Origin of the sequence: Demequina sp. NBRC 110051 (genome assembly GCF_002090055.1) — a bacterium.
Classification (GTDB): domain Bacteria; phylum Actinomycetota; class Actinomycetes; order Actinomycetales; family Demequinaceae; genus Demequina.
The window spans coordinates 57502-172844 of the sequence record NZ_BBRH01000012.1; the positions used below are offsets into that span (position 1 = coordinate 57502).

A 115343-nucleotide genomic window follows, 5' to 3' on the forward strand; every position below is an offset into this window, starting at 1 on the left:
CAGCATGGTCGCGTAGTCGCCGTTCGACATGCCCGCGTTCCAGTCCTCGGTCCACTGCTGGTAACCGGTCGACTGGTCGGCCGCCGCGGCGGTCAGCTGGTCGTAGGCGGCCTTCACGTCGGCGTTCTCGGTCGCAATGATCTCGCCCGTGTCGGCGTCCTCGAACGCGGGGTTGATCTGGCCGATCATGCCCTGCCAGATGCCGGAGGTCGAGTCGAAGAATGCCTTGCCGGTGGCGTCGGCGTACTCCTGGCCCACCTCGAAGAAGTTGGCCCAGTCGCCGTCGAGCAGCGAGGCAACCTCGTCGGGAGCGCTCGGCAGACCGGCCTCCTCGAACAGCGAGGCGCGGTAGCAGATGGCCTCGGGGCCCACGTCGGTACCGGCGCCAATGAGGCGGCCGTCGGCGTCGGTGGCGTCCGCCACCTTCGACTCGAGCCAGCGACCCTCGGTGTCGGCCGAGGTGAGGTCCTCAAGGAGGTCCGAGTACTGCATGACCTCGGGCATCCAGTCAACCTCGATCATCTCGACGTCGGCGAGGCCACCGGGGCCAAGCTTGGTGAAGAAGTTCGTACGAGCGTCACCGGACTCGGCCTTGCGGTCGTAGGTGATGGTGACGTTCGGGTTGAGGTCCATGTACTCCTGGATCAGGTCGTACTCGTAGTCCGCGTTGGGCTGCTCGACGCTGTTGTAGCCAGGGGTATTGAAGGTGGCGAGGGTCAGGGTGACGGGCTCACCGGAGCCGGCCTCCTCGGTGGTGCCCCCCGTCGCGGAGCTGGTGGGCTCCTCGGTCTCGTCGTCGCTGCTCGAGCAACCGGCGATGGTCATAGCGAAGATCGCGGCACCTGCGGTGAGGGCCAGCGACTTCTTGCGGCGTGTGAAGCTCACGTTCACTCCTTTGTGAGTCCTGATGATGGTGACCTAACCCGGGAGAGCGCTCTCTCATGCGTGGGAGCGCTCTCACGAATCGTTACGAACGTACCCCTGGTCGGAATGTGGTGTCCACAAAAACGGGCCTTTCAAAACGTTTCGATACCGATTCGTGACCTTGCGTGATCGAAACGTTGCGATGAGTCCCGTGGGGGCTTGCGGAATGTCTCGAGCCCCTGGGCGGTTCCGCCCCTGTGAGAGCCATCGCATACGCCTCCTACGGCGACCTCGACGTCCTCGACCTCACCGAGGTGCCCGATCCGCACCCCGGTCCCGACACGATGGTGGTGGAGGTCCACGCGGCGGCCATCAACCCGGTGGACGCGTATCTGCGTGCGGGCCATCTCGACGGGCTACTCGATGCACACTTCCCCGTCGTCCCCGGCTGGGACGTCGCCGGCGTGGTGACACACACCGGGCTCGATACCCCCGAGTTCTCCGTGGGCGACGAGGTCTACGCCTACGCCCGCAAGGACGTGGTCAGCGGCGGCACCCTCGCCGATAAGGTCGCAGTGCCCGTCCGCACCGCGGCCCTCAAGCCGCGCTCGCTGTCCTTCGCGGAAGCAGCAGCTGTGCCCCTCACAGGGCTCACCGCCCTGCAGACCCTTCGCCGCGCCGGCGTCAGCGAGGGCGACAAAGTACTCATCCACGGCGCCGCGGGCGGCGTGGGGACCTTTGGCGTCCAGATCGCCGCGCACCTGGGCGCGCACGTGGTCGGCACCGCATCGGCCGCCAATCACGACTATCTCTGCGACCTCGGCGCCGAGCCCGTCGAGTACGGCGAGCACCTCATCGAGCACGCGTCGGTCTACGCCCCCGAGGGCTTCGACCGCATCATCGACTTCGCCGGCGGCGCGTCGCTCGACTCCGCGGCGGCACTGCTGTCCCCCACCGGCACGGTGGCGTCGATCGCCGATCCGCGCGCCGCGACCGAGCTGGGCGGCCACTACGTGTGGGTGCGTCCGGATAGCGCGGATCTCGCCACACTGGGTCGCCTGATCGACGACGGCCACGTGCGCGTCGAGGTCGCGGCAAGCTTTCCCCTTGAGCAGACGGCCGATGCGTACCGCGCTTTGGCGAGCGGCCACACCCGGGGCAAGATTGTGGTGACGGTCCGTTAGGCGGGCCGTCACGGGTTGGCGGGGTTAGGCCTTCCGGCTCGCCAGGGTGGCCTGCCCGAGCACGCGCGTGCCCTGATAGATCACCAGTGACTGCCCCGCCGCGACGCCGCGCATGGGCTCGTCGAGGGTGACCGTCAGGCGGTCGCCGTCGCGCACCACCGTGCCCGCAGTGGGGGCACCGTGAGCGCGCACCTGCGCCTCGCAGGCCACGGGCATGGCCGCAGGGACATCGGGCGCGAGCCATACCGTCTCCTCGCCCACAAGCGTCGTGACCGACAAAAGGGTCTCGGGGCCCACCGTCACGACGTTTCGGGACGTGTCGACGCCCGTGACGTAGCGCGGTGCGCCGTCGGCCGCGGGCCTGCCGATGCCGAGGCCCTTGCGCTGGCCCACCGTGAACGCGTACGCGCCCTCGTGCGAACCCACCACAGCCCCGTCCTGGTCCACGATGTCGCCGGGGCGCTCGCCGAGCGAGCGCTGCAGGAAGCCCTTGGTGTCACCGTCGGCGACAAAGCAGATGTCGTACGAGTCGGGCTTGTTGCTCACTCCCAGCCCACGAGCGGCAGCCTCGGCCCTCACCTCGGCCTTCGACGCCATGTCTCCCAGCGGAAACATCGATCGGGCGACCTTCTCGGGCCCCATGACCGCGAGCACGTACGACTGGTCCTTCGCAGCGTCGCGGGCGCGGTGCAGCTCGCGTGTGCCGTCATCGCGGATCTCGATGCGCGCGTAGTGGCCCGTGGCCACCGCATCGAAGCCGAGCACCTCGGCACGCTCGAGCAGGGTGTCGAACTTGATGTGTTCGTTGCAGCGCACACACGGATTGGGGGTGCGTCCCGCCGCGTACTCGTCGAGGAAGTCCTGCACCACGAGATCGTGGAACTCGTCCGAGAGATCCCACACGTAATACGGGATGCCGAGCTTGTCTGCGGCGCGGCGCGCGTCGTTGCTGTCCTCGATCGAGCAGCAGCCACGCGATCCCGAGCGGAACTCGTCGCGGTTGCGACTGAGTGCCATGTGCACGCCGACTACATCGTGGCCGGCATCCACTGCTCGGGCGGCGGCGACGGCAGAGTCGACTCCGCCGGACAGGGCAGCGAGCACGCGCATGGGGGACCTCCTGGAAAGACTGCCCGTCCATCGTAAGCGAGGGACGCTACGTCTCAGGCGCGTCCGAGCTTGCCCCCCCGACTACGACAGCAATAGCCGGGCACGCAGCCGCGCCACCGCATCGGCCTCTCCACCGTGTGTGGCGAACCACGCTCCGGCCCCGCCCTCGGCCTCCCATCGGTCGAGCACCACCTCGATCGCATGCGCAGGCGCCTCGAAGACTTCGGGCGGCATCTGCGCCATCGCGGCCTCACGGAAATCAGCCGTCACGCCGCGCATCATGCGCTCGATCACTCCGTGCATGTGCTCGCCGGTCGCGACATAGTCAGCGACGACCGCGGCGCGTGGCACGTCGAGCAGCGTCTCGAGGAGTGCGGCGAGGACGCCGGTGCGGTCCTTGCCCGCGGAGCAGTGGACCAGAACAGGCCCTTCGGCCTCGGCCACGAGGTGCACCGCGCGCACCAGCGCCGCGGCAGGCGCGCCCTGGGTCATGTGGGTGTAGAGCACCTCGAGCGACATGAGAGTCTCGCGCGCCTGAGCTCCGGTCAGCGCCGCATCGTCGAGGACGGGGATGTCCACAATGGTGGCAACGGCGCCGAGCGCGTGAGCGTGCGCCTTCTCGGAGTCGCCGCGGAGGTCCACCACGGTGCGCGGGGGCCAATCCTCGAGATGGGAGGGGGCCTCGTCGCCAGGCGATGGTGCATCGGCCCGGTAGACCACGCCGGGACGAACGCCGTGCCCCACCGACGCAAGATCGCGTGCATTCGCGAGGCGGCTGGCGGGCGTGACGGGCGGCACGGTCATCGGTTCTCCTTGGGATGGCTACGTCTAGCCTGGCAGACACCAGTGCCGCAGCGACCGCGCGCCACACCCCGTGGAACAATGACGGTCATGCGCCTTGTCCCGCCCGCACTTGCCACGGTCACCGCCGTGACCGCTGTCGCCCTCGCCGGCTGTTCCACGCACGTGGACCCTGTCGACGCCGCCGACCCGCGCACGGACGAACAGTGGGGACTCGATGTCGTGAACTCCCGTTCGTCGTGGGAGTACGCGACGGGCAAGGACGTGGTCATTGCCGTCATCGACTCGGGCGTGGATGGCGGTCACCGCGACCTGCGCGCGCAGATGGTGCGGGGCTACGACTTTGTCGATGGCGATCGCAACCCCAAGGACGAAAACGGCCACGGCACCCACGTGGCTGGCATCGCCGCGGCCGCGGCGAACGACTACGGCATCATCGGCGCCGCGCCGGAGGCCAGGATCATGCCAGTACGTGCCCTCGACGCCAGCGGCGCGGGCTCCAACGCGACGATCGCGGAGGCCATCGACTGGGCAGTCGAGCACGGCGCCAACGTCATCAACCTGTCGCTCGACGAGACGGGCCTCTTAGGCCGCATCGAGAAGGGCGGCCCCGTCAACGACGCCATCACGCGGGCGGACGAGGCCGGTGTGGTCGTCGTCGCGGCCTCCGGCAACGCCGGCGAGGTGGGCCAGCAGTATCAGTTCGGCGTGCACGTGTTGGTCGTCAACGCCTCGAACAAGGTCGGCACCGCCACCTATTTCTCCAACGTGGGTGACGCCCGCGCCGTGGCCGCCCCCGGCATGGACATCCTGTCCACGGTCCCGACCTACGCCACCACCCTGTTCCCCGACGGCACGGACGGTTACGCCACTCTCGCGGGCACGTCGATGGCCGCCCCGCTCGTGGCGGGCGTCGCCGCCCAGCTCATCTCGGCGGGCGTCCCGAGCGAGGAGGTCATCGACCTGATCACCGAGACAGCGTCGAACCCCGACGCCCGTCCCGGCCTTGGCAACGGCATCGTCGATGCTCACGCCGCGCTCGTGGAGGCAGTGAACCGCGGCTTTATCGCAGTCGACTGACCCCCGAGTCGCGCACCTCGATCACCCCGGGCGCCTCGTCCAAGAGGTCGATGGTGACCTTGGCCGCCGTGTCGATATGCACCCGGTCCTCGGACCGAGGCGCGGTCTCGTCCCACGTGCCCGGCCCGTAGAACAGCCCATAACGGATCGACAGGCCTCCCACCGAGTCGACGGCGTCCTCGAGGTAGGTCACCGCACGCTGCGCCGCACCCGGCAACGGGAAGGCGACGGACTGCGCGATGAATCGCGCGTCGACGGCCCGTGCCGCGGCCACTAAGGCGTCGGTCCCCACCGTCCGTATGCGTCCCAGTCCGCGGACCTTGAACAGCAGCGCGGAGCGGCGATCGGGCAGGTCCGTCGCCTGATGCATGATCAGGTCGGGCCGATGCTCGTGGGCGACGGTGAGCATGGCCGCGGCATCCATGACGTCCTCCACCACGGGTGTCGCACCCGCGGCGGACAGCAGCGCCGCCTTGGACGGTGTGCGCGTGATGCCCACCACCTCGTGGCCCGCCTCGTGCATCAGCGGTACCAGGCGCGCGCCAATCACCCCGGTCGCGCCCGCCAGTAGGATCCGCATGCCTCCACGATATTCCCCGCCGCGCGCCGGCGCGCGAGATAGCAGGGGTGTCAGCGGGCCCGCACGCGCAGCGCGCGGTCGACGGCATCGGGCAGGACGGCCATGAGCGCGTCCACGTCCGCGTCCGTCGTCGTGTGCCCCATCGAGATGCGCAGCGTCGAGGAGGCATCGGCGTGCGAGTACCCCATGGCCTCCACGACATGGCTCGCCTGGACCACGCCAGCGACACAGGCCGAGCCGTTGGAGACCTCGACGCCGTGACTGTCGAGCACATACAGCAGCGCCTCCCCGGGGGCGCCGGGGACGATGAGGTGGACGATGCCCGGCAGGTGCGCACCGGCCGCAGCGGGGCCCGACACCCATGCCTGGGGGATGTCGGCGTCGATCAGCGCGACGAGCCGATCCCTGAGCGCGCCCAGCCGAGCCTCCTCGGCGGCGCGTTCCGCCACGGCAGCCTCAACGGCCACGGCCGCGGCGATCGCGCCGGCAGGGTCGAGCGTGCCGGAGCGCACCGATCGCTCCTGTCCCCCACCGTGCGTGAGGGGCGTCAGCCGCGCGCGGCGAGCCAGCAGCAGGGCGCCCACGCCCACGGGGCCGCCCACCTTGTGAGCGCTGAGCGCCAGCGAGGTCAACCCCGACGCGGCGAAGTCGACCGCGACGTGACCCACCGCCTGGACGGCATCCGAGTGCACCGGGATTCCGTGAGCGGCCGCGAGCGCCGCGACCTGTGCGACCGGCTGCAGTGCGCCCACCTCGTTGTTGGCCCACATGACGGACGCGAGCGCGATCTGGCCCGCATGCTCCGCTAGTTCCCGCTCGAGCGCGTCGAGCCGCAGCACGCCCGTGCGGTCCACAGGCAACTCGACAGCCGTGGCACCCTCAGCGGCGGCGAGCCACCGCACCGGGTCGAGCCCCGCGTGATGCTCGACGGAGGTCGTCACGACCCGGGTGCGCGCGGCATCGGCCCCCCGCCGCTGCCAAAAGTGACCCTTGATCGCGAGGTTGTCCGCCTCCGTGCCGCCGGAGGTCCAGATCACCTCCGTGGGATGGGCGCCGAGAGCCGCTGCCAGGCGTTCGCGCGCCTCCTCGACGATGGCCCTGGCACGCCGTCCGGCGCCGTGCAGTGCCGACGCATTGCCGACCTCTGCACTCGCCTCGAGCCACGCCGCGCGCGCGGCCGGCCTGAGCGGCGTGGTGGCGGCGTGGTCGAGGTAGGTCACGGCGCCCAGTCTAGAAAGCGGCGCGCTACGGTGGCGCCATGACGGAGATTCCCGGCAGCCAGCGCCTGCACCAGCTCGCCCTCCTCACGCTCGACCACGGTGTCGCCTCGGCCGCTGACGGCCCCGTGATCGCGTTCACCGTGGAGGAGGACGCTGCGGGAAAACGGTCGCTGAACCGCTTCGCGTCGGACACCCTCGAGGAGGGGCTCATCCACGCGCGTGCGAGCCTGCGCGAGTCGCCCGCGGACCTCATCGCCGTGTGCTTTGACGGATTCGTGACGCTCGAGGAGGGCAAGTTCGACGCCATCTGGGTGATGGCGCAGGAGCGCGGCGAACTGCGCTCGCAGTCCTTCTTCCAGCGCTACCAGCCGGCCGATGCCGAGGGCGGTTTTTCCCCGATCGGCAACGCCGGGTGGGGCGGCTCGGCCGACCCGTTGTGGCGGCCCGACAACGACTGATGGCCGATGCGGTGGTTGCCCACCGCATCGGCCATCCCTTGTCGAGCGTTACGCGACGCGCACGCGGCTGCGGCGTGCAGCGACGGCCGCGAAGGCGGCGCCGAACGTGAGCAGCAGAAGCGCCGCGGTGATCGAGGCGCCCACCTCGGGACCCGTGTTGGGCAGCGAGCCCCCGTCAGTCGCGGCGGCTGTCACCGTGATTTCGTAGCGGGCGATCTCGTTGCCCGCCTGGTCGAGCGCGACCAGGTGGTGCGTGCCGGGCTCGAGGTCGGCGGGGATGGTCACCGTGGCGGTCGCGGTGCCGTCCTGCACCATGACGACCTCGAGGCGCTGGTACACGCTCTCGACGCCGAACTCGACGCCCAGGACGTCCTCAGGCAGGTCGGTCAGCGTGATGGTCACGCTGGCGCCGGGCGTGAAGGTGCCCGACGGAACCGTCCACCGCGGACCGTTGCCCTGGCCGTGGCCACCGGCGTTGCCGTTGCCGTTGCCTCCGGCGTTGCCGTTCTGGCCGGCGTTACCGCCTGCGTTCCCGTTGCCGTTGCCTCCGGCGTTGCCATTGCCGTTCCCGTTGCCGCCGGTGGTGCCGTCGCCGTCTCCGTCGCCGTCACCGTCGCCGTCGCCGTCGCCGTCGCCCGGGTCCACCGGCTCGTCGCCGAGGCTCAGGCCGATGAGCACGGGGTCGTGGTCGGACGTGCGGTACATGTCCGGCGCGTAGAGCGACTCGACCTGCGACGCCGACTGGAAGTCGGTGTTGTAGTCGAGCACGGGAACCTCGTCGGCGTTGATGTGGAAGTGTGCCGAGTCGGTCACCTGCTCCACGAGCGACGCCGAGCCGAACGCGTAGTCGAGCGATCCCCACTGGCCGTCGAAGACGTACGAGTAGTCGTCGGCGAGGTCCACGTAGCCGGCGTCACGCAGGACGTCGATGGGGTCCTCCTGGGCGTAGGAGTTGAGGTCACCCATGATGATGACGTCGCCGTCCTCCACCCCCGTGGGGTAGGTGGCGATCCAGTCGACGAGCGCCTCCGCGCCCAGGCGACGGGTCTCGTTCCAACAGCTCGCACCGTCACCCTGGTCGGCGTCGAGCCCGCTGTCCGCGCAGCTGCCCTTCGACTTCCAGTGGTTTGTGACGACCGTGAAGGTCTCGCCGGAGGCGGTCTCCTCGAAGGTCTGCGCAAGCGACGGACGGTTGCGGTCATCATCGAAACGCTCGTCAACCGTGGAGTCGAGCACCGCGAAGGTACCGGCCTCGGTGACGACGTCGGCGTTGTAGAGCACACCCACCCGGATGGTGTCGGTGCCGATGACGCCCGTGTCGACGTAGGTCCACGCGTCGCCGCCGGTCGCGGTGTTCATCGCGTCGGCAAGCACCGCAAGCGGCTCGGCGCCGGGGGTGTTTTCCATCTCCATGATGCCGATGACGTCGGCGTCGAGCTCCGTGAGCGCCGCCACCAGCTTGTCGGTCTGGCGCTCGAGTTCCTCGGCGGTGTCCGCGCCGCGGCAGTACTGCTTGTAGCCCTCGGGCCCACAGATCATGCCCGAGCCGTCAATGGTCGTGAAGAAGTTCAGCACGTTGAAGCTCGCGACCTGGATGTCGCCGCCCACCTCGGGAGCTTCGGTGGGGCGCGGGTTGTTGGCGACGAACTCGCCCACGTGCGACTCGGTGCTCACGGGGCGCACGCGCCACGTGTTCGAGTCCGAGTAGTAGCCGTCGTACGACCACGTCATCACGCCGGTCATGCCGGTGATCGAGTCACCGCCACGCAGCGGGTTGTCCGCGGACAGGGGCTCGGAGCCGCCACCGTAGATGATCGGGTCGGGGTTCTGGGCGTACGTCGCGTCGTCAAGCTGAATGCGCGCGATGTCGTTGGCGGCCTGCAACGCGTTGGCGGCGTCACCGGGCTCCACGACCGCGGTGGGCTGGTCGAGACGGTCGTTGACCGACAGAGACAACTCACCGAAGCGAGCAAGCTCGTAGTACTCGGTGACGTACAACTCCTGCGGGAAGGTCACGAGCATGCCCTCGTAACGCTCCGCGACATCGGCACTGGCGAACGGCAGGGTCACCTCGGTGGGCTCCACCGCCTGGCCCTCGGCGATGGGCGTCACCGTCGCGTAGCTCATCTGGGTCTGGCCGTAGTACTCCGACACCTCGCCGGTGACCGACACGAGGTCACCGAGCTCCACCTCGTGGGTGCCCGCGTTGAAGACAAAAATGCCGTCCGAGGTCGCGGGGTCTCCGTCGGTTTCTCCATCGGGCGACTGCAGGTAGTAGCCGCGCAGCGAGCCCTCGGCGGAGGTGCCCGGGTAGTTGCCGACCACCACACCCGTGGTGGTCACCGTGGTGCCCGCATAGGGCGACGTGTCGGTCGTGCCCTGGATCTCACCGATGGTGATGGGGCCCGGGGTCACCGTGAAGGCGAAGGCGCCGTCCTCGGCCATCTGGTCCGCGGTCTCGCCATCGCGATCGGTGACGGCCGATGCGTCCACGGTCAGGGCGCACTCCTCACCGTTCGCGAGGGTCACCTCCGGAGTGAAAGTGTAGGTCGCGGGGCCGCCGGCCTGAGTAAGGGCGACGTCTCCGGTCTCAACACAGGTGAGGGTGACCGCACCCTCGGCCAGATCGACATCTTCGGAGAAGGCGATCTCGATGGTCGGGTCTGTGCTCACACCCATCGCGCCGTCCGCCGGCGTGACCGACGACACCGTCGGGGCCACATCCACTACCTCGCCGCCACACTCCATGGTGTGGGTGCCGAGGCCGTCGACCGTATCAACGGGGAAGCTCTCCCACTCAAGGGACGCGTCGAAAGCATCGTCGGGAACGGTATCGCCGGCGCAGACCGTCGAGAGGCGACGCAATGTCTCGTTCTGCCCCCCGCCGACCCACTCCGACCCCGGGTCATAACCGACCTGACCGAAGCTGTCGACCACATCGTCGCCATTCTTCAGCACAATCGCATCGTCACCGCTGAAGAAACTTGCACCCGACTCCTGATCGAAGTCCACGCTGGTCTTGTCGGTGAGGTCGTTGTCGATGAGCACAAAGGCGTCCCCTATTGCGACCGTGCCAGCAAGTTCGATCGTGGTGGCCGCGCTCGTTGCGCCGTTGAAGTAGAACTCGAGCAAGTAGCCGTCGAGGTCTATTGCAGCGTCGGTACCGTTGTACAGCTCGATGGCCTTGTTGTTGCTCGAGCCCTCGACATACTCACTGATGATGAGGTCGCTGGCGTAGACGGTCTCCTCGGCGGCAGTCGCGGGGAGGGCTGCTGCGCCCACCCCCAACGCTGTCACGGCCGCGACCGCTGTGGCGCGCATGCGCATGAATTCTCCCTGCTAGTAGGTGCCCAGCCACGCTAACTGGACACAGCAAAGGGGCCGTTGCGAGCCGGAAAACACTACGTAAACACTGCGTGACATGCGGGACCAAGGGGGTCCACCAAGGCTGCCCCTGTCCACCTAGGCTGAGGTGAGGACAGCGAAAGGACTCCCATGGCCACCTGGTTCATCTCCGGCTGCTCGACGGGCATCGGTCACGCGCTCGCCGCCGCGGCCGCCGACGCGGGCCACACCGTCATCGCCACCGCCCGCCACCCCGAGACGCTCGACGAGCTCGTTGCCGCGCATCCCGATACCGTCACTGCGCTCGCACTCGACGTGACCGACGCCGACAGCATCGCCGCGGCGGTCGCCGCCGCCACCGCACGCGGCCCGATCGACGTGCTCGTCAACAACGCAGGGATCGGCTACTTCTCGACGATCGAGGAGTCGGACCCCGCCGAGGCCAGGCGCGTGCTCGACACCAACTTCTGGGGCGCCGCGGACCTCACCACGGCGCTGCTGCCGCATCTGCGCGAGCAGCGCCGGGGCCACGTCATCACCATCTCGTCCATCGCGGGTGTGCGCGGGTCGGCAGGCATGGGCTACTACTGCGCGTCCAAGTGGGCCGTGTCCGGCTTCATGGAGTCGCTCGCCAAGGAGGTGGCGCACCTGGGCATCAAGGTCTCGATCATCGAGCCCGGGCCCATCGTGTCGCAGTGGATCCCCTCGGGCGCCAAGGTGCGCCACATCCACCCCGACTACGCCGAGGTGATGGAGCCCTACTGGGAGCGCATCGACCACCTGCCGGGCAACCAGCCCGGCGACCCGCACGCGCTCGCCCGCGTCATGCTGCAGATCGCCGAGATGGACGCTCCCCCGCTCCACCTGCTTGCGGGCAGGCATGCACTCACACAAGGCGCGGCCAAGGCCCAGGCGCTGGCGGACGAGGCCGAGCGCTGGGAAGAACTGGGCCTGTCGGTCGACACCCGGGGCTGACCGCCGACGCGGCACGCGCTCCCGCCCGTCATCTCGCCGATCGACGGGCTGTAGTGCAGAATCCTGCACTACAGCCCGTCATATGACGGATTGACGGGAACGAGCGCCAGCGATCAGCCCGCGCGGTGCTCCTTGATGCGCTCGATCGCCTGCGGGATCACGTCGAAGAGCGAGCCCACCACCCCGAAGTCGGAGATCTCGAAGATGGGGGCGTCGGGATCCATGTTGATGGACACGATGGTGCCCGAGGCCTGCATGCCTCCGCGGTGATGCACGGCGCCCGAGATCCCGGCCGCGACATACAGCGCCGGCGTCACGGTGGTGCCGGTCTGGCCCACCATGTGCTCGTGGCTGATCCAGCCCTCGTCCGTGGCGTCTCGCGAGGCACCGACAGCGCCGCCCAGGAGTTCCGCCAGCTCCGTCACAAGCGTGTAGTCGCCGCCCGTGCCGCGACCGCCGGAGACCACCACGGGCGCCTCGGCAAGCGGGACACCCTCGTCCGCCTCGCCGGGCTCCACGTGGGTGACACGCTCACGGATCTCGGGAAGCTCGACGGTGATCGGCACCAGGGTGGCCGCCGCCGCTGCGTCCGCTGGCACCGCCTGGGTCGTGTTGGGCCTGATCCCCACGATCGCCCGAGCGGACTCGATGCGCGTGCGCACATTCCAGGTCGCCGCGAACACCGTCTGGACGGTCTCGACGCGGCCGTCGACCATCGCGGCGCCGGCGGCGTCGACGACCACGCCCGCCCCTGTCGCCATCGCGAGTCGCGTCACGATCTCCTTGGTGACGAACGTCGAGATCACGACCACCACGTCCGCATCCTCCGACGCGGCACCGAGCGCGGTGGCCGCGTGCGCCGAGAGCCGCGCGTCGGCCTCGACGGCTCGCACCTCGGTGGCGCCGTAGTCGCCCAGGAGGGCCGCGGCATCGGCCGACGGGCGCTCCCCCAGCCACACCGCGACGGGCGTGCCAAGCGAGCGCGCGAGGGTGAGGGCCTCGAGGGCCGGGCGCGTCACCACGCCTGCGCGGTGGTCGATCAGCACAGCGACGGTGGTCATGCGAGCCCCTTCTCGATGAGGAAGTCCGCGAGCCGCGTGCCGGCGTCCCCGGTGTCGGTGATCTTGACGCGGTTCTCGCGCGGTGGCGCGGGCGAGGCATCCACCACCACGGTCCTCGCGCCGGCCTTGCCCACGGAGGCGGGATCGACGCCGAGGTCGGCCAGCGACCACTCGGTGACGGGCGCCTTGCGCGCGGCCATGATGAGCTTGAAGTTGGGATAGCGCGGTTTGTTCGCCTCGTCGGTCACCGACACGACCGCGGGTAGCGGCGCCACGAGGGTCTCGTGCGAGTCGGCGAGGTGGCGCTCGACCGTGACCTCGCCGTCTGCAACCGAGACGGCCGATGCGAGGGTCGCCTGCGACCAGTCGAGCTCGGCCGCGAGCGCGGTCGGCAGCATGGAGGTCAGCCCGTCGAGGGCCGCCATCCCCGTGATGATGAGGTCGAGGGGAGCCTCTGCGTGCACCGTGCGCACGGCGGCCGCGATGACCTCCGCCGTGCCGAAGACGTCGGAGTCCGCGATGGCCTCGTCGGTGACGTGGATGGCGTGCTGCACGCCCAACTGGAGGGCCTTACGGACGGCCGCCACGGCATCGGCCCCACCCACGGTGAGGGCGTAGACCTCACCCTCACCCGCGGCTTCGACGAGCTGGAGCGCAGCCTCGACGGCATGCTCGTCCAGCTCGTTCATGGTGCCGTCGTCCGCGGTGCGGGTGACGCGCCCGTCAGTGAACGAACGCTGCGACTGAAGGTCGGGGACGTGCTTCACGGTGACCAGGATGCGCATGGCTTCCACCCTACCCACGCGGTCCCTCCTCAGTCGCGGTGCTGGGCCGCTCTCGACGCCTGGGACGCGAGCGTCGCGACGATGAAGAACACCCCGCCCGCGATCGTGGCCGCGGCGATCCACTCCGCATACGGCCGCTGCTCGCCGGGCGGCAGGCCGTAGTCTACGACCGCGGCTGCCGCGAAGGCCAGAGAGCCGGCAAGTGTCAACCACGCGGTCGCGGGGGTGCGCGCCCGCGGGTCCCACAGTTGCTCGCGCTTGGACACCGCCACCAGCGCGAGGATCGCGGCACTCACGTAGGCAGCGGAACCCCACGGTGCGCTCGTCCACACGATGTCCGCCGCGTCGACGGCGGTCAGGGCCGCGACGAGCGAACTGAGGATAGACGCGACGAACGCGCCCGCTCCCAGCAGCCGCATCGCGGCCGCCCACCAGTCGGCGATGTTCCCGGGCGTGGATCCCTGACGCGGTACGCGACGCCCGTCGAGGCGCAGTTGCTCGATGGCGGCCCACAGGAACAGAAGCGAGCCCGCGAGATACAACGCGTTGGTCGCGATGACTCCGATCGCGGCCAGGGTATGGGGATAGGCCGCGACGATGAACAGCACGGAGCCCGCCGCGAAGCCCCAGGCCTCGCGGCGCATCCAAAGGAGGCTTCGCGCACGCATCGCGGCCACCGTACGCACGGCCCCCGTCTCAGACTCAAGCGGACCGTGTTCGCTCAGGGCGACACGCCCGCAACATGGCGCCGACACACCAGCCAGGCACAATGAGGACATGAACATCGAGGCAGTTGTGCCGTCCCCCACACCGCACCGCATGGGAGTCCACCTGGTCGACGACGGCGGCGTGGTCGGCGTCTACGCCGGTCACGCCACTGGGGTGGACCTGTGCCTGTTCGACGACGAGGACGCCGAGACCCGCATCCCACTGTTCGGGCCGAAGGCGGGCGTGTGGCACGCGTTCGTGCCGGGCCTGACGGAGGGGCAGCAGTATGGCTTCCGCGCCCACGGCCCGTGGGCGCCCAAGAAGGGCCACCGCTACAACCCCGCCAAGCTGCTGCTCGACCCCTACGCGCGCGGCATCGAGGGCCACCTCACTCCCATGAACGACCCCGCGGCGCAGGCCCTGCTGTCCAACAAGGACGAGACGGACACGGCGCCGCTGGTGCCGCGCTCGGTGGTGACGGCGGAGCCGGGCGGCTCGTGGCAGACCCCGCGACCCCAGATCCCGTGGGAGGACACGGTGGTCTACGAGCTTCACGTCAAGGGCTTCACGCAGCAGATGACGGACGTGCCCGAGCACCTGCGCGGCACCTACGCGGGCCTGGCACACCCCGCATCGATCGACTACCTCACGTCCCTGGGAGTCACGACGGTCGAGTTGCTGCCGGTGCACGCGTTCGCGTCGGAGCCGCACCTCGAGAACATGGACCTCACCAACTACTGGGGCTACTCGACGATGGGGTTCTTCGCCCCGCACGCCGCGTATGCGACCGAGGAGGCGAGGTCGAAGGGCGCCCAGGGCGTCCTCGACGAGTTCGTGGGCATGGTGGATCTGCTGCACCAGGCCGGGCTCGAGGTCATCCTCGATGTGGTCTATAACCACACGGCCGAGGCGGGCTGGGGTGACCGCACGCTCTCGTGGCGCGGCCTCGACAACCACGCCTACTACCGCCACCAGCCGCACTCGCCCGGCCACTACGACGACACCACGGGAACGGGCAATACGCTCGACTTCTCACACCCGCGCGTGGTGCAGATGACGATGGACTCGTTGCGTTACTGGGTTCAGGAGGTGGGTGTCGACGGGTTCCGCTTCGACCTCGCCGCCACGCTGGGCCGCACGGGCCACGGGTTCTCGACCAAGCATCCGTTCCTCGTGGGCCTCACCATGGATCCCCTGCTGGGCGGATCGAAGCTGATCGCCGAGCCGTGGGATGTCGGCATGGGCGGGTGGCAGGTGGGCAACTTCCCGGCACCCATGGCCGAGTGGAACGACCGCTTCCGCGACAAGGTGCGCTCGTTCTGGCTGGGCGACATGGCCAAGGGCGGGCGTAGCCACCCCACCGCTCCCGAGTTCGCGACGCGCCTGGCCGGCTCCTCCGACCTGTTTGGGCACTCCGAGCCGCCGCTCATGCGAGGACCCATCGCCTCGGTGAACTTCGTGACGGCTCACGACGGCTTCACGGCCTACGACCTCACGTCGTACAACCACAAGCACAACGAGGCCAACGGCGAGGACAACCGCGACGGCAGCGACAACAACCGGTCCTGGAACCACGGGTTCGAGGGTGAGACGAGCGACGCGGACATCAACGCGATGCGCCGGCGCGCCATCCGCAATCTGCTGGGCACCACCCTGCTGAGCGCGGGCACGCCCATGCTGCTGGCCGGCGACGAGATCGGCAACACCCAGGGCGGTAACAACAACGCGTACTGCCAAGACAATGAGATCTCGTGGCTCGACTGGGCCATGCACCCGTGGCAGGCGGATCTGCGCGCCTCGGTCCAGCACCTGGTGGCGCTGCGTCGCGGGCACCGGGTCCTGCGCCCGGCCGAGTTCTACGAGGGGCGCGACCCGCACCCCGACGGGGACAACCCGCGCGCGGATTCCGCGTGGTTCACGGCGGGCGGCGAACCCGAGAGCGAGGACTGGTGGGAGGACCCGGCGACCCGCGTGCTGCAGTTCATGCGGTCGCTGGCGGACCGTGAGGAGCCCGACGCCCTGGTGATCGTGAACGGCTCGAACGACCCCGCGACCGTCATCACTCCCCCGGACGACGGCCCCGACTGGGAGATCGTGTGGGACTCCGCGTGGGAGTCACCCGTGGGTGTCCCCATCGAGATCGTGAAGCCCGGCGAGGAGCAAGTACTCGAGCCGCGCACCATCCGCGTGCTCGTCTCCCGGCGCTCCTAAGCGACAGGCGGCCGATGCCGTGGCGGGCCCGCGTACGGGCCTCGCCACGGCATCGGCCGTGTTTCGTGTCCTACTGAGTGACGGTGCACGACGAGTGGTTCAACACCATCTCCTCGATGTCCCGCGCATCATGCGCAGCGCCATTGAAGCCGAAGGTCAGCTTCTTGCCAGGCCGGATGATGGAGTTCCAGGGCATCGCTTCGACGGTGACGTCACCGCCGATTTGATGTGCGGTTCCACTCCACAGATTCGTGATCGTCTCGTCACCCGCGAAGGTCCAGGACAGGTTCCAATCCTCGATGGTGTCGTCTGAGACGTTGGAGATCCACACCTGCGCGTTGAAGCCGCCCGGCCAGCGCCCATTGACCTTGTACGAGACCTCGCAGATCGGCTCCGCGTCATACGCGAGCATGGTGGTCGCGAAGGCGAGGTCGTGCACCGCGGCATCGACCGCGTCCTGGGCGGAGCGCGGCGAGACCATCAGGATCGCTCCGCGCTCGGTGGCCAGGTCGAGGCGCACGAGGCTGGCCTCGGTGTAGGCCGAACGGTCCACGCTTGCAGCGTCGGCAAGCGCGTCTGCGAGGGCGCCGGTGTCCGCCACCGACTCCTCCACGCGCACGAGTCTCACGTCGTCGACGTATGACCAGTCACCGGGAACCAGGTCTGCCGAGACCCACACGTCGACCGCGGACGGCTCGGCGAGGGTGAACGTCACGCTCGCCTCGTCGTGGAGCGGCCAGCCCAGCAGAGCCAGCTGGTCCGTGTGCGTGGCGGTGCCGTCCCACACTCCCAGCTCGTAGGTCGTGTCCGATGCCCCGTTGGCACCGCCACCCGCCGAGCGTGCGCTCAGCGCGTAGGTACCCGCAGGCATGGTCGCGGTGGTCTGCGTCGCCGAGATCCAGAAGCCCGACGCCGCCGTGCCGTTCGACCATCCGTTGAGCGCGTAGGAGCCTTCCAGGTCGCTGTACTCGCTGACCCAGGCCGTGCCCTGGTCGGCCGAGGGCCACTCGTCGCCGGCCGCGATGGTCCATGGCGAGGGGTCGTCGACTCCCGCCTCGAAGCCACCGTTGCCGACCCAGTTGCGCTCGGTCACGGTGACGGTCGCGGTGGCGAGCCAGCCGTTCTCACTCTCGCCGTACACGGTGTACTCACCGGGTCCGTCGATGAGGCTCAGCACATCGTGCCAGGCGACCGACTCCGTGCTCGTCGAGTCGTCGTAGGCGACCACCGTGACAGTCGCGGGGAGGGTGATCTCCTCGCCGTCCACGACATTCACGGTGACGGGCCGCACGGTGGGATCGGGGATGGTGTTGTCGCCCTCGGTCAGTCCGTCGACGGCGTCCCTGAGCGCCGTCGTGGCCGCATCCACCGAGGCCTGGCTGGGCTCGGGCGAGCCCAGGATCAGGTCGGCGCGGTCCAGGCCGCGTCGCACCGCCAACGCCGAGACGGCGGTGTAGCCGTCGAGGTCGATCGCGGCGGCCTCCGCGGCAGCCTCAGCGAGCGCGGACGTGTCGACCGGTTCACTGGCAACGACCTCGGCGAACACGACCTCGTCGACGGTACCCCAGGCGCCCGCGGCGGCGTCGACCGCGATGGAGACGACCGCGGTGCCGTCGGAGGCGACGTTCAGCGGCGCCGTGGTGGGGTTCTGCCAGTTTGTCCAGTCGTCGAGGGTGGCGGTCGCGGACACGGTCGAAATCCCGGAAGACGCCGAGATCACCACCTGGTCTCCCCTGCGGCCCTGGGCCTGAGCGGCCATCCGGTACTCGCCCGGAGCGAGACCCGTGATGGTCTGCTCAACCGTGAACCGCACCGTGCTGGAGCTGTAGAAGTGCAGCGAACGCGTGCTGTCGGGGAACGGGTCCTCGGACGACGAGATGGTGTAGCCGTTGCCGCTGCCGGTCCACGGCTCGACGCCGTCCTCGAAACCGCCGTTGACCACCATGGTGGTGCCAGCGCCGCCCTCGGGCAGCACGGTCACGGTGGCGGTGGCGTCGACGCCGGCCGAGGTGACGCCGTGCACGGTGTACGTGCCCGCACCCTGGATCCAGCCGTCACGGTAGGTCCAGGTCACGTCCTGAGTCTCGGTGATGCCGTCGGTGTAGCGCACCTGCACGGTCGCGGGAAGCGTGATCGTGTCACCGTCGGCGACCGTGAGCTCGGGCGCAATCACGCCGTCGAGCTCGCGTGGGCCCACGGTGCCGTTGACGGCGTACTGGTAGACGTTGAGGGACTCGAGCGGCGTGCCGTCGAAGGAGAACATCGCCTGGTTGTCCCAGGCCGAGCCACCGTAGCACTCGTCGTGGATGTACTCGTAGGAGGCCGAGGTCGCCCAGCCGGAGCCGTACTGCTCCCACAGCAGGGAGTTGGCCTCGACCTGGTCCGCGGGTCCCACGGGCAGCCATGCGGGCTCCCAGTAGAACGTGCCGATGCCGCGCTCCTCGTCGACGTTCGCGACGGCCTGCATTACGTCGCGCACCGCGAGCGCCTGGCCCTGGACCGACGTGGAGTACTGGTCGTAGTCGCTGTAGATCACGTTCGTGTGGCCGTCGCCGTCCTCGAGCGTGTGGGCCCACGAGACCTCCGCTACCGCAACCTCCTTATCAAAGGTCGTCGCGACGTCCGACAGGGTGCTCGTGAGGTTCTCGAGCGTGCCGTGCCAGTACGGGTAGTACGAGCTGAGGAACACGTCGTAGTCGACGCCGTTGTCCGCGAGCCTCTGCGCGTAGCCGGGGTAGGCACCGCGCTCGGGGTTGGTGAAGTGCACCGCGACCTTCGCGTCCGGGTAGACCTCGCGCACCGCGCTCGAACCCGCCTGGAAGATCTGCGAGGTGTTGGACCAGGTCGAGTTCGAGGTGGTGCCTGCGATCTGTCCGCCGGTGGTCTCGTTGCCGACCTGCACCATGCCGACGTCCACTCCGGCATCGGCCATCTGCGTGAGAGTCGCGGCCGTGTAGTCGTGGACGTCGGTCACGATCTGGTCGAGGGTGTCTCCCTCCCAGGCCTTCGGAAGGATCTGCTGGCCCGGGTGGGCCCAGAAGTCCGAGTAGTGGAAGTTCACGAGGACGCGCATGCCGGCGTCGGTGGCGCGCTCGGCGATCTCGGTGGCGCGGTCGGCGTCGACGTTTCCCGCGCCGTAGCCCTGCCCCTCGGCGTTGAAGGGGTCGTTCCATACGCGCACGCGCACCCAGTTGACGCCGTGGTCCGCGAGGACCTCGAAAAGGTCTGCGGGCTCGCCGGAGTCGTCGCGGAACACCACGCCGGACTCCTCGAGCGACAGCACCGACGAGACGTCGACGCCGTTGATCCAACCTTCTCCCATGCCCTCGACCTTGGGCACGGTGATGCCCGCCTCCGCGGGTTCCTCGGCGGCGAGCGCCGCGCTGGACGCTCCCGCCGCGGTGAGAGCACCCGCCACGGCTGCCGCCGTGACCGCTCCCAGTCGTGATCGCAACATTGCCATCCTGCTTTCCTTTCGATCCTCTTTGATCTGGGGTACTGCCATGGTGCGGCCTGAGGCGCTGATGCGCCTACTGCGCGGGGAGTGGGGCGGCGCCTGTACCGCCCCGGAAGCCGTCGCGACGGCACACGACGCTCCTGGGAGCAGTCACCTCTGTGACCGCTCCCAGGAGTGGGAACGCTGCAGTGCGCGAGAACGGAAGTGGCATCGGCCCTGGGTTATCCCTTGACCGAGCCTGCGGTGAGGCCGCCCACGATGTACTTCTGGAGCGACAGGAAGATGACCAGCACCGGGATCGACGCGATGACCGCGCCGGCCGAGAACAGGCCCCAGTTGGCGCTCAGCTGGTTCGACACCCACTGGTACATGCCGACGGCCAGCGTCCACTGGTCCTGCGAGACCAGCACGATCTTGGCGAGGATGAAGTCTCCGAATGCCGAGATGAAGGCCAGCAGTCCCACCACCGCGAGGATGGGGGTCACGAGCGGCATAATGAGCCTCCAGAAGATCTGGGCGTGGGTGGCGCCGTCGACCTTCGCGGACTCGTCGATGTCCTGCGGGATGGTGTTGAAGAAGCCGTACATGAGGAACGTGTTCGCCCCGAGTGCGCCGCCCAAATACACGCAGATGAGGGCGATCTTCGAGTTGATGCCGAGCGCGGGAATCACGTTGCCCAAGGCCGTCAGCAGCAGGAAAACGGACACGAACGCGACCGTCTGAGGGAACATCTGGACGATGAGCAGCGTGGTCAGTCCCCCGCGGCGGCCCTTGAAGCGGAAGCGCGAGAAAGCGTAGGCCGCGCACGCGCCCATGAGGACGGCGCCGAGGGCCGAGGCTCCGCCGACGATGAGCGTGTTCCACACCCATGTCCAGTACGAGGTGTCCGACAGTGCCGCGTAGTTGCTGAAGGACAGGTCGGAGAACAACGCCGATGTGCTCGACAGCGTGCCCGATGACGACAACGACGCCGACAGCACGTAGACCAGCGGGAAGGCCGCGTAGAAGATGATGATCGCGGCGACGGGATACTTCCAGCCCACCTCGCCCCACCAGCGCGAGCGGCGGCTGGGGTTGCGACGGACGGGAGCCTGGGCGGTGACCTCACTCATGGCTAGATCTCCTCAAGCTTGCGGGTCTGACGGAAGGCGATCGCCGAGATGATGCCGACGACGATGAACACGATGATCGACAGTGCGGAGGCCAGGCCGTAGTCGGCCGATCCGCCGGAGACGCCCGAGATGTTGTAGATCGCGGAGATGAGGATGTCCGTCGATCCCAAGCCTGAGGTGCCGGGGAAGGGCGGCCCTCCCTCTGTCAGCATGTAGATGATCGTGAAGTTGTTGAAGTTGAACGCGAAGGACGAGATCGCCAGCGGCGCGGTCGACACCATCAGCAGCGGCAGGGTGATGGAGCGGAACTGACGCCAGCGGCCCGCGCCATCCATGCGGGAGGCCTCCATGGTCTCGCTCGGTAGCGCCTGCAGCGCACCGGTGCACACGAGGAACCAATAGGGGTAGCTGAGCCACAGGTTGACCCACAGGATCGCGAACTTCGCGAGCCACGGGTCGCCGAGCCAGTTGATGTCCGCGCCGAAGAAGAACCAGTCGTTGATGATGCCGAACTCGCGGTTCAGCATGCCGCGCCACAGCAGCGCGGACATGAACGCGGGGAAGGCGTACGGCAGGATGAAGACGGTGCGCATCCACTTGCGGCCGCGGATGCGGTCGTCGTTGTAGATCAGCGCGAACAGCAGGCCAAGGCCAAAGCTGGTGAGGACCGTGAGGACCGCGAACGCGAATGTCCACAGCGTGACCTTCAGCAGCGGGCCCGCGAGGTTCTGGTCGGTGACGGCGCGCACAAAGTTGTCGAAGCCGACTGTCACGGACCAGCCGGTGGGCAGGCGCGAGCCGTCGTCCGCGACGAAGTTGCCGACTTCCTGGTCCGCGTAGTAGACCGTGCCGGTTTCCTTGTCGGTGAAGGTCTGGGCCTCGTCGTCCCACTCGATGGACGACTGGTAGATGGCGCCAGAGGAGCCGTCGCGGGTGCGCATGGAGCCGTCCTCGGCCTCGTCAGAGACGGGGACGCGCAGGTCGATGACGTCCTGCTGCAGGTCCTGGTCGGAGAACAGTTCGTTCTGGGAGACGACCTCCCAGCCGGGAACTTCGGTGGGGCGGCTGTTGGTGTCGACCACGGCACCGCTGACGGGCTCGAGCACGTCCTCCTCGGTGCCGACAGAGACGATGCCATCCTGGGTCACGGCGAAGCCGAGCGTGTCGCCGTCGCGGACGATGCTGAGCGGCACCGTGGGCGTTCCGTCGACGCGGCGTTCGTTCTGGATCAGGGTGGCCTCGACGGCCTGCTGCTGCGAGCCCGCGTGGCCGGTGCCGTAGTTGGTGAAGGCGACGTAGCCGGTGTAGGCGAGCGTGAAGAGCTGGAAGATCGCCAGGAAGATGAGGCCCGGGTACAGGTACTTCAGCGGCAGCGTGCGCTTCGCGAAGTAGATGATGTCCGCGCCCACGATGAGCACGATCGACAGGGTGAGGATCGCCCACGCCTCGGCGTTCCAGGCCGACATGATGATGGTGAGCGCGAGAGCGTTCACCAACGCCATCAGCAGGAGCTTGGCGATGAAACCTCCGCCCAGTCCGCTCCAGCGCCGCGCGTGCGACTCCCGGGGAGCCTTCGGCTCCTTCACCGCGACCGCGTCATCGTTGGCCATTGTCTCTCCTGCTGTGTCGTCGTTGTCAGAGCCGGGCGTACCCGGCGGGGAGAGGGAGGACGAGCCGGCGAGCCGACCCGCCCTCCCTTCGGACCTTAGCCGATGGCGGCCTCGAGCTCCGAGACCATCGAGTCCCAGGTGCCGGCGGGGTCATCCGCGGTACCGGTGATGAGCTGGATCTCGGCGGCGTTCCAGAAGTCCCACACGTCACCCATCTGCGGGATCGACGGCATCGGGACGCCCTGGGCGGCCGAGGCGACGAAGCCGGCGGTGATCGGGTCGGCCGAGAACTCCTCGGCGAGCGCGGTCAGCGCGGGCAGGCGCGGGTCGGCCTCATACAGGGCGCGCTGGGCGTCCTCGGTGGCCATGTAGTTGGTGAGGAACTGGTTGGCCAGCAGCGTGTTCTCCGACTGCGAGGACACGTAGAAGCCCTGCACACCCACGAACGGGGCGGCGGTCTCGCCACCGGCGGAGACCATGGGCGACACGACGAGGTTCATCGAGTCGTCGTCGAAGAACGGCATCCACGGGCCCTGCAGGATGAACGGCGACTCGCCGTCAGCGAAGAGCTGGTTCGAGGTGTCGTAGTCGATGGTGTCCGAGAAGTAGCCGGTGCCGGCCGAGCCGTTGTCGTACAGGAACTGCGCGAAGGCCTGACCGGCCTCGCCACCCATGCCGACCTCGGTGGTGTAGGAGCCGGACTCGTCCTGGACGAACACGGGGGCGCCGAACGAGGTCTGCAGCGGGTACGCCGAGTAGCCGTCGCCCGACGTTCCGTTGGTGAACAGGATGAACGGGCGGTCCTCGAAACCGGCCTCCTCGGACATCGCGATCATCTCGTCCCACGTGGTGGGGGCGGTGTCGCCGACGAGGTCAGCGTTCTGGATGAGCGCGATCGCCTCGGTCGCATACGGCAGGCCGTACAGCTGGCCGTCGTAGGTGAAGGCGTCGATCGCGACCTGCTCGAAGTCGTCGGCGGTCTCGCCGAGGTCGACCGTGTTGACCACACCGGCCTCCACGAGCGCGCCGGCCCAGTCGTGCGCGCCGACGGTGATGTCGGGGCCCTCGCCGGTGGGAACCTGGGCGATGAAGTCGTTGCGAAGGTCCTCGAAGTTCTTCTGGACGATCTCGACGGTCGCGCCGGTCTCCGCCTCGAACGTGTCGGCGACGGTCTGGATGGCGCCCTCACGCTCGGCGTCGGTCCAGATGGTCAGGGTCTGACCCGAGGCGTCGATGGCCTCGGGCGCTTCCGAGGTCGACACGGTCGGCTCGGCGCTGGTGGTCTCAGCGGTCTCGGCGGGCTCGGGGTCCGAGCTGCACGCGGCCAGGAGCGCAGCGGTCGCGACGAACGCGGCTCCCATTCCGATCTGCTTGCGCATGATGTTTCCTTCCGAAGTGGGGGTCGTCATCCGCCTCCGCTTCGAGGCGGGTCCATGACGACCGTTGTGCTGACGAGCGGCACCGTGCCGCTCGCTGATGGTGCTGGTCCGGGGTGTGTGCGCCGACGACTGCGTCAGCGCACGCTGGAGGTGGCGATCAGGCACCACCCCCCGGGTTCTCCCTCGCGACGCGGACGACGGCGACGTCGCCGGCCGGGAGGTGGAGCTGTCCCTCGATCGTGGCACCGTCCAGCAGGTTGGTGCCCGTGATCGACAGGCTGGTGTCCGTCTCGCGGTGATTCACCGCGATGACGAAGTCGTGAGTGGCGCCGCGGCGGGTCATGGTCTCGAGCCCCTCCGGTGCGCCGGAGGGCACGATGCCCGCGTCCGCGTACACCTGGTCCGCGACGGCCTTGAGCGACTCGACACCGAAGCGCGTACCGACGTACCAGGCGGCACCCTTGCCGTGCGTGTGGCGCGTGACGGCGGGAAGTCCCGCGCCGGGCCCGCCGACGAACGTGCCGCGCACCTCGGCGCCCGCGAGCGCGATGTCCTCGGCCCAGGCATCCGTGGGCAGCTGCGTGCCGTCGAAGGACACAGCGCAGGTCTCGCCCTCGCGCAGCGGCAGGAACTCCTCGACCGTGAGGCCCAGGGCATCCTTCAGCGGAGCGCCGAACCCGCCCTCGTGAACGGCGTCGTTCTCGTTCACGATGCCCGAGAAGGCGCCCACCAGCAGCGTGCCGCCCTCGGCCACGTAGGTGGTCAGGTTGTGACCGGCCGATGCCGTGAGCAGGTAAGAGGTGGGTGCCACCACGAGTCGGTACGCGGAGAGATCCGCCTCCGGGTGCACAAAGTCGACGGCAACATCGTCGCGCCACAGGCGCTCGTAGTAGGCACGCATGCGCTCGCGGAACTGCATGTCGTCGCTGGGGCGCCACTCGAGGTCGTGGGCCCACAGCGACTCCCAGTCGTACAGGACAGCGACGTCCGCGACCACGCGCGATCCGCGCAGCTCGGCGATGTCCTTGAGGTCCTGGCCCAGCTGCGTGACCTCGCGGAAGACCCGCGAGTTCTTGCCCGCGTGGGGAAGCATCGCGGAGTGGAACTTCTCGGCTCCCGAACGCGACGCTCGCCACTGGAAGAAGAGGATGCCGTCGGCGCCGCGTCCCACGTGGGTCAGCGCATTGCGCCGCTCCTCCCCCGGTCGCTTCGCGATGTTGCGGCCCTGCCAGTTCACGGCCGAGCTCGAGTGCTCCATGAGGATCCACGGGTTGCCGCCACCGACCGACCGAGTGAGGTCCGCGGACAGCGCGAGTCCCACGTGAGCGTCCGGGTCGGGCGACCACAGGTAGTGGTCGTCGGAGACCACGTCGACGTCCTTGGCCCACTTCCACAGGTCGGTGTTCCACGACTGGTGTGCCATGAAGTTGGTGGTGACGGGCTTGTCGGAGTACTGGCGGATCGCGTCGCGCTCGATGCGGAAGCACTCGCGCAGCTGGTCGTCCGTGAAGCGGGCCCAGTCGAGCTTCATCGCCGGGTTCGCGATGGTGGGGGTCGCGGCGGGGGCCACCACGTGCTCCCAGTCGCCGTAACGCTGGCCCCAGAAGGCCGTCCCCCAGGCCGCGTTGAGCGCCTCGAGGGTGCCGTAGCGGCGCTGGAGCCACTGCTGCCACGCCGCGACCGAGCGGGGGCCAAAATCCTCGCCCACGGGCACGCCGTACTCGTTGTGCACGTGCCACATGACCACGGCGGGGTGGTCGGCGTAGTGGCGCGCGAGCTCGGTGGCCATGCGCGCGATCGCCTCGCGGTATTCGGTCGAGGCGTGGGAGGCCATGCCGCGCGAGCCGAAGCCCATCACGGTGCCGTCCTTGGTGATGACCCGCGACTCGGGATACATGTGGAAGAACCACGCGGGGGGCGACACCGAGGGGGTGCCGAGGTCGACCGCGATGCCGTTGGCGTGCAGCAGGTCGAGCAGCTCGTCCATCCAGGAGAAGTCGTACAGACCCTCCTTGGGCTCGAGCATGGCCCACGAGAAGATGCCGACGGAGACCAGGTTGACGCCGGCCTCGCGCATCAGCGCGACGTCCTCGTCCCACACCTCGCGCGACCACTGCTCGGGGTTGTAGTCCCCGCCGTAGGCCAGGCCGTCAAGTGCGGGCCAGGAATACTCCGTCATGACACTCCATTGGATCAGGCGACCTGAGGTCGCATACGTGCTCGGTCACCTCTGTTCGGGACTGTGACCGGTCCCAGTTTGACTCCTCCCTGGCGGATTTGCAATCCGGCGGCACCATCGTGACGAAACCGTGACGAAACATTCGCACTGCCGTCGCCGCGCCAATGGAACCGCTTACATTCTCACCCTGCATCCGGCGGCGTTGCCACCGCGTGACAGGTTTGTGACCCAACTGTAACCGCTTGCATTGCGGCGCCGCATCCGCGCAGGGCAGGAGCGCTAGGCTCTGTATTCGTGGAACAGATCGAGGGAGCACCCACGCGCGCAGTGCGGCGAAAGCCGACCATCCGTGACGTCGCTGCGGAGGCAGGCGTGTCCCGCGGCACGGTCTCCCGGGTGATCAACGGCGGCCACTGGGTCTCACCCGAGGCCCGCGCCAAGGTGGAGCAGGCCATCGAGGCCACCGGCTACTACGCCAACACCCATGCGCGCTCCCTCGCCACGGGACGCTCCGACTCCGTCGCCTTCCTCCTCACCGAGCCGCAGCACTTGCTGTTCGCCGACCCCACCTTCGCCCTGCTGCTGCGCGGCGCTGCCGAGGCGCTCGCGGCTCGCCGCAAGACGCTCGTGCTGTTGGTGGCCGGAACCGCCGAGGAGCGCGAGAACGTCGCGCACTTCGTGGGCGCCGGCCACGTCGACGGCGTCCTCCTGATCTCGTCTCACGAGCAGGACCCCCTGCTCGACACCCTCATCGCGACAGGGATTCCCACCGTGTCCTGCGGCATTCCGCTGGGCCACCAGGGCGAGATCCCCACGGTGTCTGTGGACGAGGTCGACTCGGCACGCGCCGCCACGCGCCACCTGCTGGACACGGGGCGCTCCAGGATCGCGATGATCGCGGGCCCCGAGGACACGCCAGGCGGGCGTTTCCGCGTGGACGGGTTCCGCGAGGTGCTGGGCGACGCCTTCGACGCCTCCCTCGTGGAACGCGGCGATTACTCCTCGGAGTCCGGCTCGCAGGCCATGGAGGTCCTGCTTGAGCGTGCCCCCGCCATCGATGCCGTGTTCGCCGCCTCCGACCGCATGGCCGCGGGAGCGATCGCGACGCTGCGCCGCGCAGGACGTTCCGTGCCCCAGGACGTCGCCGTCGTCGGCTTCGACGATTCCGGCTTCGCGGAGTCCTTCGAGCCGCCGCTGACCACCATGCACCAGCCCTTCGACGAGATCTCCGCACACATGGTGCGCCTGTTGCTCGAGGCGATCGCGGGACGCCCCGCCGAGTCGGTCACGCTGCCTGCCACCTTGGTGAGGCGAGCGAGCGCGTAGGTGACGCGTATCGCTACCCCGCCACGGCATCGGCCGTCCTTCATCGTTGGAAGGCCGCCGCAGGCCCGGAACCTGGGGCGACCCACCCCGCAGCGGGTATCGGCGACGCCCGATCACCGGTAGGTTCGCTGTATGGCCTTCCCAGGTGAATTGTCGGTTGGACGGATCCCGGTTGTGGGCGTGAGCCCCGCCCTCGAGGAGGGGCGTTGGCCCGCCAAGGCGGTTGTCGGCGAGGCCGTTCCCATCACCGCCACCATCTTCCGCGAGGGCCACGACGCGGAGGGCGCCACGATCGTCGTCACACGCCCCGACGGCAAGCGCGACGTGCGGCCCATGCCGCTGAAGGACTTCGGCAACTCCCTGTACGAGGGGATCTATATCCCTTACCTCGAGGGCATGCACACCTTTCGCGTGGAGGCGTGGTCCGACCCGTACTCGACGTGGGCCCACGCCGCCGAGGTGAAGGTCGCCGCGGGGGTCGACGTGCAACTCATGCTGGACGAGGGCGTGGTGGTGCTCACGCGAGCGCTCAGCGAGGTGCGGCGTAAGGCGGCACGCAAGGAGCTGTTGTCCGCTGCCGTCGACGCGCTCCAGGACCACTCGCTGGCCCCCGACAAGCGGCTCGCCCCGGCGTTGGCCGATGCGGTGAGGGACGAGCTCACGGAGCGTCCGCTGCGCGATTGGGTGAGCCCGTCACGGGAGTACCCGCTCATGGTGCAGCGCGAGAAGGCGCTGGTCTCCGCGTGGTACGAGATCTTCCCGCGGTCGGAGGGGGCCCGCTACAACGCGCGCTCAGGTCAGTGGAAGTCAGGCACGTTCACGACCGCCGCGAAGCGCCTTCCCGCGATTGCCGAGATGGGCTTCGACGTCGTCTACCTCACCCCCATCCACCCCATCGGCCTCACGCACCGCAAGGGCCGCAATAACTCGCTGACGGCCGAACCCACGGACCCCGGCAGCCCCTATGCGATCGGCGCGGCCGAGGGCGGGCACGACGCGATCCACCCCGAGCTGGGCACCATGCGCCAGTTCAAGAACTTCGTGAAGGCCGCCGCCGACAACGGGCTCGAGGTCGCCCTCGACCTCGCCCTGCAGTGCTCCCCCGACCATCCGTGGGTGACCGAACACCCCGAGTGGTTCACGCAGCGGCTCGACGGCACCATCGCATACGCCGAGAACCCCCCCAAGAAGTACCAGGACATTTACCCCCTGAACTTCGACAACGACCCCGAGGGCATCTACCACGCGATTCGCGACGTGCTCCAGGTGTGGATCGACGCGGGAGTGACGCTGTTCCGCGTCGACAATCCGCATACCAAGCCGCTGACCTTCTGGGAGCGACTCCTCGCCGATGTCGCGCGCACGCACCCCGAGGTGATCTTCCTGTCGGAGGCGTTCACGCGGCCGGCCATGATGCACACGCTCGCGAAGATCGGCTTCCACCAGTCGTACACCTACTTCACGTGGCGGCCCACCGCCGAGGAGATGGGCGAGTACCTCGAGGAACTCTCCGGCGAGGGGTCGTTCTACATGCGTCCCAATTTCTGGCCCACTACGCACGACATCCTCACCCCCGACATGCAGGCAGGAGGCGCGCCGCTGTACCAGGCGCGCGCCGTGCTCGCCGGCACCGGCTCCCCCTCGTATGGGATCTACACGGGCTACGAGCTGGTCGAGAATGTCCCCCGCCCGGGTGTCGAGGAGCAGATCGACAACGAGAAGTACGAGTTCAAGCACCGCGAGTGGGCGGAGGCCGATGCGCTCGGGGTACGCGACGTGATCACGCGCGTCAACGCGGCCCGCGGTCGCCGGGTGTCGCTGCGCCGGCTGCGCGGGCTGACGGTGCACGAGAGCTCGAACCCCTTCATTCTTTGCTACTCCTGCCACGTCCCCGCCGACCAGTCCCCCACCGGCAAGGCGGACACGGTCATCGTGGCAGTGAGCTTCGAGCCCCACGTCGCGCACGACGCGATCATCCGGCTCGACATGGAGGCCATCGGGCTGGATGAGGATGCGCGCATCGTTGTCGATGACGCGCTGACGGACGAGACCTTCACGTGGGGACGCGAGTTTTACGTCAGACTCGACCCGGCGGTGACGATGGCGCACGTGGCCGAGGTGAGGACGCCATGACGTCCCTCGCCCACCACACGACGAACGGAAGGCGGTGAACCGTGGCTGATCGCAACATCGACGCGGTGGTGCTCAAGGAGATCGCGGGAGGCACGCATCACGAGCCCCATGCGGTGCTGGGGCCGCACGTGCACGATGCGGGCGTGTCGATCCGTGTGCTGCGCCCGCTGGCACGCTCGGTCAGCATCGAGACGCTCGACGGGACGTTCGAAGCCATCCACGAGGCCGACGGCGTGTGGCGCACCGAGGTGCCCGGCGACGAGGCACCCGACTACCGCGTGCACGTCACCTACGAGGACACCACCCTCACGCAGGACGACCCCTACCGATTCCTGCCCATGCTCGGCGAGCTGGACCTGCACCTCATTCGTGAGGGGCGCCACGAGCGCCTGTGGGACGTCCTGGGCGCCAACGTGCGCCGCTTCCCGTCCGTCCTAGGCGACGTCGAGGGCGTCTCCTTCGCGGTGTGGGCCCCCAACGCGCGGGCCGTGCGCATCGTGGGCGACTTCAACTACTGGAACGGCACCGCTCACGCCATGCGGTCGCTGGGCTCGTCCGGCGTGTGGGAACTGTTCATCCCCGGCATCGGCGCGGGCACCGCCTACAAGTTCGAGATTCTGGGTAAGGACGGCACCTGGCGCCAGAAGGCCGACCCCATGGCCCGCGCCACCGAGGTGCCGCCGCAGACCGCGTCCATCGTCGCCGAGTCCTCGTACACGTGGAGCGACGACGACTGGCTGACGCGCCGCGCTCAGTCCGAGGCCCACCGCGCGCCCATGAGCGTGTACGAGGTGCACCTGGGCTCGTGGCGCCAGGGCCTGGGCTACCGCGAGCTCGCCGACCAGCTGGTCGAGTACGTGACGCGGCTGGGCTTCACCCACGTCGAGCTGATGCCCGTCATGGAGCACCCCTTCGGCGGCTCGTGGGGCTACCAGGTGACGTCGTACTACGCGCCCACCTCCCGCTTTGGTTCCCCCGACGAGCTGCGCCACCTCATCGACACGCTCCACCGCGCGGGAGTGGGCGTCATCCTCGACTGGGTGCCCGGCCACTTCCCGAAGGACGAGTGGGCGCTGGGCCGCTTTGACGGCACGCCGCTGTACGAGCACCCCGATCCGCTTCGCGGCGAGCAGCCCGACTGGGGCACGTTCGTGTTCGACTTCGGCCGCCCCGAGGTGCGCAACTTCCTCGTCGCCAACGCCGTGTACTGGCTCCAGGAGTTCCACGCCGACGGCCTGCGTGTGGACGCCGTGGCGTCGATGCTCTATCTGGACTACTCGCGTCGTGCGGGTCAGTGGCGTCCCAACATCCATGGCGGGCGCGAGAACCTCGACGCGATCGCGTTCCTCCAGGAGGCCAACGCGACGGCCTACCGGACGAGCCCGGGCATCGTGATGATCGCCGAGGAGTCCACCGCGTGGCCGGGCGTCACCGCCCCCACCAACGGCGGCGGCCTGGGCTTTGGCCTCAAGTGGAACATGGGGTGGATGAACGACACCCTGCGCTACCTCAAGGAAGAGCCTTTCAACCGGCACTACCACCACCACACCGTGACGTTCTCGCTCATGTACGCGTTCTCGGAGCAGTTCATGCTGCCCATCAGCCATGACGAGGTGGTCCACGGCAAGGGCTCGCTCGTGCAGCGCATGCCCGGCGACCACTGGCAGAAGCTCGCGGGCGTGCGCGCCCTGCTCGCCTACCAGTGGGCCCACCCCGGCAAGCAGCTCATCTTCATGGGCTCGGAGATTGGCCAGGAGTCCGAGTGGTCCGAGGGCCGGTCGCTGGACTGGTGGCACCTCGACGACCCGCTGCACCAGGGCGTCCAGGACCTCGTACGCGACCTCAATGCGTTGTACCGCGCCACGCCCGCCCTGTGGGAGCGCGACACCGATCCGCAGGGCTTCACCTGGATCGATGCCGACGATGCCGACCGCAACACGCTGTCGTTCCTGCGCTGGGACTCCCGCGGCGAGCCCGTGGCCGTCGTCATCAACTTCTCGGGCAGCGCCCACGAGGGCTATCGCCTGGGGCTGCCCGCGGGGGGCACCTGGGATGAGGTGCTCAACACCGACTCCGAGCTGTACGGCGGCTCCGGCGTGGGCAACCTTGGCCGGGTTGAGGCCGAGGCGATCGCGGCGGGGTCGCAGGACCACAGCGCGATCGTCCGCCTGCCTGCCTTCGGCGCCGTGTTCCTGCGCCCGCACCGGGACTGACCCGGCGCGGGGCAGGGGCTCCGTCTAGAAGAGCGCCGCCGACAGCGCTCGGCGCGCCTCGCCCACGCGGGGGTCGGTGGGGCCCACCACATCGAACAGCTCGATGAGGCGCAGGCGCACCTTTTCGCGCTCGTCCCCTGCGGAGCCGCGCACGGCGTCGAGGAGGCGGCGGAACGCGTCCTCGACCTGTCCGCCCATGACGTCCATGTCCGCGACGGCCATCTGCGCGTCGACGTCCGCGGGGGCATCGGCTGCGGCCTTGCGTACCGCGGCAAGATCCGCCGTGCGCGTACGGTGCATGAGCGCGACCTGGGCGCGCCCGGCCTTCGCCTCGTGGTCCTTGGGGTTCTCGCGCAGCGCCTGGTCGTAGGCCGCGATCGCCGCCTCGAAGTCCTCGCGCTCGATCGCGTCGTAGGCCTCCTGGTGCAGCGGGGGCAGCGGCTCGGGCTCGGGCTCCGCGGTGGGCGCGGTGGCACCGATGGTGCCGGTCACGCCATGCTGCGCAGCCACCTGGAGCACTTGGTCGAGCACGTCCTTGATCTGCGCATCCTCGGCGTTGCCCTGGAACAGGGGCGCGGGACGGCCAGCGATGAGCGCGACAACGGTGGGCACCGCGGTGATCTGCAGCGCCTGGGCGATGCCTCCCTGAATGTCGATGTCGCATCGGCCCACCACAAAGCGGCCCTGGTACGAGCCTGCGACGGTGCGCACCCGCTCGACCAGCTCGCGAGACGCGGGCGACGCCGACGACAGGAACACGATGACGACCGGCACCTCGGTGGACTGCTGCGCGAGGTCGTTGAGGTTGGCCTCGGTGACGTCCACCGGTGCGGGCAGCGCGGCAGCACCGCCGCCGGAGGCCCCCGCACTCTCTGCGGGCGCGGCGGGGGCGGGCTGAGCGAACTGGGACAGGTCGGGGGCGCCGCGCAGCGGCACCTCGGGGTTCTGAGTCATCACTTCCTAGCTCTCGGAGACCTTGATCAGGTTGTGGTCGGCCGCGACGACCGTGGGCTGTCCCTCGGCATCGGGCCCGGGAATCGATAGCACGATCATGTCAAGGTAGTGGTGCGTGACCTTGTCGTCGAGTTCGCCGTCCAGCAGGGGCTCATCGGCCTCGGAGATCGACACGGTCGCGTCCTCGACCGTGAAGGACGAGGTGATCTCGAGGGGCGCGAACACCAACGCACCGCCGTCGGCCGTGCCCATCACGTATGTGTCGTCCGTCACGGACTGGATGGTGTCGACGTACTCGCCGTCCTGCTCCTCGGCCGCATCGGTGAGCGTGTCCCGCGCGGTGAAGAGCTGCTCGCGGTAGGAGTCGGCACCGAAGGCATCATTCAGCTCGGAGTCCGTCCCCTCACGCAGCAGGCTGAGGTAGTCGTCGAGCACGGACTGCGCCGTGGGGTCGAGCGACGCGTCCTCGAGGGTCAGCTGCTCGGCCCCCGTGGTGGTGCCCGGCATGGCCGGCACGGTCGCGCCGGGGATCATGTGGGCCCAGCCGCGCAGCTGGTAGTCCTCGTCGATCGAGTCCTGCACCCACAGGTACATCACGGGGGTCTCGTCCTCGGAGGCCTGCTCCGAGACGGTCGCGAGCGTGCGCGGCCATGTCTCGGCGGCAGAGGAATACACGGCCTGCTGACCGCTGGGCAGGGCCACGGGCGTCTCGTCGTCGCCGTCGGCGCGGGTGTACTGCGCCTCGCGAATGGTGACGGCGTCGCCGCCCACACGATCGGTCAGCAGGTCGGCGTCCTTGTCCGCGTCGGCGGCGGCAAGCTCGTCCATCGTGGCGTCGATGATCGCGGTCGACTGCGGGTCCAGCAGCGCGGCGGTCTCGGCCATGGGGGGCGCGGACATCACGGGCGCAGGCACGTCCGCGACACAGCCGGTCAGGATGAGCCCAGACGCCGTCGCCACGGCGCCGGCGGTGATCACGCGGTTCATGCGCGGCCCTCCTCGTCGTGGGGGTCGGGGGTGGGGGCGGCCGATGCCGTGGCCGGCTCCTCGTCGAGGCTCGCCTCGGGAAGGTGCTCGCCTGCGGCGCGGCGGGCTCGGCGCGAGCCCGGGCGGGCGTCGTCCTCGTCCTCGCCGGTGCGCTGGCGACGAGCGATCCACTCCTCGTACTTCGCCTGCAGCGGGCGCAGGTCGACGAAACGCAGAATCAGCGCGATGACGCCCACGGCAGTGAGGACGATGCCCCACCAGATCAGCGGAGTGATCCAGCCGTCGTTGACCTCGCGCACAAAACCCACGTCGGTGCTCGCGAGCGCCTCACCGCTACGGTCCATGACCACGAGGACCTCGCCGGCGGGAACGTCGGACGCAAGGATCTCGAGACGGTCGGTGCCCTCCCACTGCTCACGCCAGTGGTCGGACGACGTGTCGGTGAGGAGGTCGACCTCAGGCTCGGCGCTGGGTGAGGCCGATGCCGACGGGCTCGCCTCTGCCGAGGCTTCCTCGGACGGCTCGTCCGAGGGCTCTTCGGAGGCCGATGCCGACGGCGACGGGCTCGCGCTCGCGGCCGTTTGGGGTTCGTAGGCCTCGGTCGCCAGCACCTCCCACTCGGGCAGGCCCGTCACCTCGGTCGCCTCGTGCTCCGCAAGCCACGCGTCGGCGTCGGCGGGGCGGGCGGTCACGGCGACAAGGTCACCCTCGCCCTCGATGCCCATGGTGCTATCGGCGGCAAAGGCGATCATCTCGGGCTCATACACCAGCACGGAGGTGCTGAGCGTCGCCTCGGCGATGACATCGCGCGGCGGCCGCTGCGCATCGGCGATCAGACCCGCTGCTAACAGCAGCACTCCGATCACGCCCGCGATCAGCGCGGTCGTCCTCACAGTCACGTTGGTCCTCCTTCTTTCCCGTCCACTCTAGGAGACAGAGGGTCCAACGTCCCAGTTCGCGGCTTTGTGCCTCACGCCGCGCCCATTACCCTGGAGCGGACTGCGCACGCCATCCACGACGGCCGCGCCCAAGGAGTGACAATGCCAGAGGACAACCTTCCGTTCCCCGTTGCCATGCGTGGCTACGACCGCGAGGCCGTCGCCGCCCATGTGGCGCGACTCGAGGATGCGGTCAAGGAGGCGCGCGAGGCCGCCGAGCAGGCGCGCCAGGACGCGGACGCGACCCGGTCGTCGCTCGACGAGGCCCAGAAGAGCCTGCGCGAGTCCGAGCAGCCCACCTACAAGGGCCTCGGTGCTCGCGTGGAGCAGCTGCTGCGCTCAGCCGAGGAACAGTCCTCCGACGTGGTGGCGCGCGCCAACACGCACGCCCAGGACACCGTGGCTCGCGCCCAGGTGTCCGCACAGCAGCTGCGCGCGCGTGCCGACAACGAGGTCGCCGAGATTCTCGCGCAGAGCCGTCGCGAGGCCGAGGAGATCCGCGCCGCCTCCGAGCACGAGGCCACCGGGGTCAAGGAGGCCGCGCAGCGCGCCGCCGCCGAGACGGTCGAGAAGGCTCGCCGCGACGCCGAGCGCGTGAAGGCCGGCATCGACGCCGAGGTCGCCGAGCTCAAGGCCGGCGCCGACCGCGAGGCGCACGCGCTGCGCGCGACGGCCGAGCGCGAAGCCACCGAGATCCGTGTCGCCGCCCAGCGCGAGGCCGACGAACTCCTGGAGTCCGCGCGCTCCGAGGCCGAGGAGGCCATCGCCAACGCGACGGCCGAGGCGGACCGTGTGCTCGCCGAGGCCGAGCAGGAACTCGCCGACGCGCGCGCCGAGGCCAAGCGTCTCGAGGGCGAGGCCCGCGACGCGAAGGCGGCGGCCGATGCCGAGGCGTCCGACATCCGTGCGACCGCCGAGGCCGACGCCGCCAACCTTCGCAACGAGGCCCACTCGTTCCTCACGCAGGCGAACCGGGAGGCCGAGGCGACCCGTGCATCGGCCGATACCGATGCCAGGGACCTGCGCGCGACCGTTGCCGCCGAGGTCGCGTCGCTGCGCGCCGACACGGATGAGTACGACGAGGCCATGCGCGCCGACGCCGAGCTGTACGCGACCGGCACGCGCGACGAGGCCGACGCCTACAGCCGTGCCACTCGCGACGAGGCCGACCAGTACTCCGCCTCGACCCACGCGGACGCCGATGCCTACGACTCCGCGACGCGTGAGAGCGCCGAGGGCGACGCCGCCCAGGTGCGCGCCGACGCGCAGGCGCACCTGGACGAGGTGACCGCGGCCGCGGCCGCGCACCGTGCCGAGGTCGAGGCGGGTGCCGACGAGTACGACCGCGCCACGCGCACCGCGGCGGATGACTACGCCGCGACCACCAGGGCCGAGGCGGACGAGGACGCACGCGACGTGCGCGAGGCCGCCGATGCCTACGACGAGGCGACGCGAGCCGACGCCGAGGCACACCTCGAGACCGTCCGCTCGGAGGCCGACGAGTACCGCAACGTCACCCGCGCCGAGGCGGACGACTACCGCACGGTCACCACCGCCGATGCTGACAGCTACGCGCTCGAGACCCGCACCAATGCCGACGCCTACTCCGACGCCACGCGCGCCGACGCCGACGCGTACCGCGAGGCGACACAGTCCGAAGCGGACGCCTACCGCGAGGCTACCCAGTCCGACGCCGACCGCTACGGCCGGCGCACGCGTGCCGAGGCTGACACGTACTCCGAGGACACGCGCGCAGCCGCGGACGAGTACGACGCCGCCACGCGCGCCGACGCAGACGACTACCGGACGGCCACGACCGCGGAGGCTGACGGCTACCGCGAGCGCGTGCAGGGCGAGGCCGACGCCTACTCGGAGACCACGCGCCGCGAGGCCGACGAGTACCGCCACGCGACCCACGGTGCCGCCGACGCGTACAGCGCCGAGACCCGCGCCGCCGCTGACGACTACAGCAGCCAGACCCGGGCCGAGGCGGACACCTACGACGCGGACACCCGCGGCGCCGCCGACGAGTACGACGCCGCGACGCGCAAGGGCGCCGAGGACTACGCGGACGCCACCAAGTCCGCTGCGGAAACCGCGAGCCGACAGGTGCGCAAGGACGCCGACCTGTACGACCAGGCCACGCGCCGGGCCGCCGACGAGTACGACGCCGCCACGCGCACGTCCGCGGACGACGACGCCGCCACGGCTCGCCGGGAGGCCGACGACTACGCGGCCACCACACGCACCGACACGGACGCGTACGCCGAGACCACGCGCCGCGAGGCCGACGCGTACGCGCTGTCGACCCGCGAGGGTGCCGACAGGGATGCGGCTCGCACCGTGCAGGCGGCGAGCGACGAGGCCGAGGAGCGCCTCACCGCGGCGCAGCAGGAGGCCAAGCACGTCATGGGCATCGCCCAGCGCGACGCCGACCAGGCACGCGCCGAGGGCGCCGCGGACGCCGACGCCGCCCGCGAGGAGGCCCGCCGCGCCCGCGAGGACCTGCAAATCGAGATCGCGCAGCGCCGCGAGGCGGCCGAGAAGGACCTCACCGCGCGTCACGAGGAGGCGAAGGCCGAGACCGCCGCGATGGTCGAGGACGCGCGTGTGCGCGCCGACGAGGCCGAGGAGCGCCTGTCCAGCGCCCTTGAGCGCGCCGAGGTCACCCGACGCGACGCCGAGGTCCACGCGCAGACCCTGCTCACCAACTCGCGCAACAACGCCGACGAGATCGTCTCCGAGGCACGCGAGCACGCCGAGGCGATCATCTCCGAGGCCGTCTCCGACGCCGAGCGCGAGCGCACCATGGCGCAGCGCGAGGTCGACGAGCTGAACCGCCAGCGTGAGTCCATCACCGGCTATCTCGACGAGCTGCGCAACCTCCTGGGTGCGGACCCGATCGCGGGCCTGGCCAAGGCATCGGCCCTGCGCCAGGAGCACGAGGCTGCCGAGGCGGGCAACTAGGCCGCGCTCGGCTGACTGCTCACGGACTGACGGCGATGGACGGCAACCGCGACGAGGACACGGCGAGGCGCCTGGCGCAGGCCAACGCCCTCGAGCGCCGTCGGCTCGCCGAGGTCGCGCAGGCGGCCACCTTGGTGCGCCAGTTCGCGGCCGATGCCGCGGCCGCCGGAATCGTGTCCGAGCGGCTCACGGCGCGCTCGTACGACGGTCGCTCGCGCTACCGCACCGACGTGACGGGCTGGTACCTCCGGCGCGACCATTCGGTGGGGGTCGGTACGGACGGCGAGTTCTACGTGCTGTCCGTGCCCGCGAGCCTGCGGGGCCGGCTCACGGGTGTGAGCGTGCCGCCGGCCGAGCCGCCGCTTGAGCTCGGCAAGGGCGGGCGCGACGGCGAGTCGATGCCCATGGCCCAGGCACTCCAGCAACGCCTGGACGCGGGCAACTCCTGGCGCTAACCGTTACTTGAGCAACGGGGCCAATGCCCGCGCCACGGCGGCGGGATCCTCGAAGGCCGCGAGGTGGCCCACGCCGGGGATGACCACGGGCTCGACGCCGAGAGCATCGGCCATCGCATCGATCGCCTCGCGCGGCACCACCGCGTCCTTCTCCCCCGCGATCACCACGGACGGGCCGTCAACGGAGCGCAGCACCTCGGTGCGGTCGGGACGCTCGGCCATGGCTCGCTGGCCCCACGCGATCCCCTCGCCGTGGTGGCGGGCGATGTTGCGGGTCACCCACTCGACGAGCTCCTCGCGCCGGGGGCCCTCGGTGCCAATCAGCGGCTCGGCCATCGCGGCAGGGTCTTCAGCGCCGTCGCGGTTCTCCACGGCATCGGCCAGCGACCGGCGCTTGGCAGCCGCCTCCTCGGTGTCCGCCACCGCCTTGGTGGCGATGAGACCCAAGCCGGCCACGGCATCGGGATGCCGTTCGGCGACCGCCATCGCCACGTAGCCGCCCATCGAGCAGCCGATCCAGTGGGCCTTGTCCTCGCCGGTGGCCTCTCGCATCGCGAGCACGGCGGCATCGGCGATGAGCTCGAGCCCGGGCTCGTCGTCGGGCAGCGGCATCTCGCCGATGCCGGGCATGTCGAACGTGATCACGTCGCCGCGCACGTCGGAGCCGAGCACCGAAAGGAGCCCCTCCCACTGCGCGCGGTCGACGGGGAAGGCGTTGAGGAGGACGATGGGCGTTCCGGTCATGCGAGCACCTCGTTCGGGACGGCGGTGGGCAGCGGCGCGACACCAGGGGCGACACGGTCGACGATGGCGTCGAGCACCAGTCTGACGTACTTCTCCCCGACCCACAGGTGTTTCGCGCCGTCGACCGCGACAAGGTCGAGTTGTGTGAGCGGAGCGAACCGCTCGCGGGCCTCGTCTGGCTGGAGGAAGTCGTCGAGTTCGGGCACCAGGGCCGTGACGGGGCGGCCGGTGGCGGCCCAGCGCTCGAGGTCCTCGGGCTTGGCGCGGTGCAGCGGGGGGCTGAGCAGGATCGCGCCCTCGACATCCTGGTCGGCGCCGTGCATGAGCGCGAGCTCGGTGCCGAACGACCAGCCCACGAGCCAGCGGCGTGGGAGCCCTCGCTCGACGGCGAACGCGACGGCCGCGCGCAGGTCGGCGGCCTCGGTGACGCCCTCGCCAAACTCGCCCTCGGACGTGCCGCGCGGCGAGTGGGTGCCGCGCGTGTTGAAGCGCAGCACGGCGATGTCCGCGAGGTGCGGCAGTCGCCATGCGGCCTTGCGGTACACGTGGGAGTCCATGAAGCCGCCGTGGGTGGGCAGCGGGTGCAGCGTGATGAGGGTCGCGACGGGCGGGCGGCCATCGGTGGGCAACGCGAGCTCGCCCACGAGCGTGAGTCCGTCCTCGGTGGTCAGGGTGATGTCCTCGCGCTCGGCCGGCAGCACCGTCATGGCGCGGATCTCTTCCATGGCGTCCTCAGCCACGTGTCCTCCCGAAGGTATTCCAACAGTGGGTGTGCCAATGGCGGCGCTGGGCCGCGGCGGCCTCTGGTCCGAAGAGTCCGTCCGCGGGCCACGCGACCACGTGCACGGTCTGTCCGTCGATCTCCTGGGAGCAGCCGGGGCACGTGTAGGTCTTCTCGCTGGGACGCGGCGTCGCGACGAGGTATTCCTCGCCACCGGGGCCGCTCTCGCGCCGGCCCCCCATGCTTCCCGAGAGCCTCTCGACGTCCAGTTCCTCGTGCGGCTGCCCGTACGGGCGCTTGCGCGAGCGACGGGACTTCGGCATGCGGCCAGTCTACGGGCGGCATGGTGCGCGGCTCACGTGCCGGTGCCGACGCGTGCTCCCGGCCCGTCTTCCTGCGACAGCCCAGCCCGTCAGTTCACAGAACGACGGGCCTGAGTGCAGAAATCTGCAGTCAGGCCCGTCGGTTCGCGATCTATGCCCCCACTGTGAGGGCGGCTCCCTAGAAGTGACGCGGCGGGGTCTCGGCGAGCGCGTCCGCCTCCGCGGCGGGGATGACCTCACGGCGTCGCAGCACCTCGCGGTAGTAGTACGCCGAGTCCTTCCAGCGGCGCTCGAGGGTGTCGTAGTCCACGCGCACGATCCCAAAGCGCTTGGCGTAACCCTGCGCCCACTCGAAGTTATCCATGAGCGACCACGCCATGTAGCCGCGGACGTCGGCACCCTCGGCGACGGCGTCCAGGACGGCGCGCAGGTGGCCCTCGAAGTACTCCACGCGGTCGGTGTCACGCACGCGACCGTCGGCGTCCACGACGTCGTCCCATGCGGAGCCGTTCTCGGTGACGTACAGCGGCTTGCCGGTCTCGCGGTAGGTCTTCAGCAGGTGGGCGTGCAGCGCGGAGGGGTCGACGTTCCAGCCCATGGCGGTGTGCTTGCCGGTGAGCGGCATGAACTCGATCTCCTCGTCGCCGGGCCACGGCGAGTTGGCGCCCGCCTTGTGGCCGTCCGCGAGGGTCGCGAGCTCGGACTGCGCGGCGGCCTTGTGAGCGTTGTGGCGCACCAGGTGAGACGCGTAGTAGTTGACGCCGAACCAGTCGATGCGGCCCTTCATCTCGTCGAGGTCACCGTCATGGACGAAACCCCAGTCGGTGAGGTGCGCCGTGTTGGGCTTCAGCACCGCGGGGTAGGTGCCGTGGATGAAAGGCTCGTGGAAGAACGTGTTGGCCAGGGCGTCGATGTGCGCGGCGGCCGCGAGGTCCTTGGGGTTGGACGGGTCCCACGGGCGCGGCGTGTGGCAGTTGTTGACCAGGCCGATCTGGATGTCGGCGTTGACGGCCTTCATCGCGTCGTAGGCACGGGCGTGTGCCAGGTTCAGGTGGTGCGCCGCCGTGAGGGCCTCGACGTCGTCGGCGTGACCGGGGGCGTGTGCGCCCGCGCCGTATCCCACGAAGGAGCTCACCCACGGCTCGTTGAAGGTGGTCCACATCTCGACGTCCGCGCCGAACTCCTCGACCATCCGCACGGCGTACGGCACGAATGCGTCGACGGTGTCGCGGCTGAGCCAGCCACCGTTGTCCTCGAGCTCCTGCGGCAGGTCCCAGTGGTACAGCGTGATCAGCGGCGTGATGCCCTTGCCCTTGAGGCGGTCCACGATGCCGCGGTAGAACGCGATGCCCTCGGCATTGAACTCGCCGGTGCCACCCGGCTGCACGCGAGGCCAGGCAATCGAGAAGCGGTAGGCCTCGAGCCCCAGCTCGGCCATCATGTCGATGTCCTCTTCCCAGCGGTGGAAGTGGTCACAGGCCACGTCACCGTTGTCGCCGCCCACGACCTTGTCGGGGGTGGCGCAGAAGGTGTCCCAGATCGAACGGCCGCGGCCGCCCTCATGGGCGCCGCCCTCGATCTGGTAGGAGGCGGTCGCGGCTCCCAGCAGGAAGCCGTCGGGGAAAGCAGCTGGCGTCGTTGTCATGCCAGCCAGTGTAACGAAACGTTTCGCTATTTTCTACCAGTCGGTAGGGCCGATGCTGTGGGCAGCGCGCGCCGGAGGCGAGGTGAGCGACGGACCCGGCCGTCGCATCGGCCGTTCGCACCGTGGCCCGCCCTCCGTACCTTTCGGATGGCCGATGCGCCTGGCAGACTGCCGCCAGGAGGTCACCAATGGCGCTGCTCACCTGCCGATACTTTTCCGACACCCTCGGGCTGTCGACGACCGCGACGGTCATCCTGCCCGAGCCCGCGACCGAGGCGGGCGCGCCCGCGGCTCCCGCCGACGGCGCTCCCCTGCCGGTGCTGTACCTGCTGCATGGGCTGTCTCAGGACGACTCGTCGTGGACCCGGTTCACGTCTCTCGAGAGGTACGTGGCGCACCGACGCCTCGCGGTGGTGATGCCCGCCGTGCACCGGTCGTACTACGCGAACCAGGACGATGGCTACCGCTATCGCGACTTCCTGGTCGACGAGCTCCCGCGAGCGATGCGGGCCTTCTTCCCCCTGTCGACCCGGCGCGAGGACACCTTCATTGCGGGCCTGTCCATGGGCGGATACGGCGCGATGAAGGCCGCGCTCACCCGTCCAGAGCGCTACGCGGCCGCCGCGAGCCTTTCGGGCGGCCTGGACGTCACCGCCAAGCCCAACCTGGCGCCCGAGGAGTGGCGACGCACCTTCGGCTCGCCCGAGACGGCACGGGAGGCGGGTGAGGACGTCGTCGCGCTCGCGCGCGCGGCCTCCCCCACGGACGTGCCGCGCCTGTGGGCCTGGTGCGGTACGGAGGACTTCCTGCTGGAGGAGAGCCGCACGTTTGCGCGGGCGTGCGAGGAGTCCGGGCTGGGGCTCGAGTACTCGGAGTCCCCCGGCGCGCACGACTGGCCGGCATGGGACGAACAGATCCCCCGAGTCCTCGACTGGCTGGACGAGGTGCGCGGGAACGACTAAAACAGGCGCGTGGTGGGGTCCTCGGCGCCGCGCATGGCGTCGTAGTCGAGGATCAGGCAGCGGATGCCGCGATCGGTCGCGAGGACGCGCGCCTGGGGCTTGATCTCCTGCGCGGCGAACACGCCCTCCACGGGGCTCAGCAGCGGGTCGCGATTCATCAGCTCGAGGTAGCGCGTGAGCTGCTCCACACCGTCGATCTCGCCGCGGCGCTTGATCTCGACCGCCACCGAGCCGCCCGAGGGCGACTTCGCCAAGATGTCGACCGGGCCGATGGCCGTCATGTACTCGCGCCTGACAAGCGTGTGGCCGTCGCCCAGCAGCGCGATCTGCTCCGCGAGCAGCTCCTGCAGGTGAGCCTCGACCCCGTCCTTGATGAGGCCGGGATCGGTGCCGAGTTCGTGCTCGGTGTCCGACAGCAGCTCGTAGATCTCGATCTCGAGGCGGTCGTCCGTCTTATCGTGCTGGACGGTCCACACCTCAGCGACGCCGGCCTCGACCTGGGCGTCCGAGGGCGCGACCTCGCGCGTGGTGCACGGCGGGCTCATCCAGTTCAGCGGTTTGTACGACCCGCCGTCCGAGTGGAGCAGCACCGAGCCGTCGGCCTTGAGCATGATGGCCCTCGTCGCCAACGGCAGGTGGGCGCTGAGCCTTCCTGAGTAGCGGGCGGCGCAGCGGGCGATCACGACTCTCACGCCCACCAGGATAGGCGCTAGAGCACTGACCTCAGCCCGCCAGAGGCGCACCGCAAAGGGCATGCAAAAGGCCGCCCGGCATTCCCGGGCGGCCTTTCACAAGGGAACAGGATCAGTCCTCGTCAGCCACCACAGGGTCAGCAACAATCGTGATCGTGTTGTGGTCGAACGACACGAAGCCACCGGTGACGGGGAACTCGTGCTTCTCGTTCTCGGAGGTCACGCGGATCGTGCCAGCCTTGAGGATGGACAGGATCGGCTCGTGGTTCGCGAGCAGTCCGATCTCACCCTCGACGGACGGCGCGATGACGCGGCTCGCCGTACCGGACCACATGACGTGGTCCGGCGCGACGATGTCGACGGTCAGCGCATCGGCCATAATCAGCCGATCTCCTTCTGAATGCGGTTCCAGGCCTTGTCGAGGTCCTCGAGACCACCAATGTTGAAGAACGCCTGCTCGGCGATGTGGTCGTACTTACCGGCCACGATGCCACCGAAGGCCTCGATCGTCTCCGTCAGCGGCACGGTCGAGCCGGCCACACCGGTGAACTGGGTCGCCATGTAGGTGTTCTGCGATAGGAACTGCTGGATCTTGCGCGCACGGGCGACGATGATCTTGTCCTCTTCGGACAGTTCGTCGACACCGAGGATCGCGATGATGTCCTGGAGCTCCTTGTTGCGCTGCAGGATCGCCTTGACGTCCGACGCCACCGAATAGTGCTCGGCACCCACGTAGCGGGGGTCGAGGATACGCGAGGACGAGGTCAGCGGGTCGATCGCCGGGTACAGACCGCGCGACGCGATCTCACGCGACAGCTCGGTCGTGGCGTCGAGGTGCGCGAACGTGGTCGCGGGCGCCGGGTCGGTGTAGTCATCCGCGGGAACGTAGATCGCCTGCAGCGACGTGATCGAGTGACCACGCGTCGAGGTGATGCGCTCCTGCAGCTGACCCATCTCGTCCGCCAGGTTGGGCTGGTAGCCCACGGCCGAAGGCATGCGGCCCAGCAGGGTCGACACCTCGGAACCGGCCTGGGTGAAGCGGAAGATGTTGTCGATGAACAGCAGCACGTCCTGCGCCTGCACGTCGCGGAAGTACTCCGCCATCGTGAGGGCCGACAGGGCGACGCGCAGACGCGTGCCCGGCGGCTCGTCCATCTGGCCGAAGACCAGGGCGGTCTGGTTGATGACGCCCGACTCGGTCATCTCCTCGATGAGGTCGTTGCCCTCACGGGTGCGCTCACCGACACCGGCGAACACCGACACACCGTCGTGGTTGTTCGCCACGCGGTAGATCATCTCCTGGATGAGGACAGTCTTACCGACGCCCGCACCACCGAACAGGCCGATCTTTCCACCCTGCACGTACGGCGTGAGGAGGTCGATCGACTTGATGCCGGTCTCGAACATCTGCGTCTTCGACTCGAGCTGGTCAAAGGCCGGGGGCTTGCGGTGGATGGGCCAACGCTCGGTGATCTCGACCGTCTCGCCCTCCTTCGCGTTGAGGACCTCGCCGGTCACGTTGAACACGTGGCCCTTGGTGACGTCGCCCACGGGCACGGAGATCGGCGAGCCGGTGTCGGTCACCTCTGCGCCGCGGACCAGGCCGTCGGTCGGCTTCAACGCGATCGCGCGGATCATGTTGTCGCCGAGGTGCTGGGCGACTTCGAGGGTCATGTGCAGCACGCCCTCGTCCTCACCCTGTGCCGACAGGTCGATGTCGACGGTGAGGGCGTTGTAGACGTCGGGGATCGCGTCCGCGGGGAACTCGATGTCGACGACGGGGCCGATGACGCGCGCAACGCGACCGATGACGGGCGTGTTCGCGGCCTCCTGCGACGCCGGGGCGTCGGTCTTAGCGGTGGGGGTCATGGATATGCCTTCCGGTCACGAGGCCGCGAGCGCATCGGCGCCCGAGACGATCTCGCTGATTTCCTGGGTAATCTCGGCCTGGCGCGCCGAGTTGGCGAGCCGGGTGTACTGCTTCACGATGTCTTCCGCGTTCTCCACGGCGGTGTGCATCGCGCGCTGGCGGTTGGCCAACTCGGATGCGGCGCCCTGGAGCATGCACGCGTGGATGCGGGACTCGATGTAGCGCGGCAGCAGAGCATCGAGCACCTCTTCGGCATTGGGCTCGAACTCGTAAAGCGGCTCCACGTCCTCGTCCCGCTCCGCGACGCCCGAGACGAGCTCGATGGGCAGCAGACGGATGACGCGGGGCTCCTGCGACACCATGGACGAGAAGTGCGTGTAGACGATGTGAAGCTCGCTCACACCACCCTCGTCGGCCGATGCCGTGAAGGCTCCGTACAAGGCCCGCGCGATCTCCTGGGCGGTGGCGAGGGTCGGGGCATCCGACTCTCCCTGCCACTCGCCCGCGAGCTCGCGCTTACGGAACTTGAAGTAGCCCACGCCACGGCGACCGACCGCGAACGGCACGATCTCCTTGCCCTCGCCGCGCAGACGCTCGGCGAGGCGCTCCCCCTCACGCAGGACGTTGGCCGAGTACGCGCCCGCCATACCGCGGTCGGCGGTGATGACGAGCACGGCCACCCGGTTGGTGTCCGTGCGCTCGGAGGTGAGCGGGTGATCGACGCTCGAGTGGGTCGCCACGGCGCTGATGGCCCGTGTAATGGCACGCGAGTACGGGGCGGCGGCGGTCACACGGTCGCGAGCCTTGCCGATGCGTGAAGCCGCAATGAGCTCCATCGCACGGAAGATCTTCTTCAGCGACTGTGTCGACCGGATCCGCTGCCGGTAGACGCGCTGCTGTCCACCCATCGGCTACTTCTTCTTCTTTGCGACGATCTGCTCCTGCTCGACCTGAGCCTCGCCGCCGCCCTCGATCGAGGCGGAGGTGGTGAGCTCGGTGCCCTCGGACTCGAGGAACGTCGAGACGAACGAGTCGACCTCGGAGTGCAGGGTCTCCTCGTTCTCGTCGGAGAGCTGGCCGGTCGAGGCGATGTCGGACAGCACCGAGGTGCCGCGACGCAGGTGGTCGATCATCTCGCGCTCGAAGCGCAGCACGTCCGCCACGGGGATCTTGTCGAGCTTGCCCTTGGTGCCGGCCCAGATCGAGACGACCTGCTCCTCCACCGGGTACGGGGTGTACTGGGCCTGCTTGAGCAGCTCCATGAGGCGAGCACCACGCGTCAGCTGCTGGCGCGACGCGGCGTCGAGGTCGGACGCGAACATCGCGAAGGCCTCGAGCGAGCGGTACTGGGCGAGGTCGATCTTGAGCGTTCCCGAGACCTTCTTCATCGCCTTGACCTGCGCCGAACCACCCACGCGGGACACCGAGATACCGACGTCGATGGCGGGGCGCTGGTTGGCGTTGAACAGGTCGGACTGCAGGAAGATCTGGCCGTCCGTGATCGAGATGACGTTGGTCGGGATGTACGCCGAGACGTCGTTGGCCTTGGTCTCGATGACGGGCAGACCGGTCATCGAGCCCGCGCCCATGTCGTCCGACAGCTTCGCGCAACGCTCGAGCAGGCGGGAGTGCAGGTAGAACACGTCGCCGGGGTAGGCCTCGCGGCCCGGCGGGCGGCGCAGCAGCAGCGACACGGCACGGTAGGCCTCGGCCTGCTTGGACAGGTCGTCGAAGACGATGAGGACGTGCTTGCCGTCGTACATCCAGTGCTGGCCGATGGCCGAGCCGGTATACGGGGCGAGGTACTTGAAGCCCGCGGGGTCCGAGGCGGGGGCGGCGACGATCGTCGTGTACTCGAGAGCGCCGGCCTCCTCGAGGGCGCCGCGCACGGAGGCGATGGTCGAGCCCTTCTGACCGATGGCCACGTAGATGCAGCGCACCTGCTTGGTCGGGTCGCCCGAGTCCCAGTTGGCCTTCTGGTTGATGATCGTGTCGATCGCGATCGCGGTCTTACCGGTCTGGCGGTCACCGATGATCAGCTGGCGCTGGCCGCGACCGATCGGGATCATCGCGTCGATCGACTTGAGGCCGGTCTGCAGGGGCTCGTGCACGGACTTGCGGTCCATGACGCCGGGCGCCTGAAGCTCGAGGGCGCGGCGGCCCACGGTCTCGATCTCACCCAGGCCGTCGATGGGGTTACCCAGCGGGTCCACGACGCGGCCGAGGTAGCCGTCGCCGACGGCGACCGACAGGACCTCTCCGGTGCGGTGGACCTCCTGGCCCTCCTCGATGCCGGTGAACTCACCGAGCACCACGACACCGATCTCGCGCACGTCGAGGTTCAGGGCGAGGCCCAGGGTGCCGTCTTCGAAGCGCAGCAGCTCGTTCGCCATGCAGCCGGGGAGGCCCTCGACGTTCGCGATGCCGTCGGCGGCCAGCGTCACGCGGCCGACCTCTTCGCGCACGACGCCGGACGGCTCGTACGACTTCACGTAGCTGTCGAGCGCACTCCGGATCTCCTCCGGACTGATCGTCAACTCAGCCATGTCTTTTCTCCTGTCACTACCGCCGGGGAGGCGGTGGTCGTCTGTGCTAGCCGACGAGTCGTCGTCGTGCGTCGTCGAGCTTGCTGAGGATGGTGCCGTCGACCACCTCTGACCCGACCTGAACTCGGATGCCGCCCAGGACCTCGGGGTCCACGGCGACGTTGATCTTGATATCGCGACCGTACGCCTTCGCGAGGATGCCCGCGAGACGCTCACGCTGCGCCGCGGAGAGCTCGACCGAGGCCGTCACGGAGGCAACGACGCGTCCGCGACGCTCGGCGGCCTGCTCGAGCAGCGCGTTGATCGCCGGAATCAGGCGACGTCCGCGCGGCACCCCCACCACACGCGACAGCAGCGCGTGCGTGGTGGGCAGCAGCTTCCCGCCCAGGGTGTCCTCGAGCAGCTGCAAACGCTGCTCCTTGGTCGCCGAGCGGTTCGAGCCCGCGATGAGCAGCTCGCGGTGTGCGACGAGCAGTCGCTCCACACGGAACAGCTCCTCTTCGACCGAGGACAGCGTGCCCTGGGACTCGGAGTAGGCGAACAGGGCCATCTCGCCGGCGTCCTCGATGGACTCGGCGAGGTCGGCCTCGCCGGACCACCGGGACTCGGCGAAGGCCGCCACGATGTCGACCGCACGGGGCTCGAGAGACCCGAACAGCTGCTTCACCAGCGAGGCCTTGTCCTTGCCGGGGCGGGCAGGGTCGGTGAGCGCACGGCGCAGCGAGCCCGACGAGTCGAGCGCGTCGACTACGACGAACAGGTGCTCAGCAATCGTGAGCCCATCCTTGCCCGCCGCAGTAACGATCGGGTCGAATTCCCGAATCACCGCGTCGTGCGAGGCCTGACTGGTTCCACGCATCGGGCTTATCCCTCCGCCTTCTGCTTGCTGTCCACCTGAGACTCGAGGTCGTCCAGGAAGCTGTCGATGATGCGCTGCTGACGTGCGTCGTCGGCGAGCGATTCGCCCACGATGCGCGATGCGAGTTCGGTCGCGAGCGCGCCGACCTCGGTGCGCAGCGACACGATCGCCTGCTGGCGCTCGGCCTCGATCTGCTTGTGGGCGGTCTCGACAATGCGCTGGGCATCGCCAGAGGCCGACGTGCGGCTGTCGGCGACGATCGCGGTGGCCTCGGCTCGGGCATCCTCGCGGATGCGCGCGGCCTCGGCACGGGCCTCGGTCAGCTGAGCGGTGTACTCCTCGAGCGCCGCTGCTGCCTCGGACTGCGCCTCTTCGGCCTTCTTCAGCCCACCCTCGATCAGCTCGGCGCGCTCATCCAGCACCGCCTGCATCTTGGGCAGCAGCACCTTCATGAACACGACGACGATGATCACGAAGATGATCGCCGACCACAGGATGTCGTACGGGGCCGGGATCAGGGGGTTGGCAGAGCTTTCCCCGTGCTCCTCGGCCGCGACGACCAACTGGTTGAGGACGGTCATGGCTTAGGTGAAGAGGAAGCCGGTGACCAGGCCCAGGAGCGCGAGCACCTCGACGAACGCGACACCGATGAACATGGTGGCGCGCAGCTGGCCGGCGACCTCGGGCTGACGCGACATGCCCTCGATGGTCTTACCGATCAGGATGCCCAGGCCGATGCCGGGGCCGGTCGCGGCGAGGCCGTAACCGATGGTCGCGACGTTGCCCGAGACCTCGGCGAGAGTGGTGGTGTCCACTGTGTTTCCTTCCGTTGGATGCGCGCCTCCCGTGAGGCGTGCACGTCTTCTTGGGGGGTGAGTTTTTAGTGCTCTTCCTCGATCGCCATGTTGATGTACACGGACGACAGCATGACGAACACGTAAGCCTGCAGCGCCGCGACGAAGATCTCGAAGAGCGTGAAGGCGAAGCCTGCGACGAAGGTGACCGCACCCATGGACTTCATGAATCCGGCGGCCTCGAAGAAGAAGTACTGGGTGGCGGCGAAGCACAGCACCAGCAGCAGGTGGCCGGCCATCATGTTCGCGGCGAGTCGCAGCGCGAGCGTGGCGGGCCTGAGGATGAACACCTGCAGGAACTCGATGGGGGTCAGCAGGACGTAGATGCCCTTGGGCACGCCAGCCGGGAAAAGCGACAACTTGAGGTAGCCGCCCAGTCCGTGCTGCTTGATGCCCACGCCTAGGTAGAGCACGTAGACCCAGACCGCCATGATGATCGGCAGACCGATCAGGGAGGTGCCCGCGATGTTGATCAGCGGGATCACGCCGGTGAGGTTGAAGGCGAGAATCGCGAAGAACAGCGTGGTGAGGAACGGCAGGAAGCGCTTGGCGTTTTCCTTGCTCATCACCTGCTCGACGATCTGGGTGCGTACGAAGTCGAGCATGAACTCGAAGGCGCCCTGGCCGCGGCCGGGGACGAGCTTGGCGTTACGCACGACGAGCCACACCAGCAGCATGAGCACGACGGCCGCGATGACGCGCGCGAGCTCGATGCGGTTGAACTCGAAGAGGGTGCCCTCGAACAGGAGGGCCGGCGGGTAGAACTCGTCCACCGTCGGGGCGTGAAAGCCGTCGGAGCCGAAGAGCCATCCGAAGAAGCCGGTCGACGACTCGGCATCGGACGAGGTCTCGGTCGCGGCAGTCATCGCCGCAGCCAGGGCCAGATTCGCCACAGAATTATCTCCTGGTGTTGTGGAGCACGCGCGGGCGGGGCTGCCGAGCACGCCGGGGACCGTGATGCGTAGGAATCCTAACGCATGAAACGTCCTACTTCGACCGCCCGTCGACATACGGGATGCGTGCGGAACGGATCACCCAAAAGTCAACCACAAGCGTGGCGAGGACGCCGCCCACACAGAACGCCGCGAACAGCACCTTGTGGAATCCGTCGATGCCCTGAAGCACAATCAGCGCGATCACGATGATGAGCATTTTCGCGAGCCAAGAGCCGCCCACGTAGCCCGCCATGACGTGCGCGGGCTTGTCGTGCGCGATGACCATCGCGATCTGGGTGGTGAGACCCGCGAGGGCCGCGACCAGCACGCCGATCTCTGCCGCGACGAGGCCCGCGCCGCCTGCGACAAGAAGCCCCACAGGGGCGGCAATCACCGCGAGCGCAGCGATGACGATGGCGGTGACGCGCAGGGCGCGGCGGTAGGTGAGCGATTCCTCGTTCACGATGTCTCCTGAGTCTTGGGGTGAGGGGCGGCCGATGCCGTGGCGGGGTTGTCCTCGTCCGTCTCGCGGTCGTGGCGACCCTCGGGCGTGAGCCGCTGAAGCGGCTTCACTCCCCTGCCGGCCGCTCGCCAGCCGCGCGACAGGCGGCGCCTCAGCGGCGGGGAGAACGTCACGATGAAGGCGACGGTGAGCCCCACTCCCGCGAGCACGAGCGCGGCGCCCAGCGGCAGGAACACGATCGACACGGTGCCGAACGACAACACGAAGGTCCACAGGTACAGCACCGACACGGCCCAGCGGTGGGAATGCCCTGCGCGCAGCAGCACGTGGTGCAGGTGGTGGGCATCGGGCATGAACGGGCTTTGACCCTTGAGGGTGCGCCGGATCACGGCCGCCGTCATGTCGATCAAGGGCACCGCGACCACCATGAGCGGCAACACGATCGGGATGAAGGCGGGGATGCGCTCGCGCTGCGAGACCACCTCGGGGTCGATCTGGCCGGTCACGATGATCGCCGCGCCCGCGATGACGAGGCCCAGCACCATGGATCCCGAGTCGCCCATGAAGATGCGTGCGGGGTGCAGGTTGTGCGGCAGGAAGCCCAGGCACGCCCCCACGAGAGCGGCAAGCACGAGCGACGCGAGCGAGGAGTAGTCACCTGGCGACGCGGAGCGCGCGAGCACGTACGTGTACGTGAGGAATGCGGCGCCACCGATCGCGATGACACCGGCGGCAAGGCCATCCAGGCCGTCGACGAAGTTCACCGCGTTCATGGCCACCACGACGACGATCACCGTTGCCGCGAGTGAGAGGTACGAGCTGCCGATGGTGAGGCCGAAGATCGGCACCGACACCAGCTGCACGCCGCCCCACGCCATGACGAGTGCCGCGAGGACCTGGCCCGCGAGCTTGGCCATCCAGTCCAGGTCCCAGATGTCATCGGCGAGCCCGAGCAGGCACACGAGACCCGCGCCGGCGAGCACGCTCCAGGCGCCCGACGAGGTCTCGAACACCGGCTCGAGGAACGGGATGTTGCTCGACAGGGCGATCGCACCGGCCAGGCCAAGGAAGATCGCGACGCCGCCCAGGCGCGCGATGGGCACCTTGTGAACGTCGCGCTCGCGCACCGCCGTGACGGCTCCCACGCGCGCCGCGAGGTGCCTCATCGCCGGTGTCGTGGCGTATGTGACAAGCGCCGCGATCACCAGAAGCGTGAGGTAGACCTTCACCCGTCGGACTCCTGGGCGTCGGGCTCTGGCGCGAAGGCGTCCGCGCCCGCAATCTCGACGAGGCGCTCGCGGCTGATGCCGCCGTCGCGTACCACCCTGAGGCCCTCGGGATCCGTCGCGTCGACGATGGTCGACGCCGTGCCGAGCGGCGCGTCGCCGCCGTCCAGGTAGACCGCGACGGCGTCGCCCAACTGCTCGAGGGCATCCGATGCCGTGGTCGCCGCGGGTTGCCCGGTCTTGTTCGCGCTCGTCACGGCCAGGGGGCCGGTGCGCTTCAGCAGCGCCAGCGCCGCGGGGTGATCAGGCATGCGCAGCGCGACGGTCCCGTGCGTGTCCCCCAGGTCCCACGCGAGCGACGGCTGCGCCTGGACGATCACGGTGAGCGCGCCCGGCCAGCAGGCCTCCATGAGCGCGCGGGCCGAGGCCGGCACCTCGTAGCCCAGTCCGTCGACCGTGCGTGCGTCGGGAATCAGCACGGGCGGCGGCATCTGCCGCCCCCGGCCCTTGGCCGCGAGCACCGCCGCCACGGCATCGGCGTTAAACGCGTCGGCACCCACGCCATAGACGGTGTCGGTGGGAAGGACGATGACGGCGCCGCGACTGACCGCGTCGACGGCGGCGTCGAGGCTGGGACCCCAGGTGGCGGGGTCGGAGCACGGGTAGATCACGAGAGGTAGTGTCTCAGACTCCCACGCGAGTCACGATGAGCATGCGGTCGCGTCCCGTGAGGTCCTGCTCGGTGCGCCCACCGTCCCAGAACTCGGAACGCTCGCAGTGAGCCCTCAGGGCCGCGCCCTGGTTCTCTGCGTGCTCCATGATGAGCGTGCCGCCCACGCGCAGCAGTCGCGCGGCCTCGTCGATGATCGCGCGCGGCAGGTCCAGCCCGTCCTCACCCATGCCGTACAGCGCCTCGGGCGGATCGTATTCGCGTACCTCAACGTCGCGGGGCACACCGTCCGGTGGAATGTACGGCGGGTTGCTGACGACGACGTCCGCGCAGCCCTCGAACAGGTGCAGACAGCGCTTGGCGTCGCCCAGAAGCGTGCGGGTGCGCTCGCGCACGTCGGCGCGCATGCCGCGCGCGTTGATCCGCAGGTAGACCAGGGCACCTTCGGAGGCCTCGACCATGGAGACCTCGGCGTTCGGCACCTCGTCGGCGATCGACAGACCGATGGCGCCCGAGCCGGCGCACAGGTCCGTCACGCGCACCTTGCCGTCCTTGCCAGGGGTTGCGGCGCGGGCCGCGTCGATCGCGGCCTGGGCGACGATCTCCGTCTCGGGCCGGGGCACGAACACGCCGGCACCCACCTGGAGGTCGATGTTGCGGAAGAACGCCTTGCCCGTGATGTGCTGCAGCGGCTCGCGGCTCACGCGGCGGGCCACGCGCGCCTCGAGGAGGTCGTGGTCCAGGGGGTCAAGAGGCCAGTGGTCGTCACGCGCGGCAGCCGTACGGACGTCCCCCGGCTCCCACTTGAAGGTGTGCGCCATGAGGGCCACGGCATCGGCCTCCGGAGAGGGAACACCGGCATCGGCCAGACGACGGGTGATCTCTTTGAGACGTGCCCCGACGGAAGGCAATTACGCCTCGTGAGCGGCGAGGCGGGCGGCCTCGTCGGCATCGATGGCTGACTGGATCACGGGCTGGAGGTCTCCTGCCAAGACGTGGTCAAGGTTGTAGGCCTTGTACCCGGTGCGATGGTCGGCAATGCGGTTCTCGGGGAAATTGTAGGTGCGGATGCGCTCCGAACGGTCGACGGTGCGCACCTGCGACTTGCGCATGTCCTGGGCCTCGGCCTCCGCCGCCTCCTTCTGGGCGGCGAGCAGGCGGGCACGCAGGATGCGCATGGCCGACTCCTTGTTCTGGAGCTGGCTCTTCTCGTTTTGGCAGCTCACCACGATGCCCGTGGGAAGGTGCGTGAGGCGCACGGCGGAGTCGGTGGTGTTGACCGACTGGCCGCCGGGGCCAGACGAGCGATACACGTCGACGCGCACGTCGTTCATGTCGAGCTCGACGTCCTCGACCTCTTCGGCCTCGGGGTACACGAGCACGCCCGCGGCGGAGGTGTGAATGCGGCCCTGCGATTCGGTCGCGGGCACGCGCTGGACGCGGTGCACGCCGCCCTCGTACTTGAGGTGGGCCCACACGCCGTCCTCGGGCTCCACGGAGCCGCGCGCCTTCACGGCGACGGACAGGTCCTTGTAGCCGCCCATGTCGGTCTCGGTGGCCTCGAGGATCTCGGCCTTCCAGCCCTTGGACTCCGCGTACTTGAGGTACATCTTGAGCAGGTCGCCAGCGAACAGCGCAGACTCCTCGCCGCCCTCGCCGGACTTGATCTCGAGGATCACGTCGCGGGCGTCGTCGGGGTCGCGCGGGATAAGAATGCGGCGCAAGGTCTCGGTGGCCTGCTCTGCCGTCGTCTCGAGAGCGGGGACCTCGGCGGCGAAGTCGGGGTCCGCATCGGACATTTCCCTGGCCGCCTCGAGGTCGTCCTGGGCTGTCTCCCAGGCCCGATGCGCGGCGACGACGCGGCCGAGCTCCGCAAACCGACGGCCCAGCGTGCGCGACTTCCCGGCATCCGCGTGGATGGAGGGGTCGGCGAGCTGACGCTCGATATCGGTGTACTCGTCCAGCAGGGGCTGGACTGCTGCGAAGGCTTCGGCCACGTCGTCGTCGTGTAAAGCTTCGGGTTACTTCTGGTTGCCGTAGCGCTTCTGGAAGCGCGCGACGCGGCCACCGGTGTCCATGATCTTCTGCTTGCCGGTGTAGAACGGGTGGCAAGCCGAGCAGACCTCGACGTTGATGGCGCCGGACTTCACGGTCGAGTTGGTCTCGAACGTGTTGCCGCAGGTGCACGTGACAGTGGTGGCCACGTACTCGGGGTGGATGTCCTTCTTCATGATCTCCCTTAAGAGTGCCTCCGGGTCCTTGCGCGTACTTCGCGGTCGGTGAACCGGACGGCCAGCGTTCTATTGTGCCACGGGTGTCAAGGGGTGGCGAGCCGCGTGTGACGTCAGGCACGGCGGGCAACCAAGCCAGCAACGGCATCGGCCGCCTGCTGTTGCCTTGCCCTGTGCGCGACGGGAGCCACTGAGTGCCCAGTATCTGCGGATTCCGGGCACTCAGTGGCTCCTAGGAAGCGGCGGCTACGAGACCGCGACCGTCATCGACGTACCCTTGCTCTTCAGCACCTCGATCTGAGTACCCGTCGCGGGGAGCTTGACGCCGTGGTTGTGCAGCTCCTCGAACCAGTACTGGTCGGTGTCGTCGAACACCGGGTTGCCGGCCTGGCCCTTGACCTTGCTCTTCACGCCATCGACGTGCAGGGTCATGCCGTCGGTCCGCTTGAGGCCGAACGGGGCGTCGTACACCTGCACACGGGCCCTCCACAGGTCACCGTTGACGTCCGCAAACGGCTCGGGGTGGGCGTCGATGTAGAGGTTGCGACCGCTGCCGGGGTGGGCGAACGTGTCGTTGTCCGAGTACGAGGTGTCCCAATACGAGATCAGGAGTCCCTCCTGGTAGGCGTAGTGATCCACCAGGTCGGGCTTGTCCTCGCCGTAGCCAAAGAAGTACGGACCGGTCTCCAGGTACTTGTCGTACGAGGTGTAGGTGCGGTTCGCCGCGATGTAGTAGTGCGGGTAGTCCTCGGTGGACTCGGAGCCCACGATCGAGAAGCCGTCCGCGACCCAACCGTTGTCGCCGCTTTCGGCATCGTCCGTGAAGACGCCCTCGACCGCGATGTCGTCGAGGAAGATGCCGTCGACCACGTCGGGGTCATCGCCCGCGACCGCGCCGTCCGTCATGTAGCGCAGGCGCAGGCTCACGTCCTGTCCCGCGAAGGCGGTCAGGTCAAAGGTGGCGTCCGTCCACTCCGCCTGCGTCCCGTCCGTGGCGAAGATGTCCTCGGTCGTGGTGAGCGAGCCCTCGATCGGCACGTAGCCCGAGCCCGAGTCGACCTCGACGTAGAAGTAGTCGTAGCCGGTCTCGATGTCGTAACGGGCTTGGAACGTCAGGGCCGCGCCCTCGGCCGGGACCGTGAGGTCCCGCGTGAGGGTGTTGCTCAGGTCGTCACCCGTGCCGGAGTACCACTGCGACTCGCCGCTGACCGGCGCGCCCAGGTCGACCGTGACGGTCTTGGGCGGAAGGCCCACGATGAGGGACTGGGGCTTGGTGGAGTTGTACTCCGCGGGGCCCAGGTCGACCGTGGTCTCGGTGCCCGCGGTGACGTACTCGTAGTCGAGCCAACCCAGCTGGAGCTTGTTCCACGCGCCGAGGTCTCCGCCGCGCTCGCCGAGCCCGCCGTCGCTCTTCGCGTTCAGGCGGCTCTGCGCCATGAGCGTCCAGTGCTCGTTGTTGTTGTCGCCGCCGGACAGCACGTTGTAGTCGTCCGGCAGGCCCAGGTCGTGGCCGTACTCGTGGTAGAACACGCTGCGACCGCCGTTTTCGGGCTGGATCGTGTAGTCACCGATCCACACGCCGGACGTGCCGATCTCCGTCCCGCCCAGCGGGTTGGTGGCGGGGCCGTTCATGCCGATCTGGTTCGCGAAGGCGTACCAGCGGTGCGACCAGATGGCGTCCGAGCCGTAGATGGGGTCGCCATCGGCCTGGTCTCCACCGGCGTGGACGATCTGGAAGTGGTCGATGTAGCCGTCCGCCTCGTTGAAGTCGCCGTCGCCGTCGAAGTCATAGCGGTCCCACACGTCGAAGGACTGCAGGTCAGCGTTCACCTCCTCGACCGAGCGGCCCTGGGCGAGCTGGTCCTCGTACCAGACGTTGGCGGCGTCCTTCACGAGGTCCCACACGGTCGAGCAGACGTTCGAGCCGCACGCGTCGGTGCCGTAGCGCGCCTGCGAGTAGTCGACCTTGACCCAGTCGGTCACGGTGCCGTCCACGCTGTAGCGGCCCGAGGACTGCGTCTCGTAATACTCGCGCAGCGACTCGTCATCGCCGAAGTACAGGTCCTGGTAGTGGTCCTGCGAGTAGTCCGCCTGCCACACGGTCGAGTTGTCGACCTTGCGGTCGGGTGCCGGGATCTCATTGTGGAGGGGGCCCTCGGTGCGCTGCGCATCCTCGGCGGGCTCAATGCCCTCGAGCTGCTCGTCGCCGAACTCCGCGAGAATCACGAAGATGCGGTCCGTCGCCTCGCGCTCGAGTTCGACGTACTGATCCTTCGTCTTGGTACCGCCCTTGGCACCGCGCGCGTTCGGGTTGGTGGCCGCGACGGTCTCCTCACCCACCTTCGCGACGGTGCTCGCACCGCGCTTCTCGGTCTGCAAGTCGCCGCTGAGGACCTGCGTGATCGCGGTCTCTCGCAGCGCCGATCGCTTCTCGTCGAGCGGGTTGGGCATGTTGTCCGTGTGGGGCGCCTCGCTTGCGAGCGGATCCTCCGGTGGAGCCGCAGTGGTGCTGGGCGCGGCGTGGGCCGCGGGGACGGCGAACATGCTCCCCCCAAGGAGCGCTGCAGTGGTCGCCGCCAGCATGGTCTTTCGCATCCATTCCTCCGTGCGTATCGGACACCAGGGCCGCTCGTGGTGGTCCCGGCGTCGTGCCAGGCGGGTCCGGTTGGCCCGCCTTGGTTCGTGACGCCTCGACGGCGGCGCGGTGGCCGCCATCGGAGGTCGCATCGTCACGACCTGGGGAATAGGAGTAGCACTGTTGGAGGGTAAATGTCCTGGTTTGTGGGGTTGTCGACATCTGACTTGCGCTCTCAGAAACCTCACAGCGGTGGGGTTCGCGGGTGGCCCGTGCGGGTGGCTCGCGGGCCGGCCTGGCGACCCGCGTGACCCGTTCGAGCCACCACGCACCAGAGCCCCGGCGCCTCCCGCAAAGGGAAGCACCGGGGCCCTGGTGAGCGGCGCGCGAACCACAGAGTCCGCGCGCTCCGCTTACTTCGTCGTGAGCTCGTTCTCGAGGTCGTCCTTGCCCGGCGTGGTCTTGGCGACCTGCATCAGGAACTCGGCGTTCGACTTGTTCTCGCGCAGCTTGCCCAGCAGCAGCTCGGTCGCGGCCTGAGCGTCGAGCGCGGTGAGCACGCGGCGCAGCTTCCACATGACCTTGAGCTCCTCGTTGGAGACCAGGATCTCCTCGCGGCGCGTGCCGGACGCGTTGACGTCCACGGCCGGGAAGATACGGCGGTCGGCGAGCTGACGCGACAGGCGAATCTCCATGTTGCCCGTGCCCTTGAACTCCTCGAAGATGACCTCGTCCATCTTGGAGCCGGTGTCGACCAGCGCGGTCGCGAGGATGGTCAGCGAGCCGCCGTTCTCGATGTTGCGCGCCGCGCCGAAGAACTTCTTGGGCGGGTACAGCGCCGCCGAGTCCACACCGCCGGACAGGATGCGACCGGACGCGGGCGCCGACAGGTTGTAGGCGCGACCCAGGCGGGTGATGCCGTCGAGCAGCACCACGACGTCCTGACCGAGCTCCACGAGGCGCTTGGCACGCTCGATCGCGAGCTCGGCAACCTGCGTGTGGTCGGAGGCGGGACGATCGAAGGTCGAGGCGATGACCTCACCCTTCACGGAGCGCTGGAAGTCCGTGACCTCCTCGGGGCGCTCGTCGACGAGGACGACCATCAGGTGGACCTCGGGGTTGTTCGCCACGATCGCGTTGGCGATGTTCTGCATGATCAGCGTCTTGCCGGCCTTGGGCGGCGAGACGATGAGGCCACGCTGACCCTTACCGATGGGCGCAACGATGTCGATCACACGGGTCGACAGCAGGCGCGACTCGGTCTCGAGGTGCAGGCGCTCCTGCGGGTACAGCGGGGTGAGGTCGCCAAACTCCTTGCGGTTCCTGGCCTCCTCGGGCGTCACACCGTTGACGGTGTCGACGTGGGCGAGCGCGTTGAACTTCTGACGCTGGCCGCGGTCGCCCGGACGGGGCGGGCGCACGGCGCCGGTGATGGCGTCACCCTTACGCAGGCCGTACTTCTTGACCTGGTTCATCGAGACGTACACGTCCGACTTGCCCGACAGGTAGCCGGTGGTGCGCACAAAGGCATAGTTGTCGAGGATGTCGATGATGCCGCCGACGGGAGTCAGTTCCTCATCGTCGCGGACGTCGTCCTCGTCCTGGCGCAGGACGGGGCTGCCCTGTCCGCCCTGGCCGGCGGGCTGCTCGTCGCGCTCGCGTCCGCGCCCACGGCCACGGCCGCGTCCACGGCGGCGGCGACCGCCGCGCTCGTCATCGTCATCGTTCTGGCGGTTCTGGTCGCTGCGGCCCTGCGCGTCGTCCTGGCCGTCCTTCTGCTCGGGCTTGTCCAGGCCGGGCAGCTGGAGCGCCTCGGCGGCGCGGCGCGCACGCTCGGAGCGGTCGTCGTCGTTGTCACGACGCTGGGGCTCGCCTTCCTGGCGAGCGCTCTGCTGCTGGGTGTTCTGCGGCTGGCCGCCCTGAGACTGGCTGCGGCGCGAACGCTGCGCGGGCTTCTCCGTTGCAGGGGCCGATGCCGCGGCGGGGGCCGATGCCTCGGTCGCCTGGGCGGCGGGGGCCGCCTCGGCGGCCTGCTTGGCAGCCGAGCCAGCGGCCGGGGCGGCAGGCGCGCTCGCTGCAGCCGCATCGGCCTTGGGAGCCCGCTCCTTCTTCGGGGCGGGGGCCGCCTTGGCAGGCGTGGCGCCGCCGTTCTTGATGGCCTCGATGAGGTCGCCCTTACGCATCTTCTTGACGCCGGAGACTCCAAGCTCGGAGGCGAGTGCCTGCAACTGGGGGAGCTTCATGGCGCTGAGGGCCGCGCTGTTATCCGCGCTGGCCACGGTGGTGTCGGTCACACTGTTCCTTCCCTCGCACGAGCCGGGGCGGCTCTAGAGAATGTGAATGCGAGTGATCCCCTCAAAGCATCCGGGTATGCGCGTACGCCGTCGTCCGCTGACGCTTCAAAGTCTGGGAATCGTTCCTCACCCGCGACCTGTGTCTGCCGGGAGGAACGCCCTCAGGTTAGCATCCGGCCGTTGACCGGCTCAACCAGCACGGATCCCGGGCGTGGCGCTCGCGCGAACCCTCGGGCGGCAGCCCCGGGGCCACAAGTCCGCTACTTCTTTGCGCGCGCCCATCTTGCTGGCTCCGATGCCGGGCAATACCCTCAGCATGACGGCCACCGACGGTGCGTCGAGAGACAACGAGAGGATGTGCGGTCCATGACCTTGGGACCCATCGAAATCGTGGTGATCGGCTTCGAGTCCGGCACCTTCAAGGGCGAGATCGTCCAGGAGTTGGGTGCCCTCGTCGACGCCGGCACCATCAGCATCGTCGACGGGCTGTTCGTGCGTCGCACCGGCGAAGATGAGCTCGACTACCTCGAGCTTGACCAGGTGGGCGACGACTCCGAGGTGTCGCGGCTCGCGGACCTCGCGGACCGCATCGACGGTCTTGTCTCCGAGGAGGACGTCGACGAGCTCGCGGCCGGCCTTCCGGTGGGTGGCGCCGCGGCGATCCTGGTGTTCGAGCACACGTGGGTGAAGCCCCTGCGCGACGCGGTGTTCGCCGCCGGCGGCGAGCTCGCCGAATCCATCCGTGTCCCCGGCCCGGTCGTCAGCGAGGTTCTCGCCGAGATCGAGGCCCTCGAGAACGAGGAGAACTGATATGCCCCGCAGGATGGGCCGTCCCGGCCTCATCGGCACCATGGCCCGCACGGCCGTGATCTCCGGCACCGCCACCGCGGTCTCGGGCAACGTCGCGCGCCGCCAGGCCGGCCGCGCGCAGGCACGCCAGGAGCAGCAGTACGTCGAGCAGGTCCAGGCGCAGCAGGTGCAGGACAACCAAGCCCAGCTCGCCGCGATGCAGGCCCAGCTCGCCGCGCAGCAGGCTGCCCCGGCCGCCACCCCCGCGCCCTCTGCCGGCGACGGCCTCATGGCTCAGCTGTCCAAACTCGCCGACATGAAGAACGCAGGAATTCTGAGCGACGCCGAGTTCGCTGCCGCGAAGGCGAAGCTCCTCGGATGACAGGGTGGGCTTCCCTGATTCGGGAAACTCGCTGGTCAGGGAAGCTCAATAGCGTCGACTACATGCGCGACGCGGTCCTCTTCACAGGGGACCGCGTCCGCGCGCAGTACACGCGTTTCTGGCTACTCCTCATCCTCGCCGCGGCGATCGCGACGGCAGGCATCGCCGCCGATTCGACCGCCACCGTCATCGGCGCGATGATCGTCGCGCCCCTCATGCGCCCCATTCAGGGCACCATGCTCTCCACCGTCCTGGGTGACCGCCGTCAGCTCATCCGCTCGATCGCCACCATGTGCGCGGGAGCCGCCGCCGCGGTAGGCGTTGGTTTCCTCCTGGGCCTGCTCATCGTGCAACCCATGCTCGCCTCCACGAACGGCCAGATCGCCGGCCGCGTCTCGCCGGGCCTCATCGACCTCTTCGCCGCGCTCGCCACGGGTGTGGTGGGATCGATCGCGCTGGTGCGCTCGGATATCTCCGACACCCTTCCCGGCGTCGCGATCGCGATCTCCCTGGTCCCGCCGCTGTGCGTGGTGGGACTCACGCTCGAGTCCGGCGCATGGTCGCAGGCTCTCGGCGCGCTGCTGCTGTTCGTCACCAACGTCGCGGCGATCCTCGCGACGGGCGCGATCGTCATGGCCATCTACGGCTATTCGAAGCTGCGCCTGCTCGATGTCGAGGACATGGAGGCCGAGCGGCGCCGCCGTGTCCGGGTCTACCTCACCACCGCGACGCTCGTCTTGCTCGTCTCTGGTCCCCTCGCGTGGTCGACCGCGAAGGCAATCGAGGACCGCGGCCGCATCGCTTCAGTCCAGTCCTATCTGGAGGACCTCACCGAGGACACCCGGTGGGCGATCGTGTCGGTCACTCCCCGCGAAGACAACGTCATCTACGTGGTGGTCAAGGGCACTCCCCCGCTACCCGATGTCGACGAGGTCTACGCGGGCATGGAGGCCGAGGGACTCGAGGCGGAGGACATCGTCCTCGAGTTCATCCCGTCGTATACCTACGACATGGCCGGAGAGCGCGACAACTTCTAGTTTCAGGGCCTTGCGAGCCGCGTCGGATGGCCGATGCAGTCACTAGGCCCGCGTACCGTCCTCGCCCTCGCTCGGCGCGGGGTTCGGGGTCGCCTGTTCCTGCGGCAGCACCGCCTCGGGGACGACCCCCTCCTCGACAGGAGCCGGGGGAATCGGGGCGACCGCGGCACCGGCCCCCGCCTGTGTGAGGTCCTCCTCGCTGATGCCGCCGCCCAGCGGGTCGTCCACGTCCTCGACGGGCGCAGAGAACTGCGCCTCGTACAGGCGCGCGTAGGCGCCGTGCGCGGCGATCAGCTCGTCGTGGCTGCCCTGCTCGACGATGTCGCCGTGCTCCATCACCAGGATGAGGTCGGCGTCGCGGATGGTCGACAGGCGGTGGGCGATGACGAAGCTGGTGCGGTCCTTGCGCAGGTCCGCCATGGCTTGCTGTACGAGCAGCTCGGTGCGGGTGTCGACCGAGCTGGTGGCCTCGTCGAGGATCAGCACGCTCGGGCGGGCCACGAAGGCGCGCGCGATCGTGATGAGCTGGCGCTCGCCCACCGACACGTTGGTCGCGTCGTCATCGAGCACCGTGTCGTAGCCCTCGGGAAGGGAGTGCACAAAGCGGTCCACGTACGCGGCCTTGGCGGCGTCGAGGATCTCGTCGTCGGTGGCGCCGGGGCGGCCGTACGCGATGTTCTCGCGGATGGTGCCGCCGAACAGCCACGCGTCCTGCAGCACCATGCCCGTGCGCGAGCGCAGGTCGTCGCGGGTCATGAGCGCGATGTCCGTGCCGTCGAGCGTGATGCGGCCCCCGTCGAGCTCGTAGAAGCGCATGATGAGGTTGACCAGCGTGGTCTTGCCCGCTCCCGTGGGGCCCACGATCGCGACCGTCTTGCCCGGCTCCGCGACCATGGACAGGCCCGTGATCAGCGGCTTGTCCTCCTCGTAGGAGAACTTCACGTCCTCGAACTCGAGCCGGCCGCGGAACTGTTCGGGGGTGTCGGCGGGGTCCGGGTCATCGCTCTGGTCGTCGGCGTCGAGCAGCTCGAACACGCGCTCGGCGGAGGCGACGCCCGACTGCAGCAGGTTGAACATCGAGCCCAACTGGCTCAGCGGCTGCTGGAACTGGCGCGTGTACTGGATGAACGCCTGGATGTCGCCGATGGGCAGCGCGCCGTTGGCGACCATGACTCCACCGACCACCGCGACGGCGACGTAGACGAGGTTTCCGATGAACATCGTCGCGGGCATGATGATGCCGGAGATGAACTGGGCCCCAAACGACGCCTGGTAGAGCTCGTCGTTCTTGGCGTCGAACTCCTCCTGCGTGCGAGCCTGGCGGCCGAACACCTTGACCAGCGAGTGCCCCGTGTAGGTCTCCTCGATCTGGCCGTTGAGCTCGCCCGTGTGCTTCCACTGGGCGACGAACTTCACCTGCGAGCGCTTGGCGACCTGGGTGACGATGATCAGTGTCAGCGGGATCGACACGAGCGTCACGGCCGCGAGCAGCGGCGAGATGACGACCATCATCACGAGCACGCCGATGACCGTGAGCACCGACGTGAACAGCTGGCTCAGCGTCTGCTGGAGCGTCTGCGAGACGTTGTCGATGTCGTTGGTGACGCGGCTGAGCAGCTCGCCGCGCTGGTGCTTGTCGAAGTAGCTCAGCGGCAGGCGGTGAATCTTGGCCTCGACGCGTTCGCGGAGCCGGTAGACCGTGCGCTGGGTGACGCCGTTGAGGATGTAGCCCTGCGCGAGCGACAGCAGCGACGAAGCGACATAGATGCCGACGACCCACAGCAGGATGCGGTGCAGGTTGTCGAAGTCGATGCCCGTGCCGGTGACGAGTCCCTCGAAGATGACCGTGGTGGCATTACCGAGGATCTTGGGGCCGATGACCGCGAGCGCAACCGACGCGGCGCCCAGCAGGATGACGACGCCCACGAGCGTGCGCTCGGGACGTAACTCGCCGAACAGGCGCTTCAGCGAGGCCCCGAAGTTCATCGCCTTCTCGGTGGGCATGCCAGCCCCGCCCATGGGGCCGGGGCCGCCGCCGCGCGGGCGTGCGCGGGCCGCGGCCTTGGTGTCGGCGTCCTGCACCGGCGCGGTGGTCTTCTCGTGCTCGGCCATCACGCCTCCTCCGCCCTCAGCTGGGTACTGACGATCTCTTGGTAGGTAGGCGAACTCGCAAGCAACTCGTGGTGCGTGCCGCGGTCGACGATCTCGCCGTCCTCGATGACGAGGATGAGGTCGGCGTCCTGAATGGAGCTGACGCGCTGGGCGACCACGATGACGGTGGCGTCAGCCGCCGCCGTCTTCAGCGCCGCGCGCAGGCGGGCATCGGTCGCGGTGTCGAGCGCACTGAACGAATCGTCGAACAGCAGGATCTCGGGCTTGCGGATGAGCGCACGGGCGATCGACAGGCGTTGGCGCTGGCCGCCCGACACGGTCGTGCCGCCCTGCGCCATGGGCGTGTCAAGCCCCTCGGGCATCGCCTTCACGAAGTCCTCGCCCTGGGCGACGCGCAGCGCCTCCCAGATCTCCTCGTCGGTCGCGTCCTCCTTGCCGTAGCGAAGGTTGGAGCCGACAGTGCCCGAGAAGAGGTAGGGACGCTGCGGTACGAGGCCGACGCGGGTCCACAGTGCCTCGAGGTCCGCGTCGCGCAGGTCCACGCCGTCGATGCTGACGGTCCCCTCGGTCGCGTCATACAGGCGCGGCACCAGGCCCACCAGGGTGGACTTGCCCGCGCCGGTCGAGCCGATAATTGCGGTCGTCGTGCCTGGTGTGGCGGTGAACGAGATGTGCTTCAGCACCGGCTCCTCGGCGCCAGGGTAGGCAAACGTGACGTCGTCGAAGACCACGGTGCCGCGCTGCGAGAAGGTGCGTGTCGCATCGGCCGTCTGCACCACGGTGCTGTCGGTCGACAGCACCTCGCTGATGCGATCGGCCGAGACGGACGCGCGCGGGATCATCACGAACAGGAACGTCGCCATCATCACGGACATGAGGATCTGGATGATGTACGTGAGGAACGCGGTGAGCGCCCCCACCTGCATTTCGCCGTTCTCGACGCGCTCGGCGCCGAACCACAGCACGGCGACGGACGAGACGTTCATGATGAGCATCACGATGGGGAACATCGCGGCCATGAGGCGGCCCGCCTTCAGCGCGGATTCCGTGACCTTGTCGTTGGCCTGGGCGAAGCGTGCGGTCTCCTCGCGCTCGCGCACGAACGCGCGCACCACGCGGATGCCGGTGAGCTGCTCACGCATGACCCGGTTGATGGCGTCGATGCGCTTTTGCATGCGCTGGAAGTGCGGCACCATGCGCGAGATGATGAGGATCACCGCGATCAGCAGCAGCGGGATTGCGATGACGAGAATCCACGACAGCGTCGCGTCCTGGTGCAGCGCCATGAACACGCCGCCGATCGCCATGAACGGCGCCGTCACGAGCAGCGTGCAGCCCATGAGGACCAGCATCTGCACCTGCTGCACGTCGTTCGTGGAGCGCGTGATGAGGCTGGGCGCGCCGAAGCGCTGCACCTCGTTTTCGCTGAACGCGCCCACGCGGCGGAAAATCTGCGCGCGCAGGTCACGGCCCACGGCCATGGCGACCTTGGCGCCGAAGTAGACGCCGACAATGGCGCAGGCGATCTGCAGAAGCGACAGGGCGAGCATGATGCCGCCCACCTGCCAGATATACGCGATGTCGCCGGTCGCGACGCCGTCATCGATGATCGAGGCGTTGAGGCTGGGCAGGTACAGGTTGCAGACGGCCTGGGCACCCTGGAAGATGACGACTCCGAGGAGCAGCTTCCAGTAGGGCTTGGCCGAGGCCACGAGCAGGGGCCACAGGGCACCCTTGGTCTTCTCGTCGTCGGTCGCGCCGCCTGTCCGGGCGGACGTGGCGACGGCCGTCATGCGGCCGCCTCGCACTTGCGTGTGATGGTCATGAGTTCACAGTAGAACTGTCGGGCCTGGTCCGTGGGCCATGCGGGGCATTCGTTCGCCACCGGCGTTACGCGTGCGACCGTTACGGTGAGGCGAGACGGCGCAGAAAGAGATCCTCGCTCGCACCTACCGTGAACCCCACCCGTGGATAGAACATGCGGGCCCCGTCGTTGCGGGGATCGATGCCGAGGTGGACGCCTGCGGCCCCGCGTTCGGCCAGCAGCGCGCAGGCTGCCTCGATGAGGGCACGCCCGGCTCCCCTGCCCTGGGACTCGGGAAGCAGGTCAATGTGGAGGTGCGCCGGATAGCCGTCGGGAAGATCGTCGAGCATCCGGTGGCGGTTCGCGGCGCTGCGCAGGAGCTTCTCGTCCGCCTCGGTGACCAGTGCGTGGTGGTCGGCAACAGCGGGCCACCAGTGCTCGCTGAACCACGTTTGGAAGGCCACCGTGTCCTCGGTTCCGAGCACGTAACCCAGCGGCCCGTCGCCCTCGGCCCACACCAGGGCGAAAGCTCCGGGACCGTGAAGGTACGGAGTCGCATAGACGTCCGCGAGCACGGTGTCGTCGCCGTACATGCCCGTGGCATCCGCGCCCGCATCGCCGGTGAGGCGGCAGATGCGTGCGATGGCGTCGTGATCCGCCGGCGTGGCGGGACGGATCGACGAAACGGTCATGGCCGCGCCTGCCGGGCGGCCCACTCCATGCCACGCAGGACAACCGTCTCCACCTCGGGACGGCGCAGTGTCGTGAGGTCGTGACCCAAGGTGTGAACGAAGATCCTGCCGGCTCCCCAGCGCCGGGTCCACACGGCCGGCATCGTGGCGGGACCATGCCACGCGTCCCCTTCTTCGGGCGCAAGCGTGCTCGTCGCGAGCACGTTGTTCAGCCCATCCGCCAGGACCCAGTACTGCTCCGTGACGACCTCGAACTCCGCGACGCCCGCAGTGATCGGGTGTGCGGCGCCCAATGGGGTGGGTGTCACCCGATAGCGCCGGTACTGCGGTTCGTCGGGCGTCGCGCGGCTTGCCGGATGTGCAACAAACTGGGCGCCGAGCATCTGTAGGTAGTCGAGTTGACCTCGATAAGCGGCGATCAGCCCCCCGTGCCACCCCGCAAGGCCGGCGCCGCCCTCGACGGCGGCGCGCAGTCCCGCCGACTGGGCGTCGGTGATGGCGCCGTTCGTGACTGCCTGGACCACCAGGTCATAGGTGGCCATCCGGGTGGCGTCGGCGTACACCTCGGGAGAGTCCTCCACATCGAGGGCGAAGCCCCTACGCTCGAGATGGGGGCGCATGGCGTCGGTCTGTCCCACGGGGTCATGACCGGACCAGCCTCCGCGCACGATCAGGCACGTTGCCGTCATCGTTGCCCCCGGGTGGCCGCACGCTGAGACCACGACCGGTCTAGCCTCGCGACGATCAGCCCCAGGGCGACGGCGGCCAGCCCTCCCACGAGCGTCAGGAGCGCGCGCTGGCCGGCGACCTCCCACGCAGCCTCGGACGTTGAGACCCCTGCGATCAAGACCACAGCCGCCGCGACGAATCCCGCACCACGAGCCTGATTCTTGGCGATGATCCACGCGATGCCCCACACCAGGAGTACCGCCACGAGAGCCAGCGAGATGACCGCGGGCAGCACCATACTCGCGGCCGAAGCCACCACCGTTCCCACGACAGTACCGAGCACACGCGCTCGAGCGGCGCGGACGGTTTCGCCCGCCACAGGCAGCAAGACAGCACTCAGCGCGACAATGACCCACACCCCGTGGGGCACCTCCCATGCGACGATCAGCCCCGCTGCCAGTGCCGATCCGAACGCCACCGCGCCGAGGTACACCACCAAGACGCGTCGCGACGGCGTCGGAGGCGCGGGCGCGCGCAGGCGCAGCAGCCGGACGACACCGATCGTCAGCACCGCGGCGAGGAGTATTCCCGCCAAGGCACCCTCCGGACCAATCGCGACGGCATCGGTCCCCGCAAGCGCGACGACGACGGGCACACTCGACACGACCGCACCATGGCGCAGCACGAGGGGGAAAGTCGCGAGGACGGACGCCGCCACCACGGCCGCGAGCCCCCAAGGGGACGGTGCCACGAGGGTGGCGCCCGACGATCCGACGGCGACGATTACTCCGAGCGCGAGGACGTGCGTGGCCGGCGGCCGCCTCAACGCAAGCATCAGCACCGCGATCACGCCCAGCACGGACGCGACGCCTGCGGATGGACCTCCCCACCACCACACCACGGCACCGATGCCTCCTGCCGCGGCCACGATGACGCAGACCAGCCGCACCACAGCGCTCGGCGGGAGCCAGGTCGAGAGCGACGACATGGCCACGACGCTACCGCGCCGGTGTCTAGACCCGGTGAGTCGAGGCGCCGGGAACCCGCTCGACGGTGTGCACCACGCGCCAGTTTTCGTCGCCGATGCCGCGTGCCCACTGAGGCATGCCCGAGGCCAACCCGTGAGACGCGAGGTCCGTACCCAGCACCAAGACGGAGGGCCCGGCCCCCGAGACGACGGCGGCCAGGCCCTGAGCGCGCAGGTGCGACAGCATCGCCATGGCGGCCGGCATCACGTCGGCGCGGTAGCCCTGGTGCAGGCGGTCCTCGGTGCCCTCGAACAGCAACTCGGGCTGGCCGTTCAGCGCGGCGACCAGCAGCGCCGCGCGGCCCACATTGAACGCGGCGTCGGCGTGCGGGACCTGCAACGGCAGCACGGATCGCGCCTGCTTGGTGGGAAGTGTAGAACCGGGGATCAGCACCGCGGCCTCGATTCCCTCTGCCATGGGCAGCGTGGCGGCCTTCGCGCCGTGCTCCCCCATCCACGCGACCGTCGCGCCGCCGTAGATGGCCGGCGCGGCGTTGTCGGGGTGGCCCTCGAACTGGGTGGCGATCTCGAGCGCGACCTCGGCGGACAGCGCCTCGGGCTCGGCGATCAGACCGCGCGCGGCGGAGATTCCGGCGACCACCGCGGCGGCCGACGATCCCAGGCCGCGCCCGTGCGGGATGCGGTTGACGGCGCGAATCGCAAGACCCGTCTGCGAGGCGTTGACGTGGTCGAGCGCGGCGCGCAGGGCCCGCACTACCAGGTGGGACTCGTCGCGCGGCAGCGAGTCAGCACCCTCACCCTCGATCTCGAGTTCGACGGCGGCCGATGCGACGGCGCGCACCTCGACCTCGTCGGCCAAGCCCAGGGCGAGGCCCAGCGAGTCGAAGCCCGATCCAAGGTTGCCAGCGGTGGCCGGGACGGTCACCACCACATGGTCGGCGCCCAGACGCATCGCTTAGAGCCCCAGTACCTGCGCCGCGGCGGCGACGTCGACGGGGATGACGGTGGGCTCGACCTCGCGGCCCGCGAGCGCGGTCGCCGTGTCCTTGAGTCCGTTGCCGGTCACGGTGCACGTGATGGTGGCGCCCTTCGGCACCTCGCCCAGCGCGGCGGCGGCGAGCAGGCCGGCGATCGGCGCGGCGGAGGCGGGCTCCACGAACACACCCACGTCGGCGGCCAGCCGGGCCTGCGCGTTGAGGATCTGCGAGTCCTCGACGGCGCGGATCCAGCCGCCGGACTCGTCACGCGCGGCGACCGCGAGGTCCCACGAGGCGGGCTTGCCGATCCGGATCGCGGTCGCGACCGTCTCGGGGTCCTTGATCGGGTGCCCCGCGACGAACGGCGCGGCGCCGGCGGCCTGGACTCCCCAGATCTTGGGGCGCTTGGTGGCACGGCCGGCCTCGGCGAACTCCGTAAAGCCCATCCAGTACGCGGAGATGTTGCCCGCGTTGCCGACGGGCAGCATGTGGATGTCGGGGGCGTCGCCCAACTGGTCGATGATCTCGAACGCCGCGGTCTTCTGACCCTGCAGGCGGTAGGGGTTCACCGAGTTGACGAGCGCCACCGGGTACTCCTCGGACAGCGATCGCACGATGTCGAGGCATTCGTCGAAGTTGCCGTCGACCTGCACCAGCTTGGCGCCGTGCACGATGGCCTGCGCCATCTTGCCCGCCGCGATCTTGCCCTGCGGGATCATCACCACACAGTTGAGGCCCGCATGCGCGGCGTAGGCAGCCGCCGACGCCGACGTGTTACCCGTCGACGCGCACACCACCGTGTGGTCGCCGTCCTTGACGACGTGCGTGATCGCCGAGGTCATGCCGCGGTCCTTGAACGAGCCGGTCGGGTTCATGCCCTCGACCTTGACGTAGACCTCGGCGCCCACCTCGGCGGAGATCGACGGGGCGTGCACCAGCGGCGTGCCGCCCTCACCAAGCGAGATGAGGCGGTCGTCCTCGTCGAACGGCAGGTATTCCAGGTACTCGCGGATCGCTCCGCGCCACACGTGAGCCACTTACTCTCCCTCGATCCTCAGGACGGACCAGACATCATTGACGGCGTCGGACGCGCGCAGGTCCTCGACGGTCGCTCGCAGCGCCGCCTCGGACGCGCGGTGCGACGACAGGATCAGGCCCGCATGGCCCTTCCCGGCCTGCTGGCGGACGGACTCGATGCCCACGCCGTGGTTGGCGAACATCTGCGCGACGGTCGCGAGCACGCCGGGGCGGTCCGGCACGCTCATGCGCACGGCGTAGCGGGTCTGGGCGTCGTCGATCGGCAACACGTCGTGGCGCGCATAGTTGGACTCACGCGGGCCGCGGCCGCCGCCGGCCACGTGGCGGGCCACCGAGACCACGTCTCCCAGGACGGCCGATGCCGTGGGCGCCCCGCCGGCTCCCTGGCCGTAGAACATGAGCTCGCCGGCCGCCTCGGCCTCGACAAAAACAGCGTTGAACGCTCCGCGCACGCCGGCCAGCGGGTGGGACACGGGCAACAAGGTGGGGTGGACACGGACGCTGACGCCGGCATCGGCCTGGTCCGCGATCGCCAAAAGCTTGATGACGCGACCAGTCTCCGCGGCCGCCGCGATGTCGTCCGCGGTGATCTCGGTGATGCCCTCGCAGTACACGTCGTCCAGATGGACGCGCTGGTGGAAGGCGAGGGAGGCGAGGATCGCGGCCTTCGCGGCGGCGTCGTGGCCGCCCACGTCCGCGGTCGGGTCGGCCTCGGCGTAGCCCAGGCGCTGCGCCTCGGCAACCACGTCGGCGTAGTCCAGGCCCTTGGTGGTCATCTCGTCGAGCACGTAATTGGTGGTGCCGTTGACGATGCCGAGGATGCGGGTGACGTGGTCACCCGCGAGCGACTCGCGCACGGGTCGCACCAACGGGATGGCGCCGGCGACGGCGGCCTCAAAGTACAGGTCGGCGCCGGACTCGTCGGCGGCCTCGTACAGCTCCGCGCCGCGGGTCGCGAGGAGCGCCTTGTTCGCTGTCACCACGCCCTTGCCCGCCGCGAGCGCGCGCAAGATCAGCGAGCGGGCGGGCTCGTCACCGCCCATGAGCTCGACCACCACATCGGCCGCATCCACAAGGGACTCGGCGTCCGAGGTGAGCAGCGCGGTCGGCACCACCTCGTCGCGCGGCACCGACGTGTCGCGCACGTAGACCCCAGCGATGTCGACGGGCGCGCCCACGCGCGCGGAGAGGTCATCGCGCTGCTCGGTGAGGAGTCGCACCACCTGGGTGCCGACGGTCCCGCATCCGAGGATGGCGATCTTGACGGGGCTAGCGGCGGTGGACACGGCCCCAACTCTATACGGGTCGCAGGCGACGGCCCGTGCGGTGCGCCTCTTGCCGTGCCGCCCGCCTCTGGTGCTGAATGGGCGGGTGACCGCCTTCACCGCCCGCCCCGCGATGATGCGTGCTCACGCGGAGCTACGGCTCCTGGGGATGTTCGTGGCCACACAGTTGCGCTGCCTGGTGTTCGCGCTGCTGATCTTCGCGGCGATGGCGGTGACGGAACTGGTGGACACGGGTATCGGCCGCTACGACCTGCTGCTCGCGTGCGGCCTCGCCATCACGGCCGTGCTCTGGTGGACGGGCTACGAGACCACGCGCGAGGTGGGCGTGATCTTCGCCTTCCACCTGCTCGGTCTCGGCCTCGAGCTCTTCAAGGTCAGCCAGGGCTCGTGGACCTACCCGGCCGAGGGCGTGACCATGATCGGCGGCGTGCCCCTGTACTCGGGCTTCATGTACGCCGCGGTGGGCTCGTACCTGTGCCAGGCGTGGCGGCGCTTCGACCTGCGGATCACCGGCTACCGGGCCGGCGCCATGACGGCGCTCGCCGTCGCCGCGTACGCCAACTTCTTCACCCATCACTGGATCTGGGACCTGAGGTGGGTGATCGCCGCCCTGTTCGTCGCGGCCATGTGGGACACCTGGGTGCATTACAGCCTGGGCGAGACCCGGCTGCGGATGCCGCTCGCGATCGCCTTCGTACTCATCGGCTTCTTCCTCTGGCTCGCCGAGAACGCCGGCACCTTCCTGGGCGCGTGGACGTATCCGGATCAGGAGGCGTTCTGGCAGGCGGTCCACATGGGCAAGCTCGGCTCGTGGGCGCTGCTCGTCACTTTGAGCTTCGTGATCGTCGCCTCCCTCAAGCAATTCGAGGGCACGTTTTATGGCCACCCCGGCGACGAGGCGTCGGTGACGAGGCTGTGAGACGCCCGCAGTGACGTAGCCTGCGTGCCATGTCACGAGCCGCCCGCGTCACCATGGTCTGCACCGGAAACATCTGCCGCTCCCCCGCGATGCACTATCTCGCCAAGCGAGAATGGGGCGACGCCGCCGAGGTTACGAGCGCCGGCATCTACGCCGAGATCGGGATGGACGTCCCCCAGCCCATGCGCCGCGCGGCCGAGCGTCATGGCCTCGCCATCCCCCGGCATCGGCCCACGCAGTTGGACCGCGCCATCCTCACGCAGGCGGACCTCGTGCTGGTCGCAACCGCGCAGCACGCGCGCTGGGCCGAACGTGAATGGGGCGAGCGCGTGCCGCACGTGTTCGGCATCAAGGAGGCGGCGGAACTGGCGAGAAGGGCAGAACGGCCAGCCGGGGACACGGCCACCGAGCGGCTCGCGAACGCCGCCGCTGCCCTCGACGCCGCCCGCCAGGCCGTCCCCGCACCACTGCGAAGCCTGGACGACCCCTGGTCGCTGGATCAGGCCACCTACGACCGGGTCATGGACGAGATCGTCGACGACCTCGTGGCGATCACCGAGTGGGCTGGGCTGGGCCGGACACACGAAAGCGGCGGCCCGAAGCACTGAGGGGGGTGTGCTCCGGACCGCCGCCGTGGCGGAGCGTCAGTGGCCGAAGGCCTGAACCGGAGGCAACTTCTCGCCTCCCGGATCGACGTCAGTGTCGCCGACCTCCTCGTTCACCTCGGCGCGCGTCTCGCCCGTGGGACGGTCCTCGGACTCGTCCTGCGCGTCAAAGGCGGTGCGTCCCTTAACGCGGCGTTCCTCCTCGACCTCCTGGGCGAGGTGGGTCAGGGCGTCGGTGCCCTCGTGGTCCTTGAGTGACATGGCGGTCTCCTTTCCACCGTGCCCGGCTGAACCGGTCACTTCAAGGGAACGCCCGCGCCCCACTCAGAAACTTCTCATTTAGGGCCGTATCCGGGATTGGCTGCCGCGGGTGGCACATCGAGACCGACTCCGTCGTCGAGATGGTCCTCGCGGGTCTCACCGTCGTCCGCGAGCGTGTCATCGTCGGGCATCACGCCCGCGCTGCCCTTCTCGCGCTCGGCCTCGACCTCGTCTGCGATCTCCTGCAGGGCCTCGGTGCCCGCATGGATCTCCTGCTCGGTGGGGTCTGACATGATCTCGCTCCCTCCGTCGGGTGGGCGGCGATTTACCGCCTCGGTCGCGTCAACACACGTGACGCGCGAGACCTTCCCTGCGGCCGATGCCGTGGCCGGCCCCCGCTGTCGCGTCGCCCCGGCAGGGTTCAGGATCCGTAGCGCTCCCGCGCCTCCTCGATCTGGGGCACGGCACCCTCGAGCAGATCGGCGAGGTCGCGTAGGCGCACGGCGACCTGCGCCCCCAGAGCCGTAAGTGCGTAGTCCACCCGGGGCGGGGACTCGGCATACGCAGTGCGCGTGATCATGCCGTCGCGCTCGAGGGTGCGCAGCGACTGCGCGAGCATCCGCTCGCTGACGCCGCTCACTCGCGCACGCAACTGTCCGAAGCGTTGCGTTCCCTCGCCCAGCGCGATAAGGATGAGGGACGGCCATTTGTCGGCGACGTCCTCGAAGGTCGACCGCGAGGTGCAGTCGCGCGCGAAGACATCGGCCACCAAGGCCTGATCCGGCGCGGAGTCGAGTGACATGCTCCCCAGGATACGTCCGAAACTGCGGAATAAGCAGTCACTTACGGAACGTTAGTGTAGGCGACTGACGTACGGACCAGCAGGTCCGCGCCCCCCTACGAAAGGAACCGTCATGACCACCTATGCCGTCACCGGTGCCAGCGGCCAACTGGGCCACCTCATCGTCGAGCACCTCCTCAGCCGCGGCGCCGCCGCCAGCGACATCGTCGCGATCGCTCGCACTACCGACAAGGTGGCGAACCTCGCCGAGCGCGGCGTCACCGTCCTTCACGGCGACTACGACGCGCCGGACACCCTCGACTCCGCACTCGAGGGCGTAGACCGCTTGGTCCTGGTCTCGGCCTCTGAACCCGGCAAGCGCCTGCCCCAGCACCAGGCCGTCATCGCCGCAGCCGAGAAGGCTGGCGTGAACCGCATCGTGTACACGTCGCTTCTCAAGGCGAGCGACACCTCGAACCCCCTCGCCCCCGAGCACGTGGCGACCGAGGAGGCCCTTGCGGCATCGTCCATCCCCGCGACTGTCCTGCGTAACTCCTGGTACCTCGAGAACTACACGGGTCAGATTCCCGGCTACCTCGCCCAGGGCGCGATCACCACAGCGACCGCCAACGCGCGCCTGTCGGCCGCGACGCGCAGCGACTACGCCGAGGCCGCCGCCGTCGCTCTCCTCCAGGACGCCGAGGGGGCGACCTACGAGTTGGGCGGCGATACCTTCACCATGACCAACCTCGCCGAGGCCATCACGACCGCGGCCAACACCGACGTGCGCCACCACCTGGTGAGCGTCGACGAGCTCGTGGGCGCCATGGTGCAGGGCGCGGGCATGGACGAGGACACGGCGCGCTTCTGGGCCAGCGTCGACGCCTCGATCGCCAAGGGCGAGCTCGAAACCGACTCGACGGATCTCGCCGACCTCATCGGCCACGAGCCCACGTCGATGCAGGACGCCGTGCGCGCCGCGCTCTGACACCGCCGGGGCTCGCGCCCGCCCGCACCGCGTCACGAAGTGACGGTCGCTGTGAGGACACGCCGGTTACGACCACGATCGGTCCGGCGTGTCGTCCAGACCACCGTCACTTTGTGACGCCGCGGCTTGCCGGGCCGCGGTGTGTGAGGCCGATGCGGGGATTCAGTCCCCCGCCACGTCCCAGCTGAGCAGGTCCTCGAGGGTGTCGCGGCGCACCAGCACCTTCGACTCGCCGTCGCGCACCGCCACCACCGCAGGGCGCAGCGCGGCGTTGTACGTCGACGCCATGGAGCGGCCATAGGCGCCGGTCGCCGCGACCGCGAGCAGGTCGCCGCGGCGCACGTCTTCGGGCAGGTCCACGTCGCGCACCACGATGTCGCCGCTCTCGCAGTGCTTCCCGACCACGCGCGACAGCGTCATGGGCGACGAGGACAGCCTCGAGGCGACCTCGGCGTGGTACTCCGCGCCGTACATGATGGTGCGCGGGTTGTCGCTCATGCCGCCGTCGACGGCGACGTACTGACGCGAGCCGCCGTCCTCCAGCTTGACGTCCTTGGTGATGCCCACCGTGTAGAGCGTGAGCCCGGCGGGCCCGGCGATCGCACGTCCGGGCTCGATCGAGAACCGCGGCCACGCGCCACCGATCGGGTCCATCACGGCCGCCACGGCATCGGCGATCTCGTAGGCGGCGACGGAAGGCTCGAGTGCCTCGGCATCGGCCGTATACGCGATCGCATACCCACCGCCAAGGTCGACCTCGGGGAGGTCGGCGCCGGTGTCCGCGGTGAAGGCGGCACGCAGGCGCAGCATGCGGTCAGCGGACTCGCGGAACGCCGCGACGGACAGGATCTGGCTGCCGATGTGGGTGTGGATGCCCAGCAGCTTCAGGCCCGGGGCGTCGTGGCACGCGAGCAGCGCGTCGTAGGCGGCGCCGGACGCGAGCGACAGGCCGAACTTCTGGTCCTCGTGGCTGGTCGCGATGTACTCGTGCCCGCCCGCGTGCACGCCGGTCGTGACGCGCACCATCACCGGTGCGATCACTCCCATCTCTCGCGCGAGGGCGTCGAGCACCTCGATCTCCGTGAATGAGTCGACGATGATGCGGCCCACGCCCACGGACAGCGCGCGGCGCAACTCATCCTCAGCCTTGTTGTTGCCGTGCAGGCCGATGTGCTCGGGCGGCATGCCGCCGCGCAGCGCGATCTCGAGCTCGCCGCGGGACGCGACGTCGAGGCACAGGTCCTCCTCGCGCATCCAGCCGGCCACCTGCGAGGCCAGAAACGCCTTGCCCGCGTAGTACACGTCGACCTTGGCGCGGTGGCGGCCGAACGCGGCCGTGAAGTGGTCGCGGAAGGCGGCCGCGCGGGCGCGGAAGTCCGCCTCGTCCACCACGTACAGGGGCGTGCCGTGCTCGTCCGCGAGGTCGCGCACGTCGATGCCCCCCACGCTCAGCGCGCCGTCGTCACCGCGGGCGACGGACGAGGACCAGACCGCCATCCGCGTCACATCCGCTCGGGCGCGGAGACGCCCAGCAGGTGAAGGCCGTTGCGCAGCACCTGCTGCGCGGCATCGTTCAGCCACAGGCGCGTGCGGTGCAGGTCGGTGACCTCCTCCTCGCCCTGCGGGGTCACGCGGGTGCGGTCGTACCAGCCGTGATACGTCGACGCGAGCTCCTCGAGGTAGCGGGCCACGCGGTGCTGCTCGCGGAACTCGACGGCCTGCGTGACGATACGCGGGAACTCACCGAGCACGCCCAGCAGTTTCGAGTCCCACTCGTGCTCCAGCTGGGCGGCGTCGAAGCCGTCCTCGCGTGCAATGCCGTACTCGGCAGCGTTGCGCTGCACGCCGCATGTGCGGGCGTGGGCGTACTGGACGTAGAACACCGGGTTCGCGTTGGTCTTCGACGCCAGCAGGTCCAGGTCGATGTCGATCGACGAGTCCGCGGAGGAGCGCGCAAGCGAGTAGCGCGCGGCATCCACGCCCACGGCGTCGACGAGGTCCTCCATCGTCACGACGGTGCCGGCACGCTTGGACATGCGCACAGGCTCGCCGTCCTTCACGAGGTTCACCAACTGGCCGATGATGACTTCGACCAGGTCGGGCGAGTAGCCCAGCGCGGCCGCGGCGGCCTTGAGGCGCGCGATGTAGCCGTGGTGGTCCGCGCCCAGCAGGTAGATGCACAGGTCGGCGCCGCGCTCGGCCTTGTCACGGATGTAGGCGATGTCGCCCGCGATGTACGCGGCGTTGCCGTCGGACTTGATGACCACGCGGTCCTTCTCGTCGCCGTGGTCGGAGCTGCGCAGCCACCACGCGCCGTCGGCCTCGTACAGCGCGCCGGACTCCTTGAGTTCCTTCAGAGCGTGCTCGACCTTGCCCGACTCGTGCAGCGAGTCCTCGTGAAAGTACACGTCGAACTCGACGCCAAAGTCCTTCAGCGAGTTCTTAATCTCGTTGAACATGAGGCGCACGCCGCGCACGCGGAAGAACTCGATCGCCTCATCACGGGGCAGCTCGAGCGGGTCGGTGTCGCCGTTCTCCATGGCCTCGACCATGACCTCGTTGGCGATGTCCTGGATGTAGTCGCCGCCGTAGCCGTTCTCGGGGGCGTCCTCGCCCGCGACGACGGCGTAGAGAGAGCCGGCGAAGTTGTCGATCTGGCTGCCGTGGTCGTTGAAGTAATACTCGCGGGTCACCATCGCGCCGTGGAACTCGAGCAGGCGCGCGAGCGAGTCACCCACGGCGGCCCAGCGGGCGCCGCCCAGGTGCACGGGTCCGGTCGGGTTGGCGGAGACGAACTCGAGGTTCACGGACGTGCCGGTCAGCGACTCGCCGCGGCCGTAGTCCGCGCCGTACTCGACGATGCCGCGCGCGAGTTCGCCCGCGGCGCCGGCGGCCAGGCGGATGTTGATGAAGCCGGGTCCTGCCACCTCGGCGGCGTCGATGCCGTCGATCTCGGCCAGGCACTCGACGAGCGTGTCGGCAAACTCACGCGGGTTGGTGCCGGCCTTCTTGGCCAGCTGCATCGCGATGTTGGTCGACCAGTCGCCGTGCTCGCGCTGGCGCGGACGCTCCACGCGGATGTCCTCGGGGACATCAAACGGGGACAGCTGGAAGTCGCTGTCGTCGATGCCCTGCAGCAGGGCGGCACGAATCTGGGCGGCAAGTTCCTCGGGAGTCACCCCGCGAGTCTATCGGCGCACACACCCTGCTGCCCTCCTGGGTAGTCTCGCTCACGGACGGCCGATGCCATGGCCGGGTGCCGTACGGACAAGGGAGTCGCGATGGGGTTCGAGGAGGCGCTGGGCTGGGCGCGCACGCAGGTCGAGACGGGCGCGGTTCCCGGCGGGGTGTTGGGACTCGTGACCGCCGAGGGCGCGGTCGAGCTCGACGCCGTCGGCGACGCCGCCCCCGGTGACGCCTATCCCCTGTTCTCCATCACCAAGGCGCTCGTCGGACTCACCGTGGGGCGCCTGATCGAGGCCGGCTCGCTCTCGCTCGACGATCGATTGGCCGATGCCGTGGCCGGCTTTGGCTCCGACCGCCCCGACGAGGTGCGGCTGCGCCACCTCGTCTCGCACATGGCCGGGATCCCCGAGCCCGCGCTCGACTTCGCGGGCGACCTCGACGAGGCACTGCTCGCGCCGGGCCGCGACTTCGAGGCCGGCACGGTGTCGCGCTACTCGTCGATCGGTTATCAGGGCGTGGTGCGCATGATCGAGCACGCGACGGGCCGGGCGTGGGAGGACGAGCTCGCCGCCACCCTCACGCCGGTGGGCGCCACCGGGGTGACGATGGAGACCGACTCCTCGACGCATCGGCCGGTCTTACGCGGTGACGCCGCGCTCGACTGGGACGCCTTCGCGCGGCTGCGCCACCCCGGTGCGGGCGCGGTGGCGACCGCGGAGGACTTGCTTGCCGCAGGCCGCTCGCTGCTGGCCGACGACGGCCTCCTTGTCTCGCCCGCGACGCTCGCGCTGATGCGCACGTCGCTCACGGAGAGCGTCACCACCATTGACCCGTACCCGCCCGAGCGCGGCTGCGAGTGGGGCGTCACCTTCTGCCTGCGCAGGAGCGTGTCGGGGCTCGTCGCGGCCGACGGCTACGGTCACGCGGGCTGGGCGGGCACCGAGTTCTGGGTGCACCCCGAACGCGGCGTCGCGTTCGTGTGGCTCACCAACGTCGCGGGCGCGGAGGGCGAGGGGATGGATCCCATTGCCCTGGCCAACGCCGTCTTGTCCTAGGGGACCAGGCGGGTCTCGCCGCGCGCAAGCAGCGTGACGCGGTCGCTCGCGCCGGCCTGGGCCACCGCCGCGACGAAGTCCTCGCGCGGCTGGGTGAAGTGCGCCCAGTCGTCGATGTGGGCCGGGATGAGGGCGGCGCGCGGCCAGCGCGACGCGATCTCGAGGGTGCGTTCAGCATCGGCCGTCAGCATCATGTCGTTCAGGCGCGGCGAGCGCGCGGCGCCGGCGAAGATGACCGCGACGTCCACGTCCGGGAAGCGGTCGGCGACCCTACCGGCCTTGCGCACCGACGAGTTGTCACCCGAGACGTAGAGCGTGGGCCAGCCCTCGGCCTCGAGGACGAAGCCCGTCACCTGGCCCGCGAGGTGCTTGATCACGGACGGCCCGTGACGCGCGGGCACGGCCGTGATGGTGACGGCCGTGTCGCCGCCAGGAATGATCGCCTGGTCCCAGCGCCGCATGCCCTGGGCCGCGGCGAGTCGCACGCCACCCTCGGGCGTGGTGAGAATGTGGCGGACCTCGTCGAGCATGGCGCGTCCCGAGACGTCGAGGTTGTCCTCGTGCTCGTCGTGGCTGAGGAGCACCACGTCGATGTGGCCCACCTCCTCCCGCGTGAGGGCGGGGCCGGCGAGCTTGGTGAGGTTGCCGACGGGACCTGGCTCGTCGAACGTCGGGTCGGTGACGAGGCGCAGCCCGGCGTACTCGATGAGCACGGTGGGTCCGCCGATGAGGGTGAGCTGCGCCTGCGCCGTCATGGCGCTAGTCAAGCACCTCTGCGCACCTCGACGGCCTCAACCTGGCACTGCACGGGGAACGACTCGGCGCATGCCCCCGTCCATACGCTGATCGCGTCGCCCTCCATGATGTCCGCGGCGCTATCAACGGCACCGCCGACCGCCACCTCGGGGCCCAGTACAAAGGTGGTGCCCTCGAAATACTCGTAGCCGGGCGCCGTCCCGAACGACACCCGTGTCGTGTCCCCCTCGGTGACCACGGCATCGGCCGCCCCGACGGCCTCGGGCTCGCGCTCGGGCAGGGTCGAGCCGCATCCGGCGAGGACCAGGGAGACGCCGGCGACGGCGAGCAATCGCTTCATCCCCACAGTGTGAACCGGATCGGCATCCAATACCCGGCGTGTCGCCCCATTCTTGGCGGTGGCCCCGGCGTGTCGAGCCGCGATCCGGTTCAAAGTGTCTGACGTCAGGAGGGCTGGGTGGAGGCGCGGGCCACGAGTTCGGGCTGGAACACCACGTGGTCGCGGGTGGCGCCCTCGACGGCCTCGCGCTCCGCGAGCAGCAGCTCCACAGCCGTGGTGCCGATGGCGCGGCGAGGCTGGCGGACCGACGTAATGGGAACCACCGCTGCCGCTGCGAACGAGATGTCGTCGTAGCCCACCAGGGCGACGTCGCCGGGAATCGACACGGGGTGGGGCCCCGACAGCAGCGCCTGCTGGACTCCGATCGCCAGCAGATCGTTGGCGGCGAAGACCGCGTCGATCTCGCCCGCGGCGACCATGTCGCGCACCTGAGCCCCCACGCGCATGCCTTCCTCAAGCGTGAGCGCCTCGGTGTCGAGGCGCACCATCGAGGAGCCGTCCACCTTGGCGATCGCGAGGTCGGCGCCGGCATAACGGTCGGCGACCTGATGGATGGAATGCGGGCCCCCCACGAAGGCGAGGCGGCGGCGCCCGCCCTCGAGGAGGTGCTCGGCCGCCATGCGGCCCCCAGCAACGTCGTCGACGGCGACCGAGGCGACCGAGGCATCGGCCGTCGAACGGTCCACGAGCACCACGGGGATGCCGTGCTCGCGTAGTCGCGCCACGGAGTCCCCCGCATCCGCGGTGGGCACCAGCAGGACGCCGGCGACGCGCTGGGTCTCGAACTGCTCGAGGTGCTTGCGCTCACGTGCGCCGGACTCGTCCGAGTTGGCGAGGGTGACGGTGAGCCCGGCCTCCTCGGCGCGGGCCTCGGCGCCGCGCGCGACGTCCGTGAAGAAGGGGTTGGAGACATCGAGCACTACGAGGGCGAGGGTCGTGGACTGACCCGCACGCAACTGGCGCGCGGCGGCGTTGGGGACGTAGCCGAGCTCGGCGATCGCCTCCCGCACGCGCTCCACCGTGGTGGCCTTGACCTGGTCGGGACGGTTGAGCACGTTGGACACGGTGCCCACGGACACCCCCGCCCGCTGCGCGACCTCCCGCACACTGACTGCCATCGCTTCCACCCTCTCGTCCCGCAACCCATGAATCGTTACACACGGTCACGCACCAGCGGGGACGCTCGCGGGGGTCGACCCGCGCGACGGCCCCGTTGCCGCCGTCGACGCACGCACCCCGCCAACTGGTCGGAAAGCGCTATCCGTTGACTCCAACGTAGCAGGAGACAGCCCTCCTCCAGGAGCCGAGGCGGGGCCAGGCTCGCTGTCGCGAGCTCCCTATCCCGCGACAGGAGCAGGGAGGTCCGCTACGTTGGCCCCACAGGCACCGGTTTCTCGCGCGTCGACAGCATGGTCGTCGCGCTTTCGTATCACCGCAATCTCGCTGAGGAGACTCGTGATGAACGTCGCCCGCACCCTGCCCACGATTCCTCGCAGTGCGATAGCGGCCCTCACGGCCCTCGCCATCGCACTCACGACCCTCGTGGTGGCGGCACCCGCCAGCAGCGGCGCCGACCAGCCGGGGGCACCGGTGAACGGCACAGCGAGCTTCCTCGAGTCCCCCATGACGGTGGACCCACAAAGCCCGCCGACCTTTCGGTGGCAACTGCCCGACGACAGCCCGCAGACCGCTTACCAGGTGACAGTCTCCGCGGCCCCGAGCGACGACATCGCCTGGGACTCGGGCAAGGTTGAGGGCAGCGTCTCGGAGGCGACCTACGCGGGTGGGACGCTGGACGAGTCGCAGCGATACGCGTGGCGGGTCCGGACGTGGAACGACGACGACATCGCCTCCGCGTGGTCGACGCCCGCCACCTTCGGCACCTCCCCCGACGGTGACTGGTCGGACGCGCAGACCATTTGGGCGGCCGGACCCCAGACGTGGGGTGGCGACTTCGACCTCAGGTTCCGCGCTCAATTCGTCCAGAAGCACGTCACGGTCGCCTTTCGCGCCGAAAACGGCGACAACTTCTACCTGTGGCAGTTCCGCGGCGACGGCGTGAACGAGCTCGCGGTCCACCGGAAGGTCGACGGCGACTCGGCGCCCGCGGTGCTGAAGACCGCACCCTTGGGCGTCTCCATTGCCAATGGCGACGATGCCCCGTACTACACCATTCGCCTAGTCGCCGAAGGCAACCGCATCAGCACCTACCTCGACGGAGAACTCGTCGACCGGACCGTCGACGACACCTTCTCGAGTGGAGGGTTCGGCTTCTATAGCGGCGGCACAGAGTCGTACCGGATTGACGATGTCCTCATGACGAACCTCGGCGGAGACGTCCTGTACGACAACTCCTTCGACGACACGGCCTACAACGACTTTGGGTGCGGCGAGCTCACCGGCTCCGAGCTCTACATCCCCAACGCGCAACGCGCGGGCTGCGTCTACTACGGACCGTGGAGCGACTACGACGTCGACTTCGACCTCACCATCGCGGAAGTGGCCGTAGGCGTCATGTTCCGAGGGCAGGACGGCAGCAACAATCTGATGTGGCAGATTCGCGGCGACAACTCGCGGATCGTCCCCCACACGAGGGTCAACGGCTCGTTCACCGCACTCAGCCACGCCACGGTAAGCCCGGCCATCGGCATCGGCACGACCAACCACGTGAAGGTAGCCGCCCGCGGCAACGATTTCACCACGTACATCAATGGGGTTGAGGTCGACAAGCGCACGGTAGCCGCTCCGGCGCTGGGCTCGATCGGCTTCCGTACCGGACGGACCGAGAGTGGCACGGTCTCCAACATCACCGTCACCACTCCCCACGGCGACGAGGTGTATCGCGCCGACCCCCAGGAGCGACCTCGGGACTTCCCTTGCCTTCCCGTGAACGCCAACGGGGATGGCTTCACCGTTCCACGGAGTGCGGACTGCCTCCGCGCCGACAGCAACGCCGAGGCCTCGGACTGGGCTTTCTTGCGCACCGAATTCGACGTGGCCGACAAGCCCGTTGCGTGGGCCACGCTCTACGCGACAGCAAGTTCAACCTCGCCCGCGCGCCAATACGTGCATCGTGTCCTTCTGAACGGCGAGTTCGTTGGCATTGGCCCCGCCTTTCCCGTGGACGACGAGCACCGCTTCGACGGCTGGGACGTCACCACCGAGGTGCGCTCCGGGGAGACAAACGCGATCGGCGTCATCGCCCACGCCACATCTGGAAGGCAGTTCCTCGCCACGTTGGTGGTCGGATACGAGGACGGCACTCGCTCGCGCACGAACACCTCGACCGAGTGGACGAGCCTACCCGAGCCTACGGAGGTGTATCCGGATGCGGGCTCGGTCGGCACCCAGTACTTCTCCGCGCCGGTGGAAAACCTACAGGCGGGCGCGTACCCGTTTGGGTTTGCGCAAGCCGGTTTCGATGACACCGGCTGGGACGAGGCTGACGCCCGCCCTGCGCTCGTCGACTTGGCGGGCTCGTCCACCGCCAATGTCGTCGAGGAGCTCCACGCGCCGGAACGCATCGTTGAAAAGGCTCCGGGCCATTACTTCATCGACTTTGGACGCACGTGGATTGGTGGCGTTCGCCTCGATTTGGACGGTGGAACAGGCCAGACGGTCGAGATTCGCTATGGCGAAGAGCTCACGGACCGCACCACCACCGCGAACACCGTCCGCTGGCAGATGCGCACCGGCAACAATTTCCGTGACCGGTACACGTTGGCCGGCAACGGTGAATCGCTGCAGAACTGGGGATTCCGAGTCTTCCGATACGTCGAGATCATCGGCGCACCGGAGCCGATCACGGAGGACACGATCGCGGCCGCCGCGCTCGTCTACCCCATGAGCGACGACGCAGCCTTCTCGGCAGACGACAGCAGTCTTGAACAGGTCTGGGAGCTGTCGCGGCACACCATCGACTCCCAGAACCTCAACGCGTATGCCGACTCGTGGACGCGCGAACGCGCCCCCTACGAGGCCGATGCGTTCATCCAGCTCCAATCCCACATCTACCTCGATGCGGACCCCACTCTCGCCGAGTACTCGATGGACTACCTGCTGAGCCGCAGGACCTGGCCTACCGAGTGGCCGATGTACCTCATCTTGGGCGCACACGAACTGTGGCAGTCCACCGGCAGCGCGGCATTCATCGAGGACAATTACGACCAACTCGTCAGCAGGCTTCCCGCGCAGTACCTCGAGGAGTCGACGGGCCTGATAAGAAAGACATCCGGCTCCAACGGATGCAACAGCCAGACCGACTGCGACATCGTCGACTGGCCGACGTCCGAGCGTGACGGATACCAGTTCCGTCAGTACAACACGGTGGTCAACGCTCTCGCTTACCGCAGCTACAGCGACATGGCGGACATGGCGCAAGCGACCGGCCGGGACAGCGATGCAGCGTCGTTCACCTCGATCGCGGAGCGCATGCGCGACGCCATGAACGAATACCTCTACGACGAGGACTTCGGCGCGTACGACGACGGTATGGATGGTTCTCGCACACGTACGGGCCACCACGCGATTCACGCGAGCGTGTTCGCCCAGGCATTTGGTGTCACCCCTGAGGCCGAACGCGAACGAGTAGGGACTTACCTCGCCGACAGGGGCATGCAGTGCAGCGTGTACTGTGCACCGTTCCTCCTTCAGGCCCTGTACGACGGCAATCAAGGCGACGCAGCGTTTGACCTGCTCACGTCTACCGGACAGCGCAGTTGGATGAACATGATCGCCTTGGGAGCCGGCGCGACGATGGAAGCGTGGGACCCCGCTCTCAAGTCGAACACGACCTTCTCGCACCCGTGGGCTTCCTCCCCCGCCTTCATGATCCCTCGAGGCGTGTTCGGCATCCGCAGCATCGATCCCGGTTATTCGACGTTCTCCGTGAAGATCCAGCCGGGTTCGCTCACCGAGTCCGCCGTGACCGTGCCGACCGTTCGGGGTGAGATTCGCGCGGCATTCGCGACCGAAGCCGACGAGATGCTTCTTGGGCTTCATGTCCCTGAAGGAAGCACCGCTCACGTGTCGGTCCCCGTAGCGTCAGGTGAGATCGAACGGCTCTATGTCGACAACGTGGCGGTCGACGTCGAGGTCGACAACGGCTACGCGGTCATCAACACCGTGGACTCCGGGTGTCACGTCATCTCCTCGGACAGGGTGGCCGATGCGGCTTCCGTAGCCGCCGCCTGCCCGGCGGGGTTTGACGTCGACACAACGGCTCCGACCGTCGCGATGTCCATCGACGGCCCCGCGGCCGATCCCTGGATTTCGGGCGATGCCACGATCCTTCTTGAAGGCCAAGACGACGAATCCGGAGTCGCCGCCGTCGAATACCGTGTCGACGGCAACACGTGGGCGTCCTACTCGGCGCCGCTGGCGCTCGAGGAGGGACTTCACACCGTCGAGGCACGCGCCACGGACCATGCCGGCAACGTGTCACCGACGGTCGAACGGGAAGTCGGCGTTGACGCGAGCAGCCCCACCACGACCGCTACGACGCAACGCCAAGCGCTCACATCAGCGGGTACTAGCCCCGTGGAGGTCACCCTGGAAGCCCGCGACGAACTCAGCGGCCCAGCGACCACGCAATACCGCATAAGCGATGGCGAGGCCCTCGCCTACGACGGACCCTTCATCGTGACAGACCCGGGAACTCATGACGTGGACTTCTGGTCCGTGGACGCAGTGGGCAACACCGAGGACGAGCAGACGCTGCGCTTCTACGTTGACGGCTCGACTGCGGCGCCCGCACGCGGCACCCTTTCCGCCGACGAGGGCTGGGACACGGGGCTCTCCGACGGATCGTTCGTCGTCACCATGAATCTGTGGTGGGGCATGAACGCCACCGAGTTCGACCTCTACCAAGACGACGCGCTGGTCGCCACAGTCCCCCTCGACTGGGGCGGCCGCGATGCACAGTCAGCAACGCATGAGATCGAGGGACTGCCGAATGGGGCATACACATTCCATGCCGTCCTTCGCAACGCGAGCGGCGAGTCAACGACAGCTCCGTTGACGGTCTCCGTCGCCAATGCGGCCCCTGGCACACCGACCCTCAGCCACGACAATCACGACCGCGACGGCAACTACACCGTGACGGCCAACCTCTGGTGGGGCACTAACGCCACCGCTTACCGCTTCTTTGAGGACGGGGAACTCGTCGAGGAGGGCACCCTCGAGGCTGCCACACCATCAGCTCAGCATGCCGCAGTGACAGTCGCCGATCGTGAGCCCGGCACCCACCTCTACAACGTCGAGTTCGAAAATGCTGCTGGCATCACCTCCAGCAAGACACTCAAAGTGGTGGTGAAGTAGGTCGCCACACCATGTGCTGGCGGTAAGTCGTAACGGCCATCGGCGACGCACCGACGCGACACGGTGGAAAGCGCTATCCGTCTGTGACACGATAACAGGACGCGCAGTGCGGCGCGGCGGGCTCCCCCGTGTTGACACGGGGCGCGCCGGGTCGTACTGTCGGCAGAGTTGAAACGATTCACAACGGCGACAAGGCGACCACGCCCCTCGCCCCGGCAGGACAGGACGACGACGTCATGACTGATTTCGCGAGCATCGCCCCGCGTCTCGAGGAGCAAGCCATCGAGCTTCCCTCGTGGGCCTTCGGCAACTCCGGCACACGGTTCAGGGTGTTCACCACCCCAGGCACCCCACGCGACCCCTTCGAGAAGATCTCCGACGCCGCCCAGGTGCACAAGGTCACGGGCCTCGCCCCCACCGTCGCCCTGCACATCCCGTGGGACAAGGTCGACGACTACAGCGCGCTCGCCGCCCACGCCAAGAACGAGGGCGTCGCGCTCGGCACCATCAACTCGAACACGTTCCAGGACGCCGACTACAAGCTCGGCTCCCTCGCCCACCGTGATGACCGCATCCGCCGCAAGGCCATCGATCACCACCTCGAGTGCATCGACATCATGGACGAGACGGGATCACGCGACCTCAAGATCTGGCTCGCGGACGGCACCAACTACGCCGGCCAGGACGACATGCGCGGGCGTCAGGACCGCATGCACGAGGCGCTCCAAGAGATCTATGCGCGTATCGGCGAGCACCAGCGCCTGGTGCTCGAGTACAAGATCTTCGAGCCGGCGTTCTATCACATGGACGTGCCGGACTGGGGCACCAGTTACGCGCAGGTGGCGGCGCTCGGCGAGCGAGCGACCGTGTGCTTGGACACCGGCCACCACGCCCCCAGCACCAACATCGAGTTCATCGTGATGCAGTTGCTGCGCCTGGGCCGGCTGGGCTCGTTCGACTTCAACAGCCGCAACTACGCGGACGACGACCTGATCGTGGGCGCCGCCGACCCGTTCCAGCTGTTCCGCATCATCGTCGAGGTCATCCGCGGCGGCGGCTACGGCAAGGACGGCGACACCGCGTTCATGCTCGACCAGTGCCACAACATCGAGGACAAGATCCCCGGCCAGATCCGCTCGGTCTTGAACGTCCAGGAGATGACGGCGCGCGCGCTGCTGGTGGACCGCGAGGCGCTCACCGCCGCCCAGATCGAGGGCGACGTGCTCAAGGCCAACGGCATCCTCATGGACGCGTTCTATACCGATGTCCGTGCCGACCTGGCCGCCTGGCGCGAGTCCCGCGGCCTGCCCGCCGACCCGATGCGGGCCTTCGCCGACTCGGGCTACCTCGCCCGCGCCGCCGAGGAGCGCGTGGGTGGGACCCAGGCCGGCTGGGGCGCCTGAGCGATGCCCCGCATCTGCTTCACGCTCCAGGTGGACCCGGCGCGGCTCGACGAGTATGTCGAGGCGCACCGGGCCGTCTGGCCCGAGATGCTCGAGGCCATCCGCGACGCGGGCCGGCGCGACTACTCGCTGTTCCTGTCCCCCACCGGGCTCCTGGTGGGCGTCTACGAGACCGATGACGACGCCGCCTCGGCCGCGGCCCTCGGCGCGGACCCGCGCACGGCGCGCTGGGAGCAGACCATGGCGCCGTTCTTCGTCTCCCTCGACGGCGACCGCCCCGACCAGGGCGCGCCGCAGTTGCCCGAGGTCTTCCACCTCGAGACCCAGCTGAACGAGGCGGGCCTCGCGTGACCGCCGCCACGCTCACCGTCGAGGACGTCCGCATCGACGGCGCCGTCCCGGCCCGCCTCTATCGACCGGCCGATGCCGTGGTGGGCTCTCGCGGCATCGTCTGGTGTCACGGGGGCGGCTTTGTCCACGGCGACCTGGACATGCCGGAGGCCGATGCCGTGGCGCGCCGCTTCGCGGGCGCCGGTCACGTGGTGCTGTCGGTCGACTATCGGCTGGTCACCGCCGCCGGTGAGCAGCGATTTCCCGCCGCGCACGAGGACGTCCTCGCCGCGGTGGCGTGGATGGCCGCGAGCGCCGCGGGCCTCGGCGTCGACGCAGGCGCCCTGGTGCTGGGCGGCGCGAGCGCGGGTGGCAACATCGCCGCGGGCGTCGCGCTGCGACTGGCGCGCGAGGCCGCCCAGACCGGCGCCACCAAGCCCACGGACCTGTACCTGGCCTACCCCGTCACCCACGCGAGCCTGCCGAGCGCGAGCCCGGAAGCGGCATCGGCCGTCGTCAAGGCCCCCGAGGGCCGGCGGTTCCGCCCCTCCAAGGTCGCCGCGATGAACCTGCACTACGTAGGCGACGCCGCACTGCTGGCCGACCCGTACGCGTTCCCCGGCGGTCATGACCTCACGGGCATGCCGCGCACGCTCATCATCGATGGCGACGCCGACGACCTCAGGGCCATGGGCGAGACGTTTGCCGCGGAACTGGCCGCCGCGGGCGCGGACGTCACCTATGCCGTCGAGCCGGGCACCACGCACGGCCACCTCAACCACCCCGAGCTCCCCCACGCGGAGCGCACCCTCACGACCGTCCTCGCCTGGCTCGCAGGCGAGACCCGCTGACTACCTCGAAGGACGATCATGACGAACCCCGTCGCCCATGACCTCATCACCCGCTCCAACCGCCTGGGCTCCAACCCCAAGAACACCAACTACGCGGGCGGCAACACGTCCGCGAAGGGCTCCGAGACCGACCCCGTGACGGGCGAGTCCACCGAGCTGCTGTGGGTCAAGGGCTCCGGCGGCGACCTGGGCACGCTCAAGGAGTCCGGCCTCGCGGTGCTGCGCCTAGACCGCATGCGCGCGCTCGTGGACGTCTACCCCGGCATCGAGCGCGAGGACGAGATGGTCGCGGCGTTCGACTACTGCCTGCACGGCAAGGGTGGCGCGGCGCCGTCGATCGACACCGCCATGCACGGCCTGGTCGACGCGAGCCACGTCGACCACCTGCACCCCGACTCGGGCATCGCGATCGCGACCGCCGCGGACGGGGAGTCGCTGACCCGCGAGATCTTCGGCGACGCCGTGGTGTGGGTGCCGTGGCGCCGCCCGGGCTTCCAGCTGGGCCTCGACATCGCGGAGATCAAGGAGGCCAACCCGCAGGCGATCGGCTGCATCCTGGGCGGCCACGGCATCACGGCGTGGGGCGACACGTCCGACGAGTGCGAGGAGCGCTCGCAGCACATCATCGACACCGCCGCCGCGTACATCGAGGCGAACGGGAAGGCCGAGCCGTTCGGGGCGTCACTCGAGGGTTACGGTGCCTTGGCGGCCAACGAGCGCCGCGCCAAGGCCGCCGCGTTGGCCCCCACGATCCGTGGCATCGCCTCGACCGACAAGCCCATGGTGGGCCACTTCACCGACGCGGACGTGGTGCTCGACTTCCTGTCGCGCGCCGAACACCCGCGCCTGGCGTCGCTCGGCACGTCCTGCCCCGACCACTTCCTGCGCACCAAGGTCAAGCCGATGGTGCTCGACCTTCCCGCCGACGCCTCGGTCGAGGACGCCAAGGCTCGGCTGAAGGAGCTGCACGAGGCCTACCGCGCGGACTACCAGGCCTACTACGAGGCGCACGCCGATGAGCGCTCCCCCGCGATCCGCGGCGCGGACCCGCTCATCGTGCTGGTGCCCGGCGTGGGCATGTTCTCCTTCGGCGCGAACAAGCAGACCGCGCGCGTGGCCGGCGAGTTCTACATCAACGCCATCAACGTCATGCGCGGCGCCGAGTCGCTGTCCACCTACACGCCCATCTCCGACGCGGAAAAATTCCGCATCGAGTACTGGGCGCTCGAGGAGGCCAAACTCCAGCGCATGCCCAAGCCGAAGAGCCACGCCACCCGCGTCGCGTTCGTCACGGGCGCCGCGTCCGGCATCGGCAAGGCCATCGCGACCCGCCTCGCGGCCGAGGGCGCATGCGTGGTCATCGCCGACCTCGACCTCGACAAGGCGGTCGCGGCGGCGGCAGAACTGGGCTCCACGGACGTCGCGGTGGGCGTCCAGATTGACGTGAGCAAGGCCGATGCCGTGGCCGCGGCCATCGACGAGGCCGTCCTCGCGTTCGGCGGAGTGGACCTCATTGTCAACAACGCGGGCCTGTCGCTGTCAAAGCCACTGCTCGAGACCACCGAGCGCGACTGGGACCTCCAGCACGACGTCATGGCGAAGGGATCGTTCCTGGTCTCGCAGGCCGCGGCGCGCGTGATGATTGACCAGGAGATGGGCGGTGACGTGCTTTACATCGCCTCCAAGAACTCGGTGTTCGCCGGCCCCAACAACATCGCGTACTCCGCGACCAAGGCGGACCAGGCCCACCAGGTGCGCCTGCTCGCGGTGGAACTGGGGCAGTTCGGCATCAAGGTCAACGGCATCAACCCCGACGGCGTGGTGCGCGGCTCCGGCATCTTCGCCGGCGGCTGGGGAGCCAACCGCGCCAAGACCTACGGCATCGACGAGGAGAACCTCGGCGAGTTCTACGCCCAGCGCACGATTTTGAAGCGCGAGGTGCTCCCCGAGCACGTCGCGAACGCGGCAGCCGTCCTCACGGGCCCCGACATGACCCACACGACCGGCCTGCACGTGCCGGTGGACGCGGGCGTGGCGGCGGCATTCCTGCGATGACGGGGGCTTCCACCCGGGCTGGCGGCGTGGTCGGCGGCGCCGTCGCCGTCGCCGCCGTCGACCTGGGTGCCACGAGCGGCCGGGTCATGGTGGGCCACGTGGGCCGGGACGCACTTCGCCTGCGCCAACTGGCGCGCTTCCCCAACGGCCCCGTGGCCCTCCCCGACGGCCTGCACTGGGACGCCCAGGCGCTCTATCGCGCGGCGCTGTCGGGACTGCGCGACGCGCACGCCTGGGAGCCAGGCATCGCCTCGGTGGGCATCGACTCGTGGGCCGTGGACTACGCGCTGCTGCGCGGCGGCCGGACGCTCGGCGAACCGTTTCACTACCGCGACGCGCGCTGCGACGCGGGGGTAGAGGCCGTGCATGCGCGCGTGGGCTTCCCCAGCCTCTACGCGCGCAATGGTCTGCAGTTCCTGCCCTTCAACACCGCGTACCAGCTGGCGGCGGAGGACCCCGCGGTGCTGGGGCTTGCCGACCGCATGCTGCTGGTGCCCGACCTGCTGGCGTATTGGATGACGGGCCGGCAGGTCGCGGAACGCACCAACGCCTCCACGACGGGGCTGCTCGACGTCGCCGCGCGCGAGTGGGACCTGTCCCTGGTGGAGGCCCTCGGCCTCCCCGCCGGCCTGCTCGCGGACCTCGTCTCCCCCGGCGACCGCATCGGCCCCCTGCTGCCGTCCGTCGCCGAGGCGACCGGGCTAGAGACCATCACCCCGGTGACGGCCGTGGGAAGCCACGACACGGCATCGGCCGTCCTGGCGACGCCCATGCGCGAGACCGGCGGCGCCTACATCTCCTGCGGCACGTGGGGCCTGGTGGGCGTCGAGACCGAGGCGCCCGTGCTGACCGACGCGGCGCGCGAGGCGAACTTCACCAACGAGGGCGGCGTCGATGGCCGCACGCGGTTCCTGCACAACGTCATGGGCCTGTGGCTGCTGAGCGAGACCATCCGGACGTGGGAGCGCGCGGGCGAGAGCGTGAACCTCGAGCGACTGCTCGCCGAGGCCGCCGCGGTGGGCGGCGACGTCGCCGTGTTCGACGCGAACGACGATGTCTTCATGGCGCCGGGCGACATGCCGGCACGGGTTTCCTCGTGGCTCGCGGAGCGCGCTCTGCCGGTCCCGTCGTCGAAGGCCGAGATGGCCCGCTGCATCATCGAGTCGCTCGCGGTGGCGTTCGCCGATGCCGTGGCCGAGGCCTCGCGGCTGTCCGGCCAGGCCGTCGACACCATCCACCTGACCGGCGGCGGCTCGCTCAACGAGCTGCTGTGCCAGCGCACGGCGGACAGGTCCGGCCTGCCCGTCGTGGCGGGCCCCGTCGAGGCGACCGCGCTGGGCAACGTGCTGGTCCAGGCGCGCTCGCTCGGCGCGACCGGTGAGAGCATCGAATCCCTGCGCGACCTCGTAGCGCGCACCCAAAACGTCCGCACGCACGAGCCTCAGGGAGGCACCCGATGAAGATGGAGCGACGCGTCCCGCGTCCCGCCGACCTGGCCCCGCTGATGCGGTTCAAGGGCTTCGAACCCAACGGCCGCGCCCGGCGCCTGGCCAAGGCACACCGGATCGAGGACCTGCGCGCCATCGCGAAGCGCCGCACCCCCAAGGGCGCGTTCGACTACACCGACGGCGCCGCGGAGTTCGAGCTGTCGCTGGGCCGCGCCCGCCAGGCCTTCCGCGACATCGAGTTCCACCCCGCGATCCTTCGCGACGTGTCCTCCGTGGACACGTCGGTGGAGATCCTGGGCGGTGTGTCCGCGCTGCCTTTCGGCATCGCGCCCACCGGCTTCACGCGCATGATGCACGCCGAGGGCGAGCGCGCCGGGGCCTCTGCCGCGGGCGCGGCCGGCATCCCGTTCTCGCTGTCGACGGTGGGCACCACCTCGCCCGAGGGCGTGCGCGAGGCCAACCCCGACGGCCGCAACTGGTTCCAGCTGTACATGCAGAAGGACCGGGACAAGTCGATGTCGCTGGTCTCCCGCGCCGCGGAGGCCGGCTTCGACACTCTGCTCGTCACCGTGGACGTGCCCGTGGCCGGGGCTCGCCTGCGCGACTCGTACAACGGGTTCACGATCCCCCCGCAACTCACGCCCGCGACGGTGCTGAACGCCATCCCGCGCCCCGAGTGGTGGTGGAACTTCCTCACCACCGAGCCGCTCACGTTTGCGTCGTTGTCCGAATGGAACGGCACCATCGGCGAGCTGCTCAACGCGCTGTTCGACCCCACCGTCGACTTCGATGACCTCGCGTGGATCCGTGACCAGTGGCCCGGCAAGGTGGTCGTCAAGGGCATCCAGACGGTCGACGACGCTCGCCGCGTCATGGATCTCGGTGTGGACGGGATTGTGCTGTCGAATCACGGCGGGCGCCAGCTGGACCGCGCGCCTGTGCCGTTCCACCTGCTCCCGTCGGTGCGGTCCGCTGTGGGTCCCGACGCCACGATCATCCTCGACACCGGCATCATGTCGGGGGCCGATGTCGTGGCCGCCCTGGCGATGGGCGCCGACTTCACGCTCGTGGGCCGCGCCTACCTGTACGGCTTGATGGCGGGCGGACGCGAGGGCGTGGACCGCACCATCGAAATCCTGCGCACCGAGATTGTGCGCACCATGAAGCTCCTGGGAGTGGCATCCGTGGCCGAGCTCGACCCCGGCCACGTCACCCAGCTGCGCTCGCTCGCCCCGTGGACCCCAGCCTCTCCTTCGGGGGCTCTCAGGGCGCCGGCGAAGAAGCGCGCCGCGTCCTAGGGGGAGGAAGCGAAAGGGGCCCGCGACGGCGGGCCCCTTTCGTCTGTCTGGTGTGAGTTACGCGGCGGGAAGCTCGCGTGCCACGGTCAGGCCGTCGCCCTCGAAGGTCTGGAAGTGCGACGAGTCGGTCGTGGTGATCGTGTAGCCGTCGGCCTCGAGCAGCGCGGTGTCGGCCGAGTCGGCCTCGCGCACGGCCAGGTCGGCCTCCTGGTCCTCGGCGGTGTCGTAGATCGCGAGGGTGGTCTCGACGGTGCCATCGCCGTCCACGTCGCAGGTGTACTCCCACGCGGCGACGACGTCCTCGCCTGCGACCTTGCCGCCGGCCCAGGTGCCACCGAAGGTCTCGCAGCCAGTGAGCGTCTTGACGTCGGCAACGACGTCGCCCACGTTGACGCTCTGCTCGGCTGCCGGGCTGGTCGACGCGGTCGGGCTCGACTCGGCCTCGCTCGCCGGGGCGCACCCCGCGAGAAGGACGGCGCCGAAGCCTGCAACGGCCAGTGCGGAGACGGTGGAGCGGGAAAAGAGCATGGGTGATCCTCGTATCGATGCGGGTGAGGCCGGGTGAGCCTCTTCTATTGCACCGCCTTCCAGGGCGCTTGGTGTGCGCCGTTGGTCCCGTGCGTCGCCTGTGCGTGGCATGTCGACGCCGTGCTGGCGGGCCAAAAGATTCTAGACCCGGGCACGAGCGCACTCCGCCGCGCGCTGAGCCGCCGCCCGTGTCACGAAGTGACGGTCTTCCGCCCGACACTCCGGTACGCGGCGTGCCTGAGCCGGCGTGTCGCTCAGATCACCGTCACTTCGTCACGGGTTTGCGCTCAGTTCAGGCGTTGCGACGGCCGATGTCGTCGCTGGCTTCGCGGTCCGGGTTTAGCGGTCGACGCGGGCGCCGCCTCCGGCGGCGAGTTTGTGGACTTCGGCTTTGGTGGCCATCGTGGTGTCGCCGGGGGTGGTCATGGCGAGGGCGCCGTGGGCGGCACCAAGGTCGACTGAGCGTTGCAGGGTTTCGCCCTCAAGCAGGCCGTGGATCAGGCCGGACGCGAAGGAGTCGCCGCCTCCCACACGGTCGAGGATCTCGAGCCCGTCCCTCTGGGTGGCGCGCACGACGCCGGAGTCCTTCGACCAGGCCAGGGCACCCCAGTCGTTGACCGTGGCGGACTTCACGCCACGCATGGTCGTGGCGATGACCTGGAAGTTCGGGAACGCCTCGGCGGCAGTGGTGATCATGGACTCGAAGCCGGCCACGTCCAGTTCAGCCAGGTTCTCGTCGACTCCAGGGACCCCGAATCCGAGGCTCGCGGTGAAGTCTTCCTCGTTACCGATCATGACGTCCACATGCGGGGCGATGGCCCGGTTGACTTCCTGGGCACGCTCCTTGCCACCGATCGCCTTCCACAAAGAAGGTCGATAGTTCAGGTCATACGAGACGACGGTGCCGTGGCGGTGGGCGGCCTCAACGGCGGCGATCACGGTCTCGGCGGCCGTGTCCGACAGGGCGGCATAGATGCCGCCGGTGTGAAGCCACCGCACGCCGAGCGTGCCGAAAAGATGATCGAAGTCCACATCCTCGGCCGACAGTTGACTGGCAGCCGTGTGACCGCGATCCGACACCCCGACCGCGCCGCGTACTCCGAACCCGCGCTCGGTGAAGTTCAGTCCGTTGCGCACCGACCGGCCGATACCGTCATACGACTTCCAGATGACGTTGCTGATGTCGACTCCGCCGGCCAGGATGAGGTTCGCCACGAGGTGGCCGACCTCGTTATCCGCCAACGCCGTCACAATTCCCGTGCGATACCCGAACGCGCGGGCCAGGCCGCGTGACACGTTGTACTCGCCGCCACCCTCCCAGGCCGTGAACTGCCTGGCCGTGCGGATGCGACCCTCACCGGGGTCGAGCCTGAGCATCACCTCGCCTAGGGAGACCGCATCAAAGCGGCACTCGGATGCAGATTTGACATTGACCACGCTCATACGAGGGCCTCCTTGCCCGCCAGCGCGACGGCCTCGGCCGTCAACCGCTGCACCTCATCAAAATCACCGGCGGCGATCAGGCCCCTGGGCACCATCCACGAGCCACCCACCGCATGCACCGCCGGAATCGACAGATATTCGTGAAGGTTCTTCGGACCGATCCCACCCGTCGGCACAAACCGCACGTCCTTGAACGGCGCGGCCAGCGCCTTCACCGCCGCCGCACCGCCGCTGGTCGCGGCCGGGAAGAACTTCACCGTCGTCACACCCATGTCGAGGGCCGCCATCACCTCGGACGCGGTCACCGCACCCGGCAGAGCCAGCACCCCACGCTCGGCGCACCGCTCCACGACAGACCGCGACAGTCCAGGCGAGACCACATACGACGCCCCCGCATCGGCCGCCTCATCCACCTGAGAGGCCGTCAACACCGTCCCGGCACCCACGACCATGTCACCACGCGCAGCCATCACCCGGATCGACTCAGCCGCCGCCGCCGTACGAAACGTCACCTCCGCCACCGGCAAACCCCCGGCGACCAACGCATCGGCCACACCCGACGCATCCGACGCCGAATCCATCACCACCACCGGCACCAACCGGTGCTCGCCCAGGCGAGCCAGCACGTCGCTCACAGTTCCTCCCCCAGGTCGAGCGCGGCGATGTCGACCGGCTGGCCGGTGCGCAGCGACTGGTTACCGGCGATGCCGACCGACACGGCGCGCAGGCCGTCGCGGTACCCGGCGGCGCGGCGCAGCGGGTCCTCGCCGATGAGCAGGTCGCGGCGGAAGACCTCCATCAGGAGGATCGCGTCGCCTCCGCCGTGGCCGCCGATGCCCGCGGGAATCTCGACCTCGACAGGAGCCTCCCAGTGCCGCTGGACCACCAGGCGGTCACCCTCGGGGCGCAGTGACTGGGTGGCGACGCCCTCGGGCGTCGCAGACGGGTCGAGCGTGACGTGCCCGTCCTCGTCGGCAATCACCGCGCCGCGCTCGATGACCTCCAGCTCCGCGCGCCCTTCCGTGCCGTTCACCGTCACCCGGTAGCCCTCCCAGGGCGCGTGGGCGTTGAGCGAATAGGTCATGACGGCGCCCGAGCGGTAGTCGACGACGAGTGCGAGGTTGTCCTCGATATCGATGCCGTCGTCGAACACGTCGCGGTCGCGGATGTAGCCGTCGTGGTGCTCGGACTTGAGGTAGAGCTCCTCGAGACGCGGGTCGTCGCGCAGGTCCAGCGAGAAGGGGTCACCCTCGGCACCGGTGCCTCGCGACGGGCGCTCGCCCAGGCCGCGAGCGCGGGCGTTGTCGCCACCGTAGAACTTGAGCCCGCCGCGGGCGTATACGCGCTCGGGGACGTCACCCAGCCACCAGTTCACCAGGTCAAAGTGGTGGGAGGACTTATGGATGAGCAGCCCGCCCGAGTTGGCCTTGTTGCGGTGCCAGCGGCGGAAGTAGTCGGCGCCGTGCACGGTGTCGAGCGCCCATTCAAAATGCACCGACGTGACGCGACCGATCCGGCCGGAAGCGATGACCTCCCGCAGCGTCGAGTTGCGCGGCGCGTAGCGGTAGTTGAACGTCATGACGAGGTCGCGGCCCGTGTCCGCGACGGCGGACGTGATGGTCTGGCAGCCCTCGGCCGTCGTGGTGAGCGGCTTTTCGACCACCACGTTCGCGCCCGCGCGCATGGCCCGGTCCACCATCTCGGCGTGGGTCGCGTCGATGGTGGTGACGATGACGGTGTCGACCGCCTGCTCGGCGATCATCGCTTCAAGGCCGTCCGCGTCGTAGCGCGGCAGTCCCGCGGGCCCGTCGCCGGTGCAAGCGCCGGCCACGCCGTCGTAGTACTCGATGCGACCGGGGTTGCGGTCCAGCCAGGCGACGATCTGGGCGACGTCCGCATGGTCGCCCGTGATCGCATCCACGTACATGCCGGCGCGGTGGCCGGTGCCGATGACGGCGTAGCGCGTGCGCGGACGGTCGGGGCTCGGCTCGGCGAAGACCGGCATCACGAGCGGGCTGGGACCGCCGGCGGGCTCGCGGCGCGGCGGGGCGGTGGGGTTCTGGTCGGCAACCTGGGTCACGGCGGTGGGATCCAATCGGGGTCAGCGGTTCAGGGCCGGGTAGACGGCGCGAGGAATCTCGTAGGCGAGGTCCACGGCCGTTTCGGCCGCCTCCTCGAGGGACAGCCGATGCTCGGCAACCAGGTGAGCAAGGTGGCCGGCATCGATGCGCCTGGCGACGTCGTGCCTGGCAGGAATCGACAGAAACGCCCTCGTATCGTCGACAAAGCCGGCCGTGTTGTAGAAGCCCGCGGTATCGGTGACGGTGTCACGGAAGCGGCGCATGGCATCGGGCGTATCCAAGAACCACCACGGCGCCCCCAGCCGCACGGCCGGGTACACCCCGGCGAGCGGCGCGAGCTCGCGGCCGAAGACGTCCTCGTCCACGGTGAAAAGCACCAGCGTGAGGCGCGGGTCGTGGCCATAGAGGTTGAGCAGGGGCCTGAGGGCTCGCGCGTGGTCGATCGGGACGGGGATGTCGTAACCCACGTCCGGACCGCGCTCGGCGAACACCCGCGCGTCGTAGTCGCGCAGCACGCCGGGATGCAGCTGCATGGCGAGACCGTCTTCGCAGGACATCCGCGCCATCTCGGTGAGCATGTGGCCTGCAAAGGTGCGGGCCGATGCCGTATCCACCTTTCCGGCGAGGGCCCCCTGGAGGATCCGGTCGGCCTGGGTGGGGCTGAGTGGCGTGGTCTCTGCGTAGAGGTGGCCGTGGTCCGTGGCGCGGGCGCCGGCCGCGACGAAGGCCGCGCGGCGCGACTCAATCGCCTCGATGTAGGTCGCGTAGTTGACGATGTCGACGCCGGCCCGCTCCCCCATGGCGCGGACGTTGGCGAGCCAGTCGGGGCGGTCGAGGTTGACGACGGCATCGGGCCGGAAGGTGGGCACCACGCGCTCGCCGTAGCCGTCGGCCGCGAGCCGGGCGTGGGAGGCGAGGGGATCGTCGGCGGCGTCGGTGGTCGCGAGGATCTCGATGTTGAGGCTGTCGAGGAGCGCGAGGGGGCGGAAGCCGGGCTCGGCCAGACGCGCCGAGATCGCGTCGAACGTCTCGTCGGCGTTGTCGGCACTGAGGCGCGAGGTCACTCCGAGGACTTCCTCGAGGACGTGCTCCATCCAGATCCGCGTGGGAGTGCCGCGGAACAGCTTCCAGCGTGAGGCGAAGGCTCGCCAGATCTCACGGGCGTCGGTCTCGACGGGCTGGCCGTCGCGCCGGGGCACTCCCAGCGCGTCGTGGGGCACGCCCTGCGAGATGAGCATGCGCACCAGGTAGTGGTCGGGGATGACGAGCAGCGAGGCGGGATCGCCGAAGGGCCGGTTGTCGGCGAGCATGCCCGCGTCGACGTGGCCGTGCATCGACACGATCGGGAGTGCCCGCGTGGCGGCGAACAACTCGCGGGCGATGGCGCGTTCCTCGGGCTGTGCGGGCAGCAGCCGGTCGTCGTGGAGAGTGTCGAGCGGCGTGGTGGTGGCGGTCACCTGGACCTCCTCGTCCTGGTTGGCGTGCACGGTGCCATGAAAATCTTGAATGCGCTTTCACGGCTCGAATCCCACTCTCTCACGCTCGGGCGCTTGCGGCAAGCGCTTACCAAAATGAAAACTCCTATGTCATGATGGGGTGGTTCGCACCGGCCGCGAAGGGAGGCGCCCATGGCCACGCTGCAGGACGTCGCCGTCGCCGCCGGCGTCTCCCCCGCCACCGCCTCGCGCGCGCTCAGCACGCCCGCGTCCGTCTCCATGGAGCGCCGCCACCGCGTGCTCGAGGCCGCCGAGCGCCTGGGCTATCGCCCCAACCGCTCCGCCCAGGCCCTCGCGTCGGGGCGCAGCGGCCACATCGGCCTGGTGGTCCCCGACCTCGCCAACCCCTTCTTCGCGACCGTCGCCAAGGGCGTGCAGTCCCAGGCCCGCGGCGCCCACCGCTCGGTCCTGGTCGCCGATACCGACGAGGACGTGCGCGCCGAGCGCGAGATCGTCGACGATCTTCAACCCAATGTGGGCGGCCTCCTGCTGTGCTCACCCCGCATGCCCGAAGACGAGATTCGCGACGCCGCCGCACGCGGACCCGTCGTCGTCGTCAACCGCGAGGTCGCGGGGCTGGCGTCGGTGAGCTTCGATGTCGCGAGCGGCGTCCACGCCGCACTTGCGCACCTGCGCGCCCTGGGCCACACCCGGGTGGCCTACGTGGGAGGGCCGTCGACGTCCTGGTCGGACGCGCGCCGCCGTGCGGCCCTCACCGAGGTCGCGGGGCTCGAGATCGTGGACGTGGGCGGCCAGCGCCCCATCCACCAGGGCGGCGTGGCCGCCGCCGACCTCGTGATCGCCGCCGGCGCCACCGCCGTGCTGGCGTACAACGACCTCGTGGCCCTGGGCGTCATGGCCCGACTACACGCGCGCGGCCTGTCCGTGCCGGGCGACGTGTCGGTCATCGGCTTCGACGACATCCCGGCCGCGGCCTACGTCTCCCCCGCCCTCACCACCGTGGCCCTTCCCCTCACCCGGGCCGGCCACGAGGCCACCACCCTGCTCGACGGACTCGACGCCGCGGCCGAGCCTCCCACCGTGCGCCTGCCCGTCGAACTCGTCGTCCGCGACTCGACCGGCCCCGCCGCCTTACCCCTGAAAGGCTGACAATGACGTCACTGCCCCGCCTGTCCACCGCCACCCTCGACGCGCTCACCGCGGCTGGGCTCCCGGCCAGCGTCGCCGCCCCGGCGCTGCCCGACCGCACAGCGCCCCCAGGCATCGTGCATCTGGGCATCGGCGCCTTTCACCGCGCACACCAGGCCGTCTTCACCCAGGCCGCCGCGGGCGCGACCGGAGACGCGCGCTGGGGCATCGTGGGCGTCACGCAGCGCAGCGCGGGCGTGCGCGACCAACTCGCACCGCAGGACGGCCTCTACGGCGTGCTCGAGCTGTCGGATCACGGCACGCGGCTGGACCTCATTGGCCAGGTGCGCGACGTCCTGTTCCCCGCCGAGCAGACCGCGGACGTGCTCGCCGCCGTCGTGGCACCGACCACCCACATCGTGTCGCTCACCGTCACCGAGAAGGGCTACCGGCGCGCCGCCGGCGGCGGCCCGGATATGGCCGATGCCTCACTCGCCTTCGACCTCGACCTCCTGGCGCGCGAGCTCGACGGGGCGGCCGATGCGTCCGTCACCTCCCGTAGCGCCGTGGGGCTCTTGCTCCGCGGCCTCGCGCATCGTTGGCACGCGGGCGGCGAGCCGGTCACGGTGCTCGTGTGCGACAACCTGATGGACAACGGCCCCCAGGTGGAGAGGCTCGTCCACGCGATCGTGGAGGCATGCCCCGCGGCGGCAGCGTCCGGCTTCGGCGACTGGCTGCGCGCCGCCGTCACGTTCCCGGCCACCATGGTCGACCGCATCGTGCCCGCCACCACCGACGCCCACCGCGCCACCGCGCAGGGCTTGCTTGGCGCCACGGACGCCGGACTCGTGGTGGCCGAGCCGTTCATGCAGTGGGTCATCGAGGATCGCTTCGCGGGACCGCGTCCTGAGTGGGAACGGGCCGGTGCCCAGCTCACCGACGACGTTGGCCCCTACGAGCACACCAAGCTCCGCATCCTCAACGGCACCCACTCGGCGCTGGCCTATCTGGGAGCCCTGCGCGGCCACGAGCTGATCGCGGATGCCGTCGCCGACCCCGAACTCCACGCCTTCGCGCGCGCGCTCATCGACGAGGACGCCATCCCGTCACTGGGACAGGTCAGCGAGATCGATCTCGCCGCCTACCGCGAGTCCGTGCTCGAGCGTTTCGCCAATGCGGCGATCGGCCACACCACCGTCCAAATCGCGATGGACGGCTCCCAGAAGCTCCCCATCCGCTTCCTCGCCACCGCCCGCGACAGGCTCGCGGCGGGCACGGTGCCGCACGCCATCGCCCGGGCCGTGGCCGCGTGGATGCTCTACGTGCGCGAGACCAGCGCTGGGCGGCTCGAGGTGGCAGAGCGGCGCGTGGACCTCGACGACCCGCTGGCAAATCTGCTCGGCGAGCTCGCCGCTGGGCCGCTCGATTCCCTCGCCGACAGGCTCATCGACGGCAGCGGGATCTTCCCGGCCGACGTCGCTGACGACGACCGTTTCCGTGCCGCGGTGAGATCCGCCGTCGCCGACCTCGAGGGGGTGACGGTATGACCGAGCCAGCCACCGCACAGGCCCTGGATTTTGCCGACGTCACCATCGTGCTTGCCGAGGGCGACGACGTCGCCGTCGCGACGCGGGACCTCTCCGGGGGCACGGTGCTCGCGGGCGCGCCTCACGGCGACATCACCGTCGGCTCGAACGTTGCACGCGGCCACAAGGTGGCTCTCAGGGACATCGCCGAGGGAGACCCCGTGCGCAAGTACGGGCAAGTCATCGGGCGTGCCACGGTGCCGATCCGGGCCGGCGCACACGTGCACGCCCACAACCTGGGCATGGACGACGGCGAGCGCGAGATCGAGGTGGGCGTGGACCGCCGCCCCACCGTGCCCGCCACCGAGCAACGCACCTTCGAGGGGTACCGCCGCTCGGACGGCTCGTGGGGCACCAGGAACTACATCGGCATCGTGACGTCGGTGAACTGCTCGGCGTCCACCGCACGCATGATCGCGGATCAGTTCCGCGGGCCCGTCTTGGATGCCTATCCGCACGTGGACGGGGTGGTTGCGCTGACGCACGACACGGGCTGCGGCCTGGTCCCCACGAGCGAGGGCGCGCAGATCACCCGCCGCACGCTGCAGGGCTACGCCTCCCACCCCAACATGGCCGGACTCCTGGTGCTGGGCCTGGGTTGCGAGATGCTGCCCGCAGCCACCATCCTTGACGGCGTCGCCCTGCGCGACGACCTGCCAGTGAGCACACTCACTATTCAGGAGACCGGCGGCATTCGCGCCACCGTGCGCGCGGGCGTGACCGCGATCGAGGCGATGCTGCCGGGCGTCGAGGCGCTACGACGGGAGACGGCCCCTGCATCGGCCCTGGTCTTGGGCACCAACTGTGGAGGGTCGGACGGGTATAGCGGCATCACCGCCAACCCTGCGCTGGGTTTCGCGAGCGACATGCTCATCGCCCAGGGAGGGCGCTCGGCGCTCGCCGAGACGCCCGAGGTCTACGGCGCCGAGCACCTGCTGCTGCGCCGCGCGGTGTCGCGGGACGTGGCCGATGCCCTGGTCGCCCGTCTGCGATGGTGGGAGAAATACGCAGAACAGGGCGGGGGCACGCTCGACAACAACCCCTCACCTGGCAACAAGGCCGGCGGACTCACCACCATCCTCGAGAAGTCGCTCGGCGCGGTCGCGAAGTCGGGCTCGTCGGAGCTGGTCGCGGTGCGCGAGTACGCGGAGAAGATCGACCTGCCTGGGCTGACGTTCATGGACACGCCCGGCTATGACCCGGTGTCCGTGACAGGGCTCGTCGCGGGCGGGGCGACCGTCGTGGTCTTCACCACGGGGCGCGGCTCGGTGCTGGGCTGCAAGCCCTCGCCATCGATCAAGGTGGCCACCAACACCGAGACCTTTGAGCGCATGCGCGAGGACATGGACCTCAACGCCGGCCGCATCGTCGACGGCACGGCCTCCTTGGAGCAGGTGGGGCGGGAGATCTTCGAGAAGATCCTCGCCGTCGCGTCCGGCGAGCAGACGGTGTCCGAGGAATTGGACCTCGGTTCAGACGAATTCGTTCCCTGGCAGCTGGGCACGGTGACGTAGGCGCTCACCTCAACCCCGTGAGCCACTGAGTGCCCGGCTTCGACCCGATGCGGGCAGCCATCGGCTCCTGGGAAGCGGACTCAGCCCTCGATCGCGACAAACGCCCCCGTCGCGAGATCCTTGCGGACCGCACCCGCGGTGAACAGCCGTGCACCCATAGCCACATAGACGCCGGGACCCGCCAGCTGAGCGGCCGCGAGCGCGAACCCCAGGTTCACGTGCGCATCGGTCCCGGCCACCGTCTCGGGACGCAAAGCGCCGGTGAGCACCACGGTCACGCCGTCCGCCACCCGCGCGGCCAAGTACTGTGCCGTGTCCGCCATGGTGTCGGTGCCGTGAGTAATCACGACGGCCTTCGCATCGGCCACCGCCACCTCCCGCGCGAGCACCTCGCGGTCCGCGTCGGTCATGTCACGGCTGTCGATCGCGAGCACCCCGACCACCCGCACGGTCACCGAAGGCACCATCGTGTGCAGGATGCGCGTCGCGGCCGGCTCCCCTACCGCAAGGTCGCCCGAGAGCAGGTACTCCTTGTCGATCGTACCGCCGGTGGCGATGACCGTGATGTCCGTGGCGTGGCTCATGTGCGTCCTCCTGAGGCCAGTCTCGAAGGCTCAGGATAGGCGGTGCACTCACCGGATCACGCGATGGTGACGACCGCTCCCAGCTCGAATGCGCCCACCACGGCCACCAGGGTCACGGCCACGACGGCCACGTCGAGCGCTCCGATCCGCAACTGCGCGATCCGCAGCTCCCGCCCCTGCGCGGCCGTGAACCCGCGCGTCTCCAAGGACTCAACCGTGGTGCGCACCGACTTCGCGGTGTTGAGGAAGATCGGATAGAACGCCTGGACGGCCCACGTCCCCCAGCGCCATAGCGCCCTCATCCCCAGGAACCCTCGCGGCCCCTGCGGGCTGCGCAGCCGCAGACCCGTGAACACCGTCCCGAACTCCTCGAACAGGATCGGCATCATGCGATAGCCATACGAGACGCCGAACGCGAGCAGCTCGGGCGCCTTCCATGCGAGCAGCCCCGTGCTGAGCTCCTCGGGGTCGAGCGACACGAACGCCGCGATCGACGCGAGTGACACGGTCGCGAGCTTCAGGGTGATCTCGACGAGCGCGAGGGCCGTCTCGTGGTCGCCGCCAAAGACCCATGCCGCGCCAAACGCGTACGCAAAATCGGTGACGAATCCGATGAGGAACAGGCCCAGCACTAGCGGCCCCACGCGTGCGAGCGCCGCGGAGACCGCGGTGAGCCCGAACAGCGCGATGATCGTCACCAGGTCGTGCGTGAGCCACGGCACCACCGCGAGGATCAGGTACCAGCTGATCACCATGCGCGGATCCATCTTGGCGAACAGCCCGCCGCGGGTCGCATACGCGGTGCGGATCAGCTCGAGCTTCACCCACTCGACGGACAGGACGTCCCTGGTCTTGCGGCTCATGCGCGCACCTCCATCCGGGCGGCGGCGTCCGTGAGCGCGACGGCCTCACGCCACTGAGCGACGGAGAGCGGAGCAGGCGAAATGCCCAGCGCACGCCCCAGCGCCGTGATCTGCGGCGGCACCACGCGTGCGCCCTCCAACAACGCATCGGACGAGAACAACTCGAGGGGCGTCACGTCCGCGAGCACTCCCCCTCCTCCCAGGACGATCACGCGCGTGGCCCATTCCGCGACCAGGTGCATGTCATGTGTTGCGACCACGGCGGCGGCAATCGCCCCGGAAAGCTCGTCGAGCATCGCGATGACCGAGTCGCGGCTGGCCACGTCGAGCGAGGCGGTGGGCTCGTCGGCCAGCAGCAGCGAGGGCGTCATCGCGAGGCCGATGGCCAGCGTCGCGCGGCGTTGCTGACCACCCGACAGGGTGCGGCCATCGCGGTCGGCAAAGTCGCTGAGCCTCACGCGATCGAGCACGCGGTCCACGAGCGCATCGGCGTCGTCGCGCTTCCGCCCCGCAGGGAAAAGCCTCACGTCGGCGCGGATCGAGTCCTTGAGGAACATCTGCTCGGGCCGCTGAAAGAGATACGCGGCGTGCTCGGCGAGCCTTGTCGCCGACGACTTTTTGGTGTCGATCCCGTCGAGCGTCACCGATCCCCCGCGCGGCACCTGCAGCCCGCACAGCAGCCGCATCAGCGTGGACTTCCCGGCGCCGTTGCCGCCCACGAGCGCCACGCGGTCGCCCGCGCGGATGGTGAGGTCCACGCCGCTCAGCACCGGAAGGAGGTCGCCCGCCACGGAGCGATAGCCATGGGAGACGGCCGATGCGACCGCGACCGGGCGGCGCTCGTCGCCATCCGTACGGGCCGGGTCCACCTCGGACGAGGCGAGACGGGGAACCGAGCCGGCCACGGCATCGGCCGTCCAGGAATCCCGCTGGCGTGCGCCGGCGGTGCGCAGCACGGCGGCCGCCTCCTCCACGGTGCGCGGCGCGGCCGCGAGGTCGAGCCCCTCGCACGCGGCGACGATCTGAGGGGCCGGGATGCCGTGGGACGCGAGCTCGGCCGCACGGGCGGCGGCCTGTGGCGCGGGCAGGTGCCACACGGGCGCCCCGTCGTCCATGAGCACCACGGACTTCGCGTATTGCGCGATGAATTCGGCGTGATGCTCGATCACGATGACGGTGATGCCGTGGACCTGGTTGAGCTCCGTGAGGCGTTCATACAAGGCGTGGGCGCCGGCGGGGTCGACCTCGGCCACGGGCTCGTCGACCACGATGATGCGCGGACGCATCGCGAGCACGGACGCTAGCGCGGTCAGGTGGGCCTGGCCGCCCGAGAGCTGCCACACGAACCGATCCGCGAGGTGGGCGATGCCCAGCATCTCCATGGCCTGCTGGGCACGCTCGGCGTAGTCGGACATGCCGAAGTTGGTGGGGCCGAACTCGATCTCGTCGCGCACGCGCGGGCGCACCAGCTGGTTCTGAAAGTCCTGGTAAACATAGCCTACGGTGGACGACAGGGCGGCAACGGAGGACTCGTAGGTGTCCACGCCGTCCACGCGGACCTCGCCCGCGAAGTCGCCCTCCCAGTAGTGCGGCACCAGCCCGTTGAGTGTCTTGCACAGGGTGGTCTTCCCCGAGCCGTTGCCGCCGATCACGGCCACGAAGTCGCCCTCCTCGATGGTGAGGCAGACGTTGCGCAGGCTGTCGCGCTCGGCTCCGGGGTAGCGGAAGCTCAGGCGGTCGATCTCGATGATGGCGCTCATGGGGCGGTGCTCCTGTGGTGGTGCGGGGGGGCGGTGCGGGAGGGACGATGCCGCGGGCGCCCGCGTGGGGCGCCCGCGGCATCCGGGTCAGTTCTCGGTCTTGCGGCTGCGGCTGAACTTCACGAGCGCGACGCCCACGAGGAAGGCGATCGCGGCGGCGCCGACGCCCACCCACAGGAAGCCCGAGCCGTAGGTGTCGAGGAAGTCGGGCTCGAACACGCCGATCGCCACATCCCATGCCTCGAGGAAGGCGAAGAAGAAGGCGGCGACCGCGAGGGCCAGGGCCACGCCCACGAACAGGCCCGTGCGCGGCGCGCCACCCTGAATCGGCTCGCCGGGCACGCGTGGACGCATCCCGAGCAGCGGCTCGATGCGGCCGTGGAGGGCGGGGATCAGCCACATGGCGGGCAGGACGCCGAACAGCACGCCCGTGATGAGGATGTCGACCGCGAAGCCGATGCCCTCGAGCACCAGGATCGACTCGGGAAGCCCCTCGACGTACTCGGCGTCCTCGACGCCGATCCACACCTTCGACAGGTCAACAATCGCGGACAGCGCCTTGTCGATGACGACGACCGTCACGGCGGCGATGGCGATCTGCACCTTGTTCTTGGGGTTGCGGATCATCGAGCCCGCGATGAACAGCGCGAGGAACATCTGGATGATGCCCTCGATCTCGGAAAGTCCGGAGAAGTCGCCCATCAGCAGGTCCACGAAGATGACCTCACCCACCGGAGCGCCGAGCGCCGCCCAGAAGGGGTTGAGCAGGGCGACGAGTGTCAGCGGCACGAACACGAAGTAGCTGACGGACACGTCGACGGGTCCGATCGACACCTCGGGGATGACCTCGATGACGATGTTCGCGACGCCGGACAGCGCCATCGAGAGGACAAAGATCATGAGCTTCTGCGAGCCGCTGAGGTCGCGGCGCAGTCCTGCTGCGGTGCCTCGAAGACGGCCGGCCCGCTCATCGGGAACGGTGGTCTGGGACATGTCTGCTCCTTGGGAGTAGCTGCTGCTGGTGGGGTGGATTACTGGGACAGAGACAGCGACGCGGCGTCGCGCAGCAGCGAGGCGAGCCCCGCGGCCGAGTCGACGACGTCGGTGGCGAGGCCGCTCTGGAGCGCCTCGTCGATCGGGGCGTCCGCGACGGCGCCGCCGCGGACGATGACACGGCGCGCGATGCCGGCCGCGAGCGCGCCTGCGGCGTCGGCATGCGGCTTGTCGCCGTAGAACCATGTGGTGGCGGGGTCGGCGCCGGAGATCGTGAGCGCCTCGCGCACGATGGACGCGCCGGGCTTACGCTCGCCATGCTCGTCGGAGCACACGTAGGCGCCGATGAGCTCCGCCAGTCCGTGCTCGCGGCACGCGTCGCGCACGGCGCGGCCGGACAGGGTGTTCGACACGACGACGACCGGCATGCCCTGGGCGCGGCACTCCTCGAGCGCCTCGCGCACGCCGTCGCGCAGCACACGCCGGCTCTTCGCGCGGCCGTAGCGGTGCATGAGGTCGTGGCACTCGGCGGCGAGCACCGCGCGGGCGCGCTCGTCGAGGTCGCGTCCGAAGTGCTCGACCCAGAACTCGTGGGGGGTGGTCTCGACGAGCGAATCGCCCTTGGCGGCCGCGCGGCGCTCGCGTGCGGTCACGATCATCTGGATCGCGTCGCCCGGCTCCAGCGGTGCGGCTCGGGTCGACAGCAGGAACGCGAGGCGCTCCCCCAGCCGCATCATCTCGGCGGGGTTCTTCTCCGACAGGGAGATGACGCCGCCGTGGTCGATCAGCAGCGCGCCGCGGCGCGAATTCTCGGAGGCCGATGCCGTGGCGGACCCCCGTACGGAACTCTCCTCGGCACGGGCCTCCAGCGAGGCGACCAGCGCATCGGCGAGCCCCTCGGGGGTCTCAAATGTCGCATCGGCCGTATGAGCGACCGCGAACGGCGGGTGGTCGGTGTGCTTGTCACGGGTGATGAGGACGCGGCCGATGCCGGCGCGGCGCCCGGCGACGACGTCGCGGTCGAGCGTGTCACCCACGTACCAGCAGTCCGCCGGATCGGCACCCACGCCCGCGGCCGCGAGTGTGAGGATGCCGGGGTGGGGCTTGCGCATCCCGACCTCGTCCGAATACACCTGCACGGCGAAGGAGTCGTAGAGGCCCAGCGACGCGAGGATGCGCCGATGGGAGCGCCCGGAGTGCGCGTTGGAGACGATGCCGACGGGGATGCCGTGGCTCGCGGCCGTGTCGAGCAGTCGGCGGATGCCGGGGCGCAGGTGATGGTCGGTGATGAGGGTCTGGAGGGTGTCGAGGAGCTCGCTCGCCTCGGCGACCAGTAGCGCGCGGGCGTCCTCCGGCAGGTCCCCGGCGAGGAAGTCGCCCACAATTTCCCTGTGAGTGAGCTCGCGCGGCTCGGGTAGGCGGCTCGACGCGTGCTTCCAGTGGGTGAGCGCCGTGAGGCCAGCGTCGAGCGAGGCGCGCGCCTGGGCGACGGGGACGTCGATGATGCCGCGCTCGAGCAGCGCCGCGACGTGCGCCGCGGCGTCGTCCAGGCCCGCGGGACGCTTGGCCGTCGTGATGATGACGCCGCCGAAGTCGAGCAAGAGGGCGGCGGGCACGGGCAGGGGCGTCGCGGGCTGGGTGTCGTTCACACCGGCGACGCTAGCCAGGGCCGACTGGAGCGTTCCAGTACCGTTGCCGTTTGTTCGTCCGCGTTCGCCGAATGTTCACCTCGGTCTCTGATTGAATCGGCTCATGCCCGCCGACCGCGTCGCCCCCACCATCGTGGACGTCGCGCGCGCGGCGGGGGTGTCGAAGTCGCTGGTCTCCCTGGCCATTCGCGGCGATGCGGGGGTCTCGGATGCGACCCGCACGCGCATCCTGGCGGTGGCCGATGACCTCGGCTACCGGTCAAACGTGCTGGCTCGCGGGCTCGCGCGCGGACGGACGCAGGTGATCGGTGTACTCGTCTCCGACCTGTCCAACCCGTATCACGCGGACGTGGTCGCGGGTATCGAGTCGCGCGCCGAGCACGCGGGGCTCGGCACGGTGATCGGCCATGGCCGCTCACAGCCCGAGGTGCTCGCCGTGCGCCTGGACCAGATGCTCGACCTGGGCGTGGACGGGGTGATCGTGGTCTCGGCGATGCTTCCCGCCGAGGCACTCGACGCCGCCGCCACCCGCCGTCCCCTCGTCATGGTGGGCCGGCCCTTCGAGCAGCCCCGCCGCGTCAGCGTGGTGCGCAACCACGACGAGCGCGGCGCCGCATTCGCGCTCGACCACCTGCTGGGCCTGGGCCACCGGCGCATCGTGCACCTGGCGTCGTCCCGGCGTGCCGCGGCGACGGCCAGGCGTCACGCCTACGGCGAGGCGATGACGCGCGCCGACCTGCCCGCGACCACGCTGTGGACGGACGAGGGCGGCACCGCCGCGATGCTCGCCGCGGCCCAGACACCCGAAGGCCCCACCGCGTGCTTCGCCGGCAACGATCGCACCGCCGCCACCCTGCTCCACGATGCGCTCGACGCGGGCCTCGACGTCCCCGACGGACTCAGCATCGTGGGCTACGACGACGCGCAGATCGCGCGCCAGGTGCGCCCGGGCCTCACCACGGTCGCGCAGCCGCGCGAGGCGATTGGGCGCGAGGCCGCCCGGCTGCTCCTGTCACGCATCGACGGCGACCGCGACACCGTCGAGGTCACGCTCGAGCCGAGCCTGATCGTGCGGGGAACCACCTCCGCCCCCTGCTAGTCTTGACCCTCGCGGGACACCCCGCATGCCCCCGTAGCTCAGCGGATAGAGCGCCGGTTTCCGGTACCGAAGGTCGCAGGTTCGATTCCTGTCGGGGGCACGTCGTATGCTCGCGACACAAGGGCCGCAGGGCGCGCTGAAAGGCGCGGACTCCTGCGGCTTTGTCGTTCCCGAACCCGCCGGGCGCACCCCCGCACCCCCGTGCGCCCCAGGAGCCACTGAGTGCCCACTTTCGGCGCAAAGCGGGCACTCAGTGGCTCGCAGGACACGTGGGAGGGACAGCGGGACGCCCGCGGACTACAGCGTCGCCGCGTCGATCACGAACCGGTAGCGCACGTCCGACTTCAGCACCCGCTCCCAGGCGTCGTTGACCTGCTCGGCGCGGATGATCTCGACCTCGGGGACAATCCCGTGCTCGGCGCAGAACTCGAGCATCTCCTGGGTCTCGGCGATCCCACCGATCGTGGAGCCGGTGAATGAGCGCTGGTTCGTAAACAAGGTGAACACCGACATCGCGGCAGGCTCGGGCGGCGCACCCACGTTCGCCATCACCCCCGCGAAGTCGAGCATGCCAAGGTACGCGTCCACGTCCAGCGGCGCGGAGACGGTGTTGATGATGAGGTCGAAGGAGTTCGCGAGCTCCGTGAACACCGCGGGGTCGCTGGTCGCGTGGTGGGCGACAGCGCCGAACGCGAGCGCATCGGCCCGCTTAGACGACGTCTGCGACAACACCGTCACCTCCGCCCCCATCGCGACGGCGAGCTTCACGGCCATGTGTCCCAGGCCGCCCATCCCGACCACGGCCACGCGCTTGCCAGGACCGGCCCCCCACCGGCGCAGCGGCGAGTACGTCGTGATCCCAGCGCACAGCAGCGGCGCCACCTTCTCGAACGGCAGGGCGGCGGGCAGCGACAGCACAAAGTGCTCGTCGACCACGACGGCGGCGCTATAGCCGCCCTGGGTGACGGTGCCATCGACGTCGCGGGAACCGTACGTATCCGTGAAGCCCTTCTCGCAGTATTGCTCGCGTCCCGCCTGGCAGTTGGCACATTCGCGACACGAGCCGACCATGCACCCCACGCCCACGCGGTCGCCGACGGCAACCGTCGTGACCTCGGCGCCGATCGCCGCGACCATGCCGGCGATCTCGTGGCCCACGGTCAGCGGGTAGGTCTGTGCGCCCCAGTCACCACGCACGGTGTGGATGTCGGAGTGGCAGATGCCGGCCCACGCGATGTCGATGAGGACGTCACGCGGCCCCACCTCCCGGCGAGTGACGGTGCCGCGCTCCAGCGGGGCGTCAGCGGACGTGGCGACAATGGCGGCGACGGTGCTCATGGCGCCATCCTAGGAGGCGGCCGATGCCGCGGCGGCACTCGAAGGCTCCTCACCTCGCGCCCGACTCGCCCGGCTCAGCACCAGCAGGACCGCGGCACCGAGCGCGCAGCACACCGCCATCGCCCCGCCCACGAGCGTGGGGCTGGCCTCGCCGAGCGCGCCCACCAGCGGCGCAGCCGCCGAGCCGGCAATCATCCGCGTCGCGCCCATGAGCGAGGCGGCGGATCCGGCACGCTCCCGGTGGTCGTGGAGGGCCACCTCCTGCAGCGCCGGGTTCACGAATCCGAAGGCCGTGGTGAACACGAACAGAGGCACCAGGAACAGCCATACTCGGGAGTCACCCGCGAAGGGACCCAGTGCCGTCGCCCCCGCCGCGGCGCCCAGCAACACGGTCGCGCCGATCACCACGACGCGCACAGGAGCCACGCGCCCGGCGACCCTCGCGCTCACCTGCGCCCCGGCGATCATCATGAGGCCATGGCCGCCAAAGATCACCGCATACGTGCCTTCGCTGAGCCCAAAGTGCCCGAGGAACAGGAACGCCGAGCTCGCCATGTAGGCCATCATCGCTGCGAACACGAGCGCTCCCCCGGCGACCGCCAGGAGGTAGCGGCGGTCCGCCACGAGCGGCGCGTAGAGGCGCGGTCGGGCGACCACGGCGTCGGCCGCCGGAGCGGCCCCCAGGCCCAGGCGACGCGGACTGAGCGTCCAGCCCGTGAGCGCCAGGAGCACCACACCCACGCCGGCGAGGATCCAGAACATCCCGCGCCACGGCGTGATCCCCAAGAGCCAGGCGCCGATGGACGGCGCAAGCACCACGAAGGTGCCGTTGACCAGCTGGAGGCGGGCGAGGGCACGCACCATCTGGGGCCCCTCGGACGCGTCGCGCACCATCGCGATGGTGAGGACGGCGGCCGAGGCCGCGCCGAGTCCCTGCGCGAAGCGCGCGCCGATGAGCACGCCGGCGGTGGGGGCAAGCGCGCACGCCACGGAGGCGACGATGTAGACGACGAGCGCCACGAGCATGGGGCGGCGTCGCCCCACGCGGTCCGACCACGGCCCGGTGAGCAACTGGCCCAGCGCCATGCCGACGAACGCCGCCGTGAGGGTCGCCTGAATGGCCGATGCCGACGTGTCCAGGTCCGCGACGATCGTGGGGAAGGCCGGCAAGTACAGGTCCATGGTGAGCGGCCAGATGGCCTGAACCAGGCCCAGCACCAGAAAGGTCAGCGCGGTGAGGCGCACAGGCGCGACGACGGCGGCGGGTCGAGCGGCGCGGTGAGACGCAGGTCGGTCAGCGGGCACGGGGTGCCCCTCCATCCGGCCGCATGACGGGAACGGGCGGCCTGGTCCTACGCTAGAACGGAAAGGCCTTTCCCGCTACGGTGTGCGCCCATGGGGCACTCGCCGCCACTCAGCGGCGCGCGAGCACCCGCGGCACCACCGCCACGAGCGCGAGGCCCACCACGACCTCGACGACGGCGAACGCGGGCGACTCGACGGCCTCGCCCACCACGCGCCTGACGGACCGCCGCCACACCTTGCGTGGCGCCGCCCACTCCTTCTCGCGTTGACCGGGCACCGCGAGCCCCACCACGCCGTCCGTGACGAGTGCGAGCCCCGCGGTGCGCGAGACGCTCGTGATCAGTCGGTTCTTGGCCATGGCCTCAATCCTGCAACACGGAACCCAGCAGCGCCATGTCGTCCTCGGACAACTCGAGCTCGGCGGCCGCAGCGGAGTCCAGGATCGAGCTGGGGCGCGACGCGCCGGGGATGGGGATCACGACGTCGGCGAGCGCGAGCTCCCACGCGAGGACCACCTGCTGCGCGGAGACGCCGCGGGCATCGGCCACCTGCTGGAAAAGAACGAACCGGGTACCCACGTCGCCCGCCTTGCCGATGCCACCTAGCGGGCTCCACGGCAGGAACGCGATGCCCATCTCGGCGCACAGCTCGAGCTCGGGATACGAGGACACGAACGCGGGCGAGAACTGGTTCTGCACGCTCGCGAGCCGGCCGCCCAGCACGTCGTGAGCCTCACGGATCTGATCCGGGTTGGCGTTGGAGATGCCCGCCTGACGGATCACGCCCTCGTCCAGCAGCTCGGCGAACGCACCTACCGAGTCGGCGTAGGGAACCTTGGGGTCGGGGCGGTGAAATTGCAGCAGGCCGATGCTGTCCACGCCCAGCCGCAGCGCCGATGCCTTGGCGGCCTCCTTGAGATACGCCGGGTCGCCGTTCTGGTACCAGGTGCCGTCGCCTGGGCGCAGGCTCCCCGCCTTGGTCGCGATCAGCACGGCGTCGGTGCCGCCGGGGTAGGCGGCGACGGCGCGGGTGATGAGTTGCTCGTTGTGGCCGGTCTCGCCCGGGTTGAGCAGGTACGCGTCCGCGATGTCGATGAGCGTGACGCCCGCGTCGAGCGCGGCGTGAATGGTCGCGAAGGACCTGGCCTCGTCGGGCCGGCCCTCAATGGACATCGGCATGGCGCCCAATCCGATGGCGCTCACCACCGTCTGGCCGAGATTGCGCTGGTCCATGCCTCTCCTTCGCGTCCGGGGTGTCCCTCGAACGTACCGGGAAGGCAGGCGATGCCTCAAATAGGGCTACGCGGAGGGCGAAGGGCTCGGGCTGGCCGCGATGTCGCCCACCAAGGCGGGCTCGCCCGCGACGCCGTCGATCACCTCGACCTGGCAGCCGCCAAAGGTACCGTCCGCGAACTCCCACGACACGTCGACCACGCCATCCTCGGGACCGGCGACGTCGCCGCGCACAATCTCGGGCAGGCCCTCATCGATCGCGAACTGCTCGCACGCGACGATGCCCACCTGCTGCTCGTCCGACACTCCCGCACCGGCGATCCACCAGATCACGGCGGCGATCAGTACGACCGCGGCGATGACCCCGGCGCCGGCAACGGGAGCCCAACTGCGTGGGGGCTGGTCAGGGCTCTCGGTCATGGGCACCAAGGATAGGCGTGCCACCGCGCGCACCCGGCACACCTGTTTCTACGATGGGCCCATGCCCGCGCTCGACGACCTGCGCTATGTCCCTCGGCTCGGCCTCGCTCTCGGCGGAGGCGGCGCACTCGGCGCCGCCCACGTGGGGGTGCTGCAGGTACTGCACGAGCGGGGCATCGTTCCCTCGATCATCACCGGCACCTCGGCCGGGGCGATCGCCGGCGGCGCCACTGCGCTCGGCGTGGACCCGTACGACCTCGAGGAGCGCGTGCTCACGTGGTCGTGGACCACCT

General features: G+C 69.4%; 99 protein-coding genes and 1 tRNA gene (2 of these 100 only partly in view). 31 read left to right on the plus strand and 69 right to left on the minus strand.

The genetic code is table 11. From position 1 onward, the window contains the following. Window positions 1–885, minus strand: partial view of an extracellular solute-binding protein gene (locus B7K20_RS06875; protein WP_234985747.1) — the 5' portion only. The gene continues 468 nt to the left of window position 1, outside the view; the window shows 885 of its 1353 coding nt (coding positions 1–885); its start codon is at window positions 883–885; its stop codon lies off the left edge, out of view. Window positions 886–1121: 236 nt separating this feature from the next. On the opposite strand from B7K20_RS06875, the gene B7K20_RS06880 reads away from it, so the two are divergent. After that, the gene (locus tag B7K20_RS06880) at window positions 1122–2048 is read left to right on the plus strand and encodes an NADP-dependent oxidoreductase (RefSeq protein WP_084101789.1); all 927 of its coding nucleotides are present in this window, start codon (window positions 1122–1124) and stop codon (window positions 2046–2048) included. 24 nt (window positions 2049–2072) lie between these two features. Here the strand turns inward: B7K20_RS06880 and mnmA are convergent, their stop codons facing one another. Both mnmA and B7K20_RS12895 read right to left on the minus strand, forming a co-directional pair. Beyond that, window positions 2073–3158, minus strand: coding sequence for a tRNA 2-thiouridine(34) synthase MnmA (mnmA, locus tag B7K20_RS06885; RefSeq protein WP_084101790.1), 1086 nt, complete (start codon window positions 3156–3158; stop codon window positions 2073–2075). Between the two features lie 81 nt (window positions 3159–3239). After that, on the minus strand, window positions 3240–3962 hold the full coding sequence (locus B7K20_RS12895; RefSeq protein WP_144018579.1) for a tyrosine-protein phosphatase: 723 nt from the start codon (window positions 3960–3962) through the stop codon (window positions 3240–3242). 87 nt (window positions 3963–4049) lie between these two features. Here B7K20_RS12895 and B7K20_RS06890 point away from each other — a divergent pair, with 87 nt between their 5' ends. Beyond that, window positions 4050–5039: a S8 family serine peptidase gene (locus B7K20_RS06890; RefSeq protein ID WP_159449353.1), complete on the plus strand. Its 990-nt coding sequence runs from the start codon at window positions 4050–4052 to the stop codon at window positions 5037–5039. Here B7K20_RS06890 and B7K20_RS06895 read toward each other — a convergent pair. Next, on the minus strand, window positions 5023–5619 hold the full coding sequence (locus B7K20_RS06895) for an NAD-dependent epimerase/dehydratase family protein (protein ID WP_084101792.1): 597 nt from the start codon (window positions 5617–5619) through the stop codon (window positions 5023–5025). The genes B7K20_RS06890 and B7K20_RS06895 overlap by 17 nt on opposite strands. A 50-nt stretch (window positions 5620–5669) precedes the next feature. Further along, entirely contained in the window at window positions 5670–6839 is a 1170-nt protein-coding gene (locus tag B7K20_RS06900; protein WP_084101793.1) for a cysteine desulfurase family protein, read from the minus strand. 38 nt (window positions 6840–6877) lie between these two features. Here B7K20_RS06900 and B7K20_RS06905 point away from each other — a divergent pair, with 38 nt between their 5' ends. Beyond that, window positions 6878–7297, plus strand: coding sequence for a hypothetical protein (locus tag B7K20_RS06905; RefSeq protein ID WP_084101794.1), 420 nt, complete (start codon window positions 6878–6880; stop codon window positions 7295–7297). 48 nt (window positions 7298–7345) lie between these two features. Here B7K20_RS06905 and B7K20_RS06910 read toward each other — a convergent pair whose 3' ends face one another. Beyond that, window positions 7346–10618, minus strand: coding sequence for an ExeM/NucH family extracellular endonuclease (locus tag B7K20_RS06910; RefSeq protein WP_159449354.1), 3273 nt, complete (start codon window positions 10616–10618; stop codon window positions 7346–7348). Window positions 10619–10792: 174 nt separating this feature from the next. Between B7K20_RS06910 and B7K20_RS06915 the strand changes: the two genes are divergently transcribed. Next, window positions 10793–11617, plus strand: coding sequence for an oxidoreductase (locus tag B7K20_RS06915; RefSeq protein ID WP_084101796.1), 825 nt, complete (start codon window positions 10793–10795; stop codon window positions 11615–11617). A gap of 113 nt (window positions 11618–11730) precedes the next feature. On the opposite strand, the gene B7K20_RS06920 is transcribed toward B7K20_RS06915, so the two are convergent. The 3 genes from B7K20_RS06920 to B7K20_RS06930 are packed head-to-tail and all read right to left on the minus strand — an operon-like array spanning window position 11731 to window position 14107. Continuing rightward, window positions 11731–12678, minus strand: coding sequence for an electron transfer flavoprotein subunit alpha/FixB family protein (locus B7K20_RS06920; RefSeq protein WP_084101797.1), 948 nt, complete (start codon window positions 12676–12678; stop codon window positions 11731–11733). Next, the gene (locus B7K20_RS06925) at window positions 12675–13463 is read right to left on the minus strand and encodes an electron transfer flavoprotein subunit beta/FixA family protein (protein WP_084101798.1); all 789 of its coding nucleotides are present in this window, start codon (window positions 13461–13463) and stop codon (window positions 12675–12677) included. Before B7K20_RS06925 ends, B7K20_RS06920 begins: the two co-directional genes overlap by 4 nt. Before the next feature lie 29 nt (window positions 13464–13492). After that, window positions 13493–14107 carry a hypothetical protein gene (locus tag B7K20_RS06930; protein WP_084101799.1) on the minus strand — a complete coding sequence of 205 codons (615 nt, stop codon included), beginning with the start codon at window positions 14105–14107 and terminating at the stop codon, window positions 13493–13495. A gap of 133 nt (window positions 14108–14240) precedes the next feature. Here B7K20_RS06930 and glgX point away from each other — a divergent pair, with 133 nt between their 5' ends. After that, window positions 14241–16382 carry a glycogen debranching protein GlgX gene (gene glgX, locus B7K20_RS06935; RefSeq protein WP_084101800.1) on the plus strand — a complete coding sequence of 714 codons (2142 nt, stop codon included), beginning with the start codon at window positions 14241–14243 and terminating at the stop codon, window positions 16380–16382. Between the two features lie 70 nt (window positions 16383–16452). Here glgX and B7K20_RS06940 read toward each other — a convergent pair whose 3' ends face one another. The 5 genes from B7K20_RS06940 to B7K20_RS06960 all read right to left on the minus strand — a co-directional run bounded on the left by B7K20_RS06940 (window position 16453) and on the right by B7K20_RS06960 (window position 26119). After that, the gene (locus B7K20_RS06940) at window positions 16453–19845 is read right to left on the minus strand and encodes a glycosyl hydrolase 53 family protein (protein WP_159449355.1); all 3393 of its coding nucleotides are present in this window, start codon (window positions 19843–19845) and stop codon (window positions 16453–16455) included. 215 nt (window positions 19846–20060) lie between these two features. Beyond that, window positions 20061–20951: a sugar ABC transporter permease gene (locus B7K20_RS06945; RefSeq protein WP_084101802.1), complete on the minus strand. Its 891-nt coding sequence runs from the start codon at window positions 20949–20951 to the stop codon at window positions 20061–20063. Between the two features lie 2 nt (window positions 20952–20953). Next, on the minus strand, window positions 20954–22561 hold the full coding sequence (locus B7K20_RS06950; RefSeq protein ID WP_084101803.1) for an ABC transporter permease subunit: 1608 nt from the start codon (window positions 22559–22561) through the stop codon (window positions 20954–20956). 95 nt (window positions 22562–22656) lie between these two features. Beyond that, window positions 22657–23940: an extracellular solute-binding protein gene (locus B7K20_RS06955; RefSeq protein WP_084101804.1), complete on the minus strand. Its 1284-nt coding sequence runs from the start codon at window positions 23938–23940 to the stop codon at window positions 22657–22659. Window positions 23941–24097: 157 nt separating this feature from the next. Continuing rightward, window positions 24098–26119, minus strand: coding sequence for a beta-galactosidase (locus B7K20_RS06960; RefSeq protein ID WP_084101805.1), 2022 nt, complete (start codon window positions 26117–26119; stop codon window positions 24098–24100). 294 nt (window positions 26120–26413) lie between these two features. On the opposite strand from B7K20_RS06960, the gene B7K20_RS06965 reads away from it, so the two are divergent. From B7K20_RS06965 to glgB, 3 genes are all read left to right on the plus strand, one after another. Continuing rightward, a complete protein-coding gene (locus tag B7K20_RS06965; RefSeq protein WP_234985748.1) occupies window positions 26414–27445 on the plus strand; it encodes a LacI family DNA-binding transcriptional regulator in 1032 nt (343 codons plus the stop codon). 132 nt (window positions 27446–27577) lie between these two features. Beyond that, window positions 27578–29578 carry an alpha-1,4-glucan--maltose-1-phosphate maltosyltransferase gene (locus tag B7K20_RS06970; RefSeq protein WP_084101806.1) on the plus strand — a complete coding sequence of 667 codons (2001 nt, stop codon included), beginning with the start codon at window positions 27578–27580 and terminating at the stop codon, window positions 29576–29578. A 41-nt stretch (window positions 29579–29619) separates the two neighbouring features. Continuing rightward, window positions 29620–31791 carry a 1,4-alpha-glucan branching protein GlgB gene (gene glgB, locus B7K20_RS06975; RefSeq protein ID WP_084101807.1) on the plus strand — a complete coding sequence of 724 codons (2172 nt, stop codon included), beginning with the start codon at window positions 29620–29622 and terminating at the stop codon, window positions 31789–31791. Between the two features lie 24 nt (window positions 31792–31815). Here the strand turns inward: glgB and B7K20_RS06980 are convergent, their stop codons facing one another. The 3 genes from B7K20_RS06980 to B7K20_RS06990 are packed head-to-tail and all read right to left on the minus strand — an operon-like array spanning window position 31816 to window position 34631. Then, window positions 31816–32745 carry a tetratricopeptide repeat protein gene (locus tag B7K20_RS06980; RefSeq protein WP_084101808.1) on the minus strand — a complete coding sequence of 310 codons (930 nt, stop codon included), beginning with the start codon at window positions 32743–32745 and terminating at the stop codon, window positions 31816–31818. A gap of 6 nt (window positions 32746–32751) precedes the next feature. Beyond that, the gene (locus B7K20_RS06985; RefSeq protein ID WP_084101809.1) at window positions 32752–33732 is read right to left on the minus strand and encodes a hypothetical protein; all 981 of its coding nucleotides are present in this window, start codon (window positions 33730–33732) and stop codon (window positions 32752–32754) included. Further along, window positions 33729–34631: a hypothetical protein gene (locus tag B7K20_RS06990; RefSeq protein WP_084101810.1), complete on the minus strand. Its 903-nt coding sequence runs from the start codon at window positions 34629–34631 to the stop codon at window positions 33729–33731. Before B7K20_RS06990 ends, B7K20_RS06985 begins: the two co-directional genes overlap by 4 nt. A gap of 141 nt (window positions 34632–34772) precedes the next feature. Between B7K20_RS06990 and B7K20_RS06995 the strand changes: the two genes are divergently transcribed. Both B7K20_RS06995 and B7K20_RS07000 read left to right on the plus strand, forming a co-directional pair. Beyond that, window positions 34773–37637, plus strand: a complete 2865-nt coding sequence (locus B7K20_RS06995; RefSeq protein ID WP_144018581.1) for a hypothetical protein — start codon at window positions 34773–34775, stop codon at window positions 37635–37637. A gap of 35 nt (window positions 37638–37672) precedes the next feature. Next, the gene (locus B7K20_RS07000; RefSeq protein ID WP_084101812.1) at window positions 37673–38092 is read left to right on the plus strand and encodes a hypothetical protein; all 420 of its coding nucleotides are present in this window, start codon (window positions 37673–37675) and stop codon (window positions 38090–38092) included. Between the two features lie 3 nt (window positions 38093–38095). Here B7K20_RS07000 and B7K20_RS07005 read toward each other — a convergent pair whose 3' ends face one another. The 4 genes from B7K20_RS07005 to B7K20_RS07020 all read right to left on the minus strand — a co-directional run bounded on the left by B7K20_RS07005 (window position 38096) and on the right by B7K20_RS07020 (window position 41525). Then, window positions 38096–38836, minus strand: coding sequence for an alpha/beta fold hydrolase (locus B7K20_RS07005; RefSeq protein WP_084101813.1), 741 nt, complete (start codon window positions 38834–38836; stop codon window positions 38096–38098). Then, a complete protein-coding gene (locus B7K20_RS07010) occupies window positions 38833–39561 on the minus strand; it encodes an alpha/beta hydrolase (RefSeq protein WP_084101901.1) in 729 nt (242 codons plus the stop codon). Before B7K20_RS07010 ends, B7K20_RS07005 begins: the two co-directional genes overlap by 4 nt. Before the next feature lie 7 nt (window positions 39562–39568). After that, a complete protein-coding gene (locus tag B7K20_RS07015; RefSeq protein WP_084101814.1) occupies window positions 39569–39880 on the minus strand; it encodes a hypothetical protein in 312 nt (103 codons plus the stop codon). A gap of 178 nt (window positions 39881–40058) precedes the next feature. Beyond that, on the minus strand, window positions 40059–41525 hold the full coding sequence (locus B7K20_RS07020; RefSeq protein ID WP_084101815.1) for a glycoside hydrolase family 1 protein: 1467 nt from the start codon (window positions 41523–41525) through the stop codon (window positions 40059–40061). Between the two features lie 188 nt (window positions 41526–41713). On the opposite strand from B7K20_RS07020, the gene B7K20_RS07025 reads away from it, so the two are divergent. Next, entirely contained in the window at window positions 41714–42487 is a 774-nt protein-coding gene (locus B7K20_RS07025; RefSeq protein WP_084101816.1) for an alpha/beta hydrolase family protein, read from the plus strand. On the opposite strand, the gene nucS is transcribed toward B7K20_RS07025, so the two are convergent. The 17 genes from nucS to rho form a co-directional block, all read right to left on the minus strand. Further along, window positions 42484–43179, minus strand: coding sequence for an endonuclease NucS (gene nucS / locus B7K20_RS07030; RefSeq protein WP_084101902.1), 696 nt, complete (start codon window positions 43177–43179; stop codon window positions 42484–42486). The genes B7K20_RS07025 and nucS overlap by 4 nt on opposite strands. Before the next feature lie 112 nt (window positions 43180–43291). Beyond that, entirely contained in the window at window positions 43292–43558 is a 267-nt protein-coding gene (locus tag B7K20_RS07035) for a F0F1 ATP synthase subunit epsilon (RefSeq protein WP_084101817.1), read from the minus strand. Between the two features lie 2 nt (window positions 43559–43560). Continuing rightward, entirely contained in the window at window positions 43561–45048 is a 1488-nt protein-coding gene (gene atpD, locus B7K20_RS07040; RefSeq protein ID WP_084101818.1) for a F0F1 ATP synthase subunit beta, read from the minus strand. 15 nt (window positions 45049–45063) lie between these two features. Continuing rightward, window positions 45064–45957, minus strand: coding sequence for a F0F1 ATP synthase subunit gamma (locus B7K20_RS07045; protein WP_084101819.1), 894 nt, complete (start codon window positions 45955–45957; stop codon window positions 45064–45066). 3 nt (window positions 45958–45960) lie between these two features. Next, entirely contained in the window at window positions 45961–47595 is a 1635-nt protein-coding gene (gene atpA, locus B7K20_RS07050; RefSeq protein WP_084101820.1) for a F0F1 ATP synthase subunit alpha, read from the minus strand. A 46-nt stretch (window positions 47596–47641) separates the two neighbouring features. After that, a complete protein-coding gene (locus B7K20_RS07055; RefSeq protein WP_084101821.1) occupies window positions 47642–48454 on the minus strand; it encodes a F0F1 ATP synthase subunit delta in 813 nt (270 codons plus the stop codon). A gap of 5 nt (window positions 48455–48459) precedes the next feature. Further along, window positions 48460–49035 carry a F0F1 ATP synthase subunit B gene (locus B7K20_RS07060; protein WP_084101822.1) on the minus strand — a complete coding sequence of 192 codons (576 nt, stop codon included), beginning with the start codon at window positions 49033–49035 and terminating at the stop codon, window positions 48460–48462. A 3-nt stretch (window positions 49036–49038) separates the two neighbouring features. Next, window positions 49039–49269: an ATP synthase F0 subunit C gene (gene atpE / locus B7K20_RS07065; protein WP_084101823.1), complete on the minus strand. Its 231-nt coding sequence runs from the start codon at window positions 49267–49269 to the stop codon at window positions 49039–49041. A 65-nt stretch (window positions 49270–49334) separates the two neighbouring features. Beyond that, on the minus strand, window positions 49335–50201 hold the full coding sequence (atpB, locus tag B7K20_RS07070; RefSeq protein ID WP_234985749.1) for a F0F1 ATP synthase subunit A: 867 nt from the start codon (window positions 50199–50201) through the stop codon (window positions 49335–49337). 94 nt (window positions 50202–50295) lie between these two features. Further along, a complete protein-coding gene (locus B7K20_RS07075) occupies window positions 50296–50706 on the minus strand; it encodes a hypothetical protein (protein WP_084101824.1) in 411 nt (136 codons plus the stop codon). Continuing rightward, window positions 50703–51935: an MraY family glycosyltransferase gene (locus B7K20_RS07080; protein ID WP_084101825.1), complete on the minus strand. Its 1233-nt coding sequence runs from the start codon at window positions 51933–51935 to the stop codon at window positions 50703–50705. The genes B7K20_RS07075 and B7K20_RS07080 overlap by 4 nt, the downstream gene beginning before the upstream one ends. After that, window positions 51932–52600, minus strand: a complete 669-nt coding sequence (locus B7K20_RS07085; protein ID WP_084101905.1) for an L-threonylcarbamoyladenylate synthase — start codon at window positions 52598–52600, stop codon at window positions 51932–51934. The genes B7K20_RS07080 and B7K20_RS07085 overlap by 4 nt, the downstream gene beginning before the upstream one ends. A gap of 16 nt (window positions 52601–52616) precedes the next feature. Then, window positions 52617–53513, minus strand: coding sequence for a peptide chain release factor N(5)-glutamine methyltransferase (gene prmC, locus B7K20_RS07090; protein ID WP_234985750.1), 897 nt, complete (start codon window positions 53511–53513; stop codon window positions 52617–52619). After that, entirely contained in the window at window positions 53514–54599 is a 1086-nt protein-coding gene (gene prfA / locus B7K20_RS07095) for a peptide chain release factor 1 (RefSeq protein ID WP_084101826.1), read from the minus strand. A gap of 24 nt (window positions 54600–54623) precedes the next feature. Beyond that, window positions 54624–54833: a 50S ribosomal protein L31 gene (rpmE, locus tag B7K20_RS07100; protein ID WP_084101827.1), complete on the minus strand. Its 210-nt coding sequence runs from the start codon at window positions 54831–54833 to the stop codon at window positions 54624–54626. Between the two features lie 246 nt (window positions 54834–55079). Next, entirely contained in the window at window positions 55080–57377 is a 2298-nt protein-coding gene (locus B7K20_RS07105) for an immune inhibitor A domain-containing protein (protein ID WP_144018582.1), read from the minus strand. A 444-nt stretch (window positions 57378–57821) separates the two neighbouring features. Then, window positions 57822–59702: a transcription termination factor Rho gene (gene rho, locus B7K20_RS07110; RefSeq protein WP_255372759.1), complete on the minus strand. Its 1881-nt coding sequence runs from the start codon at window positions 59700–59702 to the stop codon at window positions 57822–57824. 366 nt (window positions 59703–60068) lie between these two features. On the opposite strand from rho, the gene B7K20_RS07115 reads away from it, so the two are divergent. The 3 genes from B7K20_RS07115 to B7K20_RS07125 all read left to right on the plus strand — a co-directional run bounded on the left by B7K20_RS07115 (window position 60069) and on the right by B7K20_RS07125 (window position 61910). Then, a complete protein-coding gene (locus tag B7K20_RS07115) occupies window positions 60069–60512 on the plus strand; it encodes a DUF6325 family protein (RefSeq protein WP_084101829.1) in 444 nt (147 codons plus the stop codon). A 1-nt stretch (window position 60513) separates the two neighbouring features. Then, the gene (locus B7K20_RS07120; RefSeq protein WP_084101830.1) at window positions 60514–60873 is read left to right on the plus strand and encodes an SHOCT domain-containing protein; all 360 of its coding nucleotides are present in this window, start codon (window positions 60514–60516) and stop codon (window positions 60871–60873) included. 62 nt (window positions 60874–60935) lie between these two features. After that, the gene (locus B7K20_RS07125) at window positions 60936–61910 is read left to right on the plus strand and encodes a TIGR00341 family protein (RefSeq protein WP_200809042.1); all 975 of its coding nucleotides are present in this window, start codon (window positions 60936–60938) and stop codon (window positions 61908–61910) included. A 42-nt stretch (window positions 61911–61952) separates the two neighbouring features. On the opposite strand, the gene B7K20_RS07130 is transcribed toward B7K20_RS07125, so the two are convergent. The 8 genes from B7K20_RS07130 to B7K20_RS07165 form a co-directional block, all read right to left on the minus strand. Beyond that, on the minus strand, window positions 61953–64022 hold the full coding sequence (locus B7K20_RS07130; RefSeq protein WP_084101832.1) for an ABC transporter ATP-binding protein: 2070 nt from the start codon (window positions 64020–64022) through the stop codon (window positions 61953–61955). Then, window positions 64022–65815 (minus strand): ABC transporter ATP-binding protein, encoded by a 1794-nt coding sequence (locus B7K20_RS07135; protein ID WP_084101833.1) that lies wholly within the window; start codon window positions 65813–65815, stop codon window positions 64022–64024. The genes B7K20_RS07130 and B7K20_RS07135 overlap by 1 nt, the downstream gene beginning before the upstream one ends. Before the next feature lie 112 nt (window positions 65816–65927). Beyond that, a complete protein-coding gene (locus B7K20_RS07140; protein WP_084101907.1) occupies window positions 65928–66518 on the minus strand; it encodes a GNAT family N-acetyltransferase in 591 nt (196 codons plus the stop codon). Continuing rightward, window positions 66515–67207 carry a ThuA domain-containing protein gene (locus tag B7K20_RS07145; RefSeq protein WP_084101834.1) on the minus strand — a complete coding sequence of 231 codons (693 nt, stop codon included), beginning with the start codon at window positions 67205–67207 and terminating at the stop codon, window positions 66515–66517. Before B7K20_RS07145 ends, B7K20_RS07140 begins: the two co-directional genes overlap by 4 nt. Next, on the minus strand, window positions 67204–68175 hold the full coding sequence (locus B7K20_RS07150) for an FUSC family protein (RefSeq protein ID WP_084101835.1): 972 nt from the start codon (window positions 68173–68175) through the stop codon (window positions 67204–67206). The genes B7K20_RS07145 and B7K20_RS07150 overlap by 4 nt, the downstream gene beginning before the upstream one ends. A 25-nt stretch (window positions 68176–68200) precedes the next feature. Then, window positions 68201–69100: a homoserine kinase gene (gene thrB, locus B7K20_RS07155; protein WP_371327870.1), complete on the minus strand. Its 900-nt coding sequence runs from the start codon at window positions 69098–69100 to the stop codon at window positions 68201–68203. A 30-nt stretch (window positions 69101–69130) separates the two neighbouring features. Further along, window positions 69131–70189, minus strand: coding sequence for a threonine synthase (gene thrC, locus B7K20_RS07160; protein WP_084101837.1), 1059 nt, complete (start codon window positions 70187–70189; stop codon window positions 69131–69133). Next, on the minus strand, window positions 70190–71476 hold the full coding sequence (locus B7K20_RS07165; RefSeq protein WP_084101838.1) for a homoserine dehydrogenase: 1287 nt from the start codon (window positions 71474–71476) through the stop codon (window positions 70190–70192). A gap of 85 nt (window positions 71477–71561) precedes the next feature. On the opposite strand from B7K20_RS07165, the gene B7K20_RS07170 reads away from it, so the two are divergent. Next, on the plus strand, window positions 71562–72395 hold the full coding sequence (locus B7K20_RS07170) for a DUF817 domain-containing protein (RefSeq protein WP_234985751.1): 834 nt from the start codon (window positions 71562–71564) through the stop codon (window positions 72393–72395). Between the two features lie 29 nt (window positions 72396–72424). After that, window positions 72425–73003 (plus strand): low molecular weight phosphatase family protein, encoded by a 579-nt coding sequence (locus tag B7K20_RS07175; RefSeq protein WP_084101839.1) that lies wholly within the window; start codon window positions 72425–72427, stop codon window positions 73001–73003. 36 nt (window positions 73004–73039) lie between these two features. On the opposite strand, the gene B7K20_RS07180 is transcribed toward B7K20_RS07175, so the two are convergent. From B7K20_RS07180 to B7K20_RS07190, 3 genes are all read right to left on the minus strand, one after another. Further along, entirely contained in the window at window positions 73040–73261 is a 222-nt protein-coding gene (locus B7K20_RS07180; RefSeq protein WP_084101840.1) for a hypothetical protein, read from the minus strand. Between the two features lie 74 nt (window positions 73262–73335). Further along, the gene (locus B7K20_RS07185; protein ID WP_084101841.1) at window positions 73336–73554 is read right to left on the minus strand and encodes a hypothetical protein; all 219 of its coding nucleotides are present in this window, start codon (window positions 73552–73554) and stop codon (window positions 73336–73338) included. Between the two features lie 128 nt (window positions 73555–73682). Further along, window positions 73683–74063 carry a helix-turn-helix domain-containing protein gene (locus B7K20_RS07190; protein ID WP_084101842.1) on the minus strand — a complete coding sequence of 127 codons (381 nt, stop codon included), beginning with the start codon at window positions 74061–74063 and terminating at the stop codon, window positions 73683–73685. A 112-nt stretch (window positions 74064–74175) separates the two neighbouring features. On the opposite strand from B7K20_RS07190, the gene B7K20_RS07195 reads away from it, so the two are divergent. Next, complete coding sequence (locus B7K20_RS07195; protein WP_084101843.1) at window positions 74176–75030, plus strand: SDR family oxidoreductase; 855 nt, start codon at window positions 74176–74178, stop codon at window positions 75028–75030. Between the two features lie 162 nt (window positions 75031–75192). Here B7K20_RS07195 and lysA read toward each other — a convergent pair whose 3' ends face one another. Further along, complete coding sequence (gene lysA / locus B7K20_RS07200) at window positions 75193–76527, minus strand: diaminopimelate decarboxylase (RefSeq protein WP_084101844.1); 1335 nt, start codon at window positions 76525–76527, stop codon at window positions 75193–75195. A 5-nt stretch (window positions 76528–76532) separates the two neighbouring features. After that, window positions 76533–78209, minus strand: a complete 1677-nt coding sequence (argS, locus tag B7K20_RS07205; protein WP_084101845.1) for an arginine--tRNA ligase — start codon at window positions 78207–78209, stop codon at window positions 76533–76535. Window positions 78210–78311: 102 nt separating this feature from the next. On the opposite strand from argS, the gene B7K20_RS07210 reads away from it, so the two are divergent. Further along, entirely contained in the window at window positions 78312–79271 is a 960-nt protein-coding gene (locus B7K20_RS07210) for a serine hydrolase (protein WP_084101846.1), read from the plus strand. Here B7K20_RS07210 and B7K20_RS07215 read toward each other — a convergent pair. The 3 genes from B7K20_RS07215 to B7K20_RS07225 all read right to left on the minus strand — a co-directional run bounded on the left by B7K20_RS07215 (window position 79268) and on the right by B7K20_RS07225 (window position 81485). Further along, the gene (locus B7K20_RS07215) at window positions 79268–80026 is read right to left on the minus strand and encodes an MBL fold metallo-hydrolase (protein ID WP_084101847.1); all 759 of its coding nucleotides are present in this window, start codon (window positions 80024–80026) and stop codon (window positions 79268–79270) included. The genes B7K20_RS07210 and B7K20_RS07215 overlap by 4 nt on opposite strands. A gap of 8 nt (window positions 80027–80034) precedes the next feature. After that, on the minus strand, window positions 80035–80367 hold the full coding sequence (locus B7K20_RS07220) for a hypothetical protein (protein ID WP_084101848.1): 333 nt from the start codon (window positions 80365–80367) through the stop codon (window positions 80035–80037). 104 nt (window positions 80368–80471) lie between these two features. Continuing rightward, complete coding sequence (locus B7K20_RS07225) at window positions 80472–81485, minus strand: LacI family DNA-binding transcriptional regulator (protein WP_084101849.1); 1014 nt, start codon at window positions 81483–81485, stop codon at window positions 80472–80474. Window positions 81486–81825: 340 nt separating this feature from the next. On the opposite strand from B7K20_RS07225, the gene B7K20_RS07230 reads away from it, so the two are divergent. From B7K20_RS07230 to B7K20_RS07260, 7 genes are all read left to right on the plus strand, one after another. Beyond that, window positions 81826–86685 (plus strand): family 78 glycoside hydrolase catalytic domain, encoded by a 4860-nt coding sequence (locus B7K20_RS07230; protein WP_084101850.1) that lies wholly within the window; start codon window positions 81826–81828, stop codon window positions 86683–86685. 236 nt (window positions 86686–86921) lie between these two features. Beyond that, window positions 86922–88088: an L-rhamnose isomerase gene (gene rhaI / locus B7K20_RS07235; protein ID WP_084101851.1), complete on the plus strand. Its 1167-nt coding sequence runs from the start codon at window positions 86922–86924 to the stop codon at window positions 88086–88088. Between the two features lie 3 nt (window positions 88089–88091). After that, window positions 88092–88439, plus strand: a complete 348-nt coding sequence (locus B7K20_RS07240) for an L-rhamnose mutarotase (protein WP_084101852.1) — start codon at window positions 88092–88094, stop codon at window positions 88437–88439. Next, on the plus strand, window positions 88436–89269 hold the full coding sequence (locus B7K20_RS07245; protein WP_084101853.1) for an alpha/beta hydrolase fold domain-containing protein: 834 nt from the start codon (window positions 88436–88438) through the stop codon (window positions 89267–89269). Before B7K20_RS07240 ends, B7K20_RS07245 begins: the two co-directional genes overlap by 4 nt. Before the next feature lie 18 nt (window positions 89270–89287). Continuing rightward, a complete protein-coding gene (locus B7K20_RS07250) occupies window positions 89288–91324 on the plus strand; it encodes a bifunctional rhamnulose-1-phosphate aldolase/short-chain dehydrogenase (RefSeq protein ID WP_084101854.1) in 2037 nt (678 codons plus the stop codon). Then, a complete protein-coding gene (locus B7K20_RS07255) occupies window positions 91321–92784 on the plus strand; it encodes a rhamnulokinase family protein (protein ID WP_084101855.1) in 1464 nt (487 codons plus the stop codon). The genes B7K20_RS07250 and B7K20_RS07255 overlap by 4 nt, the downstream gene beginning before the upstream one ends. A 2-nt stretch (window positions 92785–92786) precedes the next feature. Beyond that, on the plus strand, window positions 92787–94070 hold the full coding sequence (locus tag B7K20_RS07260) for an alpha-hydroxy acid oxidase (RefSeq protein ID WP_084101909.1): 1284 nt from the start codon (window positions 92787–92789) through the stop codon (window positions 94068–94070). A gap of 57 nt (window positions 94071–94127) precedes the next feature. Here the strand turns inward: B7K20_RS07260 and B7K20_RS07265 are convergent, their stop codons facing one another. From B7K20_RS07265 to uxaC, 5 genes are all read right to left on the minus strand, one after another. Further along, window positions 94128–94598 (minus strand): hypothetical protein, encoded by a 471-nt coding sequence (locus B7K20_RS07265; protein WP_084101856.1) that lies wholly within the window; start codon window positions 94596–94598, stop codon window positions 94128–94130. 339 nt (window positions 94599–94937) lie between these two features. Further along, window positions 94938–96041 (minus strand): sugar kinase, encoded by a 1104-nt coding sequence (locus B7K20_RS07270; protein ID WP_084101857.1) that lies wholly within the window; start codon window positions 96039–96041, stop codon window positions 94938–94940. After that, window positions 96038–96676 carry a bifunctional 4-hydroxy-2-oxoglutarate aldolase/2-dehydro-3-deoxy-phosphogluconate aldolase gene (gene eda, locus B7K20_RS07275; RefSeq protein ID WP_084101858.1) on the minus strand — a complete coding sequence of 213 codons (639 nt, stop codon included), beginning with the start codon at window positions 96674–96676 and terminating at the stop codon, window positions 96038–96040. The genes B7K20_RS07270 and eda overlap by 4 nt, the downstream gene beginning before the upstream one ends. Continuing rightward, window positions 96673–98046, minus strand: a complete 1374-nt coding sequence (locus B7K20_RS07280) for a Gfo/Idh/MocA family protein (RefSeq protein WP_084101910.1) — start codon at window positions 98044–98046, stop codon at window positions 96673–96675. The genes eda and B7K20_RS07280 overlap by 4 nt, the downstream gene beginning before the upstream one ends. Before the next feature lie 96 nt (window positions 98047–98142). After that, entirely contained in the window at window positions 98143–99609 is a 1467-nt protein-coding gene (uxaC, locus tag B7K20_RS07285; protein ID WP_234985752.1) for a glucuronate isomerase, read from the minus strand. A 141-nt stretch (window positions 99610–99750) separates the two neighbouring features. Between uxaC and B7K20_RS07290 the strand changes: the two genes are divergently transcribed. Genes B7K20_RS07290 through B7K20_RS07300 form a run of 3 tightly spaced genes read left to right on the plus strand, consistent with a single transcriptional unit; the run spans window position 99751 to window position 103807 of the window. Continuing rightward, window positions 99751–100728 carry a LacI family DNA-binding transcriptional regulator gene (locus B7K20_RS07290; protein ID WP_084101859.1) on the plus strand — a complete coding sequence of 326 codons (978 nt, stop codon included), beginning with the start codon at window positions 99751–99753 and terminating at the stop codon, window positions 100726–100728. A gap of 2 nt (window positions 100729–100730) precedes the next feature. Beyond that, window positions 100731–102254 (plus strand): mannitol dehydrogenase family protein, encoded by a 1524-nt coding sequence (locus tag B7K20_RS07295; protein ID WP_084101860.1) that lies wholly within the window; start codon window positions 100731–100733, stop codon window positions 102252–102254. Next, window positions 102251–103807 carry a UxaA family hydrolase gene (locus B7K20_RS07300; RefSeq protein ID WP_084101861.1) on the plus strand — a complete coding sequence of 519 codons (1557 nt, stop codon included), beginning with the start codon at window positions 102251–102253 and terminating at the stop codon, window positions 103805–103807. The genes B7K20_RS07295 and B7K20_RS07300 overlap by 4 nt, the downstream gene beginning before the upstream one ends. Window positions 103808–103887: 80 nt before the next feature. Here the strand turns inward: B7K20_RS07300 and B7K20_RS07305 are convergent, their stop codons facing one another. From B7K20_RS07305 to B7K20_RS07325, 5 genes are all read right to left on the minus strand, one after another. After that, a complete protein-coding gene (locus tag B7K20_RS07305) occupies window positions 103888–104391 on the minus strand; it encodes an asparaginase domain-containing protein (RefSeq protein WP_084101862.1) in 504 nt (167 codons plus the stop codon). A gap of 56 nt (window positions 104392–104447) precedes the next feature. Further along, window positions 104448–105254, minus strand: coding sequence for an energy-coupling factor transporter transmembrane protein EcfT (locus B7K20_RS07310; protein WP_084101863.1), 807 nt, complete (start codon window positions 105252–105254; stop codon window positions 104448–104450). Then, a complete protein-coding gene (locus B7K20_RS07315; RefSeq protein WP_084101864.1) occupies window positions 105251–107014 on the minus strand; it encodes an ABC transporter ATP-binding protein in 1764 nt (587 codons plus the stop codon). The genes B7K20_RS07310 and B7K20_RS07315 overlap by 4 nt, the downstream gene beginning before the upstream one ends. Before the next feature lie 87 nt (window positions 107015–107101). Further along, the gene (locus tag B7K20_RS07320) at window positions 107102–108007 is read right to left on the minus strand and encodes a cell division protein FtsQ (protein ID WP_084101865.1); all 906 of its coding nucleotides are present in this window, start codon (window positions 108005–108007) and stop codon (window positions 107102–107104) included. A 38-nt stretch (window positions 108008–108045) separates the two neighbouring features. Beyond that, window positions 108046–109656, minus strand: a complete 1611-nt coding sequence (locus B7K20_RS07325; protein ID WP_084101866.1) for an HAD-IA family hydrolase — start codon at window positions 109654–109656, stop codon at window positions 108046–108048. Window positions 109657–109759: 103 nt separating this feature from the next. Between B7K20_RS07325 and B7K20_RS07330 the strand changes: the two genes are divergently transcribed. Continuing rightward, entirely contained in the window at window positions 109760–110755 is a 996-nt protein-coding gene (locus tag B7K20_RS07330; protein WP_200809043.1) for a LacI family DNA-binding transcriptional regulator, read from the plus strand. Between the two features lie 27 nt (window positions 110756–110782). After that, a tRNA-Arg gene (locus B7K20_RS07335) sits at window positions 110783–110855 on the plus strand. Between the two features lie 197 nt (window positions 110856–111052). On the opposite strand, the gene B7K20_RS07340 is transcribed toward B7K20_RS07335, so the two are convergent. From B7K20_RS07340 to B7K20_RS13055, 5 genes are all read right to left on the minus strand, one after another. Beyond that, on the minus strand, window positions 111053–112093 hold the full coding sequence (locus B7K20_RS07340; RefSeq protein ID WP_084101867.1) for an NAD(P)-dependent alcohol dehydrogenase: 1041 nt from the start codon (window positions 112091–112093) through the stop codon (window positions 111053–111055). Window positions 112094–112102: 9 nt separating this feature from the next. Then, window positions 112103–113398 carry a multidrug effflux MFS transporter gene (locus B7K20_RS07345; protein ID WP_159449356.1) on the minus strand — a complete coding sequence of 432 codons (1296 nt, stop codon included), beginning with the start codon at window positions 113396–113398 and terminating at the stop codon, window positions 112103–112105. Window positions 113399–113507: 109 nt separating this feature from the next. Then, window positions 113508–113756 carry a hypothetical protein gene (locus B7K20_RS07350; RefSeq protein ID WP_084101869.1) on the minus strand — a complete coding sequence of 83 codons (249 nt, stop codon included), beginning with the start codon at window positions 113754–113756 and terminating at the stop codon, window positions 113508–113510. 4 nt (window positions 113757–113760) lie between these two features. After that, entirely contained in the window at window positions 113761–114630 is an 870-nt protein-coding gene (locus B7K20_RS07355; protein WP_084101870.1) for an aldo/keto reductase, read from the minus strand. A gap of 66 nt (window positions 114631–114696) precedes the next feature. After that, window positions 114697–115050, minus strand: coding sequence for a hypothetical protein (locus B7K20_RS13055; RefSeq protein WP_159449357.1), 354 nt, complete (start codon window positions 115048–115050; stop codon window positions 114697–114699). Between the two features lie 61 nt (window positions 115051–115111). On the opposite strand from B7K20_RS13055, the gene B7K20_RS07360 reads away from it, so the two are divergent. After that, on the plus strand, window positions 115112–115343 hold the start of the coding sequence (locus tag B7K20_RS07360) for a patatin-like phospholipase family protein (RefSeq protein WP_159449358.1). It continues 656 nt past the right edge of the window; 232 of the gene's 888 nt are visible here — the first part of the coding sequence; the start codon lies at window positions 115112–115114; the stop codon falls past the right edge of the window.

Excerpts from the sequence above, each read along its gene's own strand:
- B7K20_RS07175 (WP_084101839.1), top strand. The coding sequence starts at position 72,425 with ATGTCACGAGCCGCCCGCGTCACCATGGTCTGCACCGGAAACATCTGC.
- lysA (WP_084101844.1), bottom strand. The coding sequence starts at position 76,527 with ATGGCGGTCTGGTCCTCGTCCGTCGCCCGCGGTGACGACGGCGCGCTG.
- B7K20_RS07130 (WP_084101832.1), bottom strand. The coding sequence starts at position 64,022 with ATGGCCGAGCACGAGAAGACCACCGCGCCGGTGCAGGACGCCGACACC.
- B7K20_RS07125 (WP_200809042.1), top strand. The coding sequence starts at position 60,936 with ATGCGCGACGCGGTCCTCTTCACAGGGGACCGCGTCCGCGCGCAGTAC.
- rpmE (WP_084101827.1), bottom strand. The coding sequence starts at position 54,833 with ATGAAGAAGGACATCCACCCCGAGTACGTGGCCACCACTGTCACGTGC.
- B7K20_RS06980 (WP_084101808.1), bottom strand. The coding sequence starts at position 32,745 with ATGACTCAGAACCCCGAGGTGCCGCTGCGCGGCGCCCCCGACCTGTCC.
- B7K20_RS06955 (WP_084101804.1), bottom strand. The coding sequence starts at position 23,940 with ATGCGCAAGCAGATCGGAATGGGAGCCGCGTTCGTCGCGACCGCTGCG.
- atpA (WP_084101820.1), bottom strand. The coding sequence starts at position 47,595 with ATGGCTGAGTTGACGATCAGTCCGGAGGAGATCCGGAGTGCGCTCGAC.
- B7K20_RS07190 (WP_084101842.1), bottom strand. The coding sequence starts at position 74,063 with ATGTCACTCGACTCCGCGCCGGATCAGGCCTTGGTGGCCGATGTCTTC.
- B7K20_RS07000 (WP_084101812.1), top strand. The coding sequence starts at position 37,673 with ATGGACGGCAACCGCGACGAGGACACGGCGAGGCGCCTGGCGCAGGCC.
- B7K20_RS07035 (WP_084101817.1), bottom strand. The coding sequence starts at position 43,558 with ATGGCCGATGCGCTGACCGTCGACATCGTCGCGCCGGACCACGTCATG.
- B7K20_RS07220 (WP_084101848.1), bottom strand. The coding sequence starts at position 80,367 with ATGAAGCGATTGCTCGCCGTCGCCGGCGTCTCCCTGGTCCTCGCCGGA.
- B7K20_RS06920 (WP_084101797.1), bottom strand. The coding sequence starts at position 12,678 with ATGACCACCGTCGCTGTGCTGATCGACCACCGCGCAGGCGTGGTGACG.
- B7K20_RS07180 (WP_084101840.1), bottom strand. The coding sequence starts at position 73,261 with ATGTCACTCAAGGACCACGAGGGCACCGACGCCCTGACCCACCTCGCC.
- B7K20_RS07010 (WP_084101901.1), bottom strand. The coding sequence starts at position 39,561 with ATGGAAGAGATCCGCGCCATGACGGTGCTGCCGGCCGAGCGCGAGGAC.
- B7K20_RS06925 (WP_084101798.1), bottom strand. The coding sequence starts at position 13,463 with ATGCGCATCCTGGTCACCGTGAAGCACGTCCCCGACCTTCAGTCGCAG.
- B7K20_RS07215 (WP_084101847.1), bottom strand. The coding sequence starts at position 80,026 with ATGACGGCGCAGGCGCAGCTCACCCTCATCGGCGGACCCACCGTGCTC.
- B7K20_RS07135 (WP_084101833.1), bottom strand. The coding sequence starts at position 65,815 with ATGACGGCCGTCGCCACGTCCGCCCGGACAGGCGGCGCGACCGACGAC.
- B7K20_RS06890 (WP_159449353.1), top strand. The coding sequence starts at position 4,050 with ATGCGCCTTGTCCCGCCCGCACTTGCCACGGTCACCGCCGTGACCGCT.
- B7K20_RS07140 (WP_084101907.1), bottom strand. The coding sequence starts at position 66,518 with ATGACCGTTTCGTCGATCCGTCCCGCCACGCCGGCGGATCACGACGCC.
- B7K20_RS07025 (WP_084101816.1), top strand. The coding sequence starts at position 41,714 with ATGGCGCTGCTCACCTGCCGATACTTTTCCGACACCCTCGGGCTGTCG.
- B7K20_RS07250 (WP_084101854.1), top strand. The coding sequence starts at position 89,288 with ATGACGAACCCCGTCGCCCATGACCTCATCACCCGCTCCAACCGCCTG.
- B7K20_RS07320 (WP_084101865.1), bottom strand. The coding sequence starts at position 108,007 with ATGTCCCAGACCACCGTTCCCGATGAGCGGGCCGGCCGTCTTCGAGGC.
- B7K20_RS06945 (WP_084101802.1), bottom strand. The coding sequence starts at position 20,951 with ATGAGTGAGGTCACCGCCCAGGCTCCCGTCCGTCGCAACCCCAGCCGC.
- B7K20_RS07105 (WP_144018582.1), bottom strand. The coding sequence starts at position 57,377 with ATGTTCGCCGTCCCCGCGGCCCACGCCGCGCCCAGCACCACTGCGGCT.
- B7K20_RS06905 (WP_084101794.1), top strand. The coding sequence starts at position 6,878 with ATGACGGAGATTCCCGGCAGCCAGCGCCTGCACCAGCTCGCCCTCCTC.
- B7K20_RS07115 (WP_084101829.1), top strand. The coding sequence starts at position 60,069 with ATGACCTTGGGACCCATCGAAATCGTGGTGATCGGCTTCGAGTCCGGC.
- B7K20_RS06950 (WP_084101803.1), bottom strand. The coding sequence starts at position 22,561 with ATGGCCAACGATGACGCGGTCGCGGTGAAGGAGCCGAAGGCTCCCCGG.
- B7K20_RS07005 (WP_084101813.1), bottom strand. The coding sequence starts at position 38,836 with ATGACCGGAACGCCCATCGTCCTCCTCAACGCCTTCCCCGTCGACCGC.
- B7K20_RS07305 (WP_084101862.1), bottom strand. The coding sequence starts at position 104,391 with ATGAGCCACGCCACGGACATCACGGTCATCGCCACCGGCGGTACGATC.
- B7K20_RS07260 (WP_084101909.1), top strand. The coding sequence starts at position 92,787 with ATGGAGCGACGCGTCCCGCGTCCCGCCGACCTGGCCCCGCTGATGCGG.
- B7K20_RS06960 (WP_084101805.1), bottom strand. The coding sequence starts at position 26,119 with ATGACGGAGTATTCCTGGCCCGCACTTGACGGCCTGGCCTACGGCGGG.
- B7K20_RS06940 (WP_159449355.1), bottom strand. The coding sequence starts at position 19,845 with ATGGCAATGTTGCGATCACGACTGGGAGCGGTCACGGCGGCAGCCGTG.
- B7K20_RS07355 (WP_084101870.1), bottom strand. The coding sequence starts at position 114,630 with ATGGACCAGCGCAATCTCGGCCAGACGGTGGTGAGCGCCATCGGATTG.
- B7K20_RS06915 (WP_084101796.1), top strand. The coding sequence starts at position 10,793 with ATGGCCACCTGGTTCATCTCCGGCTGCTCGACGGGCATCGGTCACGCG.
- atpD (WP_084101818.1), bottom strand. The coding sequence starts at position 45,048 with ATGACCCCCACCGCTAAGACCGACGCCCCGGCGTCGCAGGAGGCCGCG.
- B7K20_RS07340 (WP_084101867.1), bottom strand. The coding sequence starts at position 112,093 with ATGAGCACCGTCGCCGCCATTGTCGCCACGTCCGCTGACGCCCCGCTG.
- B7K20_RS07150 (WP_084101835.1), bottom strand. The coding sequence starts at position 68,175 with ATGTCGTCGCTCTCGACCTGGCTCCCGCCGAGCGCTGTGGTGCGGCTG.
- B7K20_RS07120 (WP_084101830.1), top strand. The coding sequence starts at position 60,514 with ATGCCCCGCAGGATGGGCCGTCCCGGCCTCATCGGCACCATGGCCCGC.
- rhaI (WP_084101851.1), top strand. The coding sequence starts at position 86,922 with ATGACTGATTTCGCGAGCATCGCCCCGCGTCTCGAGGAGCAAGCCATC.
- B7K20_RS07060 (WP_084101822.1), bottom strand. The coding sequence starts at position 49,035 with ATGACCGTCCTCAACCAGTTGGTCGTCGCGGCCGAGGAGCACGGGGAA.
- B7K20_RS12895 (WP_144018579.1), bottom strand. The coding sequence starts at position 3,962 with ATGACCGTGCCGCCCGTCACGCCCGCCAGCCGCCTCGCGAATGCACGC.
- B7K20_RS07240 (WP_084101852.1), top strand. The coding sequence starts at position 88,092 with ATGCCCCGCATCTGCTTCACGCTCCAGGTGGACCCGGCGCGGCTCGAC.
- B7K20_RS07195 (WP_084101843.1), top strand. The coding sequence starts at position 74,176 with ATGACCACCTATGCCGTCACCGGTGCCAGCGGCCAACTGGGCCACCTC.
- B7K20_RS07210 (WP_084101846.1), top strand. The coding sequence starts at position 78,312 with ATGGGGTTCGAGGAGGCGCTGGGCTGGGCGCGCACGCAGGTCGAGACG.
- glgX (WP_084101800.1), top strand. The coding sequence starts at position 14,241 with ATGAACATCGAGGCAGTTGTGCCGTCCCCCACACCGCACCGCATGGGA.
- B7K20_RS07315 (WP_084101864.1), bottom strand. The coding sequence starts at position 107,014 with ATGAGCGCCATCATCGAGATCGACCGCCTGAGCTTCCGCTACCCCGGA.
- B7K20_RS07330 (WP_200809043.1), top strand. The coding sequence starts at position 109,760 with ATGCCCGCCGACCGCGTCGCCCCCACCATCGTGGACGTCGCGCGCGCG.
- B7K20_RS07350 (WP_084101869.1), bottom strand. The coding sequence starts at position 113,756 with ATGGCCAAGAACCGACTGATCACGAGCGTCTCGCGCACCGCGGGGCTC.
- B7K20_RS06895 (WP_084101792.1), bottom strand. The coding sequence starts at position 5,619 with ATGCGGATCCTACTGGCGGGCGCGACCGGGGTGATTGGCGCGCGCCTG.
- B7K20_RS07230 (WP_084101850.1), top strand. The coding sequence starts at position 81,826 with ATGAACGTCGCCCGCACCCTGCCCACGATTCCTCGCAGTGCGATAGCG.
- B7K20_RS07055 (WP_084101821.1), bottom strand. The coding sequence starts at position 48,454 with ATGCGTGGAACCAGTCAGGCCTCGCACGACGCGGTGATTCGGGAATTC.
- B7K20_RS07255 (WP_084101855.1), top strand. The coding sequence starts at position 91,321 with ATGACGGGGGCTTCCACCCGGGCTGGCGGCGTGGTCGGCGGCGCCGTC.
- B7K20_RS07145 (WP_084101834.1), bottom strand. The coding sequence starts at position 67,207 with ATGACGGCAACGTGCCTGATCGTGCGCGGAGGCTGGTCCGGTCATGAC.
- B7K20_RS07045 (WP_084101819.1), bottom strand. The coding sequence starts at position 45,957 with ATGGGTGGACAGCAGCGCGTCTACCGGCAGCGGATCCGGTCGACACAG.
- B7K20_RS07280 (WP_084101910.1), bottom strand. The coding sequence starts at position 98,046 with ATGCCGGTCTTCGCCGAGCCGAGCCCCGACCGTCCGCGCACGCGCTAC.
- B7K20_RS07185 (WP_084101841.1), bottom strand. The coding sequence starts at position 73,554 with ATGTCAGACCCCACCGAGCAGGAGATCCATGCGGGCACCGAGGCCCTG.
- B7K20_RS07225 (WP_084101849.1), bottom strand. The coding sequence starts at position 81,485 with ATGGCAGTCAGTGTGCGGGAGGTCGCGCAGCGGGCGGGGGTGTCCGTG.
- B7K20_RS07270 (WP_084101857.1), bottom strand. The coding sequence starts at position 96,041 with ATGAGCGTGGTCAATGTCAAATCTGCATCCGAGTGCCGCTTTGATGCG.
- B7K20_RS07265 (WP_084101856.1), bottom strand. The coding sequence starts at position 94,598 with ATGCTCTTTTCCCGCTCCACCGTCTCCGCACTGGCCGTTGCAGGCTTC.
- B7K20_RS06970 (WP_084101806.1), top strand. The coding sequence starts at position 27,578 with ATGGCCTTCCCAGGTGAATTGTCGGTTGGACGGATCCCGGTTGTGGGC.
- B7K20_RS07295 (WP_084101860.1), top strand. The coding sequence starts at position 100,731 with ATGACGTCACTGCCCCGCCTGTCCACCGCCACCCTCGACGCGCTCACC.
- mnmA (WP_084101790.1), bottom strand. The coding sequence starts at position 3,158 with ATGCGCGTGCTCGCTGCCCTGTCCGGCGGAGTCGACTCTGCCGTCGCC.
- B7K20_RS13055 (WP_159449357.1), bottom strand. The coding sequence starts at position 115,050 with ATGACCGAGAGCCCTGACCAGCCCCCACGCAGTTGGGCTCCCGTTGCC.
- B7K20_RS06985 (WP_084101809.1), bottom strand. The coding sequence starts at position 33,732 with ATGAACCGCGTGATCACCGCCGGCGCCGTGGCGACGGCGTCTGGGCTC.
- B7K20_RS07300 (WP_084101861.1), top strand. The coding sequence starts at position 102,251 with ATGACCGAGCCAGCCACCGCACAGGCCCTGGATTTTGCCGACGTCACC.
- B7K20_RS06910 (WP_159449354.1), bottom strand. The coding sequence starts at position 10,618 with ATGCGCGCCACAGCGGTCGCGGCCGTGACAGCGTTGGGGGTGGGCGCA.
- B7K20_RS07015 (WP_084101814.1), bottom strand. The coding sequence starts at position 39,880 with ATGCCGAAGTCCCGTCGCTCGCGCAAGCGCCCGTACGGGCAGCCGCAC.
- B7K20_RS06930 (WP_084101799.1), bottom strand. The coding sequence starts at position 14,107 with ATGCGCCGCGAGGCCTGGGGCTTCGCGGCGGGCTCCGTGCTGTTCATC.
- B7K20_RS06995 (WP_144018581.1), top strand. The coding sequence starts at position 34,773 with ATGCCAGAGGACAACCTTCCGTTCCCCGTTGCCATGCGTGGCTACGAC.
- B7K20_RS07290 (WP_084101859.1), top strand. The coding sequence starts at position 99,751 with ATGGCCACGCTGCAGGACGTCGCCGTCGCCGCCGGCGTCTCCCCCGCC.
- B7K20_RS07310 (WP_084101863.1), bottom strand. The coding sequence starts at position 105,254 with ATGAGCCGCAAGACCAGGGACGTCCTGTCCGTCGAGTGGGTGAAGCTC.
- B7K20_RS07020 (WP_084101815.1), bottom strand. The coding sequence starts at position 41,525 with ATGACAACGACGCCAGCTGCTTTCCCCGACGGCTTCCTGCTGGGAGCC.